Genomic DNA, 82,568 nt, shown 5'->3' with positions numbered 1-82,568 from the left:
TCCAAGTTTTTGTCCGCACCCCGACCGGGTCACTTCTCAGCGACAATCAACATCGTGTGACTGCGCAGACGACAACGCTTATCGAACTTCTTGGCAATGGCGTCCTGACAAATCTTGCTGAACTTGGCGTGGAGGAAGGCAAGACACCAGTCGGTAACGCATCCGGGCAATACGAGCTGAAGCCGACATCAGGCTTTGGCCTCCAAGACCCTACCGGAAGCCTTGGCAAGCTTGCGTCACTTACGCTGGCTGCACGGCAGATTTTGCAGACAGATGAGAACGGCGCGCTGAAAGCACTTGCACTGGCGGCCAATAAGTTCCTTCGCACCGATGCGAACGGCGATCTGGCCTAAAGCGATCTGGGTTCGGCCGCAATCGCACTGCTTAATCTGAGCGGCACAGCGGCGGCTGACAGGTTGCCTTACCTAACAGGGGCTAACGCAGCAGGCCTGACTGTCCTATCGGCATTCGCTCGCACCATTCTGGACGACACAAGTGGTGCAGCAATGTGGGCTACAATGGGCGGTGTTGATAATGCAGCTTATAAAAAGCTTCCGGGCGGGCTGATCTTCCAGACTGGATCAGTAACTCAGACAGGGACAGATTACCGTATCAATTTTCCGTCTGCGTTCCCGACAGCTTGCATGTGGGTAAAGGCTCGGAGCACGTATCCAATCGAAGGTATTCAATATCTGGGTATTGCCACGACCGGCAAAACCGCGAGCGGCGTGGATATCCGAGTAAGAAACATGGTCAATGGCGGGACGGTTCAGCCACAAGGCTCTGTCCCCGTCGAATGGTTTGCTGTGGGATACTAAAAATGAAGATATTTGCTACGTTCGACAATGAGGGTTTTCCAACTGCCTTTTATCCGGAAGATATCCACGGTGAGAGAACGAAACCTGTTTATGGTGAATTACCTGAGGTAACCGAAGAAAACCCGGACCCGCAGGCGCCTATAATTGGTGAAGAACCAAACCCAGATTGCAAAATTCCGCTAGAAGCAGTCGAGATCACTAAAGACCAATGGCACGATTTCATTGAAAACCAAGCGGCAAGGCGATGGGTAGACGGAAAGGTCGAAGAATTCACACCGCCAGCGCCTGAACCTGATCCAGTTGTTACAATTCTGCCTGCTGTCACGCTGTGGGAACGATTGACGGAAGATGAAGTCGATCAGGTGAATGAGGCCATGGCAACGCAGCCGGTGCGCACCCAGCGCATATTCACCACAGCCAACACGTTCCGCTCAGATCATGAGCTTTGGCCGCTCCTTGAGCAGATGGCTACTGATCTGTTTGGTGAGGAAAGAGCGACGTCCCTGCTTGCAGTCTGAGACCGAAATTTGCCAATAACTGAACTATCGGACAAGCTTTCTTTCTGCTTTGCAGCGCCACATCAGTGCACCCACGATAATTACAAAAACACTCACTGTCGCAATCGAAGCCCAGAATTCCGCCGGCATTTAATTCTCCTAAGGTCCTAATGAAACCTTAACGCCGTTCCTTAGACTTTGATCCATAAAAAGAAAAGCCCCGGCGTGTGGAATGAAGGATAGCACGAGCCGGGGCTACGCAGATCGCCAGTCGCGTCTCGAAGATGACCTGCGCTAGTCGATTTTAATCTGGTGACAGAAAAAATAAAACCCCGGAAAGCGTGGGAGCTTGGCCGGGGCTGCACACCGCGTTGGGCTGGGGGCTTGGCAACGGTGCGCGGCTTCTCTTATTCAATTGAATGATTTTCGTAAAGCTAAAAGAAAACCCCGGCAGGCGGGCAGCCATGAACCGGGGTTACTCACGTTACATTCAAGCGGGGGCTGTGATGCCGTGAATGGAGCAAGAATTAGCGCGCATCTTAGCAGCGTCAAGGGCTGAAAAATAAAACCCCAGCTCGTGGGTATTGTACCGAGCCGGGGATTTGCGTTGGACAATTATCGCTGACTGTCACCACGCTTTTTCCATCTTCTCACAATCTCAGGAAAAGACAATGGCCCGACGCAGAACGGGGCAGGACTACATTGTCCATCCGTATATCGCGAGAGCAACGCCAGCGACACCGCCAATTAGCGACCAACCCAGCATGCTGATGCCCATAAAGCTGTGATGCGTATCAGCAGATATCCTCTTGAAAGCAGAGGCTAAAAGCAAGTTGGCACCGGCACCGAGAATGAGACCGATGCCGTTAGCGACGTATGCGGCCGGATGCAGTGCCATGCTCAGCATGAAATAAGGTCGCAGTAGAAAAGTCGCCCCCAGCATACCTGCGATCAGCACGAAAACTGAGACCATACCGAAACCAGACCATCTAATAAGCATTATCCAAACAACCTCTGTCTTGGGGAAGGTCGTGCGGTAATGATCGCCGCTCGTTCAACGGGCAACCCTACTATCGTAAAATCCCCAAGAAAGACCGCCCTTGAGGCGGTTTTTTCATGCCGAAAGGCGACAAATAAAAACCCCGGCGATGAGGCCGGGGCTGCGTTTGTGATTGACTATTCTCAGGCGGCGCAAGGAGCGTTTGGTTGCCATCCCTCAGATGTTTCGCAGAAACTTACCGACTGAGGATCAATCTGATTAAGTTGTGCTAAGCGGTCAACCATGCGGCGTACAGACCCATCGCCGTCAAGGAACTCTTCGTAAAGGGCCCTTAACAGGCGGTCGGCAGGGCCGTTCGCTACTGGCTTTGTGCGAGCTTTCTCCCACCGACGAACGGCTTGCTCTTCGGTGCCGAGGATGCCAGCGAGGTCGCGCTGTGTTAGTTCCATTTCGAGGCGAAGGAAACGTACTTCCGCACCGTTAAGCGGCTTAGGAAGCGATATTACCCATCGACCTATAGCGTGATGAAGGCCTGCGGTATTCTGAATAGATACGCCTTCACCGTATGGCGTTGTATGTAAGGTATAGCCGTTCTCGAGCCATACATTGTCGAGACCGCTATCGACGTAGTGGTAAGCCATCTCTTTGTTTCCCTGTTTGGTCTAAAAAACTGTGACCACGATCAAGCGTAAACCCCACTCGATAGCCACAGTGCATGTAATTTCCTCTCCAGCTGCATGCCTTAAAAGGTTGACCTGCCAATTCCCGTGTTGGTTAAAGAATGGGCCTTCGGTAATTGTTCCTTTCTGAACACACAATTCGATTTGCCGTCGAGACACCTTTCTTTGCTTCATGCGCTTTGAACTGTGCTGAACAACAACGATGTTTTCCGTGTCGCTCGCCAGTTCTCTGATCATCTTTAACGCCATCTGAGGCGTCATCTTCAAAGGTGTGATCTCAGCCATGTGCCTATCAATATGATAGGTGGATATTAATAGTCAATGAATTTCACAACAAAGTGTGAAAACGACGCACATACTTGCTGAAACGCTACAAATAAGCAGAAAACGAGGAAACACAATGACACGACGCATCAACGCGGCGGGGCTTTCGCTCATCAAGCAGTGGGAAGGCCTCAAAACAACGGCTTATAAGGATGTCGCAGGAATTCTGACTATTGGCTACGGCCATACGTCAGCGGCGGGCGCGCCAAAAGTAACGCCGGGTATGGCAATTGGCGATAAAGAAGCCGAGCGCATCCTACAGAACGATCTGGCGAAATTCGAGGCGCGTGTTGAGCGTCTTGTTAAAGTGCCGCTCACTGACAATCAGTTTGCAGTGCTTGTCTCTTTCGACTTCAACACAGGCGCGCTTCACAAATCGACACTGCTCAAGAAGCTCAATAAAGGCGATTACGCCGCTGTGCCTGGTGAGCTTGCCAAGTGGGTAAACGCTGGCGGCAAGAAAGTGCAGGGCCTAGTTAACCGGCGCGCTGCCGAAGCTGGTCTATGGGCAAAAGGAGCGTTCGTATCTTCAAACACAGTCACAGCGACCACAAAGACGGACAAGACCGACGTGGTTGCAATCGGCGGTGCCGGTGCGGCTGGTGTCGGTGGCGCAGTCGGTCCGATCCTTCCCGACATTACGCAGGCCATTGTTGACCAGCAAGACAGCCTCACGAGTGGACAGTGGGCGCGCATCATTGTCGGTGGCGTCGTCTTGGCTCTGACGCTCTGGGGCATCTACCGGAAGATCAAATCATGATCTGGGCCTTAATCCCGAACTGGCTGAAATACTCCCTGGCTACCCTCGTGGCGGCTTTTTTGTTGCTGGCTGCTGGTTACGTGGCTCGGAAACGTGATGGCCGGTCCAGCATCGAAGCCAAAATCGAAAGACAGAACAATGAAGCAACTGATAAAGCCCTTGGCGCTGTGCTCGATTATGATCAGTGCATCGATGCTGGCGGGGTGTGGACATTCAGGACCGGCAAATGTGAGCGGCGTCCGTAGCGTTCTCGGAACCGATCTGCTCGGCGCGCGTGGCGCGACAGATGCCGATCAACGGAAGATAGATCGCACAATCGTTCGCGGCTGCGCAGGCGGCGTCTGGTCAAAAGATGAATGCTCAAAGCATGACGAGAAATGAAGGGGCAGCCGGTGACAACTGAAGCGGGACAGGACCGAGCCATTGACCGCGTCGAGGGCAAGCTTGACCAGATCATCAAGGATATGGACCGGGCGCGGGATGATCGGAAACAGCAATACGAGAAACAGGAAAAGACTGATCGAACGTTAGACGAGGTGATGCGAAAGCTTCAGAGTGTCGACAACCGCCTTGAAAAGGTCGAGGAACCCGTCGCAGATTTCAACCGTTGGCGTGAGCGCGGAGTTGGCGCGATCATGCTTGTTTCGTTCGTTGCAGCATCGCTTGGCGGAATGTTCGTCACGTTCGGAAAAAAGATATGGGCGGCAATCGTCGGGTAAAAACGCACCGATTTGCTTTTGCCCATTGTCACCCGACTCACACCGAAAACATATAATCAAAACTTATACTTAATACCCGATTTGATATGATTTCCTCTCAGTGGACTCGCGCTGCCTTTTAGCTATTTCGCTAACGTACAGATTTCAGTCTGGCCGCTTCCACTCTTTCCCCCAAATATCCATACGACTTAACCTTCTTTTGGATGACGTCTGTTAGGCCAAGCATCACAGATTATGCGCTGTGCCATCTCAAATGCGCAATCGCGATGGAATGCGTTTCCCACCTGATCGGTTCCATAAAGGTCGTACACGATGGTCGGCCCGGCCAAAGGTTTGTCGCAAGCAACACATTTATCAGAGTGATTGAAGTTTGCCTGTGCACGCGCATCGGCTGCTGTTCTGTAATAGGTCATTTTATTGATCCCTGTTAGCTCCAAGCTGGTGGAGATGCTGCGGGTGGTCAAGCCCAAAGAAAAGCCCCGGCACGAGAGGTGTAGGCTAGTGCCGGGGCTGCGCGGTGTCTGCCCCCTGAAACGTCTTCGCGCAAGCCGATCATCTCATAGAAAGGGCTTTGGTCAATATGTTTGATACCGTACAGAACAAACGGTTCGTGCAGTGACAGTTCTCGTGTCAGAACGGTCATGTTTTATGATCACTATCCGCAAGAAAAAAGCCCCGGCACGTCTCCCAACGTCACGGGGCTGCTTGCCTTGGAGCCACAGGGTTTTCAAGACCCCCGCAAGCGGATTAGATTTAGGTGCGGATCCTGTTAATGCAACATGCGTATTCGAATTTTTCGCCATCAAATTACGACAGATTTTTTTTCCGCTCAACCACTTCAAGTTCTTCAAGCAACTGATCAAGGTCTTTATTGCTCTCCGTATAATCCTTAGAGCTGATCAGTTCTCTCAAAGCTAGACCTACAGAGCGGCCAGCAGGGCCCAGTTTAGGGCTGTGTAAAAAAGGTCTGATCTTGGCCGAGCGAATAAGCTGTCGATTGAAGTGCATGTTTCTCTTTCCCCGTATACTAGAAAGTGAAACACCGTAAACGTTAGAAAGTTGCAATTATTTCGTCATGTTTAGCCGTAGTGATCACGATTCTGATCGCTGGCTTTGGTGGTATTCTCAGTCCATGGAAAGCCAAAAGTGTGTCAGCACGAGAGCAGCTACAACCGTTCCTACAATGATCATGCAACAGATGATCCAGAATAAATATCGTGGCTTGGGTGGCACACTGTGATCATCCCAATTTATCTTCGAAGATGGTCGATTATTGTTCATTGTGATTTCAATCACGCGAAATGACTTGCTCGAAAATTTACGCGCACGCTTCTAACGAAAGAGGGGCAGAGTTACTGACTCTGCCCCAGCCAAACGGCGACGGACTGGAGGTCACATCATCGTCGTCTATCATCGCAGTCCTTCTACGATGAGATGGCACCTTTCAAATAGGTGTTCTCAGATATTTGTCAAACAAAAAACCCGACAGCCGAAGCTGCCGGGTTTCCTGTAACCAATCCGTAAGGATTAGAACGAACGCTGGAAGCGAACCATACCCTGCCAAGCGTCCTGACCCTTAAGGTCGGAGAACTTGTCGTCCCACTTGGTGTAGGAAACTTCAGGAGTTACGGTGAAGCCTGGAACCAGTTCGTAAGCTACGTTTGCAGTAGCTGCGAAGGTCTTAGCGTCTTCATAAGCGAGCTGTACGTTGAAGGTAGCCTTTTCGGATGCCTTGAACTTCGCGCCGCCCCAAACAGCCCAATCGCCACCCCAGGTGCCGTAGAAGCTGCTGATTGCACGGATACCGCGCTGACGACCGTCAGCAAGAGTTTCGGTGATGTAGTAGTAATCGTCGTTCGACTTGTAGCCGCCCTGTACCCAAACCGAGAACTGGTCGGTCACGTTTACGTCCAAACGAACCTTACCGGCCCACTCTTCATTAACCGCGTCGTACGCGCCAACAGCTGCGATCGAACCCCAGCCCTGAGCGTACTTCAGACCAGCAACAACATGTGGCGTGTAATCGTCGATACGACCGCCGAATTCATGACCATTCAGTGCAACGCCGCTTTCGATGTCGGTGTTGTTGCCCTGTTCAACAGCGATAACAGCCGAGAAGCCGTTGCCACCGGTGAAGGTGTAGCTGATTGCGTTGGTGCGGTAGCCGCCAGCAAGGATCACGTCATCGTTGATGACGTCGCCGAGGGAACCAGTGAAGGTTACGAAGTTCGATTCATCGAGACCGAGGCGCAGGCCGCCGAGCTGGATGTAACCGTAACGGAGCGAACCAGTTGTGCCATCGACGCCGTCGTTCCAGTCGTAACGGGTTTCAGCATACGTCTTCAGGGTGCCGAGCTCGGTTTCCGAAGCAGTCGAGAAACGAAGCGTGAAACGCGCCTTCTGCTCATAGGTGTCACGGTCCTTGGAGCCGAAGCCTAGACCGCGTGCATCGCTAAAACGGGTACGAGCATACACATCGTCGCCGCCCTTAACGTCGTAACGAACGTAGCCGTGAACGCGCAGGCAAGTTTCGGTGCCTGGGATGTAGAAGTAGCCAGCGCCGTATGCATCGCAAACGCGGACATATTCAACTGCTTCTGGTTCAGGAGCGACGATTGCGTCTGCTGCCTGTGCGCCGGTAGCTGCTACGAGAGCGGCAGCTGAGCCGAGAAGAAGGCTCTTAATGTTCATTTCTGACCTCCAAGATCAAAGCTTTTTTCTCCGAGCCCTAACAGCGCTCGATTCAACGACTCATGAATAATCTTTAATGAACCGGACTCGCAACAGCGTTTATCAGTTTCCAAATTTTCACGAAGTCGTGTGTTGCACATTTAACACAAAATCGCCGCAGTTCGCCCGATTTCCGGTATTCAGGGAACCCTTTGTTAACAAAAGGTTAATGGCGATTTTCACTGATTTGCCTCACTTTTGCGGCGCGAATGTGAATTTCCTTGGGAAACAGTGTCTTCGTTGTTATCGTCTCAGGGATTGAGGGGCAACGAATGGTCGAAAGTACCAACACTATAAAGTCGCTTATTGAGCGACATGCCGGATCACTATGGAAAGAGGGGAAGCATCAAGCTGGCGCGTTGGCTTTCCTCAATGAAATTTCCGAGATCTTCCCGGGCGATTTTGCTTCCTTTAAGACTGACGACTTTGCGAGGATCACGATTGCCCTCCAAGGGCGAGGGAATCGCAACTCGACGGTAAATAGGAAGGTGAATGCACTAACCAAGCTGCTTAGGGCTGCTGTAGCCGCAGGAGATATCCCGAACGTACCGGTTTATAAGCGTCTCGAAGAGGACGCTAACCAGCTCCGTATTCTTTCGCTTGATGAAGAAGCCGTTCTCCTAAGTTCAATCGAAGAGCGCTCTCTAGAGTTTGCCGCGTTGACTCGGGTGCTTGTCGAAACAGGAATCACAGTCGGTGAGGCTATAGCCTTGCGATGGGAAAGCATCAGGACCGATCAAATCCGTATAGCGGAAAGTTCTATCGGCTTAGGCCGGACGCTGCCGCTAACGCGAAATGCACGAACAGCTATACAAGAAATGCAGAGCGAGGTTCGCGGTCCATTCTGTAGAATAGAGCAGCCGAAGTTCAGGGCTGTTTGGAACGAGGTGAAGGAAGATATTGGTTGGGAAGATCCATTGATCGTGCCAACGGTTCTTCGCCACACCTGCGCAGCGCGCTTAATAAAGCAAGGCATTGATATTCGGCTTGTGCAGCGCTGGCTCGGAAACAGAAATTACAAATCTATGATAAGGTATGAACCATTGGTTTCAGATCATAGTTTCCAGATGTGCGTTCCAGCACTCGAAGCGTACCGCAATTCAATATAGTCGCCGTAGTCGATTTAATCTTCTGGAGATCTACGTCGTTCGCCGGAATCTAATGCGATAGCGACGCGCATTATTGCCTCGGCTGCCTCTAAGCGGGTCCAGCCTGCTAAAGTTGCCTCATCGAGAGCCGCAATCAATTTCGCCATGACATGCTTTTGGCAATCAGTGCCACGATCAGGATAATTTCCATCACGTTCTGGCCCGTTCATAGCATCCTCCTTTTTGAAGGGAGGTAGGGCGGTTTCCAAGAAGGTCTATGGGTTCACGACAGGTTCAGTGAACCTAAAGAGCGCTTTTTATTCAGCTCTCTGATTCTATCTAACGTATTGATATGTCGGTGGTTCGAATGGTGGGCGTAACAGGGATTGAACCTGTGACCTCTACAATGTCAATGTAGTGCTCTCCCGCTGAGCTATACGCCCATTCGATGTGGCGCATACACCATATAGCGTTGCGCCCGTCAATGCCCTTTTTTGAAGTTTTTTATTCTTTTTGTTGAATACCTTATCAAAGGCCGGGAAAGCCGCTGGTCGCCTTAGGCGGCGATCAGCATTTTTTCAATTTCGTTCACGAGATCGCGGAGGTGGAAAGGCTTGGAAAGCACTTTCGCATCGCGCGGGGCGTCCGAATCGGGATTGAGGGCCACTGCGGCAAAGCCCGTAATGAACATGATCTTCAGATCAGGATCGATTTCAGTTGCGCGGCGCGCAAGCTCGATACCGTCCATTTCTGGCATGACGATATCGGTCAGCAGCAACGAGAATGGCTCCTCGCGCAGTCTTTCATAGGCGCTGGCACCGTTATCGAAATGAGTAACGTGATAGCCCGCCTTTTCCAGCGCCTTCACAAGGAAACGACGCATATCGTTGTCGTCTTCAGCTAGCAGAATTCTTTTCATGGGTCCGTCCGAATTTCTCGCCGCCGGTTCGTGTCTTCTGGACACAGATGACGACTCAGTTTTCACACTAGAAAACGCTTTTTTGGTAAATATGAAATGAATGCTCTCGCAAATGTTAATTGTTATGGCCAGTGTTTGGCAACAAGCTGTTATGTGTTACAGCTTTGCATCGTTTGAACGGCCTGCCAAGAGGAGGAAGGGCTTGCTCTCAAACATTGGATATTGCATCACGCCGGACTATTATAAGATACTGCTTTAACAGTGTAATTATCTTATGACCGGTCGTCCAAAGGCAGTCGAGACGGGTTGAAGTATGAGTCTGGAACGTGATTTTCATCTGATGCCCCCTTTCGAGGTCTGTGCACCAGCGCAGCAGCGCATTCCTTTCGTTTTCAATTCTCCCCATAGCGGTCGAGCCTATCCCAAGTCGTTTCTCGAAGAATCGCGACTGGATTCGCTTGCCATTCGTTATTCCGAAGATTGCTACGTCGATGAGCTTTTTGCAGCCGTGCCGCGCCTTGGCGCGCCTTTGCTCAAGGCGCATTTCCCGCGCGCCTTTCTCGACGTGAATCGTGAGCCATACGAGCTTGATCCGCGAATGTTTGCGGAGCCTCTGCCGCCTTATGTGAACAGCCAGTCGGCGCGTGTGGCGGGTGGTCTGGGCACTGTGCCGCGTCTGGTCGGCGAGGGGCAGCTTATTTATCCTGGCCGCATATCGCTTGAAGAGGCCTATTATCGTATCGAGGAGCTTTATAAGCCCTATCACCGTGCGCTGGATGGTCTGCTTCAGTCGACCCATGAGCGCTTTGGCTATTCGGTTCTGATCGATTGCCACTCAATGCCGGGCGGCACGCGCTCTGGCGATGTTGGCGGGCGGCCTGATTTCATCATAGGTGATCGTTTCGGTCGATCCTGCAGCGAGCAGCTGACGCAGGCGGCAATCGAGTTGCTGCGCGGCCTTGGTTACACTGTTGCACACAACAAGCCTTATGCGGGTGGGTTTATCACCGAGCATTATGGCAGACCTGCCGCGGCCTGCTATGCGTTGCAGATCGAGATCAATCGCAGTCTCTATATGAATGAGCAGACCTTGCAGAAGCTTGTCGGCTTCGATGCTCTATGCGCCGATCTTTATCAGTTCCTGAGCGACCTCACATCCTTGCCGGATGAACTTCTGGTCGTGCCACCGCTCGCAGCTGAATAGCTGTCGGGTGCTCTAACGCTTTATATTTACAGCATAATTTCACCTTAAATTGTTTCAGATTTAAGGTGAAATTATGCTGTAGCAAAGAAAGTCTATCATCAAATGCATATAAAAAGAGCCGCGCTCCAAGAAGAAAGCGCGGCCAAAGACTAGGGAGGAAATGCCCCGAAAGGCACCGACAGGACAGCCTGTCTGACCTTTAAGCTACGCGGCAAAGCCTTATGCGTCAAGGATTTACGCATATTTTTTGTGCTAAAAAATAGACAGCTCAAATTGTGAGCAATATTAGGACGAGATGCACATCAATGCATCATCTTATGGAAACGGGAGATTGGGATTGCTGATTGATAAGGCATTTTTTTCCGAAGTCGCTTCGGTCGCAGCTGCTGAAACCTTGCCACGGTTTCGCCAGTTCAACGAGATCGACAACAAATACACTTCGGGATTTGATCCGGTCACGGAAGCCGACCGTGCTGCAGAACGCGCGATTCGTGCAGTCATCGGGCGCGAGTTTCCAGATCACGGAATTCTTGGCGAAGAATATGGCCCTGAAAATATCGATCGCAGTCATGTTTGGGTGATCGACCCCGTTGATGGCACCCGCGCTTTCATCTCTGGTCTGCCTGTTTGGGGAACGCTGGTCGGCCTGACGGTCGATGGCGATGCAAAGGCTGGCATGATGTCCCAGCCTTTCACGGGTGAGCTGTTTTACGGCGATGCCAATGGTTCTTATCTCCTCCGCGAAGGTGCAGAACCACGTCGGCTTTCTGTTCGCGCTCAGGCAAAGCTTGAAGATGCGACCATGTTCACCACCACGCCAGCACTTTTCAAGGGCGATTTGCGTAAGGGCTTTGACCGGCTGGAAAATGCGGTGCGTCTGTCGCGTTACGGCGTTGATTGCTATGCCTTTGCGATGCTGGCAAGTGGCTTTGCCGATATCGTCGTGGAAGCGGGCCTTCAGCCCTATGATATCGTGGCGCTCATTCCAATCATCGAGCAGGCGGGTGGCGTTGTCACGCAGCGTGACGGCGGCCCGGCAGAAAAGGGCGGTGATGTTGTTGCCGCAGCTTCACCAGCACTGCACAAGGCTGCTCTTGATTTGCTGAACAGCTGATCGTCAGGCCTTGTCTGGATTTGCAGGCTCTATGCTCTCTGGAAGCGCTTCAATTTCCGATGTGCCGGGAATGAAAGCGTCAAAAGCGGCAAGAGCCTGCTCGCGATAGAAATCCGCTTCCTGAAGCAATTCATGGCGAGCGCCGTCGATGACGACGAGCGAGACGTTGCGCGTGCTCGCAGCAAAGCGCTCAATAGCTGTGGTCGAGACGACCTTGTCAGCACCTGCAGCAATAACCAGCACAGGCACTGTCGGCCCGTCATAGAAACCGGGCTGATGAATACGGGCTGCGGCCGCAAGCGCATTGCCGATCCAGTTGATTGTTGGCCCGCCAAGCGCCAGCTCTGGATGTTTTCGCACCACAGCCATATTGCGTTCAAAGCGTTCAGGATCATTGGTCAGCGGGTTGTTTTCAAAGGGCCTTTCACCGCGTAAGCGCCCGCCGGCGGCATAATTCCGGCCCATTCCCAGCCAGCGCAAGGTCGTTGCCATGAAGCGCATTTTGGTGTCGCCGGATTGTGATGGACGCAATCCCATTAATGGCGCGCACAGCACGATACGGGTCACGCGCGATGCCAGTTTGTGAATCGATGAATAGGTAATTAGTGCGCCTGCCGAATGCGCCAGCACATAGAAGGGTGGTGGACAATCAGGCAGCACAATCTCGGTCAGAAACTGATCGAGATCGTCAGTATAGTCGCTGAAATTCCGAACATAGCCGCGCAGTCGGTCTTTGAGCAGCCGCTGCGAACCACCCTGACCCCGCCAGTCCAGCGTTGCGACCGCGAACCCGCGTCTGGCCAGATCCGAGATGGTTTCAAAGTACTTTTCGATAAACTCGTTGCGGCCCTGCAGCAGAATAATGGTTCCGCGCGACGGTTTTGTTTCGGGTCTCATAATGGCGTAGCGCAGATCCAGGCCATCTTTCGACTTGAACTGTCCCGATTTCGTCCCTGCGGGAATGGGGTTCGCGTCGGTTTCAAAAAGAAGTTCAGGCATTCAAGCTGCGGCCCCGATTATAGCATTTCCAGCAAAAGTGCGAAGCGGTTTTGCGTCGGATAATGCGTAAAAACAAATAGTTACAGTGGTTCCAACGATTCATTTCTAACTGGAACCGCTGTAAATTCACACACCAGTATAGTCGGATAAAGAATGATAAAAAGTAACCGGAAGTTTGCAAGCAAACTTCCGGTTCAGGAAACAACCAGTGCAAGGGACGTTACACTGGCTGATCTTTCCAAATCAGAGAATTTTACCAGCCGCGACCAACGCGACGTTCATCGATGATGCGGCCGCTGAAAGCATCGACCACAACGATGACGCGGCGGCCATTCGGGCGGGTTGCTTTGACGAGATAAGCTCCGCGTTCACGACGCATATCGCCGACATCGTAGCCGCGGCGCTGCAGTGAGCGCGAAATCTGGCGTGGGCCGAGTGTTTCCGGGCGTCCATAACCGTCACCCCAGCCGGGTCCGCGACCCGGGCCTCTATCATATCCGCGATCTGGACCGTCCCAACCTGGACGTGGTCCGCCGCGTGGCGGCATTGGTGGACGATAACCATCATCGTCGTAATACTGAACCTGAACACGCAGGCCGTTATCAGCTGCATGGGACGTAGTCGCAATTCCGGTCGCGACGGTGGCAAGTGCGGCAAAAGCAAGAAAAGCTTTTTTCATAACCGTAATCCTTTGATGAACCCGCCTCTCAGCAGGCATAGTGGGACAATAGCCCCAAGCATCTGAACGCTCGCCGAAGATGATGTTCATTTTGGGTTCATTGGATGGCGTAACCCCCAATTTCCGGGGTCCAAGCGATCAGGAGTTGTTACGCTAAGTGATAAGCCGTGTAACTATATTCTCGACTTTCACGCGCGGCCCCGACAGCGTTTTATGCAAGTCACAATAAAATCAGCCTTGAAATGAAAAAGGGGCATTCCCAATTAAGTTTTGCGGTCGCCGATAACGGGATCGCCGGCACGAAGAATTCGCCAGAATGGGAGTTCTGCCGCCAAACCAATGCATTATGTCGCTCTTAAGGAGGGCTTACACATGCGTCACGTTGATTTTTCCCCGCTCTATCGTTCCACCGTTGGTTTCGACCGTCTCTTCTCCTCGATGCTCGATACGCTCGCATCGCCAGAAGGTTCGCAGTCTTATCCGCCATATAATATTGAGCGGACCGGTGAGAACACCTATCGCATCACCATGGCCGTTGCAGGCTTTTCGGAAAGCGAACTCGAAATCGAAGCCCATCGCAATCAGTTGACCGTGAAGGGCCAGAAGGCCGAGAACGATGCTTCTGAAACCGGTGAAGTGCTTTATCGTGGCATTGCTTCGCGTGCTTTCGAGCGCCGCTTCCAGCTTGCAGACTTTGTTGAAGTCGCTGGTGCCAGCCTCAAGAATGGCTTGCTCCATATCGATCTCAAGCGCGAAATCCCTGAACAGATGAAGCCGCGCAAGATTGAAGTCAGCAAAGCATCGGTTGGTGAAGCCCAGCAGATCGAAACGAAAACTGCCCACTAATCTCTGCTGAAGACTATATATAAAGAAAGCGGCGCATTAAGCGCCGCTTTTTTTGGCTTTTGGGATACGCGCTCTAAGCGATAAGCTTGCCGAACTGATCGACTTCTTCTTCGGTATTGGCAAAGCTCGTGACGAAGCGCGCGAAGATTTCGCCCTCGCTGATACGGTTGACTTCCGAATGCGGCGGGTTCCAGTCATAGAAAATCGCACCCGCACTGCGCAGGCGGTCATAGACTGACTGTTTCATGATCGCGAAGACTTCGTTGGCTTCCGGCTTCCATGCGAGCCGCATCTGGCTGGATGCATCAATGTGACGGGCGAGACGCGCAGAGAGCGCATTGGAATGCTTTGCAAGGTCAATCCAGAGATCGTCTGCAAGATATGCATCGAACTGTGCTGCAATAAAGCGCGTCTTTGAGAAAAGCTGTGCTGCACGTTTACGGATGAAAGGCAGGTCGCGTGCGCGGGCCGGGTCCATGAAGACCAGCGCTTCTGCGCACCAGCAACCATTCTTGGTGCCGCCAAAGGAAACAATATCGACGCCCTGTTTCCATGTCATTTCGGCTGGCGTCATATCAAGGGATACAAGCGCGTTTGCAAATCGTGCGCCGTCCATATGCAGAGGCAGGCCCGCATCGCGGCAAATCTGCGAGATCGTCGCGATATGTTCAGGCTGATACAGCGTGCCGACTTCCGTGGCCTGCGTGATGCTGACCGCCATCGGCTGACCGGCATGAACGAAAGCCGGATTGAAACGCTTGAGTTCGCGCTTGAGCAATTCAGGATCGATACGGCCCATTGCGCCATCAATCGGATGCAGACGTGCGCCGCCGGTGAAATATTCAGGCGCACCGCATTCATCTTCGATCACATGCGCTTCGCGATGCACGAGTGAAACGCCGCCTGGACGGTTGACGCTGGCGAGCGCCAAGGAGTTTGCCGCCGTGCCTGTGCCGACAAAGAAGACCGCGACTTCACGCTCGAACAATTCGTTGAAACGCTGTTCCACGCGTTTGTCGATTTCGCTGGCGCCATAGGCTGCAGCAAATCCGTTTGCATGAAGGGAAAGACTTTCAGCGATTTTCGGGTGGGCGCCTGCCCAATTGTCTGAAGCAAAATGCACGATGTTCTCCGCTGGCGGTAGGACCTTATAGCAAAGGTCTATAACCGGACTCGGTAACAGGCGTAAGGCCTGTTGACGCTAAAAAGCGAGCAGCATCTGTCACTTTTTAGAGCTTCCCGTGAGGAGCGCTAGGCGCGCCAAACTGACGCAACTAGCATCAAACGTAATTAAATGATGCAATAGTGAATGTCTGCGACACTTTGTTTCGCAATTGGCTCGAAAAAATCATGTTTCCATCTTGTGAGCGAATTTGAATTCTGTCATACGTGATTAGGACAGCAATGCTGACTAATTCACCCTTGCTGTCCAATTCATCACTGTGATCGTCAGGTTTCTTGTCAAAGCTTCCGTCAGTTGCAGAAAGAAAGTGCCGCGCGGATCGGGATAACCCGGCAGAATGCGATGCTTAATGAGACAGGGGAGTTTGGTGCGCCGCAATGCGGGCCGAGGTCGCTTGTCGAGCCTGAAAGACTAAGGCGCCAAAACAATATTCCTTTCGATGGCTATGCCATCGGCCCCGGAACGTCGTCCAACGCCTTTTCGATAAGGCTTTCCATACACACAAATCACTTACGGAACGAATAGCCGTTCCGGTTCATTATCGTATCGCGCAGGGTTGCGCGCTCACTGGAGGGAATGACGATGCCGCATTTGACGCCATCTGTATCGCATGTGGATTTACACAACGGTCAGAACGGAACGGTCAAAGCTGCGACCAATTCCACCAACGCAACCCGAAAAACGCGAACTTCCGCGGGTACTCCCCCCGCCCAAGGTCTCTATGATCCACGCAACGAACGCGACGCCTGCGGCGTTGGCTTCATTGCGCATATGAAGGGTCAGAAGTCGCATCAGGTTGTCGAAAACGGCCTCAAGATGCTTGAAAACCTCACCCATCGTGGTGCGGTTGGCGCCGACCCTCTGATGGGCGACGGTGCGGGCATTCTTGTGCAGATTCCAGATCGCTTTTTCCGCGAAGAAATGGCGCGTCAGGGCATCGATCTGCCGCAGCCGGGCCATTATGCCGTTGGCTATCTCTTCATGCCACGCGATGCGGAATTGCGCGCGCATATCGAAGAGATCATCAAGGAAGTCATCGCTGCTGAAGGCCAGACCTTCATCGGCTTCCGTCAGGTGCCGGTTGATAATGAGTCTTTGTCGAAGGCTCCTGAAATTGCCGCGACCGAACCTTTTCATGTTCAGGTTTTCATCGGCCGTAGCGCGACCATTGAAACCGACGATGATTTTGAACGCCGCCTGTTCGTGCTGCGCAAGGTTATTTCCAACCGCATCTATCAGGAAAACGAGGGCGACGATAAGGGCTTCTATATCGTCTCCATGTCGGCGCGCACCGTTGTATATAAGGGCATGTTCCTGGCCTATCAGGTTGGTGCCTATTACAACGACCTGAAAGATCCGCGCTTTGAAAGTGCTGTGGCGCTCGTTCACCAGCGCTTTTCGACCAACACTTTCCCGTCATGGCGTCTGGCGCATCCATATCGCATGGTTGCGCATAACGGCGAAATCAACACGCTGCGCGGCAACGTTAACTGGATGGCTGCCCGTCAGGCATCGGTGGATTCGGAGCTGTTCGGCAACGATATTTCCAAGCTCTGGCCGATTTCCTACGAAGGCCAGTCGGACACTGCCTGCTTCGATAACGCGCTCGAATTCCTGCATCAGGGTGGCTACAGCCTCGCACATGCGATGATGATGCTGATCCCGGAAGCATGGTCGGGCAACAAGCTGATGTCGGACGAACGCCGCGCGTTCTACGAATATCATGCGGCTCTCATGGAGCCATGGGATGGTCCTGCTGCCGTTGCCTTTACCGATGGCCGCCAGATTGGTGCGACGCTGGACCGTAACGGTCTGCGTCCGGCCCGTTATATTGTGACTGACGATGATTTCGTAATTCTGGCTTCGGAAGCAGGGGTTCTGCCTGTCGAAGAGAAGAAGGTCGTCAAGAAGTGGCGTCTTCAGCCCGGCCGTATGCTGCTGATCGATATGGAAGAAGGCCGCATCGTTTCGGATGAGGAAATCAAGTCACAGATCGCACAGAAGCATCCTTACAAGCAGTGGCTTTCCAACACGCAGCTTATTCTGGAAGACCTGAACCCGGTTGAGCCTCGCGCGCTGCGCAAGGATGTAAGCCTCCTCGACCGTCAGCAGTCATTCGGTTACAGCCAGGAAGACACCAAGCTTCTGATGTCGCCAATGGCCACAACTGGTCAGGAAGCCATCGGCTCGATGGGTACGGATACGCCGATTTCGGCAATGTCTGACAAGTCGAAGCTGCTCTACACCTATTTCAAGCAGAACTTCGCGCAGGTCACGAACCCGCCGATTGATCCGATCCGTGAAGAGCTGGTGATGAGCCTTGTCTCCTTCATCGGGCCGCGCCCAAATATTTTCGATCTGGTTGGCACATCGCGCCGCAAGCGTCTGGAAGTGCGTCAGCCGATCCTGACCAATGGCGATCTCGAAAAGATCCGCTCCATCGGTCACACGGAAGATCGCTTCGATACCAAGACGCTCGACATCACCTATAATGTCGGCGAAGGCGCTAACGGTATGCAGGGCGCGATTGAACGCCTGTGCGACCGTGCGGAAGCAGCGGTTCATGGCGGTTATAACATCGTCATCCTGTCGGATCGTCAGGTTGGTCCGGATCGCATTCCGATCCCGGCTCTGCTGGCAACGGCTGCTGTCCACCATCACCTGATCCGCAAGGGTCTTCGTACATCGGTTGGTCTGGTCGTTGAATCGGGTGAACCGCGCGAAGTGCATCATTTCGCCTGCCTCGCAGGCTATGGTGCCGAAGCAATTAACCCATATCTCGCCTTCGACACGCTGCTCGACATGCATCGCCGTCGCGAATTCCCGCCGGAAGTCGACGAATATGAAGTGGTCAAGCGCTACATCAAGTCGATCGGTAAGGGCATTCTCAAGGTCATGTCCAAGATGGGCATCTCGACCTATCAGTCCTATTGCGGCGCGCAGATTTTTGATGCGGTCGGCCTGCAGACGAGCTTTGTCGATCAGTTCTTCTTCGGCACGGCAACGAGCATCGAAGGCGTTGGTCTTGACGAAATTGCGGAAGAAACCGTGCGTCGCCACACCGATGCGTTCGGCAACGACCCGGTTCTGCTGACAGCGCTCGAAGTTGGTGGCGAATATGCCTACCGTATGCGTGGTGAAGCACATCTCTGGTCGCCGGACGCGGTAGCGAAACTGCAGCACGCCGTCCGTACTTCGAACCCGGATACATTCACCGAATATACGTCCATGCTCGACTCCAAGGCGGCGCAGGCAAAGACCATTCGTGGCTTGTTTGATATCCGCTTTGCGGAAGCAAGTGGTCGCAAGCCTGTTGCCATTGAAGAGGTTGAATCGGCGGTCGATATCGTCAAGCGCTTCTCGACAGGCGCCATGTCGTTCGGCTCGATCTCGCGTGAAGCCCACACCACGCTTGCGCGTGCGATGAACGCCATTGGCGGCAAGTCAAACACGGGTGAGGGCGGTGAAGAGCCGGATCGTTTCTATCCGCTGCCGGATGGTACGCCAAACCCAGAACGTTCTGCGATCAAGCAGGTGGCATCGGGGCGTTTTGGTGTGACGACGGAATATCTGGTCAACTCCGATCTCATCCAGATCAAGGTTGCGCAGGGTGCAAAGCCGGGTGAAGGCGGTCAGCTGCCGGGCCATAAGGTCGATGCGACCATCGCCAAGACACGTCACTCGACGCCGGGTGTTGGCCTCATTTCGCCTCCACCACACCATGACATCTACTCGATCGAAGATCTGGCACAGCTGATCTATGATCTGAAGAACGTTAATCCGGCAGCTGATATTTCCGTTAAGCTGGTTTCGGAAGTGGGTGTTGGTACGGTTGCGGCCGGTGTTGCCAAGGCACGCGCTGACCATATCACAGTGTCCGGCTATGATGGCGGCACGGGTGCGTCTCCGCTCACCTCATTGAAGCACGCTGGTTCGCCATGGGAAATCGGCCTTGCCGAAACCCATCAGACGCTGGTGTTGAACGGTCTTCGTTCACGCATTGCGCTGCAGGTCGATGGCGGTCTTCGGACCGGTCGCGACGTGGTGATCGGTGCGCTGCTCGGTGCCGACGAGTTCGGTTTCTCGACCGCTCCGCTGATTGCCGCTGGCTGCATCATGATGCGCAAGTGCCATCTCAACACCTGCCCTGTGGGCGTTGCCACGCAGGACCCTGTTCTGCGCAAGCGCTTCAAGGGCACGCCTGAGCATGTCATCAACTTCTTCTTCTATCTGGCAGAAGAAGTTCGCGCATTGCTGGCAGCCATGGGCTTCACCAAGCTTGAGCAGATTATCGGCGAAACGGAACTGCTCGAAAAGCAGACCATGATCGATCATTGGAAGGCCAAGGGTCTCGACTTCAGCCGTATCTTCTACAAGCCGGAAGCCGAGAAGCACGAAATCTTCTGGACCGAACGTCAGCATCATCCGATTGAAGATGTTCTGGATCGGACGCTGATTGCTCAGGCCATGCCTGCGCTTGAAAACAAGACACCGGTCAAGATCGATGTCGACATCAAGAATGTCGACCGTTCGGCAGGTGCGATGCTTTCGGGTGAAGTGGCCAAGCGTTTCCGTCACAAGGGTCTGCCGGATGACACCATTGCCGTTACCCTGCGCGGTACGGCTGGCCAGTCCTTCGGTGCCTTCCTTGCACGCGGTGTCTCGTTTGAACTGATTGGCGATGGCAACGACTATATCGGCAAGGGTCTTTCGGGTGGTCGCATTGTCATACGTCCGCCAGAAGACACGCGTATTGTGGCTGAAAACTCGATTATCGCAGGCAATACCGTGCTTTACGGTGCGCTTGAAGGCGAGTGCTATTTCCGCGGTGTGGCAGGCGAGCGTTTCGCAGTGCGTAACTCCGGTGCGGTCACGGTTGTCGAAGGCGTGGGTGATCACGGCTGCGAATATATGACGGGTGGTGTGGTTGTCGTTATCGGTCAAACTGGCCGTAACTTTGCAGCCGGCATGTCGGGCGGTGTCGCCTATGTGCTGGATGAAGAAGGTGACTTTGCACAGCGCTGCAACATGGCGATGGTCGAGCTGGAACCGGTGCCGGAAGAGGATGACATCCTCGAAAAGCTGCACCATCACGGCGGCGACCTGATGCACAAGGGCCGTGTGGATGTATCGGCAAACATGACGCGCCACGACGAAGAACGTCTGGTGCAGCTGATTGCCAACCATCTGCATTACACCGGCTCTACGCGCGCCAAGGACATTCTCGATAATTGGGAGAGCTATCGCCCGAAATTCGTGAAGGTCATGCCGGTCGAATATCGTCGCGCTCTCGAAGAGATGGAACGCATGCAGATCGGCGTTGCAGCGGAATAAAACTCATAATCAAGACGCGGTGCTTGTGCGCCTGAAATGGCGAATAGCACCGCGATAGGAGCATGGAATAATGGGTAAGGTTACTGGTTTTCTTGAGGTTGATCGGCAGGTAGCAAAGTACCAGCCAGCATCGGATCGCATTCGTCACTTCCGCGAATTCACGCTTCCCATGACGGACGGTGAAGTGCAGAAGCAGGCGGCACGCTGCATGGATTGCGGTATCCCGTTCTGTCACGGTCCAACGGGCTGCCCTGTGCACAATCAGATCCCTGACTGGAACGATCTCGTCTATAACAACAACTGGGATCAGGCGATCCGCAACCTGCATCTGACCAACAACTTCCCGGAATTCACGGGTCGTGTTTGTCCGGCGCCTTGTGAAGAAGCCTGCACGCTGAACCTTGAAGATGCGCCAGTTGCGATCAAGACCGTTGAACAGGCACTGGGCGACAAGGCCTATGAGCTTGGCTATATCGTTCCGCAGCCAGCAGCGCAGAAGACCGGCAAGTCGGTCGCGATCATCGGTTCTGGCCCGGCAGGTCTTGCGGCCGCACAGCAGCTGGCACGCGCTGGTCATATGGTCGATGTCTATGAACGCGAGAGCCGTCCGGGTGGTCTGCTGCGTTATGGTATTCCTGACTTCAAGATGGAAAAGCACCTGATCGACCGTCGCGTCACGCAGATGGAAGGTGAGGGTGTCCGCTTCCTTTGCGGCGTAAATATCGGCGTCGACAAGCCGCTGCGCGGTCTGCTCGATACCTATGATGCCGTGCTTTATTCGGGCGGTTCTGAAAAGCCGCGTCCAGCCGGTATTCCGGGTGCAGACCTTGAAGGCGTGCATGATGCCATGCCTTACCTCGTTCAGCAGAACCGTCGTGTTGGCCGCGAAAACATTGAATCGGTCGCCTGGCATGAAGCCCCAATCCTTGCCGGTGGCAAGCATATCGTCGTTGTCGGCGGCGGTGATACGGCTTCCGACTGTGTTGGTACGGCTTTCCGTCAGGGCGCGGTCAATGTCACGCAGCTCGATATTCGCCCGCAGCCGCCTGAAAGAGAAGACAAGCTGAGCGTCTGGCCTTATTGGGCAACCAAGATGCGTACGTCTTCCAGTCAGGCTGAAGGTGCTAATCGCGAGTTTCAGGTGGCAACGCTTGAATTCATCGGCGAAGACGGCAAGCTCACTCATGTGAAGTGCTGCCAGGTTGATGAAAAGCGCAAGCCGATTGCTGGCTCTGAGTTCTTCATCAAGGCTGATCTTGCTTTCATCGCCATCGGCTTCTTCGGTCCGGGCGAAGACAGCGTGGTGAAGGAACTTGGCGATAAGCTCGAAATCGCAACGGATCGTCGCGGTGGAACTTCGGTGAAGGCCAATGAGCAAGACTATCGCACCAATGTCGACAAGCTCTATGCAGCAGGCGATGTGCGCCGTGGTCAGTCGCTGGTTGTCTGGGCAATTCGTGAAGGCCGTCAAGCAGCTCATGCTATCGACGCAGATCTGATGGGATCGTCCGTATTGCCTCGGTAATTAAAACGTCGCCTCAATAAAAAGCCCGGCTTAAAGCCGGGCTTTTTTAGTTACTTTTTTGTACGCGCATTTTGGTCCGAAAACCGGTTTCCACTTTTCGTAATGCGCGTTAGCTCTGCTGGCGTTTTTTGCGAATTGCCAGATAGACAATGCCTAAGAACACAAACCAGATCGGTGTTACTTTGAGTGCCGCTGCCGTGTCCTGTTCCTGTGCCAGCGCCCAGAGAATGAAGGCAAAGAAAGCAAACACCATGACGACAGAAGCGCGTCCACCCGGCAGCTTGAAGGTCGACTTTTCATGCAGATCAGGACGCTTGCGGCGATACTGAAGATAGGACGCAAGAATGATCGACCAGATGAAGATGAAAAGAAGCGCTGAAATCGTCGTGACGATGGTAAAGGCTTCAATGATGCTCTGGCCTGCATAAAGCAGCACAACGCCTGCAAGCAGGAAGATGCAGGAGAAGAACAGCGCATTCACTGGCACCTTGCGGCTGTTAAGCTTGCCGAGTGTCTGCGGTGCGAGGCGTGATGTTGCCAGACCATAGATCATACGCGAGGTCGAGTAGATGCCGGAATTGGCGCTCGACGTTGCCGAAGTCAGCACCACGAAGTTGACGACATGGGCGGCAATGCCAAGTCCTGCCAGCGAGAACATGGCCACGAACGGGCTGGAGTTTGGATCGACCTGATCCCACGGAATGACCGTGATGATCACGAACAGGGCACCCACATAGAACAGCACGACACGGATCGGGATCGAATTGATTGCCTTTGGCAGATTGCGCGTCGGGTTTTCAGTTTCAGCCGCAGCCGTACCAACCAGCTCGATACCCACGAAAGCGAAAACCGCGATCTGGAAGCCTGCCACGAAGCCGAAGAAGCCATTCGGGAAGAACCCGCCATTCGCCCACAGATGCGTGACCGAAGCCTGCGTACCATTTGGCAGCGTGAAATTCGTGATCAGCATATAGGCGCCAGCCAGAATAAGCGCGACGATTGCAACGATCTTGATCAGCGCAAACCAGAATTCGATTTCACCGAAGTTGCGCACGTTTGGCAAGTTCAGCAGCAGCAATACGCCAATCAGGCCAAGCGCCGGAATCCACAGAGCCAGTTCCGGATACCAGAACGATACATAGCCCGAAACAGCCACCACATCGGCAATGCCGGTTACAATCCAGCAAAGCCAGTAGGTCCAGCCAGTGAAGAACTGTGCCCATGGGCCGAGATAGTCGCCTGCGAAATCAGCGAATGAGCGATATTCGAGATTGGACAGCAGTATTTCACCCAGTGCACGCATCACGAAGAACAGCATGAAGCCGATGATCGCATAGACCAGCAAAATTGATGGTCCCGCGAGCGATATGGTCTTGCCCGAGCCCATGAAAAGGCCCGTGCCGATTGCGCCACCAATGGCGATCAGCTGGAGATGTCGATTGGACAGATTGCGTGCAAGATGGGGTTCCTCCTCCCGGTTGTTCTCAACGGGAGGCTTCGATGCAATATTCATTCAGATGCCTCTTATGCATTGCGGTCGCGTCGGGGACGCACCCTCAAAATCATGCCCGGAACGGACAACAGGCTTCTGATAGACGAGGAAATCTGTAATGTGAACTAAGAGAAATATAGCAATTAGGCGAAGAAATGCCGCACATTTCACCGCATTTTCAGTAAAAGACGGTCTGCTCGGCCATTATTCTGTTTAAGTATCAGGGATTTACGCTTTTTTGCGGCCAGCTGAAGTCATCTGCCCTGCCGGGAGCAGTTTTTCGCTCTGCTGACGGCTTTTTCTCATCCTTTTTGCGCGATGCCTGCGTTCCGCCCAGCAAAACCCCGCTATTGTCGCGGTCAATGTCACGCAGACTCACCGGCGCAATACGATCAACCGGCTTGGAAGGGTCCTGTTTTCCGGCGGTGGGCAGCAATTGCTCATTGTCGCGAATGTCGCCGAAAAGCGCCTTTAGAGGCTTCTCTGCGTAGAAAGCGAGTTTGCGTTTGCCGGCAGTGGTGGTGTTGATCCCATCATTACCGCGCAGACGCGCTGTCTGACCGTTGATGTCGAAGCCGGTCTGGCTGAAATTGCCTTCTTCATCGACAAAACCGTCCCAAACATCGACAAACTTCGCGCCTGCCTTTTCGGATGTGGTGCGATAGATTTCATTGAGCGCAAGCATATCCTGCGACATGCCGCGTGGCCGGAACGGTGGCTGGCCAACCCATATCAGTGGATATTTCTTATCCGTGATTTCCTTCATGAACTTGGAAACGCGGCTTTGATATTCCGCGGTCCATTCGGGCGAGCGGGCCGCAAGACTTTGCCCTTTGGCGGTGATCGCCTGTCGGTCGTTTGAACCGATCATCACGACGACAGCGGCGGGCTTTTCTTCTTCGAGTATCTTGCCGATGCTGGCAGGCCAATCAAAATGGTCGTCGCGGACAAAGCCTGACGAACCGTTGATACGGCTGACGATCCGCAAATCCGGATTGGCTGCAAAGGCAACGTCGAGCCCTTCCGCAAGACCATTGCCGATGAAGTCACCCACCACGAGAACTTTTTTGGCATCCGACTTCTTTTCAACGAAATTGACTTCTGGCTGCGGGGCAGGCGCGGGGGCTGAGCGGGCAGCGGGCGTTGCTTTTGGCGCGCGTTTGGGTTTGGCCGGGCGAACACGTTGTGGTTTTGGCTGCTCATATTGCTGCTGTGGCTGTGCTTTCTTGGGGCCGAACAGCAGGTCGAAAATTGTGCGTGGGCGTTCCTGTGCCGATGCTGATGACAAGGCAGTGAGAACAATCGCGAAGGCAACGAGCATCGTTGCTAAAACGCTGAAAGCCGTGTTTTTGAACTGCTTTGCGTGCATTGTTCTTACCTTCCTGCTTCCAGAATTGTAGCGCCCATCGCCAAAAAGAAAAAGGAGCGTACATCAAATGTACGCTCCATCGCTTTAAAGCGGCTTTTAACGGCGGCGGAGAACCGAAAGCACTTCCGCGCTTGGATGGCCGTCTGGCTGCAAGCCATTGCGCTGCTGGAACGCTTCAATTGCCTTGCGCGAAGTTGAGCCGATCTTGCCGTCGATCTTGCCGTCGTAATAGCCGAGCGCCTTGAGATGCGTCTGCAATTCTTCACGCTCATTCATGGTGATTGGCGTGAAAGGACGGTTCCAGTCCTGACGCAAACCCTGATAGCCACCGATGCGATCTGCAAGCAGACCAACGGCGAGTGCATATTTATCGGCGTTGTTATAGCGCTTGATGACGAAGAAGTTCTTGCCCATCAGGAAGGCTGGACCCTGACGACCATCAAGTACCTTGAGAGTAACCTTTTCATTGGCATCCGGGAATGGACGGCCATTGGCGCGGACGACACCGAGCTTCTGCCATTCAGCAGCCGAAAGTGAACCGGACGGGAACTTGCGTCCCGCTGGAAGCTGAACTTCATAACCCCATGTGCGACCCGGCTGCCAGCCATTGCGGTGCAGAAGGTTTGCGGCGGTGCCAAGAGCATCGGGAACCGAATTCCAGATATCGCGCTTACCATTGCCGTCCATGTCGACTGCATAGGCCTGATAGCTTGTCGGGATGAACTGGGTATGACCCATCGCGCCTGCCCAAGAGCCGGTCAGATGTCCGCGGTCGATATCGCCGGTCTGGAGAATTTTCATGGCGGCGATCAGCTGCGTGCGACCAAATTTGGCGCGGCGCTGATCGGCATAGGCGAGCGTCGCCAGCGAGCGGATCGTGTCCATCATAACGTCGTCGCGCTTGAGGATTTCGCCGTAATTGCTTTCCATCGACCAGATGGCCAGCAGGATATTGCGATCAACCGAGAAGCGCTGTTCGATGCGCTGGAGCCATGGGCCCCATTTTTTCGCCATGCTCTGCCCCACAGCCACGGAATGCTCATTCACGCGGTTGTCGATATAGTTCCAGACAGGCTCGTTGAATTCCGGCTGAAAGCGCGCTTTGCGCAGCACTTCCGGATCGGGCGAATCGACGCCTCGAAACGCGCGGTCGAATGTCGATGGGGATACGCCATTCTGAACAGCCGTGGTGCGGAAACTGGAAACCCATTTTCGGAAATTGGCATCAGCGAAAGCGCTGCCAGTCGTCAGCCCAGATGCAAGCATTGCCACCGCAACGGTTGCTGTAATCTTGGCGCGCATTCCTCGTCCCAGAGTGAATGGAAATCGCAGCATTCTGTGTTTCCCTTCTGCAATCATATTTTGCCGTGCCTAACGGCGAGTTGCCTTTCATGCCGAGCCTGTTTCAGTCAGATTGCATTAAGTCGCTAATACTATCCAGTGTTGAATTTGGGGCCGACCCTGATGAGGTTTAAAATTATAGGCTTCAGGTTAGCATTTGGTTTACCATGGCGCGATTTACGAAAAAAATTGCCTGAACTTTTATGAAATATTTGAATCAAGTAAGATTAAGGTCAGGTCATCGAATGTGATAAGGAAAAAGACGGAATTTCGTCATTCCTTAATGAAAACGCCCTATTTGAAATGCAATGGTTTCAATGCTTTGATAGCACAACGCTGTTTGTAACAAATCGAGGAGACGAATGAGTTCGATCCGCAAAATCCGTAAGGCAGTATTCCCGGTCGCCGGTCTTGGGACCCGCTTTCTTCCAGCGACAAAGTCCATCCCCAAGGAAATGCTTACCGTCGTCGACAAGCCAGTCATCCAGTATGTGGTGGACGAGGCCCGCGAGGCCGGTATCGAACATCTGATTTTCGTCACCGGACGCAACAAGGCCGTCATCGAAGACTACTTCGACGCACAGGTTGAGCTTTATTCCACGCTTGCCGAACGCGGCAAGAAGGCTGAGCTTGAGCATCTGCAGGAATTGCAGCCGCAGCCAGGCACCACCAGCTTCACCCGCCAGCAGGTTCCACTCGGCCTTGGCCATGCGGTCTGGTGCGCACGCGAACTGGTCGGCGATGAGCCTTTTGCACTGCTTTTGCCAGATATGGTCATGCAGTCGAAGAAGGGTTGCCTCAAGGAAATGGTCGAGCTTTATGAGCAGACCGGCGGCAATGTGATTGCTGTGCAGGAATGCGATCCTGAAGAGGCCCATAAATACGGCATCGTCGGCAAGGGCAATGCGATCGGCAACGGCTTTGAGATCAACCAGATGGTTGAAAAGCCAGCCAAGGGCACCGCACCTTCCAATCTCTATATCAATGGCCGCTACATTCTTCAGCCGGAAATCTTTGAACTGCTGAGCAAGCAGGAAAAGGGTGCAGGCAATGAAATCCAGCTGACCGACGCCATGCTCAAGCTTGCCGATCAGCAGAAGTTCTTCGGCTTCGATTACCGAGGTTTGACATTCGATTGCGGCTCGAAGTCGGGCTTCATCGAAGCAAACGTGGCTTTTGCCCTGTGGCGTAAGGATATCCGCCCAACGGTCGAAGTTTCGATTGCCGATCTGCTCAAGACGATCAAGCCGGAATAGGCCAGACCGACATACAGAACCAAGAAAACCCCGCTTTCAAATGTGAAGCGGGGTTTTTTGTTTATAGCATCGCCAGCAAAAGCGCGAAGCGGTTTTGCGTCGAATAATGCATAAAAACAACCAGCGACAGCGGTTCCAACGATCCAATCTTAACTGGAACCGCTGTAATGTGACGTGTGGTCCCTCTGGTCAGTTCTCTTGGTCAATTTTCTTGGCCAGCTCTCTTGGCATGAAATTCGCTTTCTTAAACACGACAAGGCGAACGCATGATCGGGAATATGACGGCAGCAAACCAGCATCTAAGGGCGCTTTCATCACAGCGCGTTAACGGGATTGGGCGATTGTCGCTTCAGTTCAAGGATGGCCGTACCCGAATTGCCGAGCTTTATCAGGAGGGCGCTGCAAAAATCCGTATGCCACGGGCTGCAACTGATCCTCTTGAAGCTATCCTCATAAACACATCGGGCGGTTTAACTGGCGGTGATCGCCTGAACTGGCAGATGGAACTGGCCAAAAACACATCAGCTATCATCACGAGCCAAGCCTGCGAACGTATCTATCGCGCGAGCGATGATGAGGCTCGCATCACCACAAGTATCAAGCTTGCAGACGATACACGTCTTGCATGGCTCCCACAGGAAACAATTCTGTTCAACCAGTCGGCGCTATCGCGGAGGCTGGAGATAGAAATGGCTGCAAGTGCTGAACTGCTGCTGGTGGAAACAACGGTTTTCGGACGGCTTGCAATGGGAGAAAGCGTCGAGCAAGCCCAGTTTCGAGATCGCTGGCGCGTGCGGGTTGGAGACCGGCTGGTTCACGCCGAAGAGTTCTGCATTGGCCCCAATGTGACCGCGCAATTGAACAGCCGTGCGGTAACCGATGGTGCTTTGGCGATAGCGACAATCCTGATGATTGGAAAGCAGCCAGAACGCCACCTCGATAAAGCCCGGGCGGTTGTGGGTGAGGATGGGGGATGCAGCATCACCGAGACTGCTGGCGTTGCGAAGCTTTTGATCCGGCTTATGGCGCCGGACAGCTATTCGCTTCGCAAGCGTTTGGTGCCTCTGCTGACGCTGCTTAATGGAAAGGCACAACTGCCTAAAGTTTGGTCAATTTAAACCCGGCGCGAGCTCAGGTTTTATGCAGGACGATTTGGAACAGGATCATGAATTTAACGCCAAGAGAAAAAGATAAACTCCTGATCGCTATGGCCGCCATGGTCGCCCGCCGTCGTTTGGAACGCGGTGTGAAGCTTAATCATCCGGAAGCGATTGCTCTGATCAGCGATTTCGTCGTTGAGGGCGCTAGAGATGGGCGCTCCGTCGCCGACCTCATGGAAGCGGGAGCCCATGTGATTACGCGTGAGCAGGTGATGGCAGGTGTCGCTGAGATGATCCACGATGTTCAGGTCGAGGCGACTTTTCCTGACGGCACCAAGCTCGTCACCGTGCATGAACCAATTCGCTGAAGCGGGAAGACATGCAGCGGTTCCAGTTAAGAATGAATCGTTGGAACCGCTGTAACTGTTTGTTTTTACGCATTATCCGACGCAAAGCCGCTCCGCACTTTTGCTGGTAATGCTATAATAGAGGGATTGATAATGAGAAAATCGATATTTCTTGCGGCAACAGCGATGGCGCTCACAGCAAGCCCGGCCTTCGCGCATCTTAACCCTGCCGAGCATGGTTCGTTTGCGGCGGGTTTCACGCATCCGATTTCAGGGGCTGACCATATACTGGCGATGGTGGCAGTCGGTCTATGGGCTGCAATGCTTGGCGGGCGGGCGCTGTTTGCCGTCCCTGCCGCCTTTGTCGGTGTCATGTTGCTTGGGTTTGTCGCGGCCCTCGCGGGGTTTCCGGTACCGTTTGTCGAGCCGGTTATCCTCGCTTCAGTAGTCGTGATTGGTCTTCTGGTAGCTTTGGCGCTTCCGGTTTCGGCTGTAGTTGGCGCCATGATCGTTGGCTTCTTCGCATTCTTCCATGGTCATGCCCATGGCGGTGAAATTGGTGGAGCGGCTTTCCTTTCCTATGGTGCGGGTTTTGCGCTGGCGACGATTCTGCTCCATGCGGCAGGTATTGGCGTGGGGCTCACAGCCGGGCGCATGATGACGGGGAAAAACGGGCGCATTGCTCTGCGTGTTGCGGGTGGCGCGACGGCTCTTGGTGGCCTCATGCTGATGGCCGGATGAGGTGATGCGATGATACCCGGAGAAATTATTACCGCCGATGGCGACATAGAGCTCAATCAAGGTCAGCCGACCATAACCCTCAAAGTGGCCAATACCGGTGATCGCCCAATCCAGGTGGGCAGCCATTATCATTTCTACGAGGTCAATGCAGCGTTGTCTTTTGATCGCGAGCAGGCGCGTGGTTTCAGGCTCGATATTGCAGCCGGAACTGCAGTTCGTTTCGAGCCCGGACAGGAGCGCGATGTGACGCTGGTGCCGATTGGTGGAAAACGCGAGATTTATGGCTTCCGTCAGCTTGTCATGGGCAGGCTCTAATCCAGGAAAAAGGGGAATCCCATGCCAGCCAGAATTAGTCGCGCCACATATGCGCAGATGTTCGGCCCGACCACCGGAGACAAGGTTCGGCTTGCCGATACGGAGCTGTTTATCGAAGTCGAAAAAGACCTGACCGTCTATGGTGAGGAGGTTAAGTTCGGTGGTGGCAAGGTTATCCGCGATGGTATGGGGCAAAGCCAGTTATCGCGCGCGCAAGGCGCGATGGATACTGTCATCACCAATGCGCTGATCCTTGATCACACCGGCATTTATAAGGCCGATGTCGGCCTGCTCGACGGGCGTATTGCAGGCATCGGCAAAGCCGGCAATCCTGATACGCAGCCGGGTGTGACGATTATCATAGGCCCCGGCACGGAGATCATTGCAGGCGAAGGCCGTATCCTGACTGCGGGTGCTATTGATTCACATATCCATTTCATTTCACCCCAGCAGGTGGAAGAAGCTTTGAACTCGGGCGTCACTTGTATGGTCGGTGGCGGCACTGGCCCTGCACATGGCACCCTTGCCACGACCTGCACCCCGGGACCATGGAACATTGCCCGTCTGATCCAGTCATTTGACGGCATGGCGATGAATTTCGGCGTGTTTGGTAAGGGCAATGCATCCTTGCCAGGCGCACTGGAGGAAATGGTGCTCGCTGGTGCGTGCGGTTTGAAACTGCATGAGGACTGGGGAACGACCCCGGCCTCTATCGACAATTGCCTTGCTGTCGCGGACCGGTTTGATGTGCAGGTGGCAATCCATACCGATACGCTCAATGAATCGGGCTTTGTTGAAGATACGCTTGCCGCTTTCAAAGGGCGCACGATCCATTCATTTCATACCGAAGGTGCAGGTGGTGGGCACGCACCCGACATCATACGCGTCTGCCAGTATCCGAACGTATTGCCCGCTTCGACCAACCCCACACGGCCTTATACGGTCAATACAGTGGCTGAACATCTCGACATGCTGATGGTCTGCCATCACCTGTCGCCCTCCATTCCTGAAGACATTGCCTTTGCTGAAAGTCGCATCCGTAAGGAAACGATTGCCGCCGAAGATATTCTGCATGACATGGGTGCTTTCTCCATCATCTCATCAGACAGTCAGGCCATGGGCCGTGTCGGCGAAATGGTTATTCGCTGCTGGCAAACCGCCGACAAGATGAAGCGGCAACGAGGCGCACTCTCTAAGGATGTACCAGGCAATGATAATTACCGTGCCCGTCGATATGTTTCGAAATATACGATCAACCCGGCAATTGCGCATGGCATGTCGCATGAGATTGGTTCGGTGGAAGTTGGAAAGCGCGCCGATCTGGTGTTGTGGAATCCGGCATTCTTCGGTGTAAAGCCAGATTTCGTATTGCTTGGCGGCTGGATTGCGACCGCACCGATGGGCGACCCGAATGCTTCCATCCCCACGCCGCAACCCATGCATTACCGGCCTATGTTCGGCTCGTTCGGCAAGGCGCGCACCAACAGCTCAGTAACATTTGTGTCTGAAGCCGCGATGAGTGCCGGTTTGCGGGAGTCGATTGGTGTCGACAAGCAGATGGTTGCGGTCAAAAATACGCGCGGTGGCATTGGCAAGCGTTCGATGATTTTGAACGATGCGATGCCGCAGATGGAGGTTGATCCAGAAACCTACGAAGTGCGGGCCAATGGCGAGCTTTTGACCTGCGAGCCTGTCGATGTCGTCCCCATGGCACAACGCTACTTCCTGTTTTGAAGGTTTGAAATGATAGAAGTAAAGTCGATAATCCGCGCTCATGAAGTGATCGATGCTGTCCCGGCAGGCCATGCAATCCTCGAACGCGATGAGCGCCATCTGCGTCGCAAAGCCATAGCACTTGAAGACGGTGAGAAAATCTTTCTGGATTTTGCAGAGCCGGTGGTGCTCGACCATGGCGACCGGTTGGTGCTGGAAGATGGGCGCGAGATCGAAATTCGTGCCGCTCGAGAGGCGCTTTATGAGGTTCGCGGTCGCGATGCACTCCATATTGCGGAGCTTGCATGGCACATCGGCAACAGACATCTCGCTGCACAGATTGAACCGGATCGCATCTTCATTCTGCGGGATCACGTAATCAAGGCGATGCTCGAAGGGCTTGGCGCCAAAGTCATGGATACCGTTGAAATCTTCAGCCCATTGCGTGGAGCCTATTCGGGCGGACATTCCGCACATGATCACCAGCATCACCACCATGACCATCACCACCACGATCACGACTGATCAGAACGTTGCATTGCTGCGCTTGATGGCCTGGCTTTCGCCGGTCTTTCCGGTGGGCTCGTTCAGCTATAGCAATGGGCTGGAACGTGCGGTTCATGATGGTCTGGTGACGGATGTTGAAGGCCTGCAAACATGGCTGCAATCGCTCATCAATTATGGATCGGGCTGGAATGATGCTGTCCTGTTTGCAGAAAGCTGGCGACAGGCCGTTTCAGGTGGCGATCTTCAGGGCGTGGCGGAGCTTGGTGAAGCACTGGCAGGTTCAAACGAACGGCACATGGAAACCATGTTGCAAGGCTCGGCATTTCTGATGGCTGCCAAAACTTGGGATCATGCGATTTTCAGACGCTTGCCGTCTGAATGCGCTTATCCTGTTGCGGTGGGTGCCCTGTCGGGCGCGCACGGCATTCCGCTTGGATTGGCACTGAGCGCCTACCTTCAGGCTTTTTCCATCAATCTTCTGCAAGCATCCATCCGGCTTTCTGTTACCGGGCAAACGGGTGTCACCAGCCTGATGGCAGCTTTGGAGCCAACGCTTGTTACGACGGCTGCAAGGGCTGCTCAATCCACATTGGATGACCTTGGTTCGGCAACATTTCTTGCTGAAATCATGGCCATGAAACATGAAACACAGCATTCGAGGCTTTTCCGCTCATGACACAGAAAAACGGACCTTTGCGCGTTGGTATCGGTGGCCCCGTTGGCTCGGGAAAGACAACTTTGACGGAAAAACTCTGCAAGGCCTTGCGCGAGAAATATTCCATTGCGGTCATCACAAACGATATTTACACGCGGGAGGATGCGCTCATTCTCGCCAAACATCAGGCCTTGTCCGAAGATCGCATCATGGGTGTGGAGACAGGCGGGTGTCCGCACACGGCGATCCGCGAAGACGCTTCAATCAATCTTCAGGCGATTGCCGAGATGAACAAGCGGTTTCCCGATCTGGATATCGTTTTCATCGAATCTGGTGGTGACAATCTTGCAGCAACATTTTCGCCCGATCTCGCGGATCTGACGCTTTACGTAATTTCCGTTTGTCAGGGCGAGGAAATACCGCGCAAGGGCGGACCGGGTATCACGCGGTCCGATTTTCTTGTGATTAACAAGAGCGATCTTGCGCCCTATGTTCATGTGGATCTCGATATCATGAATGGCGACGCTGCGCGGATGCGTGGCAAGCGTCCTTATGGATTTACCGATCTGCATCGCGGCAAGGGCGTGCAGGAGGTTGTGGATTTCATTTTGGAGAATGGCAATCTTTAGAGCCCCATGCGTCGGCACATGGCGATAAAACTCTTAACCGCCTGCGATGCCTCGCTTTTACGGAAAGCCAGTGCAACGTCGGACGTAGTGGAAATGCCTGCAACATCGATATAGCGAATGCCGGGCAAGCCCACAGCACTCAAGGATTTTGGCGCAAGCGCCACGCCCATCCCGATAGATGCGCGGCTCGCAATTTCGGTGAAATCGAGCGCTTGGGCGCTGATGTTGGGTTCAAAGCCTGCGCTGTGACAGGCTTCGATTGTTGTGCCGTGAAAGCCGATATCGGCTGGCTGACGCGGGGTGATGAAGATTTCATCCTTGAGGGATGGAAGCTCAATGGTAGCTTGATGTGCCAGCGGGTGTGTTTCGCTGAGAACTGCAACAAGCGGCTCCTTTCTTACCACAAGACTGGTGAGGCCCGGCAGAAGAAGCGCAGGCCAGCGCACGAAGCCCATATCGAGAAGCCCTTCGGAAATGCGCGTCAATTGCATCCTCAGTTCCATCTCGACCAGATTGACCGAAACGTCGGGATATTCCTGCTTGAACTTGCGAATGGTCTCGAACACCACGCCCGAATAGGCGGCAGAGGCGACATAGCCGATGGAGATCTGACCGATTTCACCACGCCCGGCACGGTTGACCGCAATCATCGTCGCATCGACCTGCATGAGTATTTTGACGGCCTCGCGATAAAGCACTTCGCCTGATTGCGTCAGTTGAACGGCGCGTCGCGAGCGATCAAGAAGCGGCGCACCGAGAATGGTTTCCAGCGCCATGATCTGCTGGCTGAGACCCGGTTGGGCAATGCCAAGTTTTGCAGCTGCCCGTTCAAAGTTCTTCTCCTCAACAAGCGCGCAGAAATAACGCAGATGTCGGAGTTCAAAGGATTTGGACGTAAGGAGCTTGCTGCGCTGTTCCGGCATGGTTGTTTCTTTGAATAATTCAAAACTATGGCGATTTTGATTAGCATAACTCAAACTTATGAAAAATACGCCCTTGAATTATTGGATAGATTACGAAAAGATGATTAATGGGGTCCAGTTTAAACCTTGAGGGGATCAAAGTGAAAATCCTGGCCCGAAACCGCCACGCATTATCGGTCGTCATTCTTTCCGGCACAACCTTCGCTGCCATCGTTGCAGCACATGCGCAGGAAACAGCAAGCCCCACCGTGCTTGCACCGATTGTTGTGAATAGCGGTTCGGAAGATCCGACCGCTCCCGTCAAAGGTTATGTTGCCAGAACAAGCATCAGCGCGACCAAGACCGGTACGCCGCTGGTTGAAACCCCGCAGTCTATTTCTGTCATTACGGCTGATCAGTTGAAAGCTCAGGATGCGCAAACCCTTGGGCAAGCGCTTGGCTATACGCCGGGTGTGGTTTCCGAACCCTATGGTTCCGACCCGCGCTTTGATTCACCGCTGATCCGTGGTTTTGATGGCCGTCAGGTGCAGTTCTTAAACGGTCTTCGCCTGATGCGCACTGCAGGTGCCTCGGCGGTTGATCCTTATATGCTTGAACGTATCGAAGTGGTGCGCGGACCTGCTTCGGTGATGTTCGGTCAGGGTAATCCCGGTGGCCTGATCAATATGATCAGCAAACGCCCGACTTTTGAGAAGTTCGGCGAGATCGGTGTTCAGGCTGGCAGCTATGACACCTATGGCACCTATTTCGATTTTGGCGGTCCTGTCGCGGAAAGTGATCAGTTTGCCTATCGCCTGACGGGCATGGTGCGCAAAGCTGGCACACAGACTGACTATCTCGACAATGATCGCTATTTCATCGCGCCCGCTTTCACATGGAAGCCGGATGAAGATACCAAGCTCACCATTCTCACCAGCTTCCAGCATGACAATCCAAGCTCACCTTCGGGCTTGCCTGCACAGCTCACATTGAACGCGACCGATTACAGTCTGCCACGCGACTTCTATGTCGGCGATCCAAGCTATGACGATTCAAGCCGCAATGTCGTCAATCTCGGTTATGAGCTTGAACATCGCATCAACGAAACATGGACCTTCCGGCAGAACGCGCGTTACACCAATCAACGCTGGGATTATACGGCGCTTGGCATGGCATCGACCGGTCTCGCAAAGGACGGCCGCACGATCAACCGCACGGCCACAGTTCAGAACGAACGCCTGAACACGTTCAATATCGATAATAATCTGGTCGCCGAGTTCGATACAGGTCCGGTCGAGCACAAGTTTCTTGTCGGTGTCGACTATCGCTATTTCGACAATAGTGCCGGAACGCAGTTCTGGAGTGCGACCACACTTGATGCCTACAACCCTGTCTATGGTGGGCCGATCAAGTACCTGACCGCGAAGCCGACCGTTAACACGCTTGTCGATTCCCGCATGACGCAGGTTGGTATCTATGCGCAGGACGAGCTGGCCTATGAAAACTGGCGCGCGACTTTCGCTCTGCGTCAGGATTGGGCTTCGACCCGCGGCACCTCGACCAATCGCAATACCAATACACCTCGCCCGCTTGATCAGGATGATGAGAAACTGACCGGCCGTGCAGGCCTTGGTTATGTGTTTGACAATGGCATCGCGCCTTATGTCAGCTATTCGACTTCGTTTGAACCTGTAGCAGTTTCGGCAACCGCAGGTGTATTGCAGCCAACGACCGGCAAGCAGTGGGAAGCAGGCGTAAAATATCAGCCAAATGGCTGGGATGGTTACTTTGCGGCAGCGGTTTATGATCTGCGCCAGCAGAATGTGCCAATCAGCGTTCCGCTGCCGGGCGGAACCGGTTCCACGACTGAACAGATCGGCGAAATTCAGGTTAAGGGGCTTGAGCTTGAAGGTGTGACCAGCCTTACTCAAGGCCTCGATCTGCGTACAGCCTACACCTATATGAAGGCCGAAATCGTAAGCGGCAAGGATGACGGAAATCGTCCACCGAACGTGCCGGAACATGCAGCCAGCCTGTGGCTTGACTACACCTTCCAGGAAGGTTCCGTGCTTGAAGGATTTGGCGTCGGTGGCGGCGTGCGCTATCTAGGCCAGCGTTTTGGCGATACAGGGAATACGCTTGATCTTGATGGCGTGACTCTCGCCGATGCTGCAATCCACTATCAGAAGGATCACATCAGGGCGTCGCTCAATATCAAGAATATTGCGGACAAGAAGTATGTCGCAAGTTGCAGTTCTTTCGGATGTAACTATGGTGACGGCAGAACCTATATGAGCAAGCTGACATTTACATGGTAACAGGCCCGCAACGCGGATCGATAGTCTCTGCATCTAAAATCAGCCGCCGGAAAGCCCTTGGCCTTCTGGCGGCTTTGGCTTTGCCGAATGTGGCGCGCGCCAATCCATTTCCGCGCATTGCGGCAATCGATTGGGCAATGCTCGAATGTCTGGTGGCATTGGGTGTCACGCCGATTGCGGCAACAGAGCTGATCCGGTTTCGTGAAGATGCGGTTGAGCCGCAATTGCCTGCTTCGGTTGTCGATCTCGGTCTGCGTGGTTCGCCGAATTTCGAGCTGCTTTATCTGCTCAAGCCTGATCTGATCCTGAGTTCCCCTTTTTATACCCGCCATGAAGAGGCGATGAAATCGATAGCGCCGATCATGTCGTTGCCGTTTTACGTGCGCGGCGAGGGGCCTTATGAGAAGTCGCTGCAAGCTGTAACGGCGCTGGGCGATAAGCTTGAACTCAGCGCCAAAGCATCAAGTGTTATTGAGGCTCAGGCGAAGTTTATTGCCGAGACCAAAGAGACGTTGAAACCTTTTGCATCGCGCCCAACCTACCTCATCAATATTGGCGATGCGCGCCATTTCCGCGCTTTCGGCAATGACAGCATGTTTGGTGACGTGCTGGAACGGCTTGGTCTGCCAAACGCCTGGACGGATCGCTCGCGCTTTACATTTGCGGCCCCCGTTCCGCTGGAAAATCTGGCAGCAAATCCTGATGCGCGCATCATCATTATCTCGGATATTCCAGTTGAATCGCGCAACAGCCTGCGCAACAGCGTGATCTGGCAATCGCTCAAACCTGTCCGCGACGGCCGTGTCTATATGGTGGGTAACATCAATCCCTATGGCGGACTGACCGCCGGATTGCGATTTGCACGGCTTCTGAGCCGGGCGTTGCAGGCAAGCGGCGAGGCATTCCTGTGACCCGTGGTGGACTGATTTCAAGCGCTGTAATCGGCGTTATGATTGCTCTTGGGCTGTTTCTCTGGAACGCCAACGCGTTTTTGCCTTTTGCACAATGGCCTTCGCTGCCGTTTAATCCGCAAAACATGAGCACCGAGCAGGTCATTCTGGCCTATGCGCTGTTTCCGCGTGCTTCCGTTGCGATTTTTGCCGGTGCAGCACTGGGGCTGGCTGGTGCTTTGCTGCAGCGTTTGCTCAACAACCCGATTGCCGATCCATCGACGCTTGGCGTGTCGTCGGGCGCGCAGCTGGCAATCGTTACGGCAACGCTGTTCTTCCCGACAGTGCTTGACCAGTTTCGCTGGGCGGTGGCGCTTTCGGGTGCTGGTGTTGCGACCGCAATCGTGTTTCTGCTCGGCTGGCGCAGTCGGCTTGAGCCGGTGACGATGGTCGTGTCCGGTCTTCTGATCGGTGTGACATGCAGTGCGATTTCCGCCGCGATGACGCTATCGCAGGGCCAGTATCTCATGTCGCTTGTGACATGGAATGGCGGTTCGCTGAGCCAGCAGGACTGGTCATCGACGGTCGCCCTTGCTTTGCAATTCCTTGTCTGCCTCATTGCCGCAATCATGCTGAGCCGTCCGCTGACGCTTGCAGGCCTTGGCGATAGCAGTGCGCGCTCGCTGGGTGTTCCGCTGGCATGGCTGCGTGTGGCGGTCGTGGCTGTTGCGGTGGTGCTGAGTGCCGGCGTTGCGGCCAGTGTCGGGCTTGTCAGTTTTATCGGTCTGGCTGCCCCTGCAATCGTCCGTGGCTTCGGGGTTAGGAAGCCGGGTTCAATCCTGCTGGCGTCACCTTTTGCTGGTGCCGTTCTTCTCTGGATCTGCGACGGAGCGGTGCAAGTTTTCGGCGCAAATCTGGGTGAGACTTTCCCGACGGGCGCGGTTACCGCGCTGATCGGCGGGCCTTTGCTGCTCTGGCTCATTCCGCGTGTGCGTTCGACAGGATCGCAGCAATCCTCATCTGCACAGGTTTTCAGACGTGCTTCAAATGCCAAACTTGGCTTGCTACTCATCGCTCTGCTGGTCTCAGCTTTTCTCGCTCTTGCGCTTGCGCGCACGCCGGAAGGCTGGTTGCTTCTGACAGGCGATAATCTTCGCGATATCTTGCCTTTGCGCTGGCCGCGCCTTCTGGCTGCCGCTGCCGCAGGCAGTCTGCTTGCAATGGCGGGCGCTGTCCTTCAGCGACTAACCGGCAACCCGCTGGCAAGCCCGGAAGTAATCGGCGTCAGTGGCGGGGCAGGCATAGGCTTTGCTTTAGCACTGACAATTTTCGCCGCACCCAATAATGCGCAATTGCTGCTTTGCGCGTCCATTGGTGCGCTGATTGCCATGCTGGTTGTGTTGAGCTTTGCGAGCCGCAGAAGGCTCTCATCCGCACGCTTGCTGCTGGCCGGTATTTCGGTCGGTTCGCTCGCATCTGCCATATTAAGCATTTTCCTCTCGATCGGCGATCAGCGGTCGTGGCAGATTCTTGCCTGGCTCAGCGGGTCATCGGCAACGGCAACGCCGGAAAGTTCGCTTTTCCTTGTCGTGCTGACATTCACAGTGATTGGGCTGGCATTGCTCGCGTCCCGCTGGTTAACCATCCTGCCGCTGGGGCAGACGATTCCAGTCTCGCTTGGTTTGCCGGTGCGGTCTGCGCGGATATTGACGATCCTGCTTGCCGCAATTGCCAGTGCCGCCGCATCGCTTCTCGTCGGCCCTTTGAGCTTTGTGGGGCTGATGGCGCCGCATATGACGCGCCGTATGGGCTTTGATCAGGCTCAGTCGCATGTCGTGGCATCAGCCGTACTGGGCGCGCTTTTGATGGTGATTGCCGATCTTGGTTCGCGCAATGCGACCTTCCCCTATGAGTTACCGCTGGGCCTTTTCGCAGCTTTGGTCGGTGCGCCCTATCTTGCCTGGGCGCTCGCATCGGCCCGGAAATCGTGAACGATTTTCGAAAAGCACGATGCGCAAAATTAAATATTCGGAGCGTCCTTTGTGCGTTCTTTGGCCGAAAGGATAATCTGATGAATACGAACACGCCGCTCTGGATGGATTCTCCGGAGCGATACGGGCTTGTGAGTCGGATTCTACATTGGGCAATGGCCTATATTCTGCTCTGGCAGTTTGTGATGATCCTTTCGTGGAAAATGGTTGGCCCTTCACCGGTGCTTGATGCGATCAGGGTTTTCGGTCCGGCACATGGAACGGTCGGGTTTCTGACGATTGTGCTGGTTGTCGTGCGTGGCATCTGGGCATTCACCAATCGCAATCAGCGCCCGCCGCATCAAGCAGGACTGATGGGCAAACTGGCGCGCATTGCACATAATGCTTTCTATGTGCTGCTGTTCGCCATTCCGGCTCTGGCACTGTTTCGCGCCTATGGCAGCGGTAAGGGACGCGAGCAATGGGGCATCAATATTGTCCCTGCAACGGGCGAGAAAGTGGAATGGATGATGGCACCCGCAAATGCGCTGCACAGCCTGCTTTCATGGGTTCTGTGCGTGTTGATTGTCGCCCACATACTGGCCGCACTGTTTCATCGACTGGTTCTTAAAGACGGCATTCTCTCACGCATGGCTGGCCCGATGCGCTCCAATTTCTCACTTTAACGCGCATCTTTTCCGAAAACCGTTTCACACTTTTCGGGATGCGCTCTGAATCAGAGTTTTGCCGCAAGGAAGTCGATAAAGGCACGGATACGCGCGGCGAGGTGAGGGTGGCCGGGGAAAACCGCATGGATTTTCTCAGGCTCCGCAGGCGACCATGCGGCCATCACTTCCACCAGTCGCCCGCTTGCCAGATCATCGGCAACAGTATGCTCGCCGGTCTTCATCAGCCCACCGCCTTCAAGGCAGATGCGTCTTAAGATCGTGCCGTCGCTGCCAAGAAAATTGCCGGAAACCACCTGTCGAATGCTATGGCCCGTATCCGGGTCGGCAAACTCCCATTCGCTCGGCTGGAAATTATAACGCAGACAATTATGCGTTTTAAGGTCTTCCGGTCTCTGTGGCGTGCCGTGCCTTTCCAGATAAAGCGGAGAGGCAACCACCAGCCGCCGCATCAGAGTGATTGGGCGGGCTTTCAAAGCCGAATCCTTCAAGACGCCGGAGCGGATCGCAAGATCGGTTCTCTCCTGCCAGAGATCGATAATGCTGTCGTTTAAGGTAATATCCAGCTCGACCTCCGGATATAGTTTCAGAAATTCAGGCACCAGCGGCATGATGACCGTTGCACCAAAGCCGACCGTCGAACTGACACGCAAAGGGCCGCGTACTGCTGCCTTTGCGCCATCGGTGATGCGCGCCTCCATTTCCGTCAGCCGGTCGAGCAGGCTGCGCGCTTCCGCCAGATAGATTTCACCTTCCGGTGTCGGCGTCAGACTGCGGGTGGACCGCACCAGCAGACGCACCTGCAAGCGATCTTCCAGCCTCGAGACAAGACGGCTGATCGCTGACGGTGTCATGTTGAGCTGACGGGCGGCAGCGGAAAAACTGCCTGTTGCCACTGCGCGCGCAAAGACTTCCATTTCACCGAAGCGGTTATCCAAAGCATCACCTGTGAATTTTATGAACAGTTATATGCAAGATTATCACTCTTATCATTTGATATCCAGAGAGCGATATGGAGACAAAGTTAAACAACAGGAACTCCTCCCATGCCTGTCGCTCTCATTGCTCTTACGATCGCTGCCTATGCGATCGGGACGACCGAATTTGTGATCGTTGGCTTGCTGCCGACGGTCGCTTCGGATCTAAATATCACTTTGCCGCTCGCCGGATTGATCGTCAGCGTTTATGCGCTTGGCGTCACCTTTGGCGCTCCAATCCTCACGGCCCTGACCGGTCGTCTTGAACGTAAGCCATTGCTGCTCGGCCTGATGGCGCTGTTCATCGCTGGCAACATGGTTGCAGCTTCTGCCCCAAGCTATGAAATCCTCATGGTCGGGCGCGTGCTGTCTGCCTTTGCGCACGGCGTTTTCTTCTCGGTCGGTGCCACCATCGCGGCTGATCTCGTGCCGGAAAACAAACGTGCTTCGGCTATCGCCATGATGTTCATGGGCCTGACAGTTGCAATCGTTACCGGCGTGCCGCTCGGCACATGGATCGGCCAGAACTTTGGCTGGCGTGCAACCTTCTGGGCTGTTTCGGCTATCGGCCTTGTGGCTCTCGTCGGTATTGCAGCACTTCTGCCGCGTGCATTGCCGAAGGCTGAACCAGCATCGCTCATGGATCAGCTGCGTGTTCTGGGCTCCGGTCGCTTGCTGATTGTCTATGGCATGACCGCACTCGGTTATGGCGGTACGTTTGTGGCCTTCACCTATCTCACCCCGATCCTGCAGGATATTACCGGCTTTTCCGCAGATTCCGTCAGCTACATTCTCGTGCTTTATGGCATTGCCATTGCCATCGGCAATATTGTCGGTGGACGCATTTCAAACGCCGATCCGGTGCGCGCCCTGACTGTTCTGTTCGTGTTGCAAGCGATTGTGCTGGTGCTGTTCAGCTTTAGTGCTGTGTCGCCGCTCTTCACGCTGATCACGCTTGCGGCCCTCGGCTTCCTGCAATTCGCAAATGTTCCCGGCCTGCAGCTCTATGTGGTGAAGCTTGCCAAAGAACACCGTCCGGGGGCTGTCGATGTCGCTTCAGCGCTGAATATTGCAGCGTTCAATCTCGGCATTGCGCTTGGCGCCTGGCTCGGAGGCATGGTGGTCGAAAGCCAGCTCGGTCTCATCTCAACCCCTTGGGTTGGTGCAATTCTCGTCGCGGGTGCTCTTGGCCTCACAGTTTTGAGCGGCGTGCTTGATCGCCGCACCGAAACCCGCGTCGCAACCGCTTGAAAATAAAAGGAATGACTATGCATAATGTAACAACAAATGGTGCCACCATCCCGGCTCTCGGCCTTGGCACTTTCCGTATGCCCGGCGAAGATGTGCTGCGCATTGTTCCCTATGCGCTCAAGGCTGGCTTTCGCCATGTCGATACAGCCCAGATCTATGGCAACGAAGCAGAAGTCGGCGAAGCCATTTTCAGCTCCGGCATTCAGCGTGGCGATATCTTCCTCACCACGAAAGTCTGGGTCGATCATTATAAGCACCAAGCTTTTATCAATTCCGTTGATGAAAGCCTTGCCAAGCTGAAGACTGATTATGTCGATCTTCTGCTTCTGCACTGGCCAAATGAAGCCGTGCCGCTTGCCGAGCAGATCGGCGCGCTGAATGAAGTGGCAAAGGCTGGCAAGGTGCGTCACATCGGTGTGTCCAACTTCAACACGGCTCTGATGGCGGAAGCAAAGGCCCTGTCTGATCTGCCGCTGGTGACGAACCAGATTGAGTATCACCCTTATCTGAACCAGCAGGCAGTGATTGAAGCGGCTCACGCTGCAGGCATGTCGATCACCGGCTATTATGCGATGGCTGACGGCAAGGTGTTCGGCGACGCGGTGTTGAAGGACATTGCTGCCGCCCATGGCAAGTCGGTTGCTCAGGTGGTTCTTCGCTGGCTGGTGCAGCAGGATAAGGTGATTGCACTGTCGAAGACCGTCAGCGAAGCGCGGATCAAAGAAAACCTCGCCATCTTCGACTTCGCCTTAAGTGAAGCGGAAATGCAGGCAATCCACGCGCTTGCCAGGACAGATGGGCGCATCGTCAGCCCGGACGGACTGGCACCGAAGTGGGACTGAAAACAGAAAGGACGGCGCAAGCCGTCCTTTTTTTGCGCATGTTTTATCGCTGTATTTTCATGCCGACATAAATGCTGTTGGCGTGGTACTCGCGATAAGAAATCTGGCTGGTTTGAAACTCATGCCTTAGTCGTGCGTCAATGCCGACAAAGCGGTTGATCCAGTATGTCGCGCCAATCTGGGCGCCGACTGTGTAATCCGTGCCAGTGCCGTCCTTGTTGTCGCGGACATTGAGATCAAGCTTGCCGTTCAGGCTAAGATCGGATCTCACCTGGCGTTTCACTTCGATACTTGCGAAGTGCAAAAGCGCGCCGGCGACGCCCGGCGTCGTCGATGTATCGACGGTGGTTTGCGCAAAAAGCTGAACATCAGTGCCGCGCAATGGCGACCAGTTGATGCTCGCAGCCAATGACGGCCCACTAATATCGGAGAGGCGTGCGTCATCGCTGTTAACGCGCATGAAGCCAGCCGAGAACTCGCCGTTGAATTTTTCACCGCGATCAAACATCAGACCGCCGCGCACTGCATATTGCGAGCCGCTACGCTCATAACCGTTGCTGTCCACGCGATCATCGAACATGCGCTTGCCGAGTTCGACTTCGGCAAAGGGCTTGAGTGCCGGTGAAATGCTGAAGCCGCCGCGCAGCGTCACACTGGCATAGGTATTGTCGCGGTCCTTCTGGCTGACCGTACCCCCGGAAGACAATTCCGCATCGCCATAGATTTCATGCTCGACGCGACCCGTCGCACGGCCAAAAAGCAGGCCGGTGTCGCGTTCGATTCCGAGGCTGCCGTTGATGGTATGAACGAGCGGTCGCTTTAAAGCGTCCGTGACGCCGTTCGGGCTTGATGCGCTTTCACGACGCAGCTTATAGCCCGCCCCCGCATTCACGGTTGTCTGGTCGCTCAAATCAAAACGCAGATTGCCCTGAACATCGACGCGAGGTTCTGACACGTCCTGCCCGGAGATTGATTTGCTCATTGTGCCGGAGGCGTCGATTTTCGCCTGATGGCGTCCCCAATCCGATTCTGCATTGAGGCGGAGAGTTGTTTCCGACAGCACGGCGCTGGAGCCGGTCGAGCTGTTGTCACCATTGGTGGTGGCGCGAATGCCTTGTTCGAGTGTTGGACGCAATACAAACGTGCCCGCACGAATGCCGATTGGCGCGAATGGATCGGCTTCCTGTGTTGCACGGCGCCCCTGTTCGGGGAGCGCGGGCAGGTTCTCACGACGCGCGCGACCGGTTTCGTCCTGCTCTTCCGTTGTGACCGCACCGACGGGCATATTGTCGGTGGCAAGGAAGCGAGGTGCTTCTTCTTCGGCAATCGTTGCTGCCTGCGCCGGTTCAATGGGCTGAGGCGGTGCGGGAGGCGTGTAGGAATCGTCTGCAAGATTATCCTGTACAGGCGCATTCGGATTTGCAGGATCAATATCGCGATTGGCGTTCTGTTCTGACGAGGAAATGGGAAGATTACCGTCTTCGTCCAGATCGCCGCGCAGCTGCGTATCCTGCGCAAATGCAATCGAATTGCTGATTGCCAGGGCAACCCCTGCCAGCAACAGGCTTTTCAGCCTGCGGGCAAAAGGCGATGGTCCGCCCGATGGGATATTGGCAAAAAGCATATTGTCTTCAAACCGTTGCAACGTGGTAAGCGAACGGTAAACGGACATGGTTAATTCTTTATTGACGATTGCGTTTTGAGCGTCGTTATTGTGCGTCAACAAATGCTTGGACAAGCAGCAGCGAAGGCGCTAACCGTTGGCGTCATGACAAAGCTCGACACGACACATGAAGCCGCGCCTGCGGAGGATTCGATTGCCTCGGCTCTGCGCACCATCAAGACCGAGAATGCGGGCCTCGTAGCGCTTGAAGATGCGCTGAACAACGGCCTTGCTGCACCCTTTGCGGAAGCAGTCAGGACGATTGTTGCCTCCAAGGGCCGTCTCGTGGTGACTGGCGTGGGCAAGAGCGGGCATATCGGCACCAAGCTTGCAGCAACTTTTGCATCGACTGGTACGTCCGCTTTCTTCGTGCATTCGGCGGAAGCCAATCACGGCGATCTCGGCATGATCGGTACGGATGATGTCATTCTCGCAATTTCGTGGTCGGGCGAAACGGCGGAACTCAAGGGCATCGTCAATTATTCGCAACGCTTCCGCATTCCGCTGATCGCAATTACTGCGGGTGAGGAATCGGCTCTTGGACGTGCGGCGAATGTCGTGTTGTTATTGCCAAAAGCACAGGAAGCCTGTCCACATGGTTTGGCGCCGACTACATCAACGATGATGCAGTTGGCCATTGGCGATGCGCTTGCAATTGCGCTTCTCGAAGCGCGTGGTTTCAGCCCGACAGACTTCAAAACCTTCCATCCGGGCGGTTCGCTCGGTGCAAGTCTCGTCCATGTTCGTGAGATCATGCATAAGGGCGACCGTCTGCCGCTGGTCAATGTGGGTACATTGATGACGGACGCTATGAAGGTGCAGGCGCAAAAGAGTTTTGGCTGTGTGATCGTTGTCGATCAGGACGGTCAATTGGCAGGCTTTATCTCTGATGGTGATATTTCGCGCAATCTGAGCCGCAATCTTTCAGAGCTGACCGTTGATGACATCATGACGCGGAAGCCAAGGACGATTGATAAGAATTTGCTGGCGAGCGCAGCACTCAGCCTCATCAATGAAAAGCATATCGGCGCGCTGATCGTTGTTGAAGACAACCGCCCAATTGGCCTCGTTCACTTCCACGATCTGCTGCGGATTGGGGTGGCTTGAGGTTAGGGGAATAGGGCAGTAAGGCAGTAGGGCAATATGTTTTTGCTGCGGATTTGATCTGGCCTTGCGGCATTAAACTGCAAGCAGGATCACTATCCTTACTGCCTTACTGCCTTACTCTGCCACTTCCATCTCAAGCGTGATCGGGTCAAACGACACGATATGCACCTCAGTACCTGCGGGTAAGTCTGGGCCTTTGATGCGCCATGTTGTATCATTGATACGGATGCGACCGCGACCGTTGACGATAGGTTCCGCAAGGGTGGCGCGCTGGCCGACGAGCTGATCGCCGCGACGATTGAGCAAAGGCTCATCCTGACGGTCGCTGGAGCCAAAAACGCGGCGTCCTGCCAACACGAAAATAACGGCCAGCACCAGAAACAGGACGATCTGCAACTGCCAGCCAAAGCCCACGACCGAACCCAGCAGAAAAGCAAAGACGCCGGTTACGAGGGCCGCAAGGCCGAACCAGATGAAGAAGATGCCGGGCGCCAGGATTTCCAGAATGAGCAGGACGAGTCCTAAAACGAACCATCCCCAGAGCCCAAGTTGTGACAGGAAATTGATGATCATGACGCCCTGCCTGTTTTAGCTGCGAGTGGTAGGAACGCTGCGCGTGCGTGGAGCTGGTGCAGCCGGTGTCGGGTCAACCGGATGGCTGCCATCGCCAAACACTTCCTTGGCAATCGCACCGATACCAGCCAGTGAGCCAATCAGCGAGCTTGCTTCAAGCGGCATCAAAACCACTTTCTGGTTCTTGGCACTGGCGATATTGCCGAGTGCCTCGGTGTATTTCTGCGCAACGAAGTAGTTGAGCGCCTGAACATTACCGTTTGCAACGGCGTCGGAAACCAGCGTCGTTGCCTTGGCTTCAGCTTCTGCAAGGCGTTCGCGTGCTTCAGCTTCGCGCTTGGCAGCTTCCAGCTTGCCTTCCGCTTCGAGGATCTGCGACTGCTTCTGGCCTTCAGCGCGCAAGATCTGCGCATTACGGTCGCCTTCAGCTTCCAGAACCTGCGCACGCTTGTCGCGTTCCGCCTTCATCTGGCGGGCCATCGAGGTGACGATGTCGGCAGGCGGATTGATATCCTTGATTTCAACGCGCGTCATTTTGAGGCCCCATGGATGGGCTGCTTCATCGACAACGCGCAGCAGACGATCATTGATCGCGTCACGGTTTGAAAGCAGTTCGTCGAGATCCATCGAGCCCATGACGGTACGGATATTGGTCATGGTGAGGTTCAGGATTGCATATTGCAGATTGGCAACCTGATAGGCGGCCTGTGCTGCATTGAGCACCTGATAGAAGGCCACGCCATCGACGCCGACAATGGCGTTATCGCGGGTGATGACTTCCTGCGTTGGAACGTCGAGCACCTGTTCCATCATGTTAAGCCGTGCGCCGATACGGTCGAAGAAAGGCACAATGAGATTGAGGCCCGGCATCAGCGTGCGGGTATAGCGGCCAAAGCGCTCCACTGTGTAGTTGTAGCCCTGCGGCACAGTCTTGATGCCAGCAAAAAGCGTTGCAAGCACAAGTGCGGCTAAAATCAGCAGCGTGATGTCAAAACCAGTCATTATTCAAACCCCTCAGATCAAACCCAACCCTGCAATTCGCGACGGACGAGTGTTTCGATAACCTTCATGCCTTCTTCGCTATCGTTGAGGCATGGTATATGGCTGAAATTCTCGCCGCCAGCGTCATGAAACTCTTCTGCCGCTTCGTGGCCAATTTCATCGACCGTTTCCAGACAATCCACCACGAAGCCCGGATTGAGAACGGCAACGGATTTTATGCCCTGCTTTGCCAGTTCTACAAGAGTTTCGTCGGTGTATGGCTGCAACCATTCTTCCGGTCCGAAACGCGACTGGAAAGTCGAGCGGAACTGCTTGTCGTCCATGCCGAGGCGCGCGCGCAAAAGCCGTGAAGTTTCAAGGCATTGTGCGCGATACGGATCGCCTTTGTCAGAATAGCTTTTCGGGATTCCGTGATACGAAGCGAGGATCACTTCCGGCTTGAAATCAAGCGTTGCCAGATGTTTCTCAATCGACTGCGCGAGCGCCTCGATATAGACCGGCTCCACTTCATAGGAAGGGATCGTACGGACCGCTGGCATGAAACGCTTTTTCATCAGCACTTCAAAGAATTTGTCATTTACGGTAGCGGTGGTCGTTGCCGAATATTGCGGATAGAGCGGGAACATCACGATGCGTTCGCAGCCCTGTTTCAGCAGCCGATCCGTCACTTCCTCAATCGAAGGCTGACCATAGCGCATGGCCCAGTCTACGATGACATTCGGATGATCTTTCAGCGCGACCGCAAGCTTCTCACCCTGCGCGCGGGTAAAGGTGCGCAGTGGCGATTCATTTTTCTCGTGGTTCCAGATGCGGTCGTAAAGTGCGCCGGAACGCTTCGGGCGCGTGTTGAGCACAATGCCATAAAGGATCGGATACCAGAAAAGACGCGGCCATTCGATCACGCGGCGATCCGAGAGAAACTCGGCCAGATAACGGCGCATCGGGGCATAGCTTGTGCCGTCCGGCGTGCCGAGATTAACAAGCAAGACACCGACTTTGGGTTGCTTTACAGCATGGCTGGCTGGGGTGGCGATCACTTTATCCGTCTCACTCATATTCCGACTCCTGCTTTGCCGGAAAACTAGAGAAAAAAAGGCAAATTACAATCCTAACAATGACTAAGGCAGTTGAATTGTCTGAAGATTACGGAAGTATCACATAAAAAAACGGCACACGCTAAAAGCGTATGCCGTCTGGAACGGGTAATCAGAAGGTTTTAGCCGCGACGGGTCAGCGAGAAACGCGATCCGGCGGATGAGGTGCAGTTCAGCTGGTTCTGTGCAACGAGGGCGCAGTTTACGCGGGACGACGTGCCACGCACGATCGAACGCATGTCGATTTCGACAAGCTGTGGTGACTGGTAACGATAGTTACCTTCTGCGAGCTTCTCGTTGGTGTCGGTCGAGCGGGTTTCGAAAATGCCGCCATTGAAGGATGAAACGATACCGTTCGGATCAACCCAGGCACCGTCGATACCGGATGGCGCACGATTGACGACAGGGACATTGCCACCACCGCCAGGGCCGGTTGCCACACAACCTGCAAGCGCGAGCGATACGATTGCCGTAGAGCCAATGATGCGGAAGCGTTTCATGTCCATTTTCTCCATAAGAGTGTTTCTCGTGTGATGTATGGAAATTTACACGATTACAAGCCCCTTTGACGACGATAGCCAAAATGTTGCGAAACTGCCGCAATCGAAATTGCCCGGCAAAGGCTGGGCAACCCGGTTCGTTTTAGCGCACCAGAATGTTACGGAATTGCCAAGGGTCTTTGGTGTCGAGGTCTTCTTCGAACAGGACGCCACGGCCTTCCAGCGGGTTCCAGTCGGTATAATAGCCCTTGACCGGTCCCAAATATGGCAGCTGTACTTCAAGGCAGCGGCGATAGTCCATTTCGTCGGTTTCGACGATGCCGCTTTCAGGATTTTCCAAAACCCAGACCATGCCCGCCAGAACTGAAGACGAAACCTGCAAGCCCGTTGCGTTCTGATAAGGCGCGAGTTTGCGGGCTTCTTCGACGCTCAGCTGCGAGCCATACCAATAGGCGTTTTTGTCGTGACCATAGAGCAGGACGCCCAGCTCATCCGAGCCGTCGAGAATTTCGTCTTCTTCCAGCACATGCTGAACCGCCTGCGCACGTCCGCTGCCGCCAAACATTTCGTCAAGCGAGAGAATGGCGACATTGCTCGGATGATAGGCGTAGTTACAGGTCGGGCGATATTCGAGCTTGCCCTTCTTGCTGCGCACAGTGAAGAAGTCGGCAATCGAAATTGCTTCATTGTGGGTTACAAGCAGGCCGTATTGCGCGCCATGGGTCGGGCACCAGGTGCGAATGCGGGTATTGCCGCCGGGCTGTTCAAGAAAGATCGCAGCCTTGTTGCCCTTCTTCTGCTTGCGGGCGTTTTTAGGCTTCCAGTTTTCATGAGTGCCCCAGCCGAGCTCGGCAGGCTGCAAGCCTTCAGCAATGAAGCCTTCCACCGACCATGTGTTCCAGAAGGTGTCGAACGGCTTCGGCTCCTTGGCGCGCTGGGTGTCGCGTTCAGCGATATGAACACCCTTCACGCCGGCTTTCTTCATAAGCTTTGCCCAGCCCTGACGGTCATCGGCTGCTGGTTCTTCAAACTCAAGCTTGAGTTCGCCTGCGAGATCAACGAGCGCTTTTTTCACAAACCACGACACCATGCCGGGATTTGCTCCACAGCAGGAAACAGCGGTCGGGCCACCCGGATTTTTTTTCTTTTCAGCGCGAACGGTCTCGCGCAGCGCATAATTGGTGCGCGAAGCATTGTCTGCTTCAGTGTCAAAATAGAAACCAAGCCATGGCTCGACAACCGTATCAATATAGAGTGCGCCCTGTTCGCGGCTGTAGCGCATCAGATCGAGCGATCCGGTGTCAACCGACAGATTGACGATGAAAGGCTGGCCTTCGCCTTCCTTGATCAGAGGCCCAAGAATCTTCTTGTAATTGTCCTTGGTGATCGCGTCCTTGATGAAGCGGATACCCTTGTCATCCAGGATCTTGCGGTTCTTCTCAGATGGATCAATGACGACCAGACGGGATTTATCGAATTTGAAATGGCGTTCGATCAGTGGCAGGGTACCGCGCCCGATCGAGCCAAAGCCGATCATGATGACAGAGCCGGTAATTTCGCCATAGACTGGCCATTTCGCTTTCGCCATTTTCTTTCTCTCTCCTGCTGTAAAGCTACAGCGTTGCACAGTTCCCTGTTTTAAGAACTGCTAATTTCGCAACGATAGCACAGGTTCATAGAAAGAAAGAAACGTCACAACCCTATGACATGAATACGTGTTTAATGAATTTATATCGTAACCAGCTGAGCACGGATCATTCCACGCAAGGAATTGCCGACAAGAATGTTGCGCGCGCGGCTAAGATCATCCACTGTCACAACGCCTTCCTGAACCACGCTGTTGTTCAGAAGTTCGCGCCGCAGAACACCATCGAGCAGGCCACAGGAAAGGGCAGGGGTGACACAGGTAGTGCCGCCAATATCGAGGAAAATCGATGTGATGGTGCCTTCGCACACTTCGCCACGTTCGTTGAGCAGAATGACTTCATCCACCTCGGCTGACGAATATTCCTCACGGGCCGAAATATAGGCCTGACGCCGCGTGGTCTTGTGGCGCAGCAAGGCATCATCGTGCTTCAGACGCGTTTCAGCCACTGCGATGCGCCAGACAGTCTGTGGCTGAAACGGCTCATAAGGAAAAGCCGCAATCTCGACGAGACCGTCTGGAGCAAGGGTCAGGCGCAGTTTGAGAGGGCTGTCCCCTGCGCTGATCTCGGCGATCTTCTTATGCACCGTTTCCATGTTGTAACGGAAGCCAAGCTCTCTCGCGGAGTTTTCCAGCCGCGCCATATGAAGATCGCAACGCAGGATACCCGAAAGAGGCTCCCAGCGCATGGTCTCGATCAGCTGATAGTCTGGGTCCGCATGGCTGGTCGCTGTCCCGTCGCGAACCGTGCTTTCAGAAGACATTCCTCATACTCCGCTTGCGCTGTGGAATCGAAGACCACACCGCCCCCGACATTGAAGATTGCACGATTTTGCTCAAGAAGCGAGATCGTGCGGATGGCAACATTGAACCGCATACGTCCACCCGGCTCGATCCAGCCAAACGAGCCGCAATAGATATCGCGCGGGCCGGTTTCCAGCCTGCGCAGGATTTCCATCGCGCTGATTTTCGGCGCGCCGGTAATGGAACCGCATGGAAAAAGTGCCGCAAAAATTGCGCGCAGCGGCAGATTGTCTTTAAGCTTTGCACGCACGCGGCTGATCATCTGGTGAACGGTTGGGTAAGTTTCGACCCGGAAAATTTCAGGCACATCGAGCGATCCGACTTCGCTGACCAGCGAAATGTCATTGCGCAGGAGATCAACAATCATGCGGTTTTCCGCCTGATTTTTGGGGTCGTTCATCAAAAACTGGCGGTTCGCCTCATCCTCAAAAGGGGTGGCACCGCGCGGCATGGTGCCCTTCATCGGATGGGTTTCGATAAAGCCTTCGCCATCCACTTCAAAGAAGAGTTCCGGCGAACGCGACAGGATGATCGGGCCACCGAGATCGCAATAGGTCGCATAGCGAACAGGCTGACGCTTTGCGAGCGTGTTGAACAGCACGAGCGGATCGCCGTCCCATTCAGCATGAACCGGAAAGGTCAGATTGCCCTGATAGCAATCGCCTTCGCGCAGATGCTGGTGAAGGCGTGCAAACTTCGGCTGGTAATCTTCAAGCGACCATTGGGCGACCGGTTCACGCAGGTAGGCGATGTTGTCATCGCTGCGCGTGTGCAAGGCTTCGTCTGATGGGCCATCGAAGACACCAAAGCATAAAAGCGGCGCTTTGCGATTTTCCGGCAGAAGCTCTTTCAGTTTGGGTTCAAGAAGATAGCCCGCCTCATAGGAGAGATAGCCTGCAAGCCATTTGCCCGCTTCGTGGGCGCGTTGCATGGCCTCCCATGCTGCTTCGAACGTATCTGGCGTATCGGCACGGATAATCGAAGACGGAGCCGCGAATAAAACATCGCGGCCCGCCTTGTCATCCCGAAAAAGGATTTGCGGCTTATTCAAACCCCTATTCAAACCCTTGTGGGTCACGAATTTGCTCAGTCTTCCATGGCTTCGAGTTCGTCGATGATGCCTTCCACCACCGACAGGCCCTTGCTCCAGAAATCCGGATCAGTTGCATCAAGGCCAAATGGCGCCAACAGTTCCTTGTGGTGCTTGGTGCCACCCGCTTTCAGCATGTCGAAATACTTCTGCTGGAAGCCTTTTTCCGAGTTCTGGTAGACGGCATAAAGCGAGTTTACCAGACAATCGCCGAAAGCATAGGCATAGACGTAGAACGGCGAATGGATGAAGTGCGGAATATAGGTCCAGAAGGTTTCGTAACCCGGATTGAGATTGACCGCATCGCCAAGGCTTTCGCGTTGCACGTCCATCCAGATTTCGCCGATACGCTCTGATGTCAGTTCGCCTTCGCGGCGCTCGGTGTGAACACGACGCTCGAACTGGTAGAAAGCGATCTGGCGCACGACCGTATTGATCATGTCCTCGGCCTTCTGAGCCAGCATGGCCTTGCGTTCGCGCTTGTTGGTGGTGCGTTCAAGCAGCGAGCGGAACGTGAGCATCTCACCAAAAACGGAAGCCGTTTCCGCCAGTGTGAGTGGCGTGGATGCCATCAGCGCACCCTGTTCGCCGGCCAGCACCTGATGCACGCCATGGCCAAGCTCGTGCGCAAGCGTCATCACATCGCGCGGCTTGCCCATATAGTTGAGCAGCACATAAGGATGGGCGGAAGGCACGGTTGGATGCGCAAAAGCGCCCGGCGCCTTGCCCGGACGCACCGGCGCGTCAATCCAGTTCTTGTCAAAGAACTTCTTGGCGATTTCGGCCATTTCAGGCGCGAAGTTGCCATAGGCGGAAAGCACGGTTTCGCGCGCCTCATCCCACGAGATCAGCGCCTGCGGTGTTTCCGGCAGCGGCGCATTGCGATCCCAGTTCTCCAGCTTTTCAAAGCCGAGCCACTTGGCTTTCAACGCATAATAGCGGTGCGAAATACGCGGATAGGCTGCTTCGACGGCACTGCTGAGCGCATCGACAACTTCACGTTCAACGCGATTGGCAAGATGGCGGCTGTCGGCAATGTCCTGAAAACCACGCCAGCGGTCGGAGATTTCCTTGTCCTTGGCCAGCGTATTGGTAATCAGCGTGAAAGTGCGCAGGTTTGCGCCGAAAGTCTTGGCAAGTGCTTCCGATGCCTTTTTGCGCACGGCACCATCTGCGTCCTGCAGCATGTTGAGCGTCTGCTCGATGGCCAATTCTTCGCCATCGATCTCAAAACGCAGGCTCGACATGGTTTCATCAAACAGGCGGTTCCAGGCGCTGTAGCCGGTGATCGACTTTTCGTGGAAAAGCTGTTCCAGTTTGTCGTCAAGCTCATATGGCTTGTCGAGGCGCAAATCTTCCAGCCATGGGCGGTAGTGGCCGATCGCCGGATTGGACGCCATCGCCTTTTCAAGCACGTCGTCATCGATGCGGTTGATTTCGAGGCTGAAGAAAATGAGTGGCGTGTTGGCGTCAGTCAGTTTCTGCTGCACATCACCGAACAATTTCATGCGCTTGGAATCGGTGGTGTCGCCGTAGTAATAAAGGCCCGCGAAGGAAGCGATGCGGCCCATGAGTTCGCTTAGACCCTCATATTCCTTGATCGCATCAGCAAAATTTCCGCCATTGGCCTTTGCCGCTTCTTCACCGAGTTTGCCCTTCCAGCGGGTTTCAAAATCGGCTGCATCCTTTGCCGCCTTTTCGAGATCGGCTTTCAGTTCAGCGCTCTCGGCAGAGGGGTAGAGGTCAGCCAGGTTCCACTCGGGCAGCTTTCCAAGGTCAGCCTTCGCGGCCGCTCCGGTATCACCGGCTGGCATATGAGGCGTGGTGTCGAGCGTGACAGACTTTGAAAAACGGTTCATGGCAAAGGTCATAGCATTCTCCTGTTGCCCTCTTCTCGCATGTCTTTTTCAAGACGCCAAGGGGCAAGGCGCTATCCTGGATCACAGAACTATCCTGAGGATGATGCGTAAATGTGTATGCATGAGGGCTTGCTTTCATAAGGAACGATGCTCCAAATGACGCGCCCGAAATATGACACATACTAGATATTGGGATGTTCCGAGACATATACCACTGGTAGTGAAGCACCCATGAGTACGCGTATTCTTATAGCTGATGATGATCCGATACAACGCCGCAGCCTTGAAACGGCTGTGCTGCGCATGGGGCATAGGACCATTCTTGCAGATGGTGGCACGAATGCATTCGGTTTCATCAGCACCCGCAAGGACATTGCGCTTATACTTCTCGATCTGACCATGCCAGACATGGATGGCTGCGCTGTCCTTACAAAAATGCGTGAAGCGGGCATCAATATTCCCGTTATCGTGTTGGTGCAGAACGACGACCTCGAAAAAGCCATGCAGGCTATCAGACTGGGCGCCGTCGACTTTATGACCAAGCCCGTCGTGTTCGAGCGAATGCAGGTATCGGTTGCCAATGCTTTCAAACTCGATTCGCTGACACAGGAACTCAAGCGCACGCGTTCCTCGCAGAAATCACATATTCTGCTTTCCGATATGGTGACGAAGAGCCCGGAAATGGAGAAAGTGGCCATGCTGGCGCGTCGTGTGACGCCGCTTGATACGCCATTGCTCATCGAAGGTGAGGTCGGTACAGGCAAGGAAACTCTGGCGCGGGCTATCAGCAGTGGTGGAACACGTTGGCAGGGCCCATTTGTCGCCATCGATTGCCGTTCTCTTGCAAAAAGCAATGCCGACCGACTGCTGTTCGGGCATTCAGGAGCAAGACCAATCAATTCCGTTGAGACGCCAATCCAGATTGCGGGTAAAATCGCAGAGGCGCAGAACGGAACTTTGTTCTTTGATGAGATCAGCGCGCTGCCTTATCGCACGCAGCTTCGTCTCTTTGAACTCATGCAAGCCTCGCAATATGTGACCGCTGGTGAAAGTGCCGATCTTTTGGCCAACACACGCGTCATTGCTTCAAACAGTCATTCCTTGGCCGAGCTTGTGCATATGGGCCGGTTTCATCCCGGGCTTTATCATCTCATTTCATCGTTTTCGATTGAGATGCCGTCGTTGCGAAATCGCATTGAGGATATTCCAATCCTCGCGCATCAGTTTCTGATGCATTTTGCCAGCGAAGAACGGCTGGGGCATATTACGGGCATCACACCCTATGCACTTGAGGGGCTGAAGACCTACGATTGGCCCGGCAATGTGCGGGAACTGAAAAATGCAATTTATCATGCCGTACTTCTGTGCGATGAACATGCATTAACGGTTCGACATTTCCGACATATGGGTCTCGATACAGGTATTGTTCGTGGACAGTCTACGGACGGTGGAACGTCGCTTCAGAACAGCGAAATATCAAGTTCGGGCGCGATCAGCGGCACGACACGGGACGGCGAAGTTCGTACGCTTGCTGCGACAGAAGAAGAGATGATCCGCTTCGCAATTGCGCATTACGATGGCCAAATCAGTGAGGTCGCGCGCCGTTTAGGCATCGGTCGGACCACGCTGTACCGAAAATTGAAGGAATATGGCATCGATGTGGCGTCAATAGCTGGCAAGGGTCGCGACGACGCAGATGACCATTTTGATGCCCAATCCGGCCGGTTTGCGAGCCGCTAAAACTCTTTAACTTATTGAAATTTAGTAATTTATGAAGCAGTACCTGTTGGTGTTGCCAGAATGTTAGCATCGCGGAAGATTGTTAATAATTTTTTTACCATGACGAAAATAGATGCGTCTGTGTGTCTTTTTTGCCATGGTGTTTCCTCATTTGTTGTTCACTAAGCGTCCATTAACCATTAAATCCGACAATCAGGGCTCACGCATATTCGTTTCTACGATCTCTGATACGGCCCTTAGGGCGGACAACACGGTAAGGCGATATAATTCAATGAGCAGCATATCGACCATTAAAGCGCGCTTTGCGAAAGTCTGGACTGGATTGTCTGCTTCCGTATTTAAGGTTCGTTCTTCTGTTTCCGCCTCTCTGGTTGCAGCGGCGGTCGTGACTGCATTCGCACCGGCGCAGGCATCCGCCGAAACGCGCACGCTCAAGCTTTATTATGTTCACACCGGCGAGAAGGCCGAAATCACCTTCAAGAAGAATGGTCGCTTCCTGCCTGATGGTCTGAAGAAGCTGAACGTCTTCCTGCGTGACTGGCGTCGCAACGAGCCAACCAAGATGGACCCGCGCCTGTTCGATCTGGTTTGGCAGGTCTATCGTTCGACTGGTTCAAATCAGTATATCACCGTTGTTTCCGCCTATCGTTCCCCTGCAACCAATAACATGCTGCGCTCCAAGACCAGCGGTGTGGCCAAGAAGAGCCAGCACACGCTTGGCCGCGCGATGGACTTTTTCATTCCGGGTGTTCCGCTTGCAAAGCTGCGTGCCATTGGTATGCGTTATCAGGTCGGCGGTGTAGGCTATTACCCACGTTCCGGCTCGCCTTTCACCCATATGGATGTTGGCAATGTCCGCTCGTGGCCACGCATGAGCCGCCGCGAGCTGTTAGCGCTGTTCCCGGATGGTAAGACTGCTCACATTCCAGCCGACGGCAAGCCATTGCCGGGCTATGAGCAGGCACTTGCGATGATTGAAAGGCAGAAAGCCAGTGGCGGCAACGTCATGATGGCCAGCAACTCGGCACCACGTAAGAGCAAGACGCTGTTCGGCGCGCTCTTTGGTGGCGGCGGTGCTGACGAAGAAGAAGATAATGGCGATGTAGCGCCAGCTGCGGCCCGTCCAGCCCGCGCCGTTCCTGCACGTCAGGCTCCGGCACCTGCCGCACCAGTACAGACGCCACAGGCTGAAACCATGGTTGCAGCTCTGCCAGCCCGCGATGCGCCGGTGCCGATGCAGGCGCCACGTCCGGAAGCTGCGGTTGAAGCGCCGCAGGCTGAAGAAGTGCCAATGGCAGCGCTCAATGTGCCAATTCCAGCGCGCAAGCCAGCGACCGCTCCTCAGGATGCTGTAGCCCTTGCTGCCGCTGAACAGACTGGTGACGCAGCAGCTGCGGCGGCGCGTGCCGCGGTTGATGCAAACACGGCTCAAGTTGCTGATGCAGGTGCTTCGCCGCTGATGAACGGTTTTGTTCCAATTCCATCGACACGTCCCCAGCAGGCAGCCGATAGCGTTCAGCTTGTTTCTGCTGCGATCCCTTCGGCGCGGCCTGATCGTCCGCAGGATGCGATTGCCCAGCTCGTCAACAACCCGCAGGACGCGGCTCCAGCTGTCGCAGATGCGAGCGCAAGCGTGCCGCAGCCGGGTGAAACAGCAGCATTCCCGCTACCAAAGGCTGCCCCACGCGACGATACACAGCTTGCCATGCTTTCCCGCAAGGATGAGATTGGCGAGCTGATCGGACCGCCAGATGACGATTTTGACACGAAGCCTGTAGCCAATGCTGCACCAGAAGCTCCAGCTCCTGCAAAAGCTGCACATGATCGGATTGCTCCGGTGAAGACAGCTTCCGTTGCCAAGCAGGTTAAGGCTCCAACCCGTCAGCAGATTGCTGCTGCAAGTGATGCTGCAGCAACCGGCGTCCGAACGACTGCCAAGGGTGCTCGTCGCGTTGCAAAAGCAAGCGTTCGTCCAGGTGCTGTCGTGCAGCCGGCGGCGATGCCAACCTCGACCATTGCAATGTCGACAGATTCTGTCGCGCAGAATGCGCCTGCAACCAATCCGGTTCTGCGCAACGATGCAATGCGTTCGGCGCCGGCAATGGTCTATACCGCTGGCTTCCAGCGTGGCGACCTGCCAAGCGACCGCTCAAATAAGTTCAGCGGCAATGCCGTTACCTTCCTGACGGTAGCGAAGTTCACCGAAACGAACTGATCGTCCGCGAGACCAAGATAAGAAAAAAGGGGCCGTAACGGCCCCTTTTTTATTTGGCTGTTTAACGTTTAGCCCTTCAAGGCTGCGGCTTCCGCGGCAAGCTTGGTGATACCGTCCCAGTCGCCCGCTTCCAGCATTTCCTTCGGCGCAACCCATGAGCCACCGACACAGACCACATTTGGCAGCGAAAGATAGGTCTTCGCATTGGCAAGGCTGATGCCGCCGGTCGGGCAGAAGATTGTACCGGCCAGTGGCGAGGACAGGGCTTTCAGGAATGGTGCGCCGCCTGCCTGTTCTGCCGGGAAGAATTTGAGATGCGTGTAGCCTTCTTCGCGAAGGGCGAGCATTTCGCTCGGGGTGATGGCCGCAGGCAGCAGAGGCACATCACTGTCATCGGCTGCAGCGAGAATATACTTCGTCGCGCCTGGGCTTACGATGAAGCGCGAACCGGCCTTGGCTGCTTCCTCATATTGCTTTGCATTGAGAATGGTGCCTGCACCGACGATTGCTTCGGGCACTTCAGATGCGACTGCGCGAATGGCGTCGAGTGCTGCAGCCGTGCGCAGGGTGATTTCGATTGCTGGCAATCCACCCTTGGCCAGCGCGCGTGCCAGCGGAACCGCATGTTCAACCTTGTCAATCAGCAAGACGGGAATGACTGGTTGGCCTTGCAGGACGGGAACGAGAAGATCGGTTTTCTGCGGCATGGGCTTGCTCTTCTGCTTGAGTGTGCGTGTAAAAATCGATTTAAAGTGCATGGCCTTGTTTGTCTACCGCGCACATCAACACCGATGTGCGGCGCGGTAGCGTTATGCCGCTTGCAGTATATGACTGATGCTGCGGTTCCAGCGTTCAAAGGCTGCGGCCATGCGGCTATCATATTGATTGCGTGCGAAGGCTGGCCCGTTGTAGCGGCGTGCGAAATTGCGCCAGTCTTTCTGCTCCAGTGCTGTCTTCAACCCGGCTTTGTCGATGAAATTCAGCATCAGTCTGACCTGTCCACCGACAGAACTGCGCGCTTCCGCCACCAGTTCATCAATGCTGCTATAGCCCAGCCATTCCCAATGGGCGCCCATCACCTGACCAAGTCCCCATGAGGTGGATTCAAGCGCCGCCTTCTTATGGATAGACACGGCCCGCTCAAGCAAAAGCCAGCGTTCGCGCTGGGTCTTCGGATTGCGCACGCGCCCTGCTTCCGGCGCCGATAATCCGGCTTGACGCGCCTGATCACGAATACGGCCTGCAAGCCTGCGGTCGAAATAATGGCCTTCAAAGCGTATTGCCGGTTCTTTTTTGCCATTAATGTCGAAAAGCGCGCGACCGCCACTTTCCACTTCAGCCACAGCCAGAAGCGCTGCCGGATCAATTCCGGCTTGCCTTGCCAATGAGATGATTTCTGCAAAACTTTCTGTATCGAACATCAGGTTTCTCCTCTTGCAAACCGCGTTTATCGAAGCCGGATTTTCGCTTGTCTTGAGAGGAGGGGGATAAATAACTTGAATTTGCCGCGTTCGAGGACTAGTTCGAAGGAAATTTGGAAGAGATCGAACGATGAGCAATCTACCTTTTACTGTTGCTGCCCTTTATTGCTTTGCGCCGCTGCCGCAATATGAAAGCCTGCGCGAGCCGCTGGCCGAACTTTGCTGCACGAATGGCATCAAGGGGACGCTGTTGCTTGCAGCAGAGGGTATTAATGGCACGGTTGCAGGCTCTGCTGAAGCAATCGAAAAGCTCGTAAAATACATTACTGCAGTTCCCGGCCTTGCCAATCCGGAACTCAAATATTCCAATGCGACTGAAATGCCGTTCTATCGCATGAAGGTGCGTTTGAAGCGTGAAATCGTCACCATGGGCGTTGATGGCATTGATCCGCTGAAAAGCGTTGGCACATATATTGCGCCCAAGGATTGGAACGCGCTGATTGCCGATGAAAATACGGTCGTTGTCGATACGCGCAACGATTATGAATATGCCATTGGTACTTTCGAAGGCGCGCTTGACCCGAACACCAAAACATTCCGCGAATTTCCGGAATGGGTGGAGCAGAACCGCGACAAGCTTGAAGGCAAGAAGATTGCCATGTTCTGCACGGGTGGCATCCGTTGCGAGAAGGCAACCGCCTTCGTCAAGGGTCTCGGCTTTGATGATGTTTTCCACCTCAAGGGCGGTATTCTGAAATATCTCGAAGACGTGCCAAAAGAAGAAAGCATGTGGAACGGCGAATGCTTCGTGTTCGATGAACGCGTGGCAATCGGTCATGGTCTAACGGAAAGCGATATCGAGCTTTGCCGCGCCTGCCGCCGTCCGATCACTGCAGAAGACAAGCTTTCGCAGTTCTTCGAGGAAGGCATTTCCTGCGCTGGTTGTTATGACGAACGCACGCCGGAAGATCGCGCTCGTTTCGCGGAGCGCGAAAAGCAGGTCAAGCTCGCCAAGCTTCGTGGCTCAAGCCACAAGCACATCGGGCGCTAACTTTTTTTGAACGCGCATCTTAGTCCGAAAACCGCTTCACACTTTTCGGGATGCGCTTTGATGATGCGGCCCTTTTTGCCGCATCATTCTTATCAGCACTAGCCAAAGCTAATACTCCCCTTTAAGGTGGCCATGTTTTCGGAACGATATGAATTCGTTACGGAAATTCTGGGCGGCTTTTGGATGGACGCCCGTGTGAAAAGGGTCTGACGGCATCCGGGTCGCGTTTGCCTCCATCATACCCATCATCGCAAGTTGAGCATCTCGACAGGTCTTGATGCTCGAACAAACGGCGGCGGATTTTTTCCGGCGTGTGATGATGTTTGCCCGAAATACGGGCTCTATGGAGGTCGACAATGAAAAAACTTATCGCTGCGTTTCTTATTACGGTTGCAGCCGGTGCTGCATCGGTTGCTCATGCTGCCGAAAAGGTCACGGTCTTTGCTGCAGCCAGCATGAAGGATGTGATCGAGGAAGCCGCCAAGCAGATCAAGGCCAAGGACGGCACGGAAGTTGTGGCTTCCTTTGCTTCGTCTTCGGTTCTGGCAAAGCAGATCGAGCAGGGTGCTCCGGCACAGATTTTCATTTCTGCCGATCTCGATTGGATGGATTATGTCGAGAAAGCCGACCTGATCGACAAGGCATCGCGCAAGGTGATTGCGGGCAACGCGCTGGTGATTGCAACGCAGAAGGAAACGCCGAAGGGTGAAGCCAAGGAACTGCTCAGCGCTGGTCGTTTTGCAATGGGTGATCCGTCGAACGTTCCTGCTGGCAAATATGGCAAGGCAGCGCTTGAAAAGCTCGATATCTGGAAAGACATCGAAAAGAACGCCGTTTTCACCGAAAACGTGCGCGTTGCACTGCAATATGTGAGCCGCGCCGAAGTGAAGGCTGCAATCGTCTATGCGTCGGATCGTGCGGCTGCGCCTGAACTCGTTGAAGCCTATCGCTTCCCGGCTTCGAGCCACGCCCCGATCCTTTATCCTGCAGCACTGATTGCAAAGAACGAAAATGATGCTGCCAAGGCATTCCTTGCGTTTCTTGAAAGCGATGCCGGTCAGGCGATCATCAAGGACAAGGGCTTTGTAGGCGCTGCAGAGGCCGCTCAGTAATGATGGAAGGCAATGTCTGGCAGATTGTTGCTCTGTCGCTCCGGGTTGCCGGGATCGCTATTGTTGTCGCTCTGCCAATTGCCTTTCTTGTTGCGTGGATTCTTGCCCGGTTTAATTTTCCGGGCAAGTCTCTGGTACAGGCTATTGTCACCATGCCGCTGGTTCTGCCGCCGGTGGTGACAGGTTATCTTCTGCTGATCCTGTTTGGATCGCGTGGTGCGCTTGGGGCGCCGTTGCAGGAATGGCTTGGCCTTTCCTTCTCCTTCCGCTGGACCGGTGCAGCTCTTGCTGCAGGCGTCATGGCGTTTCCATTGCTTGTTCGCCCTATTCGCCTTTCGATTGAAGGGCTTGATCGTGGGCTTGAGGAAGCGGCGCGCACGCTGGGCGCCAACAGGTTTATTGCTTTTTTCACGGTGATTTTGCCGCCCTTGCTGCCGGGCATTCTGGCGGGTGCGGTGCTTGGCTTTGCCAAGGCGCTCGGCGAGTTCGGCGCGACCATCACCTTTGTTTCCAACATTCCGGGCGAAACGCAGACCCTTTCGCTGGCGATCTATGCGCTTTTGCAGACGCCGACAGGCGACGCCGAAGCTTTCCGTCTGATTGCGATTTCTGCAGCCATTTCCATTGCTGCCGTGGTGTTGTCTGAATGGTTGCAGCGCAGGCTGGCGGGAGAAGCGAAATGAGCGGTCTTGAAGTTTCCGTCGCTGGCCGCAATGGCAAATTCGCGGTCGAAGCAGATTTTGCCGCCCGTTGGGGTGTTACGGCTCTGTTTGGCCATTCGGGCGCTGGCAAAACAACGCTTCTCAAGATGATTGCCGGAACACTGCGTCCGGAAAGCGGGCGCATCGCCGTCGGTGATTTCACGCTATTCGATGCCGAAAAGGGTATCAACCTGCCACCTGAAAAACGCCGTATCGGCTATGTGTTTCAGGAAGCGCGGCTGTTTCCGCATATGAGTGTGAAGCGAAACCTCACTTATGCGCGCTGGGCCGGAAAACGCCAGAACAGCCGCAGCTTTGACGAGGTTGTGGCGCTGCTTGGCATCGATCACCTCTTGGATCGTCGTCCGGCAACTCTTTCGGGCGGCGAACGCCAGCGTGTGGCCATTGGTCGTGCGCTTTTGTCTGATCCGGCACTTTTGCTGCTGGATGAGCCGCTGTCCTCGCTGGATCATGCACGAAGGCAGGAGATTTTACCATTTATCGAGCGGCTTCGTGATGAAAGCCATGTGCCGATCGTCTATGTCAGCCACGAGATTGACGAGGTTGCGCGGCTTGCCGATGAAATCGTTCTGCTATCGGGCGGCAAGGTGAAAGCCAGTGGCGAAGCTGCCGAGATTTTCCCGCTGATTGATGGGGACGGCGAGGGCGCTGGCGTGCTGCTTGAAGGCTCGGTTTCAGCTTATGATGAGCGCTACAAGCTTGCCGAAATCGATCTTGGCGGGACGACATTCCAGCTCAGCGATGCCGGGCTTAAACAGAACATGCATGTGCGCCTTCGGGTTCGCGCACGCGATGTCTCCATTGCGCGCAAGGCACCTGATGCGATCAGTATCCGCAACGTGCTGCCGGTTTCCATTGTGGCGATTGAAGCGGGAGAAGGGCCGAATGCTCACGTCGCGCTCGACTTTCAGGGGCGGCGTCTGGGTGCGCGACTGACGCGGCGTTCGGTCGATGATCTGGGCCTTGCAGTGGGCGATCAGGTCGTGGCGCTCGTCAAAGCTGTCTCCGTGGATCGTGCCGCAATAAGAGAGAAATGAGGGTGACAATTTTCCTGTTTGCGTAATCCACCTTTTATGCTCCTGTCTCTATTAGATGGGAGCATTAAATGACTGATTTGCGAGATTGGACACCACGCCCGAAGCCTGAACACAAAGTGCTGGAAGGCCAGTATGTCAGGCTCGAACCACTGGATGCCGCCCGGCACGGTGACGAGCTGTTTGCGGCCTCTTCTGTTGAGGATGCGGATCAGCGGTTTACCTGGCTGTTCGAAGTTCCGCCTGCAACGCGCGAAGCGTTTGAGCCGTGGCTCGAAAAGGTGTCGGGCAGCGAAGATCCTCTATTCTTTGCGGTCATCGACAAGGCCAGCGGCAAGGTTGCCGGTCGTCAGGCCTTGATGCGTATTGATCCGGCTCATGGTGCCATCGAGATCGGGAACATCTATTGGGGACCGCTCATCTCGCGTAAACCGGCTGCCACCGAAGCGCAGTTCCTGTTCATGCAGTATATTTTTGATGAGCTTGGCTATCGCCGCTATGAGTGGAAGTGCAATGATAAAAACGCGCCGTCCAAGCGCGCAGCGGAACGTTTCGGCTTCCAGTTTGAAGGCACTTTCCGCCAGCATATGGTGACAAAGGGCAACAACCGCGATACCGCATGGTTTTCAATCATCGACAGCGAATGGCCAGCGCTGAAACAAGCTTATCAGGCATGGCTTGCGCCGACAAACTTTGATAGTGACGGTCAGCAGATCAGAAGATTAGAGGATTTTCGCATTGGCGGCTGAACCGAAGAAGAGCAATCCGGCAATTGCCGCAGCCATTATCCTGGTTGGTTTTGGCGTTCTTGCGTATTATTTGCCAACCATCATGATCGCGCTTGGCGAACGCTCGCACATCGCAGCGGTTATTTTCGGGATACTCTTCGTACTCAGCTTCTTTGGCATATTCTGGCTGCGTTCGCGCCGCCAGAATAAGGACTAACCTACGAGTGCAGCACTAAGCAGCAGGGCGCCGGTCAACGCAATAAACAGTGCTGCGCCTACTTCAATCGCCGCTTTCAAGCGACCGGACATGGCGCTGCTGCCTGCAAAGCGCAATGCCGTGTTCTTGGCGGTTACGGCCAGGGTAGCGAGAAATGCGACGGTCAGAAATGTGCCAAAGGCCATCGCGAAGACCGAGAGCAAGCCACCAACCATCAGACCATTGAGAAGCGCGAAGGTGAGCACGATCAGCGCGCCGGAGCATGGGCGCAGGCCGACAGAGAAAATCGCCGACCATGCCGTCTTCCAGTTGAAGTCGTCGCCGAGCGTAGATGGGTCGGCAATATGGGCGTTGCCGCAATCGGCACAGATATCACCCTCACCGATGAAGACGTGATCGGCCGCGGCATTGGCAGGCTTGTAGTTGAGCTTGACCGTGTTGGTGGTGCCGAGCGCACGCGTGCTTTGTGAAACGCTGCCCTGCCAGGCTGGACCGCTGGCCATTGCCGTTTGAGGCGCTGCTGCAAAAAGCGCGCTTGTCGGGGAAGGCTCGGCACTGTCACGCTTCTTGAACAGAAGCGGCAATTTGCGTGCAAGCAACCACAGGCCAAAGAACAGCACCAGCGCGAAGCTGGCAATTTCCATATAGCGAGCGGTCTGGTTCATCGAAATGCCGGTGCCACGCAGCACAAGCCAGGCCAGTCCCACCACAAACACCGCCATGATTGCCTGCAGCAGCGATGAGACGAAAGACAGGAAAATACCGCGTCTCAATGCCGTTTCATTGGCGATCATGTAAGACGAAATGACCGCCTTGCCATGGCCGGGGCCGGCGGCATGGAAGATGCCGTAAACAAAGGAAAGGCCGATAAGCACGGATGCCTGCCATGGGTCTTCCCGCATGGCTTTGAGCGCGGTTGTCATGGCGAGATAGAAGTTGCGCTGCTGTTCATTCATCCAGAGAATGATATGCGCAAAAGGTCCGGTCGGTTTCATGGCGACTTCATTGGCACCGATGCCCAGAGATGATTGCGCCCAAGCCTGGGCGGCAATCATCACGAGGCTGACTGTGAGAATGAAACGGACCGTTTTCTTCATAAGGCTGATTATCCTTTTTTCTCGCAGTCTATCTCAAGGCGCGTGGCGAAAATCTTCGACATGTCTGTGCCTGCCGGATCATTGAAAAAGGCTTCGGTCAGGGTTCCCTGATTTTGCGCAAGCGCTTCATCGGGATTAGGGCGAATGACCTCAGACTTGCAGCCTGCAGGCAGACCTTTGACGACCAGCTCATTATCGCTCACATAGTCGATCGCCGTATAAAAGGTCGGATCGTAAACGCCGAAACTGACCTTGTGTCCCGGTTCAAGCTTTAGCGGCTTTTCAGGCTTGCTGGTGAAAACGATCATCAGATGATTATCGGAGAAGTCAGCTGCCAGATCTTTCGGACGCGCCATTTTAACATCCTTGCCATCGGCAAGCACGGTCTGGAAATATTTGAACTCGGCGATGGAGCTGTTGATGACATGGCCAAGGTCGATCAGCTCGTTCTTATCGAGCTGCAAATCGCCATTCTTATCAAACTCCATCAGAACCGTTGATGAAAACACATCATCAAAACGCCAGATATGGGCGAGTTTTTCCACGGTGCCGTCCGGTGCAATTGTCAGTTCAAGCCTTGCATCGGCAAAGACATGCGGGTGCGCACTCGCGGCCAGAGGCGCAAACACTGTCGCCAGTGTTACGGCAAGGCCAAGGGGGCTTTTCAGCCATGAGCGCAAATCAAGCATATACTGGTTCCGTGAATTCATCTGCAAGGCATAAGGGTGAAGGCGGCAAAAGTAGGACAAGTGACGCAAGCGCCGCCTTTTATACCGTGATCTTTTACAGTTTTGTGTCGCCCTGCATTTCGCGTTCCTTGAACCACTGGGTCAGAAAGTCGACGAGAGCGCGGATTTTGGCTGGCAAATAGCGACGATGCGGATAGACCGCATAGATGCCGCCATCCCTTACGATGAATTCATCGAGGCAGGGAATGAGCCTGCCGCGCTCAATCTCTTCTTCAGCAATAAAGGCTGGAAGCGAGCAAAATCCAAGTCCGGCAATGGCGGCCGTCTTGGTCGCAACCGGACTGTTGACTTCGATGGGGCCATTGACTGTCACCGTCATCATCGAGCCGTCGGTATTGCGGAAATGCCAGTTGTTGCGTGAGCGGGCATTGGTGTCGATGATGCAGGGCTTATCGTGCAGATCTTCCGGGCGTTCGGGCTTGCCAACGCGCGCAATCAGCTCTGGCGCACCGCACAAAACGGAATGGAACGGTGACAGCCTTTTTGCAATGAGCGAGGAATCCTGCAAACGCGTGATGCGGATTGCAAGGTCGAAGCCTTCTTCCACCATATCAACGAAACGATCATCCAGCCGCACGTCGAGCACGATTTCCGGATGGGCAAGACAGAAATCGATCAGCGATTGCCCGATCACCGCATCGGCAAAGGTACGCGGCGCTGAAAGCTTGATGCGTCCGCGCGCGTCTGAACTTGTTTCGCTGACGGCATCCTGAAGCGCGTCGATCTCGCGGATGATCTCTACAGCGCGGTGATAATAGGTGTGTCCGGCTTCTGTCAGCGAGAACTGGCGCGTGGTGCGGTTCAAAAGACGGGCGCCAAGCTCGTCTTCAAGTTCACGCACATATTTGGAAAGCAGCGCCTTGGAGCGTCCGATCTTTCGCGCCGCAGCCGAAAAACCTTCCGCTTCGACCACGTCGATGAATGCGCGCATACGTGTGAGGGTATCCATGGTCTAGTCCTGCTTTTCGAGAATGTTTCGGCCAAGCGCAATAAGCGCCCGGTCGCTGCCGCGTGGGCCAATGAATGAGATGCCAAATGGCGCGCCGTGAACCTGTCCCAGTGGAACAGTAATCTGTGGCAGGCCGGATAGCACGGAAAGGCAAAGCAGCCGCAGAGCCTGTTCACGATAGGCTTGCAGGCTCTCGAATGGTTCGTTTGCGAAAGGTGCTGCACCCGGTACGGTTGGCAGTGCCAGAACCGCGTTGTCACCGATGATTGTTTCCAATTCCTGTGTGAAACGCGCACGGCGTATGCGATGCCGGGCTACTGCTTCGTCGGAGATTTCCGAGCCGTAAGCAAAACGGTCCGCGACGCCGGGGCCAAGCTTGCGATCACCGGATGAAATCCACGCGCCATGCGTGTTCCATGCTTCCCAGCCCTGTATCTGGCGGAAGGTGAGGTAGAGTTCGTCGATTGACAAGGTTGACTGGCTGGCAGCCTTAAGACTTGCAAAATGCGGGCGCACTTTCGCAAACATGGCGCGATAGCTGTCTGTTTCAGGATGATCGAGCAGCAAATGCTCAAGAAGCGGCATATAAAGAAGCTGCGAGAAGCTGAAATTCTGCTCATCATCACCGAGCAGAACTTGCCCGACCTTTTCATAAAGCGCGATGTCGCGGGCAAACCAGCCGATTGTGTCGAGCGAGGGCGCAAGCGGCATGATGCCTTCAAGCGGAATGCGCCCATGTGTGGTACGCAGGCCGATCAGCCCGCAGAAGCTGGCAGGCGCGCGGATTGAGCCGCCTGTATCGGAGCCGAGCGCTATATCTGCGATTTTTCCGGCGACCGACGCGGCAGACCCGGATGAAGACCCACCGGTAACGCGGTCGGGCGCTGCGGGATTGATCGGGTAGGGGAAATGTGAATTCTGCCCCATCAAAGAGAAGGCCAGTTCGTCGGTCTGCGTTTTGCCGATCACTGTTGCACCCGCCGCAAGCAGCTTCTCGACGGTGGGTGCCGATTTTTCGGCTGCAACTGATTCGGCCAAAATCTGCGGATTGCCGCAGCCTGTTTTCATTCCTGCGACATCATAAATGTCTTTGACTGCCAAAGTTGCGCCCTGAAGAGCGCCATTGACCGAAGGTGCAGGTGCGATTTCAGCTTTTGTGATGAGGGCGTTGAAGGAATCGAGGCTGGTCATTGTTCACGACTTGCTGTCGAAATCAGCATTTATGGTTAAGAAAAGAGAAATTTATACGGTAGATTGTTTCACTAATATTGAACAATGGCAAGCACAGTGAATGCGTTGAGCCCCCTAAAAATTATTTTCGCTCGGCCCTGATTTGTCATTGAATGAACACATGTTTGGGATTATATCGCCCTTGCCCAAAGTCGCACGTGCCTGTGGGTGTCCGCCGATCCTCGAATGGTGAGGAATTCGGTACGGTACCTGGACCTAACCGCTCCAGTTGATCTGTAGGCCAACCGCCAGATCAAGGACATCTTGAAGCAACGACGGTGCGGGCCTTTCTAGTGTCTTTCGGCTGTCCAAAAGCCGGAATTACTGAAGAGGCACACCTTCATTGCCAGAAGTGCGGATGCGGTTCTCCAATTCCAATCCAAGGCAGACAAAGCGGAGTAACGCGGGTTTAGCGTTGTTCCATCGCCGCATGAGTTTTCGCGTGACCTCAGCACCTCCAAAGGCTGGCCTCACCGCGGATGCGCTTATGCTTACTTTGTCTCTTAGAGAATTTTCGGGTCCATGGGGGACCCGGTCTGATTCCCTAAGTGTTTTTTCTGCGCAATTCCGAAAAGGATTGCGCTCTAGATGCGGCCAATCAAGCCGCGCGGGAGAACGACCATGGCAACTCAGCGTATTATTGACTTCCTCAACACCCGCCGCCCAGATGGCCCTTGCCTCGTCGTGGACACTGACGTCGTGCGCGAAAACTATCAGAATTTTGAAAAGGCATTGCCTTACTCGCGCATTTTCTATGCTGTGAAGGCAAATCCTGCACCTGAAGTCCTGCGTCTTCTTGCATCGCTTGGCTCGTGCTTCGATACGGCATCGGTTGCCGAAATCGAAATGGCACTGGAAGCCGGCGCAACGCCAAACCGCATCTCTTATGGCAACACCATCAAGAAGGAGCGCGATGTTGCGCGCGCTTTCGAGCTGGGCATCCGCCTCTTTGCCGTTGATTGCGTTGAAGAAGTCGAAAAGGTTGCGCGCGCAGCTCCCGGCAGCCGCGTGTTCTGCCGCGTTCTGACCGATGGTGAAGGCGCTGAATGGCCTCTGTCGCGCAAGTTCGGTTGCGTGCCTGCCATGGCTATCGACGTGCTGCGTCATGCAAAGTCGCTCGGCCTCGACTCCTACGGTGTGTCGTTCCACGTCGGCTCGCAGCAGACGGACCTCACCGCATGGGATCGCGCTCTTAGCGATGCTGCATCGGTATTCCGCACGCTGGCTGACGAAGGCATCGTCCTTCGCATGGTCAACATGGGCGGCGGTTTCCCAACCCGCTACCTCAAGGATGTACCGACCGCACAGGCTTACGGCATGGCGATCTTCGATGCGCTGTCGAAGCATTTCGGCAATCGCATTCCGGAAACCATCATTGAGCCGGGCCGCGGCATGGTTGGCAATGCAGGCGTGATCAAGACCGAAGTGGTTCTGGTTTCGCGCAAGTCGGACAACGACAATGTTCGTTGGGTCTATCTCGACATCGGCAAATTCGGCGGTCTGGCCGAAACCATGGACGAGGCGATCCGCTACCAGATCGTGACTCCACATGATGGTGGCGAAACCGAACCTTGCGTGCTGGCTGGCCCAACCTGCGACAGTGCGGATGTTCTTTATGAAAAGACGCCGTATCCGCTGCCGGTTTCGCTGACCATCGGTGATGAAGTTCTCATCGAAGGCACAGGCGCCTACACCACCACCTATTCGGCGGTGGCGTTCAACGGCTTCGAACCACTCCGATCCTACGTCATCTAAGCGGTCGGGTTAGGTATGATCCCGAAAAGTGGGAGCCGGTTTTCGGATTAGATCATACCGTTATAAGTCCGACCGATCCTCTCAATCTGCCCGGCGCTGAAAAGTGTTGGGCAGGATGTGCGGCTGCCCATTTTTAGGGTGCGATGTCATGAACGCAAATCTGGAAATTCAGGAAAATACCGTAGCCGGCCTTTCGCCGCTTTTTGTGCCCGCTTTCACCATCGCGGGTGAAGCAATTGAACACATCATTGCGCGTGAAGCTCTGCTTGATCGCGCGATGGGCGAAGGCCGTCGCAGGAAATCGTCGGAGAAACTGCGCCGTGGTCGTCTGCCCGCGGAAGGTCTGGCTTTTTCGGCGATTGATGACCATGGAATGCTGGCGGGCACTGTTCGGTTGTGGAATGTCCATACCGGTCTGGATGCGTTCGGCTTTCCGGTTTCAGCTCTGTTGCTCGGCCCGCTTGCAGTCGATCCATCAACTGCCGGTCGCGGTATCGGTTCGGCCTTGATGCAGCACGCAATTGCCGAGGCAAAGCGGCTTGGTCATGGCGCTATTCTGCTGGTCGGTGATCCGGAATATTACAGCCGTTTCGGCTTTACTGCCGAGAAGACCGGTGAACTTGCCATGCCCGGCCCGTTTGAAAAGCGTCGGTTTCTGGCGCTGGAGCTAAAGGTCGGTCATCTCGATGGCGCGCAGGGAATTCTGCGTGCCAGCGGACGCAAGATCTCGCGATCTTAACTGATACGCACCAGCCGTCCGAAGTTGCGGACGGCTGTTATTGCCAGACCCAGCATAAAGCCCGCAATCAGCCCTGCAATTACAATCAGCTTGCGTGTCGATCCGGCCGGATCAAGCGGCGGACGTGCTTCCGAAATCACACGAACATTGGTGGTCGTGATGCCTTCCTGTTCACTCGTTTCACGCGAGCGCAGGAGGAATGCTTCATAGACTGAACGCAACGTCGTTGCTTCGCGCTCCAGCTCGCGCAGCTTCACGCGATCATTGTTGCTGTTGGCCTGCTGTGACTTGAGCTGCGCAAGACGGGCGCTCAGATCTTTCTCTTGCTGCACGGAACGCGCAACTTCGACCTGCAATGAAGCGCGAATGCGACGCAGTTCCGCATCAATATCATTGAGAACAGTCTGCTTCTGCGATTGAAGCTGAATGAATTGCGGATGGCGTGGGCCAAGCTGGGTGGACGCACCATTGGCGTTCTGGCTCGCCAGCGCATATTGCGCGCGCAAGGCTGTCAGCGTGTTGGAACGCAAATCTTCCGGCAGGGTGCCGGAGATCACGCTGCCGGTATTGGCATCGCTAAGCACCTGTACCCGCGCCTGAAGCCGCATGGTTTCCGCGCGCTGATTGGTCAGCTGATCGTTGAGGCGCGACAGATCATTGTCACTGATAAGCTTGCCATCGACATCAACCAGATCACGCGAAGCGCGATAATCTGCAGCTGCCTTCTCCGCATTCTCGACATTGCCCCGCATATCGGAGAGACGCTTTGAAAGTTCGTCCGCATTGCGGCGAGCCACATCTGACTGAAGCGAATCAAGCTCTGTCTGGAAAACGGAACCAATAAGATTGGCGATTTCAGCCGATTTCTCGGCATTTCGCGTCTTGACCGAAATCGAATAGATGAAGGTCTTGGCATCTCGACCGATGGTCAGACTATCATAGAGATTGTAGAGAACGCGGGTTTCAAGCGCCTGACCGTCACTGGCCGTTTTCGGCCGGAACATGGTTTTCAGCTGCGCGAAGAAACCGGCGACGCCCGTAGGTACAAAACTACCGTTAAACTCGGGGTCTTTGGTGAGATCTGCTTTATCAATTACTTTGAGAAGCACGCTGCTCGAATCGAGCAGGCGTGCCTGACTTTCAGCGATGGCCAAAGAGGCGTCGGTCGGTAATTGTCCCGGGGTGAGCTCGGTGCCAACAGACCGCACATTACGCGGATCGACGAGAATATCGGTGGAGGCCACAAACATCTGCGGAATGGTCAGCGCATAAAGCGTAGCCACAATGCCGCCGAGCAAGGTCGTGGCCAGTAGCAAGCGACGAGAACCCTTCACCACTTCGATCGCAACGCGCGGATCAATCAGCGGTTTCCATTCATTGTCCGGTGCATCACGTCGGGCAGGCAGCGCAGTTTCACCAGCGGCGGCTTCCTGTACTGGTTCAGAAGGCTGTGGCAGCGCATCTTTCGGTGACTTTTCACGCGCTTCACGCTCGGCAATCTTGCGCTCAAGCTCGGCCTTGATCGCGGCCATGCGACTGCGAAGCTCGGAAACTTCTTTCTCTTCTGCTGCTTTGTTTGCCTGCTGTGAGCGGAAAAGCTCTGCTCGTTCTTCAGGCGTTGCAGGGGGTGTCCATGGCGGCGCAATGGTCTGAGATTCGTTTTTGGACGCGTCAGATTCTTCGCGGCTCGTCTCGGGCGCGTCTGAAAATGCCAGAAGAGGCTTTTCTTCTCTTCCTTTGTTGCGCTTGTCGTCACCGCTCATCGTCAAAGATGTCCGTACCCCGAAATATCGCTTACTCGCATCGGACTATAGGTTTTTTATGGAGAACAAATGGTTAATTTGCATCGCGATATTCGCGTTAGTGCTTTTTAATTAAGTCTTTTTCGCTAAGTATCGATTTACGGTCGGCATGTACGACTAAACAAGCAACAGGTAATATAAAGACGAGGCCCTTGGGTGATCGCGAAAGCAGTCCAGAAATTATTGGGTAGCCGAGGCGGCATGGTGCGGGATTATTTCTCGCTGTTTTCGGGTTCCGCCGGACGGCTGGTGGTTTCGCTTCTTTATTTCATTGCACTTGCAAACACCTTGCCGACAGGTGACTTCGGTATTTTTGCTACTGCATCCGGAACAGGTGTGGTGCTTTCGCGTCTGGTCTCGCTTGGGTTCAGCTCGCCGCTTTATCGCATCTCGACCGTCAAGCCTTTGCTGTTGGGAACCTATACCGCGGGCTATCTGGTGGCGGTGCTGTTGTCGCTGCCGCTTTTCGCGCTCTGTTCCTGGATCGTCTATTTCATCTTCTTCAGCCGGGATATTTCATTCCTGCCCTTTGCTGTGGTGGTGGTTGCCGAAGCGTTGTTTTGGCGCTCGACGGAAATGATCATCATCGTCAATAATGGTCTGCGCCGCTTCGGCATCTCAGCGCTTCTGGTGATTTTTGGCACGACCACACGTGCCATTGCTGCCGTGCTGTTCATGTTTCTGGCAGCTCACCATGATGTCGCCCATTGGGCATGGTGGTATCTGGCTGCCAATGCGGTGGCATTGCTTTTCGCGTTGCGCTTCTATCCGAAAGTGAAACTGCGTTTTGAGCCGCGCCTTTATTTAAGACGCGTTTCCGATTCCATCGCCGTGATGGGGGCGGAATTGTTGTTCTATATCCAGAGCGAACTCGACAAGCTTCTGGTTCTGAGTATTGGCGGGCCGACCACGGCGGGTATCTATGCGATCATTATGCGCCTTGTGGACCTGACGGCACTGCCGATCCGTTCGTTTAATATGATGCTGGTGCAAAAGCTCATGCGCAATCCGAATATGCTGGCGTCGCTGCGCATCAGGGCAGGGCTGGAATTTGCGGTTTTTGCCGTGTCGGTTGCTGGCCTTGGCGCGATGGTGATCTTCCTGCAGTTCTTCCCGACAGCACTCGGTGCAAGCGTGGCGCCGATTGTCGGTCTTCTGCCGCTGGTTTTGCTGGTGCCGGGTTTCCGCAATCTCATCGAGTATCAGACAGAAATTCTTTATGCGCGCGGTCAGTCTGGCCTGCGCACTATAAGCATGGTGCTGATGACTGCGGCCAAGGCCTTGTTCGTCTGGCTTCTGCTGCTTTATCACGGCGACAACAACGACTGGATTGCCGGGCTTAACTTCGTCTTTGCCGGCATCTACATCCTCTCGCTGGTTTTCACCTATACCAGCATGAGACTGCCTGCAAAGCGGGTATAAAAAAGCCCGGAGTTTGGTGCTCCGGGCTTTATTCTTCTGAATCCACTAGAGCGCATCCCGAAAAGTGCGAAGCGGTTTTCGGAAAAAGATGCGCGTAGAAACAAATGGATAGAGCATTTCCAATAACTCAATCAAAACAGGAAATGCTCTAGATCACGCGCCGATGATCCGGCGAATATCATTCACTGACAGGCTCAGGAATGACTGCATACCAATGGCAACCTGATGCGGTTCCATCTCGGCAATGAAGGTACGGAATTCTTCTTCGCTCGGCGGTGGTGCAAACCACTGCATACGGCAGAGATCGTGGGTATCGTGGAAATGGCCTGCGCCTTCCAGAACATCATCGACATAATGGCCGTAGATGAAGCATTCCGAGAAGCGGCGGACATTGCCGATTGCGGCAACCCAATGCTGACCGGTGTGCTTTTCGATCCGCTCGCACATGCCGACGACTGAATCTCTGCGCCAGGAAACAAGCTGGCCGATATAATCATTCAGCGCGCTTTTGCCATTTTTAACGCCAAGCAGTTTTCCGGCATTTTCCGCCCAGACCGGATGCTCCGGCCATTCGGGATTGGCAAGTGCATTGGGCCGATAGAACAGGCGCAACTTATCGCCCTGCCAGAGTGTGTTGCAATCAAAGGGCTTCACAAAAGCGGTGTCTGAATCAGTATAGAGGAGACCGTCTTCTTCCACCTTGCTGGCCAACGCAATGCGACGCAACTGCTGTACATGCCAGCCGCGCAATGGCTTGGTTTTGAAAGAAAGCCAGACACGGCGGCGACCGAGATAGGTCGGGTCAGGAAATGGGCGAATCCAGGAAGGCAGCAAATCACGCTCATCGATCACGATGCGGTTTGCACTCTCAATCTGCCGGAAGAGGGCTACATCCTTGCTGTCGACAAGAATGTAATGCTTGGTGAAACCGGTGACATGTTTGTCCATGGTTTCGCATAAGAGCTTGCAGCGCTCAAAGTCCTGATCCCAGCTGGCGGTAACAATTGCTGTCTTCAAGGCTTACCCCCTGAGAGCTTTTCCTTCGCCACGCGCCAGAGGAAAACCGGATTGCCAACGAGGTAGCGTTTCGCAAGACGGCGTGGTTCCTGCAGCAGACGATGCACCCACTCCATCTTGACTGTGCGGACCCAATGGGGCGCACGCTGTACGCGGCCCGTATGCAGGTCGAACAAGGCACCCACAGCGCTCGCAATGGTGCAATGTTCTGCCGTGATATGCTTGTCGATGAACATTTCCTGCCGGGGAACGCCCATGGCGACCAGCAGAATATCCGGGTGATACTCTTTAAGTTGAGCCAGAATACCGTCGATATCGGCGGGCTTGAAATAGCCGTCGGAGATTACGCGGAAATCGTGCTGCGGGATTTGCCTCTTGAACAGGTGCGCTGCATCTGCAGCAACGCCGGGACCGCCCCCCAGAAGCGCCACTTTCATCGGCCGCTTGATGTGCTGCATCAGGCCGGGAATGAAGTCCGTGCCGTTGAGATTGGCCGGGAATTTTTCACCGTAGGCGACCTTGCTTGCGATATCGACGCCAATACCATCAGGCAGGATCAGATAATCTTTAAGCGCTGCCATATAGGCCGGGTCTTCATGCGCAATATTGGCATTGTTGGCATTCAACCAGCCCTGCTTCATGAATTCATGGTTTTCGATCCGCTTCTCAAAATAAGCGAATGAACTGTCCCAGTCGAAACAGACAACTTTGATGCCGAGAATATTTCGATATTCGAGTTTTTCGGATGAACTATTCGTCATATTCAGTCTGCTTTTCCTGTAACGTCCTGAAGTTTCTTTAAGCCTCGGGCGATAGCGCTGTCCATGCCTGCGATTTGTGCCTGTTTGAAGGCTTTGCCATCAAGTCTTTGATCGTCACCTTCGTTGATCGCTTTGAGACGTTCCACGATGGCTGCGGCAAATTCTGCAGGCTTGTCGGCGATTGTGCAGTTCGCTGGAATATTGCCAATGCCGCGAACAGAATGCGCGGTCGCGACACTTGGCTTGCCCAACTCGAATGTCTCTATGGTTTTAAGCTGTACGCCTGTGCCAGCACGGCTGATAAGCGGTATCAGCTTGCCGCTTTCGACAAAGGCTGTGGCATCCGGCACTTTGCCGAGAAAATTCACGCCTGGCCATGCTGCAATCAGATCAGCCGGCGTGTTTCCGGCGATGGCGATTGAGACATCCTTTGGCAGAAGCGGCTTTACCTCACGCAGGAACCATTCAAGGCCAATGCGGTTCGGATGCCATGTCCATGTGCCGATCAGCGTAAGATCATATTTGGTTGCTTCTGGCTTTACGGTCTGGCTATTGCCGGGCATTACGAGGGGCAGGGTCGCAAACTTGTCGTTGTTGAGGTCCAGCGCCGGGCCGTCATCTTCCGCAAAAGTGAAGACAAAGCTCGCCTGTTTGCAAAGCCGGTTTTCTAACTTTTTGAGAATGCGCGCCTCGCGGCCAAACAGAAATTTCTGAACCTTGCCTTTGGCATCGGCCGCGTTTTCCTCTGCCGAGCGATACTCGACGTTGTGGGCAACGAAAAGCGACGGCTTGTCCTTAAAAATTCCTTCAAATGCGCCTGGTAGAGTAACGCCATTGAGCACGTAAGCATCGAATTCACCAAGTTCGGTGATCGCATTGTGCAATTCGATTGCCGGGATCACCCGTAACTTTGCCGAGGAAACTGTGAGGCCGGTCAGGAAAGATTTAAGCACCCATCCGATCTTGCGCTTGATGCCCGCACCTTCAGTGCGGACTTCGACTTCGCCAAGTACAATTGTGTCCTTGTCTTCCGCAGCCTTGTGGCCCGGCCATGTAAAGCCCAGAACGGTCACATGCGCGCCAGCACGGCGAAGCCCATCAATAACCGCGGCATTCGCGACTTCATAACCTGTTGAGGCGACTGCATGCGGAACAAGCGATGTCACGAAGACAAGACGAAACGGTTGCAATTCAACTCCTGACGGCTCTTAATGAATGTTTATTGAAGCTAGTGTCTACAGCCATGCGGTGAACTTTTCTTTAAGCGTTTATCAATAGTGGAAAGATAAACATAAAAACCTAAATCCTAGAAATAATCGGATGCTGTGATGCCAGATTTACCGGATCATATTGAAGTAATCGCTAAAACGCCTGGTCTTCCCTATGACGAGATCGACATCGTCGTTTCGCTCCCGACATTCAAGCGGCCAGAGCACCTGATACGCACACTCGACACGCTGAATGCGCAGACAACCAAGCGCAAATGGGCGGTTGTCGTGATCGAGAACGAAACCGAAAAGAAGGAAGGCGCAACCGTTGCCGCTCCGCTTTTCGAAGCCGGCAAATATCGTGGTATGCTGATTGGTGAATCCCACCGCGGCAACTGCAATGCCTATAATGCTGGCTGGTTGACTGCGACCAAATTTTTCCCAAACTTCAAATATGTCATTGTCATCGATGACGATGAGTTGGCCGATCCGGATTGGATCGAAAACATGGTTGCAACCGCTGAGCGTTACGACGTTAGCCTCGTTGGCGGTCCACAGTTTCCGATTTTTGAAAAGCCAAATTCGGAACAGTGGGCAAAGCACCCGGTCTTCCTGCCGCATTATACCAAGACCGGTCCGGTTCCGATCATCTACTCCTCGGGTAATCTGCTGATCGCACGCGCAGTTCTTGAGGCCCATAGCTATCCGTTTATGGATCTCAAGTTCAACTTCACAGGCGGCGGCGATTCCGACTTCCTGTCCCGCTCAATCGCCAAGGGCTTCAAAGTTGCCTGGTGTGCGGAAGGCATTGTGCGCGAAACTATCCCTGCACGCCGCCTGGAAAATGACTGGATCAGATCACGCGGTCTGCGCAACGGCGTTCTTTCGACGCTGATCGAACAGCGCAAGCGCAAGGATGAGCCTTTCGGTCAGGTGCGCGTGTTCCTGAAGAGCCTTGCTCTGCTGGCTTACTCGCCGATCAAGGCAGTCAGAAGAGGTGTTGCTGCTGGCTTTGCACCTGTCGGCACCTACTTCATCCATATCGGTCTGGGCCGAGTGATGGCCCATTTTGGATATCTGAATGAGCAGTATCGCAACCCGGACAAGAACTAGTTCAGGTTCGTCCGATCCGATGCGGGTGACGATGCGCCAGATTGCGCTCGTCACCGCGACGGTTATTTTCTGCATTCTGCTGATTTCATTCCGCCCGTTTTCCATGCCCGTCGCACCCGATGGGCCGCAAGCGGGCGACACCGTCAATCAGCTAGGCTTTGGTCTCGTTGGCGCAATAGCACTGGCTGCATTGGCCATGTTTGCTGATCCGCGCAAACTGATGCGGCTGGTCAGTCTTGGCTGGCTGCTCATGTTTGGCTTGTTGTTGGCATCTGCTTTCGTAAGTCCCGATCCGGGAACTGCCATTCGCGGGGTCATGCTGACACTGATCGGTGTTCTGGCAATTGTTGCAGTTCTCGCCCTGCCACAAGATGCTGACGGTTATTCCGTGATGCTGCTCACAGTAGCCTCTATCGTTATTGTCGTTTCTTATGCCGGTGTCGTGCTGCTGCCTAATCTTGGCACGCATGGCGTTGATGTGAGCGAGCCACAGAATTCGTTTCTCTGGCGTGGTGTTTTCACGCACAAGAACATCGCCGGGCCGGTCATGGCGCTCTTCGCTTTTGGAGGCATCTATCTGTGGCGGCGCGGTTGGCGGGTCAGCGGTGCGGTTATTGCTTTGTTGGCATTGTTCTTCGTGGCCCATACCGGCTCAAAAACCACGGTTGCTCTGGTTCCCTTCGCCATGCTTCTGGTCATTGGTCCGGGCGTGTTCGGTATCCGTGGACTGGCACCGCTCATGATCTTTGCCATTCAGGTGGTATTTGCGCTGTTCACCATCGGCACGGTTCTGTTCGAGCCGCTGCACCAGATCGTCCTGAAATTCTCTGTTGATCCAACCTTTACCGGACGCACATCAATCTGGGCTTTTGCCGTCGAGGCGCTGCACAGCCGCCCTTGGATCGGCTTTGGCTATGAAAGTTTCTGGGGCACTGATCGCGTCAAGGAAGCAGCCCATCCTTATTATCTCGACTGGGACGTGCGTGGCATCGTGCATGGCCACAATGGCTATCTCGACATCACGCTTTCAATGGGCCTTATCGGTCTGATCTGCGCAGTTTTCGTCATTATCATCATGCCGCTGGTGAACTACATGCGGTGCAGGCCGACACGCGAAAACCTGTTGCTGGCAGATTTCTTTCTGATGTTTGTGTTCTTCGGCACGCTCAACGCGATGCTGGAAAGCTTCTTTTTCCGTCGCATGGACCCGGTCTGGCTCATGCTCATCTTTGCGATTTTTGGCCTGCGCATGACGGCCAAAGTCACCATCCCAAAACGGTCTGTCTAGAGCAGTTCCTGTTGAAAGAGAATCGTAGGAACCGCTCTATCTTTTTGTTTTTACGCATTATCCTAAGCAAAACCGCTTCGCACTTTTGCTGGAAATGCTCTAATCGGAGTTATCCATGAATATTGCGATCATTGGCACAGGCTTCGTCGCCGATTACTACATGACCACGCTGCGCAATTATCCGCAATTGAAGCTGCTCGGTGCCTTTGATCGCTCGGCTGAACGGCTCAAGGTGTTTGCTGCGCATTATAAGGTGCGCGCCTATGAAAGCTTTGAGGCAATTCTTGCCGATAAAGACGTGCAGATCGTTCTCAACCTGACGACGCCGGAAAGTCATTATGCCATTTCACGCGCCGTTCTTGAGGCGGGTAAGCATGTCTATTCCGAAAAGCCGCTGGCGATGGATTTCAACGACGCCAAAGCGCTGGTTGAGTTTGCAGCCGCAAACGGACTGACACTGGCAGCCGCACCGGCCAATGGTCTGAGTGACGCGCAGAAACTGGTCTCCCAATCCATAGGCGAGATCGGCACGCCGCGTCTGGTCTATGCCGAAATGGAAGACGGCCCGGTTTTTCGCGATAAATGGGCGACATGGCGGTCGCAATCGGGCGCGCCTTGGCCGGGTCTGCATGAGTTTGAGATTGGTTGCACGCTGGAACATGCAGGTTATGCACTGTCATGGCTCGTGTCGCTTTTCGGCCCCGTTGAAAGCGTAACCGCCTTCTCCTCGATCACCTTCCAGAACAAGGGACCGGGAACGGAGCATCTGCACATGGCACCGGATTTCTCCGTCGGTTGCCTGCGTTTCAAATCCGGTCTTGTTGCGCGTCTGACGTCCGGCCTTGCAATGCCGAAGGATCGCAGCCTGACAATCGTGGCCGACAAGGGTTCCATCACCGTCGATGATCTTTGGGATAACCGTTCTGCTGTGCGGCTTGAATCGACCACCAGAAAGCGTTCTATCCTGTCACGCGTCTTTGGTCGCGTGGAAGCAAAGCTTGGCAAGACTTTGCCATGGAAACCGGCTGTTGGCAGCAAGCTCGCCTATCCAAAAGGCGCTGCGCTAAGCCTGCCGTCATTCCCATCGCAGATCGATTTTATGCGTGGCGTGGCTGATCAGGCGCGCGCCATTGAAACCGGTAAGACGGCCTTTTTCTCCGGTGCGGTGGCCCTGCACATCACCGAAGTAGCCCTCGCGCTCAATAATGCTGGCGAAAACGCTGCACCCTATAAGGTTCAGAGCAGCTTCTAATCAGGTTGCTTACTAAGCACAGTGCTGACGATGTTTGCCACCGTAGCACTGTGTTCAAGCGGCATGATCGGGCTTGAAATCTCGCCGCGTGTCAAGGCATCGCGCACGGCTTGCGCCTGAAACTGCAATCCGTTTCCAGCAAAAGCGTGCTGTTCAACCGTTCTGCCGGGCAAAGGCAGGCGGTTCAGAACCTTGCCAATCAACCCGCCCGGTCCTTTCGGACCAAGGACTGAATTAAGCACATTAGCGGAAAAAATCGTCAGACGCTGTGCTTTCAGAAACGGTGCGTGAATGAGGATCGCACCGTTTGTGCCTTCAATCAGCATCTGGTTTTGACCATCCCGATCAAAGCCGCATGAGAGCTCAGCTGTGGCATTTGCATATGTGAGCGTGATTTCAGTTCGCATATCGACGCCGCTTTTGGCCTTGGTCCAGCGTCCGCTGACAGCGTCGGGCAGGCCGAGCAAACTCAGCGCAAGCGAAACCGGATAGACGCCGAGATCGAAGGCAGCACCGCCGCCAAGTGCCGGATTGAAAAACCGGCTTTGCGGATCTTCCGCACGGAAATAGGAGAGGTCCGCTTCGATACGCTTTACCGTCCCGATGCGACCGCTTTTGATATGCTCACGGGTGGCATGAATCGCCGGAAGGAACCGGCTCCACATCGCTTCCATGGCAAAGACATTATGCGCCCTGCTTGCGGCTGCAATCCGGTTGGCGCCGTCTGCGTCGAGCGTCAGCGGCTTTTCCGTCAGACACGCTTTGCCTGCGGCGATTGCCTGCAATGTCTGCGGCACATGCATGGCATTGGGTGTGGCAATGTAAACGGCATCGATATCAGCGCTGTTGAGAAATGCAGCGGCATCATCAAAGGCATTGTCCGCGCCGA

78 protein-coding genes, 1 tRNA gene and 1 pseudogene (1 of these 80 running past the window's edge) are annotated in these 82,568 nt (G+C 54.4%); 43 read left to right on the top strand and 37 right to left on the bottom strand.

Translation table 11 applies throughout. The annotated features are described in order from the left end of the window. The 3 genes and pseudogenes from CEV34_RS11740 to CEV34_RS27300 all read left to right on the top strand — a co-directional run. A pseudogene (locus CEV34_RS11740) lies at nucleotides 1-353 on the top strand (hypothetical protein); the annotation flags it as partial. Nucleotides 354-416: 63 nt separating this feature from the next. Then, nucleotides 417-818 carry a gp53-like domain-containing protein gene (locus CEV34_RS27010; RefSeq protein WP_179253499.1) on the top strand — a complete coding sequence of 134 codons (402 nt, stop codon included), beginning with the start codon at nucleotides 417-419 and terminating at the stop codon, nucleotides 816-818. 2 nt (nucleotides 819-820) lie between these two features. After that, complete coding sequence (locus CEV34_RS27300; protein ID WP_235819035.1) at nucleotides 821-1,336, top strand: hypothetical protein; 516 nt, start codon at nucleotides 821-823, stop codon at nucleotides 1,334-1,336. 676 nt (nucleotides 1,337-2,012) lie between these two features. On the opposite strand, the gene CEV34_RS11730 is transcribed toward CEV34_RS27300, so the two are convergent. The 3 genes from CEV34_RS11730 to CEV34_RS11720 all read right to left on the bottom strand — a co-directional run bounded on the left by CEV34_RS11730 (nucleotide 2,013) and on the right by CEV34_RS11720 (nucleotide 3,280). Beyond that, a complete protein-coding gene (locus CEV34_RS11730; RefSeq protein ID WP_235819034.1) occupies nucleotides 2,013-2,315 on the bottom strand; it encodes a hypothetical protein in 303 nt (100 codons plus the stop codon). A gap of 182 nt (nucleotides 2,316-2,497) precedes the next feature. Then, entirely contained in the window at nucleotides 2,498-2,956 is a 459-nt protein-coding gene (locus tag CEV34_RS11725) for a helix-turn-helix domain-containing protein (RefSeq protein WP_179253498.1), read from the bottom strand. A 21-nt stretch (nucleotides 2,957-2,977) separates the two neighbouring features. After that, the gene (locus CEV34_RS11720) at nucleotides 2,978-3,280 is read right to left on the bottom strand and encodes a DUF4258 domain-containing protein (protein ID WP_094543651.1); all 303 of its coding nucleotides are present in this window, start codon (nucleotides 3,278-3,280) and stop codon (nucleotides 2,978-2,980) included. Nucleotides 3,281-3,395: 115 nt separating this feature from the next. Here CEV34_RS11720 and CEV34_RS11715 point away from each other — a divergent pair, with 115 nt between their 5' ends. From CEV34_RS11715 to CEV34_RS11705, 4 genes are read left to right on the top strand one after another with little or no spacing between them, the layout of a single operon-like run. Next, entirely contained in the window at nucleotides 3,396-4,079 is a 684-nt protein-coding gene (locus tag CEV34_RS11715; RefSeq protein ID WP_094543650.1) for a lysozyme, read from the top strand. Beyond that, on the top strand, nucleotides 4,076-4,324 hold the full coding sequence (locus CEV34_RS11710) for a hypothetical protein (RefSeq protein WP_094543649.1): 249 nt from the start codon (nucleotides 4,076-4,078) through the stop codon (nucleotides 4,322-4,324). Before CEV34_RS11715 ends, CEV34_RS11710 begins: the two co-directional genes overlap by 4 nt. Further along, nucleotides 4,218-4,460, top strand: a complete 243-nt coding sequence (locus CEV34_RS27005; RefSeq protein ID WP_235819033.1) for a hypothetical protein — start codon at nucleotides 4,218-4,220, stop codon at nucleotides 4,458-4,460. The genes CEV34_RS11710 and CEV34_RS27005 overlap by 107 nt, the downstream gene beginning before the upstream one ends. An 11-nt stretch (nucleotides 4,461-4,471) precedes the next feature. Beyond that, nucleotides 4,472-4,798: a hypothetical protein gene (locus CEV34_RS11705; RefSeq protein ID WP_143853350.1), complete on the top strand. Its 327-nt coding sequence runs from the start codon at nucleotides 4,472-4,474 to the stop codon at nucleotides 4,796-4,798. 188 nt (nucleotides 4,799-4,986) lie between these two features. Here the strand turns inward: CEV34_RS11705 and CEV34_RS11700 are convergent, their stop codons facing one another. The 3 genes from CEV34_RS11700 to CEV34_RS11690 all read right to left on the bottom strand — a co-directional run bounded on the left by CEV34_RS11700 (nucleotide 4,987) and on the right by CEV34_RS11690 (nucleotide 7,489). Continuing rightward, the gene (locus CEV34_RS11700; RefSeq protein ID WP_143853348.1) at nucleotides 4,987-5,262 is read right to left on the bottom strand and encodes a hypothetical protein; all 276 of its coding nucleotides are present in this window, start codon (nucleotides 5,260-5,262) and stop codon (nucleotides 4,987-4,989) included. 343 nt (nucleotides 5,263-5,605) lie between these two features. Continuing rightward, nucleotides 5,606-5,806 (bottom strand): hypothetical protein, encoded by a 201-nt coding sequence (locus CEV34_RS26715; RefSeq protein WP_143853346.1) that lies wholly within the window; start codon nucleotides 5,804-5,806, stop codon nucleotides 5,606-5,608. Between the two features lie 519 nt (nucleotides 5,807-6,325). Next, nucleotides 6,326-7,489 (bottom strand): porin, encoded by a 1,164-nt coding sequence (locus CEV34_RS11690; protein ID WP_094543645.1) that lies wholly within the window; start codon nucleotides 7,487-7,489, stop codon nucleotides 6,326-6,328. 311 nt (nucleotides 7,490-7,800) lie between these two features. Between CEV34_RS11690 and CEV34_RS11685 the strand changes: the two genes are divergently transcribed. After that, nucleotides 7,801-8,637: a tyrosine-type recombinase/integrase gene (locus tag CEV34_RS11685; RefSeq protein ID WP_094543644.1), complete on the top strand. Its 837-nt coding sequence runs from the start codon at nucleotides 7,801-7,803 to the stop codon at nucleotides 8,635-8,637. Nucleotides 8,638-8,651: 14 nt separating this feature from the next. On the opposite strand, the gene CEV34_RS11680 is transcribed toward CEV34_RS11685, so the two are convergent. The 3 genes from CEV34_RS11680 to cpdR form a co-directional block, all read right to left on the bottom strand. After that, nucleotides 8,652-8,846: a hypothetical protein gene (locus CEV34_RS11680; RefSeq protein ID WP_094543643.1), complete on the bottom strand. Its 195-nt coding sequence runs from the start codon at nucleotides 8,844-8,846 to the stop codon at nucleotides 8,652-8,654. Nucleotides 8,847-8,984: 138 nt separating this feature from the next. Further along, nucleotides 8,985-9,059, bottom strand: a tRNA-Val gene (locus CEV34_RS11675). Between the two features lie 113 nt (nucleotides 9,060-9,172). Next, a complete protein-coding gene (cpdR, locus tag CEV34_RS11670) occupies nucleotides 9,173-9,535 on the bottom strand; it encodes a cell cycle two-component system response regulator CpdR (protein WP_007877205.1) in 363 nt (120 codons plus the stop codon). A 313-nt stretch (nucleotides 9,536-9,848) separates the two neighbouring features. On the opposite strand from cpdR, the gene CEV34_RS11665 reads away from it, so the two are divergent. Both CEV34_RS11665 and hisN read left to right on the top strand, forming a co-directional pair. After that, nucleotides 9,849-10,739, top strand: coding sequence for an N-formylglutamate amidohydrolase (locus CEV34_RS11665; protein ID WP_094543642.1), 891 nt, complete (start codon nucleotides 9,849-9,851; stop codon nucleotides 10,737-10,739). Nucleotides 10,740-11,076: 337 nt separating this feature from the next. Then, nucleotides 11,077-11,853 (top strand): histidinol-phosphatase, encoded by a 777-nt coding sequence (hisN, locus tag CEV34_RS11660; RefSeq protein WP_094543641.1) that lies wholly within the window; start codon nucleotides 11,077-11,079, stop codon nucleotides 11,851-11,853. 3 nt (nucleotides 11,854-11,856) lie between these two features. Here the strand turns inward: hisN and CEV34_RS11655 are convergent, their stop codons facing one another. Both CEV34_RS11655 and CEV34_RS11650 read right to left on the bottom strand, forming a co-directional pair. Next, nucleotides 11,857-12,852, bottom strand: coding sequence for an alpha/beta fold hydrolase (locus tag CEV34_RS11655; protein WP_094543640.1), 996 nt, complete (start codon nucleotides 12,850-12,852; stop codon nucleotides 11,857-11,859). 253 nt (nucleotides 12,853-13,105) lie between these two features. Continuing rightward, on the bottom strand, nucleotides 13,106-13,531 hold the full coding sequence (locus CEV34_RS11650) for a PepSY domain-containing protein (RefSeq protein ID WP_007877195.1): 426 nt from the start codon (nucleotides 13,529-13,531) through the stop codon (nucleotides 13,106-13,108). A gap of 372 nt (nucleotides 13,532-13,903) precedes the next feature. On the opposite strand from CEV34_RS11650, the gene CEV34_RS11645 reads away from it, so the two are divergent. Further along, on the top strand, nucleotides 13,904-14,377 hold the full coding sequence (locus CEV34_RS11645; protein WP_007877193.1) for an Hsp20 family protein: 474 nt from the start codon (nucleotides 13,904-13,906) through the stop codon (nucleotides 14,375-14,377). A gap of 73 nt (nucleotides 14,378-14,450) precedes the next feature. Here CEV34_RS11645 and CEV34_RS11640 read toward each other — a convergent pair whose 3' ends face one another. Further along, on the bottom strand, nucleotides 14,451-15,500 hold the full coding sequence (locus tag CEV34_RS11640) for a threonine aldolase family protein (RefSeq protein WP_007877192.1): 1,050 nt from the start codon (nucleotides 15,498-15,500) through the stop codon (nucleotides 14,451-14,453). A gap of 642 nt (nucleotides 15,501-16,142) precedes the next feature. Here CEV34_RS11640 and gltB point away from each other — a divergent pair. Continuing rightward, nucleotides 16,143-20,894 carry a glutamate synthase large subunit gene (gene gltB / locus CEV34_RS11635; protein WP_007877189.1) on the top strand — a complete coding sequence of 1,584 codons (4,752 nt, stop codon included), beginning with the start codon at nucleotides 16,143-16,145 and terminating at the stop codon, nucleotides 20,892-20,894. A 70-nt stretch (nucleotides 20,895-20,964) separates the two neighbouring features. Further along, on the top strand, nucleotides 20,965-22,419 hold the full coding sequence (locus CEV34_RS11630) for a glutamate synthase subunit beta (protein WP_007877187.1): 1,455 nt from the start codon (nucleotides 20,965-20,967) through the stop codon (nucleotides 22,417-22,419). Nucleotides 22,420-22,528: 109 nt separating this feature from the next. On the opposite strand, the gene CEV34_RS11625 is transcribed toward CEV34_RS11630, so the two are convergent. The 3 genes from CEV34_RS11625 to CEV34_RS11615 all read right to left on the bottom strand — a co-directional run bounded on the left by CEV34_RS11625 (nucleotide 22,529) and on the right by CEV34_RS11615 (nucleotide 26,615). Then, the gene (locus CEV34_RS11625; protein WP_007877184.1) at nucleotides 22,529-23,932 is read right to left on the bottom strand and encodes an amino acid permease; all 1,404 of its coding nucleotides are present in this window, start codon (nucleotides 23,930-23,932) and stop codon (nucleotides 22,529-22,531) included. Nucleotides 23,933-24,131: 199 nt separating this feature from the next. Further along, nucleotides 24,132-25,280, bottom strand: coding sequence for an SGNH/GDSL hydrolase family protein (locus CEV34_RS11620; RefSeq protein ID WP_179253496.1), 1,149 nt, complete (start codon nucleotides 25,278-25,280; stop codon nucleotides 24,132-24,134). 96 nt (nucleotides 25,281-25,376) lie between these two features. Then, nucleotides 25,377-26,615, bottom strand: coding sequence for a lytic murein transglycosylase (locus CEV34_RS11615; RefSeq protein WP_007877180.1), 1,239 nt, complete (start codon nucleotides 26,613-26,615; stop codon nucleotides 25,377-25,379). A gap of 368 nt (nucleotides 26,616-26,983) precedes the next feature. Here CEV34_RS11615 and galU point away from each other — a divergent pair, with 368 nt between their 5' ends. From galU to ureG, 9 genes are all read left to right on the top strand, one after another. Continuing rightward, entirely contained in the window at nucleotides 26,984-27,877 is an 894-nt protein-coding gene (gene galU, locus CEV34_RS11610; RefSeq protein WP_007877178.1) for a UTP--glucose-1-phosphate uridylyltransferase GalU, read from the top strand. Between the two features lie 278 nt (nucleotides 27,878-28,155). Beyond that, nucleotides 28,156-28,995 carry an urease accessory protein UreD gene (locus CEV34_RS11605; RefSeq protein WP_039860283.1) on the top strand — a complete coding sequence of 280 codons (840 nt, stop codon included), beginning with the start codon at nucleotides 28,156-28,158 and terminating at the stop codon, nucleotides 28,993-28,995. 47 nt (nucleotides 28,996-29,042) lie between these two features. Then, entirely contained in the window at nucleotides 29,043-29,345 is a 303-nt protein-coding gene (locus CEV34_RS11600; protein WP_007877174.1) for an urease subunit gamma, read from the top strand. A gap of 132 nt (nucleotides 29,346-29,477) precedes the next feature. Further along, entirely contained in the window at nucleotides 29,478-30,065 is a 588-nt protein-coding gene (locus CEV34_RS11595) for a HupE/UreJ family protein (protein WP_007877172.1), read from the top strand. A 9-nt stretch (nucleotides 30,066-30,074) separates the two neighbouring features. Next, nucleotides 30,075-30,380, top strand: a complete 306-nt coding sequence (locus CEV34_RS11590; RefSeq protein ID WP_007877171.1) for an urease subunit beta — start codon at nucleotides 30,075-30,077, stop codon at nucleotides 30,378-30,380. A 21-nt stretch (nucleotides 30,381-30,401) separates the two neighbouring features. After that, nucleotides 30,402-32,114, top strand: coding sequence for an urease subunit alpha (gene ureC, locus CEV34_RS11585; RefSeq protein ID WP_007877170.1), 1,713 nt, complete (start codon nucleotides 30,402-30,404; stop codon nucleotides 32,112-32,114). A 9-nt stretch (nucleotides 32,115-32,123) separates the two neighbouring features. Further along, nucleotides 32,124-32,618: an urease accessory protein UreE gene (ureE, locus tag CEV34_RS11580; protein ID WP_007877169.1), complete on the top strand. Its 495-nt coding sequence runs from the start codon at nucleotides 32,124-32,126 to the stop codon at nucleotides 32,616-32,618. Continuing rightward, complete coding sequence (locus CEV34_RS11575) at nucleotides 32,590-33,276, top strand: urease accessory protein UreF (protein WP_007877168.1); 687 nt, start codon at nucleotides 32,590-32,592, stop codon at nucleotides 33,274-33,276. Before ureE ends, CEV34_RS11575 begins: the two co-directional genes overlap by 29 nt. After that, entirely contained in the window at nucleotides 33,273-33,884 is a 612-nt protein-coding gene (gene ureG / locus CEV34_RS11570; protein ID WP_007877167.1) for an urease accessory protein UreG, read from the top strand. Before CEV34_RS11575 ends, ureG begins: the two co-directional genes overlap by 4 nt. Here ureG and CEV34_RS11565 read toward each other — a convergent pair. After that, nucleotides 33,881-34,807, bottom strand: coding sequence for a LysR family transcriptional regulator (locus CEV34_RS11565; protein ID WP_007877165.1), 927 nt, complete (start codon nucleotides 34,805-34,807; stop codon nucleotides 33,881-33,883). The genes ureG and CEV34_RS11565 overlap by 4 nt on opposite strands. A 107-nt stretch (nucleotides 34,808-34,914) precedes the next feature. On the opposite strand from CEV34_RS11565, the gene CEV34_RS11560 reads away from it, so the two are divergent. From CEV34_RS11560 to CEV34_RS11545, 4 genes are all read left to right on the top strand, one after another. Next, nucleotides 34,915-37,104: a TonB-dependent siderophore receptor gene (locus tag CEV34_RS11560; protein ID WP_007877159.1), complete on the top strand. Its 2,190-nt coding sequence runs from the start codon at nucleotides 34,915-34,917 to the stop codon at nucleotides 37,102-37,104. Further along, nucleotides 37,098-38,015 carry an iron-siderophore ABC transporter substrate-binding protein gene (locus CEV34_RS11555; RefSeq protein ID WP_064321391.1) on the top strand — a complete coding sequence of 306 codons (918 nt, stop codon included), beginning with the start codon at nucleotides 37,098-37,100 and terminating at the stop codon, nucleotides 38,013-38,015. The genes CEV34_RS11560 and CEV34_RS11555 overlap by 7 nt, the downstream gene beginning before the upstream one ends. A 38-nt stretch (nucleotides 38,016-38,053) precedes the next feature. After that, on the top strand, nucleotides 38,054-39,985 hold the full coding sequence (gene fhuB / locus CEV34_RS11550; RefSeq protein ID WP_051063947.1) for a Fe(3+)-hydroxamate ABC transporter permease FhuB: 1,932 nt from the start codon (nucleotides 38,054-38,056) through the stop codon (nucleotides 39,983-39,985). Between the two features lie 80 nt (nucleotides 39,986-40,065). Next, a complete protein-coding gene (locus tag CEV34_RS11545; RefSeq protein ID WP_039860241.1) occupies nucleotides 40,066-40,650 on the top strand; it encodes a cytochrome b in 585 nt (194 codons plus the stop codon). 50 nt (nucleotides 40,651-40,700) lie between these two features. On the opposite strand, the gene CEV34_RS11540 is transcribed toward CEV34_RS11545, so the two are convergent. Next, the gene (locus CEV34_RS11540) at nucleotides 40,701-41,588 is read right to left on the bottom strand and encodes a LysR family transcriptional regulator (protein ID WP_143853344.1); all 888 of its coding nucleotides are present in this window, start codon (nucleotides 41,586-41,588) and stop codon (nucleotides 40,701-40,703) included. Between the two features lie 108 nt (nucleotides 41,589-41,696). Here CEV34_RS11540 and CEV34_RS11535 point away from each other — a divergent pair, with 108 nt between their 5' ends. Together CEV34_RS11535 and CEV34_RS11530 are read left to right on the top strand one after the other, a co-directional pair. Then, a complete protein-coding gene (locus tag CEV34_RS11535) occupies nucleotides 41,697-42,878 on the top strand; it encodes an MFS transporter (RefSeq protein ID WP_007877150.1) in 1,182 nt (393 codons plus the stop codon). A 17-nt stretch (nucleotides 42,879-42,895) separates the two neighbouring features. Continuing rightward, nucleotides 42,896-43,720, top strand: coding sequence for an aldo/keto reductase (locus tag CEV34_RS11530; protein WP_007877149.1), 825 nt, complete (start codon nucleotides 42,896-42,898; stop codon nucleotides 43,718-43,720). 43 nt (nucleotides 43,721-43,763) lie between these two features. On the opposite strand, the gene CEV34_RS11525 is transcribed toward CEV34_RS11530, so the two are convergent. After that, nucleotides 43,764-45,344 carry an outer membrane beta-barrel protein gene (locus tag CEV34_RS11525; protein ID WP_039860239.1) on the bottom strand — a complete coding sequence of 527 codons (1,581 nt, stop codon included), beginning with the start codon at nucleotides 45,342-45,344 and terminating at the stop codon, nucleotides 43,764-43,766. 144 nt (nucleotides 45,345-45,488) lie between these two features. On the opposite strand from CEV34_RS11525, the gene CEV34_RS11520 reads away from it, so the two are divergent. Next, entirely contained in the window at nucleotides 45,489-46,490 is a 1,002-nt protein-coding gene (locus tag CEV34_RS11520; protein WP_007877147.1) for a KpsF/GutQ family sugar-phosphate isomerase, read from the top strand. 114 nt (nucleotides 46,491-46,604) lie between these two features. Here the strand turns inward: CEV34_RS11520 and CEV34_RS11515 are convergent, their stop codons facing one another. The 8 genes from CEV34_RS11515 to CEV34_RS11480 all read right to left on the bottom strand — a co-directional run bounded on the left by CEV34_RS11515 (nucleotide 46,605) and on the right by CEV34_RS11480 (nucleotide 55,069). After that, a complete protein-coding gene (locus CEV34_RS11515; RefSeq protein ID WP_007877145.1) occupies nucleotides 46,605-47,063 on the bottom strand; it encodes an NfeD family protein in 459 nt (152 codons plus the stop codon). A 15-nt stretch (nucleotides 47,064-47,078) separates the two neighbouring features. After that, the gene (locus CEV34_RS11510) at nucleotides 47,079-48,065 is read right to left on the bottom strand and encodes an SPFH domain-containing protein (RefSeq protein WP_007877143.1); all 987 of its coding nucleotides are present in this window, start codon (nucleotides 48,063-48,065) and stop codon (nucleotides 47,079-47,081) included. Nucleotides 48,066-48,082: 17 nt separating this feature from the next. Beyond that, the gene (gene hemH / locus CEV34_RS11505; protein WP_007877142.1) at nucleotides 48,083-49,120 is read right to left on the bottom strand and encodes a ferrochelatase; all 1,038 of its coding nucleotides are present in this window, start codon (nucleotides 49,118-49,120) and stop codon (nucleotides 48,083-48,085) included. Between the two features lie 161 nt (nucleotides 49,121-49,281). Beyond that, nucleotides 49,282-49,659 (bottom strand): outer membrane lipoprotein Omp10, encoded by a 378-nt coding sequence (omp10, locus tag CEV34_RS11500; RefSeq protein WP_007877140.1) that lies wholly within the window; start codon nucleotides 49,657-49,659, stop codon nucleotides 49,282-49,284. 142 nt (nucleotides 49,660-49,801) lie between these two features. Beyond that, a complete protein-coding gene (locus CEV34_RS11495; protein ID WP_094543639.1) occupies nucleotides 49,802-51,247 on the bottom strand; it encodes a homospermidine synthase in 1,446 nt (481 codons plus the stop codon). A 140-nt stretch (nucleotides 51,248-51,387) separates the two neighbouring features. Then, the gene (locus CEV34_RS11490; RefSeq protein ID WP_007877137.1) at nucleotides 51,388-52,068 is read right to left on the bottom strand and encodes an aminotransferase class IV family protein; all 681 of its coding nucleotides are present in this window, start codon (nucleotides 52,066-52,068) and stop codon (nucleotides 51,388-51,390) included. Then, nucleotides 52,002-53,171 (bottom strand): aminodeoxychorismate synthase component I, encoded by a 1,170-nt coding sequence (locus CEV34_RS11485; RefSeq protein WP_039860278.1) that lies wholly within the window; start codon nucleotides 53,169-53,171, stop codon nucleotides 52,002-52,004. The genes CEV34_RS11490 and CEV34_RS11485 overlap by 67 nt, the downstream gene beginning before the upstream one ends. Nucleotides 53,172-53,194: 23 nt before the next feature. Then, nucleotides 53,195-55,069, bottom strand: coding sequence for a M3 family oligoendopeptidase (locus CEV34_RS11480; protein WP_007877131.1), 1,875 nt, complete (start codon nucleotides 55,067-55,069; stop codon nucleotides 53,195-53,197). A 219-nt stretch (nucleotides 55,070-55,288) separates the two neighbouring features. On the opposite strand from CEV34_RS11480, the gene CEV34_RS11475 reads away from it, so the two are divergent. After that, nucleotides 55,289-56,797 carry a sigma-54-dependent transcriptional regulator gene (locus CEV34_RS11475; RefSeq protein WP_007877130.1) on the top strand — a complete coding sequence of 503 codons (1,509 nt, stop codon included), beginning with the start codon at nucleotides 55,289-55,291 and terminating at the stop codon, nucleotides 56,795-56,797. A gap of 271 nt (nucleotides 56,798-57,068) precedes the next feature. After that, nucleotides 57,069-59,012 carry a DUF882 domain-containing protein gene (locus tag CEV34_RS11470; protein WP_094543638.1) on the top strand — a complete coding sequence of 648 codons (1,944 nt, stop codon included), beginning with the start codon at nucleotides 57,069-57,071 and terminating at the stop codon, nucleotides 59,010-59,012. Between the two features lie 68 nt (nucleotides 59,013-59,080). Here CEV34_RS11470 and CEV34_RS11465 read toward each other — a convergent pair whose 3' ends face one another. After that, on the bottom strand, nucleotides 59,081-59,719 hold the full coding sequence (locus CEV34_RS11465) for a 2-dehydro-3-deoxy-phosphogluconate aldolase (RefSeq protein WP_007877126.1): 639 nt from the start codon (nucleotides 59,717-59,719) through the stop codon (nucleotides 59,081-59,083). A 102-nt stretch (nucleotides 59,720-59,821) separates the two neighbouring features. Next, a complete protein-coding gene (locus tag CEV34_RS11460) occupies nucleotides 59,822-60,433 on the bottom strand; it encodes an N-acetylmuramidase family protein (protein ID WP_007877124.1) in 612 nt (203 codons plus the stop codon). Nucleotides 60,434-60,563: 130 nt separating this feature from the next. Here CEV34_RS11460 and trhO point away from each other — a divergent pair, with 130 nt between their 5' ends. From trhO to CEV34_RS11430, 6 genes are all read left to right on the top strand, one after another. Beyond that, nucleotides 60,564-61,484 (top strand): oxygen-dependent tRNA uridine(34) hydroxylase TrhO, encoded by a 921-nt coding sequence (trhO, locus tag CEV34_RS11455; RefSeq protein ID WP_007877122.1) that lies wholly within the window; start codon nucleotides 60,564-60,566, stop codon nucleotides 61,482-61,484. Nucleotides 61,485-61,840: 356 nt separating this feature from the next. After that, nucleotides 61,841-62,596, top strand: a complete 756-nt coding sequence (gene modA / locus CEV34_RS11450; RefSeq protein WP_064321403.1) for a molybdate ABC transporter substrate-binding protein — start codon at nucleotides 61,841-61,843, stop codon at nucleotides 62,594-62,596. Next, on the top strand, nucleotides 62,596-63,279 hold the full coding sequence (modB, locus tag CEV34_RS11445; protein ID WP_007877118.1) for a molybdate ABC transporter permease subunit: 684 nt from the start codon (nucleotides 62,596-62,598) through the stop codon (nucleotides 63,277-63,279). Before modA ends, modB begins: the two co-directional genes overlap by 1 nt. After that, the gene (modC, locus tag CEV34_RS11440) at nucleotides 63,276-64,355 is read left to right on the top strand and encodes a molybdenum ABC transporter ATP-binding protein (protein ID WP_007877117.1); all 1,080 of its coding nucleotides are present in this window, start codon (nucleotides 63,276-63,278) and stop codon (nucleotides 64,353-64,355) included. The genes modB and modC overlap by 4 nt, the downstream gene beginning before the upstream one ends. Nucleotides 64,356-64,423: 68 nt before the next feature. Beyond that, a complete protein-coding gene (locus tag CEV34_RS11435; RefSeq protein ID WP_007877115.1) occupies nucleotides 64,424-65,101 on the top strand; it encodes a GNAT family N-acetyltransferase in 678 nt (225 codons plus the stop codon). Next, nucleotides 65,091-65,297: a hypothetical protein gene (locus CEV34_RS11430; RefSeq protein ID WP_007877114.1), complete on the top strand. Its 207-nt coding sequence runs from the start codon at nucleotides 65,091-65,093 to the stop codon at nucleotides 65,295-65,297. Before CEV34_RS11435 ends, CEV34_RS11430 begins: the two co-directional genes overlap by 11 nt. On the opposite strand, the gene CEV34_RS11425 is transcribed toward CEV34_RS11430, so the two are convergent. The 4 genes from CEV34_RS11425 to CEV34_RS11410 form a co-directional block, all read right to left on the bottom strand. Beyond that, nucleotides 65,294-66,394 (bottom strand): nickel/cobalt transporter, encoded by a 1,101-nt coding sequence (locus tag CEV34_RS11425; RefSeq protein ID WP_007877113.1) that lies wholly within the window; start codon nucleotides 66,392-66,394, stop codon nucleotides 65,294-65,296. The genes CEV34_RS11430 and CEV34_RS11425 overlap by 4 nt on opposite strands. An 8-nt stretch (nucleotides 66,395-66,402) precedes the next feature. After that, nucleotides 66,403-67,083, bottom strand: a complete 681-nt coding sequence (locus CEV34_RS11420; RefSeq protein WP_007877111.1) for a DUF1007 family protein — start codon at nucleotides 67,081-67,083, stop codon at nucleotides 66,403-66,405. Nucleotides 67,084-67,177: 94 nt separating this feature from the next. Continuing rightward, nucleotides 67,178-68,092: a LysR family transcriptional regulator gene (locus CEV34_RS11415; protein WP_007877110.1), complete on the bottom strand. Its 915-nt coding sequence runs from the start codon at nucleotides 68,090-68,092 to the stop codon at nucleotides 67,178-67,180. 3 nt (nucleotides 68,093-68,095) lie between these two features. Next, nucleotides 68,096-69,283, bottom strand: coding sequence for an amidase (locus CEV34_RS11410; protein WP_007877109.1), 1,188 nt, complete (start codon nucleotides 69,281-69,283; stop codon nucleotides 68,096-68,098). Nucleotides 69,284-69,943: 660 nt separating this feature from the next. On the opposite strand from CEV34_RS11410, the gene odc2 reads away from it, so the two are divergent. After that, nucleotides 69,944-71,077 carry an ornithine/lysine decarboxylase gene (gene odc2, locus CEV34_RS11405; protein ID WP_007877108.1) on the top strand — a complete coding sequence of 378 codons (1,134 nt, stop codon included), beginning with the start codon at nucleotides 69,944-69,946 and terminating at the stop codon, nucleotides 71,075-71,077. A gap of 148 nt (nucleotides 71,078-71,225) precedes the next feature. After that, nucleotides 71,226-71,816 (top strand): GNAT family N-acetyltransferase, encoded by a 591-nt coding sequence (locus CEV34_RS11400; protein WP_094543637.1) that lies wholly within the window; start codon nucleotides 71,226-71,228, stop codon nucleotides 71,814-71,816. On the opposite strand, the gene CEV34_RS11395 is transcribed toward CEV34_RS11400, so the two are convergent. Further along, nucleotides 71,813-73,579: a GumC family protein gene (locus CEV34_RS11395; RefSeq protein ID WP_007877106.1), complete on the bottom strand. Its 1,767-nt coding sequence runs from the start codon at nucleotides 73,577-73,579 to the stop codon at nucleotides 71,813-71,815. The genes CEV34_RS11400 and CEV34_RS11395 overlap by 4 nt on opposite strands. 195 nt (nucleotides 73,580-73,774) lie before the next feature. On the opposite strand from CEV34_RS11395, the gene CEV34_RS11390 reads away from it, so the two are divergent. After that, nucleotides 73,775-75,040 (top strand): lipopolysaccharide biosynthesis protein, encoded by a 1,266-nt coding sequence (locus tag CEV34_RS11390; protein WP_007877105.1) that lies wholly within the window; start codon nucleotides 73,775-73,777, stop codon nucleotides 75,038-75,040. Between the two features lie 153 nt (nucleotides 75,041-75,193). Here the strand turns inward: CEV34_RS11390 and CEV34_RS11385 are convergent, their stop codons facing one another. From CEV34_RS11385 to CEV34_RS11375, 3 genes are read right to left on the bottom strand one after another with little or no spacing between them, the layout of a single operon-like run. Continuing rightward, complete coding sequence (locus tag CEV34_RS11385; protein WP_007877104.1) at nucleotides 75,194-76,057, bottom strand: DUF6492 family protein; 864 nt, start codon at nucleotides 76,055-76,057, stop codon at nucleotides 75,194-75,196. Next, complete coding sequence (locus CEV34_RS11380; protein ID WP_007877102.1) at nucleotides 76,054-76,818, bottom strand: WecB/TagA/CpsF family glycosyltransferase; 765 nt, start codon at nucleotides 76,816-76,818, stop codon at nucleotides 76,054-76,056. Before CEV34_RS11380 ends, CEV34_RS11385 begins: the two co-directional genes overlap by 4 nt. Nucleotides 76,819-76,820: 2 nt before the next feature. Next, nucleotides 76,821-78,008 carry a glycosyltransferase gene (locus tag CEV34_RS11375; protein ID WP_007877101.1) on the bottom strand — a complete coding sequence of 396 codons (1,188 nt, stop codon included), beginning with the start codon at nucleotides 78,006-78,008 and terminating at the stop codon, nucleotides 76,821-76,823. A gap of 138 nt (nucleotides 78,009-78,146) precedes the next feature. On the opposite strand from CEV34_RS11375, the gene CEV34_RS11370 reads away from it, so the two are divergent. The 3 genes from CEV34_RS11370 to CEV34_RS11360 all read left to right on the top strand — a co-directional run bounded on the left by CEV34_RS11370 (nucleotide 78,147) and on the right by CEV34_RS11360 (nucleotide 81,679). Continuing rightward, on the top strand, nucleotides 78,147-79,139 hold the full coding sequence (locus CEV34_RS11370; protein WP_007877100.1) for a glycosyltransferase family 2 protein: 993 nt from the start codon (nucleotides 78,147-78,149) through the stop codon (nucleotides 79,137-79,139). Next, the gene (locus tag CEV34_RS11365) at nucleotides 79,108-80,427 is read left to right on the top strand and encodes an O-antigen ligase family protein (protein ID WP_039860237.1); all 1,320 of its coding nucleotides are present in this window, start codon (nucleotides 79,108-79,110) and stop codon (nucleotides 80,425-80,427) included. The genes CEV34_RS11370 and CEV34_RS11365 overlap by 32 nt, the downstream gene beginning before the upstream one ends. Before the next feature lie 115 nt (nucleotides 80,428-80,542). After that, nucleotides 80,543-81,679 carry a Gfo/Idh/MocA family protein gene (locus tag CEV34_RS11360; RefSeq protein WP_007877097.1) on the top strand — a complete coding sequence of 379 codons (1,137 nt, stop codon included), beginning with the start codon at nucleotides 80,543-80,545 and terminating at the stop codon, nucleotides 81,677-81,679. Here CEV34_RS11360 and CEV34_RS11355 read toward each other — a convergent pair. Beyond that, nucleotides 81,676-82,568: the 3' portion of a Gfo/Idh/MocA family protein gene (locus CEV34_RS11355; RefSeq protein WP_007877095.1), read on the bottom strand. It continues 163 nt past the right edge of the window; only the last 893 of its 1,056 coding nucleotides appear in the window; the start codon falls outside the window, past its right edge; it ends in the stop codon at nucleotides 81,676-81,678. The two genes, CEV34_RS11360 and CEV34_RS11355, sit on opposite strands and share 4 nt — an antisense overlap.

Source organism: Brucella pseudogrignonensis (assembly GCF_002252525.1).
In the GTDB taxonomy this organism is placed as follows: Bacteria; Pseudomonadota; Alphaproteobacteria; order Rhizobiales; family Rhizobiaceae; genus Brucella; species Brucella pseudogrignonensis.
This window is presented reverse-complemented; position numbering and strand designations above follow the sequence as displayed.

Coding starts and splice junctions, on each gene's coding strand:
- CEV34_RS27300 (WP_235819035.1), top strand. CDS start 821: ATGAAGATATTTGCTACGTTCGACAATGAGGGTTTTCCAACTGCCTTT.
- CEV34_RS11730 (WP_235819034.1), bottom strand. CDS start 2,315: ATGCTTATTAGATGGTCTGGTTTCGGTATGGTCTCAGTTTTCGTGCTG.
- CEV34_RS11725 (WP_179253498.1), bottom strand. CDS start 2,956: ATGGCTTACCACTACGTCGATAGCGGTCTCGACAATGTATGGCTCGAG.
- CEV34_RS11720 (WP_094543651.1), bottom strand. CDS start 3,280: ATGGCTGAGATCACACCTTTGAAGATGACGCCTCAGATGGCGTTAAAG.
- CEV34_RS11715 (WP_094543650.1), top strand. CDS start 3,396: ATGACACGACGCATCAACGCGGCGGGGCTTTCGCTCATCAAGCAGTGG.
- CEV34_RS11710 (WP_094543649.1), top strand. CDS start 4,076: ATGATCTGGGCCTTAATCCCGAACTGGCTGAAATACTCCCTGGCTACC.
- CEV34_RS27005 (WP_235819033.1), top strand. CDS start 4,218: ATGAAGCAACTGATAAAGCCCTTGGCGCTGTGCTCGATTATGATCAGT.
- CEV34_RS26715 (WP_143853346.1), bottom strand. CDS start 5,806: ATGCACTTCAATCGACAGCTTATTCGCTCGGCCAAGATCAGACCTTTT.
- CEV34_RS11690 (WP_094543645.1), bottom strand. CDS start 7,489: ATGAACATTAAGAGCCTTCTTCTCGGCTCAGCTGCCGCTCTCGTAGCA.
- CEV34_RS11685 (WP_094543644.1), top strand. CDS start 7,801: ATGGTCGAAAGTACCAACACTATAAAGTCGCTTATTGAGCGACATGCC.
- CEV34_RS11680 (WP_094543643.1), bottom strand. CDS start 8,846: ATGAACGGGCCAGAACGTGATGGAAATTATCCTGATCGTGGCACTGAT.
- cpdR (WP_007877205.1), bottom strand. CDS start 9,535: ATGAAAAGAATTCTGCTAGCTGAAGACGACAACGATATGCGTCGTTTC.
- CEV34_RS11665 (WP_094543642.1), top strand. CDS start 9,849: ATGAGTCTGGAACGTGATTTTCATCTGATGCCCCCTTTCGAGGTCTGT.
- CEV34_RS11655 (WP_094543640.1), bottom strand. CDS start 12,852: ATGCCTGAACTTCTTTTTGAAACCGACGCGAACCCCATTCCCGCAGGG.
- CEV34_RS11650 (WP_007877195.1), bottom strand. CDS start 13,531: ATGAAAAAAGCTTTTCTTGCTTTTGCCGCACTTGCCACCGTCGCGACC.
- CEV34_RS11645 (WP_007877193.1), top strand. CDS start 13,904: ATGCGTCACGTTGATTTTTCCCCGCTCTATCGTTCCACCGTTGGTTTC.
- gltB (WP_007877189.1), top strand. CDS start 16,143: ATGCCGCATTTGACGCCATCTGTATCGCATGTGGATTTACACAACGGT.
- CEV34_RS11630 (WP_007877187.1), top strand. CDS start 20,965: ATGGGTAAGGTTACTGGTTTTCTTGAGGTTGATCGGCAGGTAGCAAAG.
- CEV34_RS11625 (WP_007877184.1), bottom strand. CDS start 23,932: ATGAATATTGCATCGAAGCCTCCCGTTGAGAACAACCGGGAGGAGGAA.
- CEV34_RS11620 (WP_179253496.1), bottom strand. CDS start 25,280: ATGCACGCAAAGCAGTTCAAAAACACGGCTTTCAGCGTTTTAGCAACG.
- CEV34_RS11615 (WP_007877180.1), bottom strand. CDS start 26,615: ATGCTGCGATTTCCATTCACTCTGGGACGAGGAATGCGCGCCAAGATT.
- galU (WP_007877178.1), top strand. CDS start 26,984: ATGAGTTCGATCCGCAAAATCCGTAAGGCAGTATTCCCGGTCGCCGGT.
- CEV34_RS11605 (WP_039860283.1), top strand. CDS start 28,156: ATGACGGCAGCAAACCAGCATCTAAGGGCGCTTTCATCACAGCGCGTT.
- CEV34_RS11600 (WP_007877174.1), top strand. CDS start 29,043: ATGAATTTAACGCCAAGAGAAAAAGATAAACTCCTGATCGCTATGGCC.
- CEV34_RS11595 (WP_007877172.1), top strand. CDS start 29,478: ATGAGAAAATCGATATTTCTTGCGGCAACAGCGATGGCGCTCACAGCA.
- CEV34_RS11590 (WP_007877171.1), top strand. CDS start 30,075: ATGATACCCGGAGAAATTATTACCGCCGATGGCGACATAGAGCTCAAT.
- ureC (WP_007877170.1), top strand. CDS start 30,402: ATGCCAGCCAGAATTAGTCGCGCCACATATGCGCAGATGTTCGGCCCG.
- ureE (WP_007877169.1), top strand. CDS start 32,124: ATGATAGAAGTAAAGTCGATAATCCGCGCTCATGAAGTGATCGATGCT.
- CEV34_RS11575 (WP_007877168.1), top strand. CDS start 32,590: ATGACCATCACCACCACGATCACGACTGATCAGAACGTTGCATTGCTG.
- ureG (WP_007877167.1), top strand. CDS start 33,273: ATGACACAGAAAAACGGACCTTTGCGCGTTGGTATCGGTGGCCCCGTT.
- CEV34_RS11565 (WP_007877165.1), bottom strand. CDS start 34,807: ATGCCGGAACAGCGCAGCAAGCTCCTTACGTCCAAATCCTTTGAACTC.
- CEV34_RS11560 (WP_007877159.1), top strand. CDS start 34,915: ATGGGGTCCAGTTTAAACCTTGAGGGGATCAAAGTGAAAATCCTGGCC.
- CEV34_RS11555 (WP_064321391.1), top strand. CDS start 37,098: ATGGTAACAGGCCCGCAACGCGGATCGATAGTCTCTGCATCTAAAATC.
- fhuB (WP_051063947.1), top strand. CDS start 38,054: ATGATTGCTCTTGGGCTGTTTCTCTGGAACGCCAACGCGTTTTTGCCT.
- CEV34_RS11545 (WP_039860241.1), top strand. CDS start 40,066: ATGAATACGAACACGCCGCTCTGGATGGATTCTCCGGAGCGATACGGG.
- CEV34_RS11535 (WP_007877150.1), top strand. CDS start 41,697: ATGCCTGTCGCTCTCATTGCTCTTACGATCGCTGCCTATGCGATCGGG.
- CEV34_RS11530 (WP_007877149.1), top strand. CDS start 42,896: ATGCATAATGTAACAACAAATGGTGCCACCATCCCGGCTCTCGGCCTT.
- CEV34_RS11525 (WP_039860239.1), bottom strand. CDS start 45,344: ATGCTTTTTGCCAATATCCCATCGGGCGGACCATCGCCTTTTGCCCGC.
- CEV34_RS11520 (WP_007877147.1), top strand. CDS start 45,489: ATGACAAAGCTCGACACGACACATGAAGCCGCGCCTGCGGAGGATTCG.
- CEV34_RS11515 (WP_007877145.1), bottom strand. CDS start 47,063: ATGATCATCAATTTCCTGTCACAACTTGGGCTCTGGGGATGGTTCGTT.
- CEV34_RS11510 (WP_007877143.1), bottom strand. CDS start 48,065: ATGACTGGTTTTGACATCACGCTGCTGATTTTAGCCGCACTTGTGCTT.
- hemH (WP_007877142.1), bottom strand. CDS start 49,120: ATGAGTGAGACGGATAAAGTGATCGCCACCCCAGCCAGCCATGCTGTA.
- omp10 (WP_007877140.1), bottom strand. CDS start 49,659: ATGAAACGCTTCCGCATCATTGGCTCTACGGCAATCGTATCGCTCGCG.
- CEV34_RS11495 (WP_094543639.1), bottom strand. CDS start 51,247: ATGGCGAAAGCGAAATGGCCAGTCTATGGCGAAATTACCGGCTCTGTC.
- CEV34_RS11490 (WP_007877137.1), bottom strand. CDS start 52,068: ATGTCTTCTGAAAGCACGGTTCGCGACGGGACAGCGACCAGCCATGCG.
- CEV34_RS11480 (WP_007877131.1), bottom strand. CDS start 55,069: ATGACCTTTGCCATGAACCGTTTTTCAAAGTCTGTCACGCTCGACACC.
- CEV34_RS11475 (WP_007877130.1), top strand. CDS start 55,289: ATGAGTACGCGTATTCTTATAGCTGATGATGATCCGATACAACGCCGC.
- CEV34_RS11470 (WP_094543638.1), top strand. CDS start 57,069: ATGAGCAGCATATCGACCATTAAAGCGCGCTTTGCGAAAGTCTGGACT.
- CEV34_RS11465 (WP_007877126.1), bottom strand. CDS start 59,719: ATGCCGCAGAAAACCGATCTTCTCGTTCCCGTCCTGCAAGGCCAACCA.
- CEV34_RS11460 (WP_007877124.1), bottom strand. CDS start 60,433: ATGTTCGATACAGAAAGTTTTGCAGAAATCATCTCATTGGCAAGGCAA.
- trhO (WP_007877122.1), top strand. CDS start 60,564: ATGAGCAATCTACCTTTTACTGTTGCTGCCCTTTATTGCTTTGCGCCG.
- modA (WP_064321403.1), top strand. CDS start 61,841: ATGAAAAAACTTATCGCTGCGTTTCTTATTACGGTTGCAGCCGGTGCT.
- modB (WP_007877118.1), top strand. CDS start 62,596: ATGATGGAAGGCAATGTCTGGCAGATTGTTGCTCTGTCGCTCCGGGTT.
- modC (WP_007877117.1), top strand. CDS start 63,276: ATGAGCGGTCTTGAAGTTTCCGTCGCTGGCCGCAATGGCAAATTCGCG.
- CEV34_RS11435 (WP_007877115.1), top strand. CDS start 64,424: ATGACTGATTTGCGAGATTGGACACCACGCCCGAAGCCTGAACACAAA.
- CEV34_RS11425 (WP_007877113.1), bottom strand. CDS start 66,394: ATGAAGAAAACGGTCCGTTTCATTCTCACAGTCAGCCTCGTGATGATT.
- CEV34_RS11420 (WP_007877111.1), bottom strand. CDS start 67,083: ATGCTTGATTTGCGCTCATGGCTGAAAAGCCCCCTTGGCCTTGCCGTA.
- CEV34_RS11415 (WP_007877110.1), bottom strand. CDS start 68,092: ATGGATACCCTCACACGTATGCGCGCATTCATCGACGTGGTCGAAGCG.
- CEV34_RS11410 (WP_007877109.1), bottom strand. CDS start 69,283: ATGACCAGCCTCGATTCCTTCAACGCCCTCATCACAAAAGCTGAAATC.
- odc2 (WP_007877108.1), top strand. CDS start 69,944: ATGGCAACTCAGCGTATTATTGACTTCCTCAACACCCGCCGCCCAGAT.
- CEV34_RS11400 (WP_094543637.1), top strand. CDS start 71,226: ATGAACGCAAATCTGGAAATTCAGGAAAATACCGTAGCCGGCCTTTCG.
- CEV34_RS11395 (WP_007877106.1), bottom strand. CDS start 73,579: ATGAGCGGTGACGACAAGCGCAACAAAGGAAGAGAAGAAAAGCCTCTT.
- CEV34_RS11380 (WP_007877102.1), bottom strand. CDS start 76,818: ATGACGAATAGTTCATCCGAAAAACTCGAATATCGAAATATTCTCGGC.
- CEV34_RS11370 (WP_007877100.1), top strand. CDS start 78,147: ATGCCAGATTTACCGGATCATATTGAAGTAATCGCTAAAACGCCTGGT.
- CEV34_RS11365 (WP_039860237.1), top strand. CDS start 79,108: ATGAGCAGTATCGCAACCCGGACAAGAACTAGTTCAGGTTCGTCCGAT.
- CEV34_RS11360 (WP_007877097.1), top strand. CDS start 80,543: ATGAATATTGCGATCATTGGCACAGGCTTCGTCGCCGATTACTACATG.